Source organism: Aureimonas fodinaquatilis (assembly GCF_008369445.1).
In the GTDB taxonomy this organism is placed as follows: Bacteria; Pseudomonadota; Alphaproteobacteria; order Rhizobiales; family Rhizobiaceae; genus Aureimonas; species Aureimonas fodinaquatilis.
The window spans coordinates 1-115,343 of the sequence record NZ_VTWH01000003.1 but is presented as its reverse complement, the minus strand read 5'-3'; the positions used below and the strand labels follow the sequence as shown (position 1 = coordinate 115,343).

Annotated in this window: 90 protein-coding genes, 1 tRNA gene and 1 pseudogene (1 of these 92 running past the window's edge); 45 read left to right on the top strand and 47 right to left on the bottom strand. The window is 56.6% G+C overall.

Features of this window, described 5'->3' with window-relative positions:
* On the top strand, positions 1–252 hold the 3' portion of the coding sequence (locus FPY71_RS12695) for an L-rhamnose mutarotase (protein WP_149300685.1). Its footprint begins 78 nt before the window's first position; only the last 252 of its 330 coding nucleotides appear in the window; the start codon falls outside the window, past its left edge; the stop codon is at positions 250–252.
* A gap of 53 nt (positions 253–305) precedes the next feature.
* Here FPY71_RS12695 and FPY71_RS12690 read toward each other — a convergent pair whose 3' ends face one another.
* The gene (locus FPY71_RS12690; protein WP_188052336.1) at positions 306–2,447 is read right to left on the bottom strand and encodes a putative bifunctional diguanylate cyclase/phosphodiesterase; all 2,142 of its coding nucleotides are present in this window, start codon (positions 2,445–2,447) and stop codon (positions 306–308) included.
* Positions 2,448–2,719: 272 nt separating this feature from the next.
* Between FPY71_RS12690 and FPY71_RS12685 the strand changes: the two genes are divergently transcribed.
* Positions 2,720–6,244 carry a calcium-binding protein gene (locus FPY71_RS12685; protein WP_149300683.1) on the top strand — a complete coding sequence of 1,175 codons (3,525 nt, stop codon included), beginning with the start codon at positions 2,720–2,722 and terminating at the stop codon, positions 6,242–6,244.
* On the opposite strand, the gene FPY71_RS12680 is transcribed toward FPY71_RS12685, so the two are convergent.
* Positions 6,234–6,935, bottom strand: coding sequence for a histidine utilization transcriptional repressor HutC (locus FPY71_RS12680; RefSeq protein ID WP_149300682.1), 702 nt, complete (start codon positions 6,933–6,935; stop codon positions 6,234–6,236). The genes FPY71_RS12685 and FPY71_RS12680 overlap by 11 nt on opposite strands.
* Positions 6,932–8,293, bottom strand: a complete 1,362-nt coding sequence (locus tag FPY71_RS12675; RefSeq protein ID WP_149300681.1) for a formimidoylglutamate deiminase — start codon at positions 8,291–8,293, stop codon at positions 6,932–6,934. Before FPY71_RS12675 ends, FPY71_RS12680 begins: the two co-directional genes overlap by 4 nt.
* An 87-nt stretch (positions 8,294–8,380) precedes the next feature.
* Here FPY71_RS12675 and hutI point away from each other — a divergent pair, with 87 nt between their 5' ends.
* From hutI to hutU, 4 genes are read left to right on the top strand one after another with little or no spacing between them, the layout of a single operon-like run.
* Positions 8,381–9,583: an imidazolonepropionase gene (gene hutI, locus FPY71_RS12670; protein ID WP_149300680.1), complete on the top strand. Its 1,203-nt coding sequence runs from the start codon at positions 8,381–8,383 to the stop codon at positions 9,581–9,583.
* Complete coding sequence (gene hutH / locus FPY71_RS12665) at positions 9,583–11,118, top strand: histidine ammonia-lyase (protein ID WP_149300679.1); 1,536 nt, start codon at positions 9,583–9,585, stop codon at positions 11,116–11,118. Before hutI ends, hutH begins: the two co-directional genes overlap by 1 nt.
* Positions 11,115–11,918, top strand: coding sequence for an N-formylglutamate deformylase (hutG, locus tag FPY71_RS12660; protein ID WP_149300678.1), 804 nt, complete (start codon positions 11,115–11,117; stop codon positions 11,916–11,918). The genes hutH and hutG overlap by 4 nt, the downstream gene beginning before the upstream one ends.
* A gap of 1 nt (position 11,919) precedes the next feature.
* Positions 11,920–13,596 carry a urocanate hydratase gene (gene hutU / locus FPY71_RS12655; RefSeq protein ID WP_149300677.1) on the top strand — a complete coding sequence of 559 codons (1,677 nt, stop codon included), beginning with the start codon at positions 11,920–11,922 and terminating at the stop codon, positions 13,594–13,596.
* On the opposite strand, the gene FPY71_RS12650 is transcribed toward hutU, so the two are convergent.
* The 3 genes from FPY71_RS12650 to FPY71_RS18795 are packed head-to-tail and all read right to left on the bottom strand — an operon-like array spanning position 13,576 to position 19,308.
* Entirely contained in the window at positions 13,576–16,896 is a 3,321-nt protein-coding gene (locus FPY71_RS12650) for an error-prone DNA polymerase (protein WP_246160520.1), read from the bottom strand. The genes hutU and FPY71_RS12650 overlap by 21 nt on opposite strands.
* Positions 16,893–18,566, bottom strand: coding sequence for a Y-family DNA polymerase (locus FPY71_RS12645; RefSeq protein ID WP_425457893.1), 1,674 nt, complete (start codon positions 18,564–18,566; stop codon positions 16,893–16,895). The genes FPY71_RS12650 and FPY71_RS12645 overlap by 4 nt, the downstream gene beginning before the upstream one ends.
* The gene (locus FPY71_RS18795; protein WP_342791282.1) at positions 18,472–19,308 is read right to left on the bottom strand and encodes an ImuA family protein; all 837 of its coding nucleotides are present in this window, start codon (positions 19,306–19,308) and stop codon (positions 18,472–18,474) included. Before FPY71_RS18795 ends, FPY71_RS12645 begins: the two co-directional genes overlap by 95 nt.
* A gap of 260 nt (positions 19,309–19,568) precedes the next feature.
* On the opposite strand from FPY71_RS18795, the gene FPY71_RS12640 reads away from it, so the two are divergent.
* Entirely contained in the window at positions 19,569–19,991 is a 423-nt protein-coding gene (locus FPY71_RS12640) for a metallopeptidase family protein (protein ID WP_149300675.1), read from the top strand.
* A 26-nt stretch (positions 19,992–20,017) separates the two neighbouring features.
* On the opposite strand, the gene FPY71_RS12635 is transcribed toward FPY71_RS12640, so the two are convergent.
* Positions 20,018–20,224, bottom strand: a complete 207-nt coding sequence (locus FPY71_RS12635; protein ID WP_149300674.1) for a DUF1737 domain-containing protein — start codon at positions 20,222–20,224, stop codon at positions 20,018–20,020.
* Positions 20,225–20,237: 13 nt separating this feature from the next.
* Positions 20,238–21,098 carry an HpcH/HpaI aldolase/citrate lyase family protein gene (locus tag FPY71_RS12630; protein WP_149300673.1) on the bottom strand — a complete coding sequence of 287 codons (861 nt, stop codon included), beginning with the start codon at positions 21,096–21,098 and terminating at the stop codon, positions 20,238–20,240.
* A gap of 99 nt (positions 21,099–21,197) precedes the next feature.
* On the opposite strand from FPY71_RS12630, the gene leuD reads away from it, so the two are divergent.
* Together leuD and leuB are read left to right on the top strand one after the other, a co-directional pair.
* Positions 21,198–21,803 carry a 3-isopropylmalate dehydratase small subunit gene (gene leuD / locus FPY71_RS12625; RefSeq protein WP_149300672.1) on the top strand — a complete coding sequence of 202 codons (606 nt, stop codon included), beginning with the start codon at positions 21,198–21,200 and terminating at the stop codon, positions 21,801–21,803.
* Between the two features lie 133 nt (positions 21,804–21,936).
* Positions 21,937–23,046, top strand: coding sequence for a 3-isopropylmalate dehydrogenase (gene leuB / locus FPY71_RS12620; RefSeq protein WP_149300671.1), 1,110 nt, complete (start codon positions 21,937–21,939; stop codon positions 23,044–23,046).
* Positions 23,047–23,114: 68 nt separating this feature from the next.
* Here the strand turns inward: leuB and FPY71_RS12615 are convergent, their stop codons facing one another.
* Entirely contained in the window at positions 23,115–24,746 is a 1,632-nt protein-coding gene (locus FPY71_RS12615) for an MFS transporter (protein WP_149301090.1), read from the bottom strand.
* A gap of 353 nt (positions 24,747–25,099) precedes the next feature.
* Between FPY71_RS12615 and FPY71_RS12610 the strand changes: the two genes are divergently transcribed.
* Together FPY71_RS12610 and FPY71_RS12605 are read left to right on the top strand one after the other, a co-directional pair.
* Complete coding sequence (locus FPY71_RS12610; protein ID WP_149300670.1) at positions 25,100–26,131, top strand: aspartate-semialdehyde dehydrogenase; 1,032 nt, start codon at positions 25,100–25,102, stop codon at positions 26,129–26,131.
* 230 nt (positions 26,132–26,361) lie between these two features.
* Positions 26,362–27,024: a YiaD family glycine zipper/OmpA-like lipoprotein gene (locus FPY71_RS12605; RefSeq protein ID WP_149300669.1), complete on the top strand. Its 663-nt coding sequence runs from the start codon at positions 26,362–26,364 to the stop codon at positions 27,022–27,024.
* Positions 27,025–27,082: 58 nt separating this feature from the next.
* On the opposite strand, the gene FPY71_RS12600 is transcribed toward FPY71_RS12605, so the two are convergent.
* Positions 27,083–28,324: an MFS transporter gene (locus FPY71_RS12600; RefSeq protein WP_149300668.1), complete on the bottom strand. Its 1,242-nt coding sequence runs from the start codon at positions 28,322–28,324 to the stop codon at positions 27,083–27,085.
* 230 nt (positions 28,325–28,554) lie between these two features.
* Here FPY71_RS12600 and FPY71_RS12595 point away from each other — a divergent pair.
* The 3 genes from FPY71_RS12595 (at position 28,555) to FPY71_RS12590 (ending at position 29,790) form a co-directional block, all read left to right on the top strand.
* Positions 28,555–28,628: transfer RNA gene (locus FPY71_RS12595), tRNA-Gln, on the top strand.
* A gap of 107 nt (positions 28,629–28,735) precedes the next feature.
* Positions 28,736–28,867: a DUF6538 domain-containing protein gene (locus tag FPY71_RS18850; protein ID WP_425457892.1), complete on the top strand. Its 132-nt coding sequence runs from the start codon at positions 28,736–28,738 to the stop codon at positions 28,865–28,867.
* A gap of 683 nt (positions 28,868–29,550) precedes the next feature.
* Entirely contained in the window at positions 29,551–29,790 is a 240-nt protein-coding gene (locus tag FPY71_RS12590; protein ID WP_149300667.1) for a WYL domain-containing protein, read from the top strand.
* On the opposite strand, the gene FPY71_RS12585 is transcribed toward FPY71_RS12590, so the two are convergent.
* Both FPY71_RS12585 and FPY71_RS12580 read right to left on the bottom strand, forming a co-directional pair.
* Positions 29,787–31,262 carry a hypothetical protein gene (locus FPY71_RS12585; RefSeq protein WP_149300666.1) on the bottom strand — a complete coding sequence of 492 codons (1,476 nt, stop codon included), beginning with the start codon at positions 31,260–31,262 and terminating at the stop codon, positions 29,787–29,789. The genes FPY71_RS12590 and FPY71_RS12585 overlap by 4 nt on opposite strands.
* Complete coding sequence (locus FPY71_RS12580; RefSeq protein ID WP_149300665.1) at positions 31,255–32,184, bottom strand: winged helix-turn-helix domain-containing protein; 930 nt, start codon at positions 32,182–32,184, stop codon at positions 31,255–31,257. The genes FPY71_RS12585 and FPY71_RS12580 overlap by 8 nt, the downstream gene beginning before the upstream one ends.
* Before the next feature lie 898 nt (positions 32,185–33,082).
* Between FPY71_RS12580 and FPY71_RS12575 the strand changes: the two genes are divergently transcribed.
* Positions 33,083–35,872, top strand: coding sequence for a bifunctional aconitate hydratase 2/2-methylisocitrate dehydratase (locus tag FPY71_RS12575; protein ID WP_149300664.1), 2,790 nt, complete (start codon positions 33,083–33,085; stop codon positions 35,870–35,872).
* Between the two features lie 53 nt (positions 35,873–35,925).
* On the opposite strand, the gene FPY71_RS12570 is transcribed toward FPY71_RS12575, so the two are convergent.
* The 5 genes from FPY71_RS12570 to FPY71_RS12550 all read right to left on the bottom strand — a co-directional run bounded on the left by FPY71_RS12570 (position 35,926) and on the right by FPY71_RS12550 (position 40,039).
* Positions 35,926–36,774, bottom strand: coding sequence for an SMP-30/gluconolactonase/LRE family protein (locus tag FPY71_RS12570; RefSeq protein WP_188052334.1), 849 nt, complete (start codon positions 36,772–36,774; stop codon positions 35,926–35,928).
* Positions 36,775–36,892: 118 nt separating this feature from the next.
* Positions 36,893–37,666, bottom strand: coding sequence for an SDR family NAD(P)-dependent oxidoreductase (locus tag FPY71_RS12565; protein WP_149300662.1), 774 nt, complete (start codon positions 37,664–37,666; stop codon positions 36,893–36,895).
* Between the two features lie 5 nt (positions 37,667–37,671).
* Positions 37,672–38,007 carry a hypothetical protein gene (locus FPY71_RS12560; RefSeq protein WP_149300661.1) on the bottom strand — a complete coding sequence of 112 codons (336 nt, stop codon included), beginning with the start codon at positions 38,005–38,007 and terminating at the stop codon, positions 37,672–37,674.
* On the bottom strand, positions 38,007–38,873 hold the full coding sequence (locus tag FPY71_RS12555; RefSeq protein ID WP_149301089.1) for a DUF6772 family protein: 867 nt from the start codon (positions 38,871–38,873) through the stop codon (positions 38,007–38,009). Before FPY71_RS12555 ends, FPY71_RS12560 begins: the two co-directional genes overlap by 1 nt.
* Positions 38,874–38,911: 38 nt before the next feature.
* A complete protein-coding gene (locus FPY71_RS12550) occupies positions 38,912–40,039 on the bottom strand; it encodes a mandelate racemase/muconate lactonizing enzyme family protein (protein ID WP_149300660.1) in 1,128 nt (375 codons plus the stop codon).
* 101 nt (positions 40,040–40,140) lie between these two features.
* On the opposite strand from FPY71_RS12550, the gene FPY71_RS12545 reads away from it, so the two are divergent.
* From FPY71_RS12545 to FPY71_RS12495, 11 genes are all read left to right on the top strand, one after another.
* Entirely contained in the window at positions 40,141–40,896 is a 756-nt protein-coding gene (locus FPY71_RS12545) for a FadR/GntR family transcriptional regulator (RefSeq protein WP_149300659.1), read from the top strand.
* Positions 40,893–41,684 (top strand): SDR family NAD(P)-dependent oxidoreductase, encoded by a 792-nt coding sequence (locus FPY71_RS12540; protein ID WP_149300658.1) that lies wholly within the window; start codon positions 40,893–40,895, stop codon positions 41,682–41,684. The genes FPY71_RS12545 and FPY71_RS12540 overlap by 4 nt, the downstream gene beginning before the upstream one ends.
* 57 nt (positions 41,685–41,741) lie before the next feature.
* Positions 41,742–42,983 (top strand): ABC transporter substrate-binding protein, encoded by a 1,242-nt coding sequence (locus FPY71_RS12535; RefSeq protein WP_149300657.1) that lies wholly within the window; start codon positions 41,742–41,744, stop codon positions 42,981–42,983.
* 194 nt (positions 42,984–43,177) lie between these two features.
* Positions 43,178–44,053, top strand: coding sequence for a carbohydrate ABC transporter permease (locus FPY71_RS12530; protein WP_425457891.1), 876 nt, complete (start codon positions 43,178–43,180; stop codon positions 44,051–44,053).
* Entirely contained in the window at positions 44,050–44,883 is an 834-nt protein-coding gene (locus FPY71_RS12525) for a carbohydrate ABC transporter permease (protein ID WP_149300655.1), read from the top strand. The genes FPY71_RS12530 and FPY71_RS12525 overlap by 4 nt, the downstream gene beginning before the upstream one ends.
* A 12-nt stretch (positions 44,884–44,895) precedes the next feature.
* Positions 44,896–45,930 (top strand): ABC transporter ATP-binding protein, encoded by a 1,035-nt coding sequence (locus tag FPY71_RS12520; RefSeq protein ID WP_149300654.1) that lies wholly within the window; start codon positions 44,896–44,898, stop codon positions 45,928–45,930.
* Positions 45,931–46,014: 84 nt separating this feature from the next.
* Complete coding sequence (gene uxuA, locus FPY71_RS12515; RefSeq protein ID WP_149300653.1) at positions 46,015–47,232, top strand: mannonate dehydratase; 1,218 nt, start codon at positions 46,015–46,017, stop codon at positions 47,230–47,232.
* A 196-nt stretch (positions 47,233–47,428) separates the two neighbouring features.
* Positions 47,429–48,727 (top strand): DUF1214 domain-containing protein, encoded by a 1,299-nt coding sequence (locus tag FPY71_RS12510; protein WP_210246292.1) that lies wholly within the window; start codon positions 47,429–47,431, stop codon positions 48,725–48,727.
* A 30-nt stretch (positions 48,728–48,757) separates the two neighbouring features.
* Positions 48,758–49,759, top strand: coding sequence for an HAD family hydrolase (locus tag FPY71_RS12505; protein ID WP_149300651.1), 1,002 nt, complete (start codon positions 48,758–48,760; stop codon positions 49,757–49,759).
* 11 nt (positions 49,760–49,770) lie between these two features.
* On the top strand, positions 49,771–51,249 hold the full coding sequence (locus FPY71_RS12500; RefSeq protein WP_246160518.1) for a DUF1254 domain-containing protein: 1,479 nt from the start codon (positions 49,771–49,773) through the stop codon (positions 51,247–51,249).
* 126 nt (positions 51,250–51,375) lie between these two features.
* Positions 51,376–52,170 (top strand): transporter, encoded by a 795-nt coding sequence (locus tag FPY71_RS12495; protein WP_149300650.1) that lies wholly within the window; start codon positions 51,376–51,378, stop codon positions 52,168–52,170.
* Between the two features lie 115 nt (positions 52,171–52,285).
* Here FPY71_RS12495 and FPY71_RS12490 read toward each other — a convergent pair whose 3' ends face one another.
* From FPY71_RS12490 to FPY71_RS12405, 18 genes and pseudogenes are all read right to left on the bottom strand, one after another.
* A complete protein-coding gene (locus tag FPY71_RS12490) occupies positions 52,286–53,722 on the bottom strand; it encodes an NAD-dependent succinate-semialdehyde dehydrogenase (RefSeq protein ID WP_149300649.1) in 1,437 nt (478 codons plus the stop codon).
* Positions 53,723–53,753: 31 nt separating this feature from the next.
* Entirely contained in the window at positions 53,754–54,752 is a 999-nt protein-coding gene (locus tag FPY71_RS12485; protein ID WP_149300648.1) for a proline racemase family protein, read from the bottom strand.
* A gap of 3 nt (positions 54,753–54,755) precedes the next feature.
* On the bottom strand, positions 54,756–56,459 hold the full coding sequence (locus FPY71_RS12480; RefSeq protein ID WP_149300647.1) for a GMC family oxidoreductase: 1,704 nt from the start codon (positions 56,457–56,459) through the stop codon (positions 54,756–54,758).
* 4 nt (positions 56,460–56,463) lie between these two features.
* Positions 56,464–57,939 (bottom strand): aldehyde dehydrogenase family protein, encoded by a 1,476-nt coding sequence (locus FPY71_RS12475; RefSeq protein ID WP_149300646.1) that lies wholly within the window; start codon positions 57,937–57,939, stop codon positions 56,464–56,466.
* Positions 57,940–57,963: 24 nt separating this feature from the next.
* A complete protein-coding gene (locus FPY71_RS12470; RefSeq protein WP_149300645.1) occupies positions 57,964–58,971 on the bottom strand; it encodes a proline racemase family protein in 1,008 nt (335 codons plus the stop codon).
* A gap of 8 nt (positions 58,972–58,979) precedes the next feature.
* On the bottom strand, positions 58,980–59,888 hold the full coding sequence (gene dapA, locus FPY71_RS12465; protein WP_149300644.1) for a 4-hydroxy-tetrahydrodipicolinate synthase: 909 nt from the start codon (positions 59,886–59,888) through the stop codon (positions 58,980–58,982).
* A 108-nt stretch (positions 59,889–59,996) separates the two neighbouring features.
* Positions 59,997–60,815, bottom strand: coding sequence for an amino acid ABC transporter ATP-binding protein (locus tag FPY71_RS12460; RefSeq protein ID WP_149300643.1), 819 nt, complete (start codon positions 60,813–60,815; stop codon positions 59,997–59,999).
* Entirely contained in the window at positions 60,812–61,459 is a 648-nt protein-coding gene (locus tag FPY71_RS12455; RefSeq protein ID WP_149300642.1) for an amino acid ABC transporter permease, read from the bottom strand. Before FPY71_RS12455 ends, FPY71_RS12460 begins: the two co-directional genes overlap by 4 nt.
* A 62-nt stretch (positions 61,460–61,521) precedes the next feature.
* Positions 61,522–62,355, bottom strand: coding sequence for a transporter substrate-binding domain-containing protein (locus FPY71_RS12450; protein ID WP_246160517.1), 834 nt, complete (start codon positions 62,353–62,355; stop codon positions 61,522–61,524).
* Positions 62,356–62,391: 36 nt separating this feature from the next.
* The gene (locus FPY71_RS12445; protein ID WP_149300640.1) at positions 62,392–64,248 is read right to left on the bottom strand and encodes a proline racemase family protein; all 1,857 of its coding nucleotides are present in this window, start codon (positions 64,246–64,248) and stop codon (positions 62,392–62,394) included.
* 348 nt (positions 64,249–64,596) lie between these two features.
* The gene (locus FPY71_RS12440) at positions 64,597–66,066 is read right to left on the bottom strand and encodes an NAD-dependent succinate-semialdehyde dehydrogenase (protein ID WP_149300639.1); all 1,470 of its coding nucleotides are present in this window, start codon (positions 66,064–66,066) and stop codon (positions 64,597–64,599) included.
* A 121-nt stretch (positions 66,067–66,187) separates the two neighbouring features.
* Entirely contained in the window at positions 66,188–69,244 is a 3,057-nt protein-coding gene (locus FPY71_RS12435) for an efflux RND transporter permease subunit (RefSeq protein ID WP_281287500.1), read from the bottom strand.
* On the bottom strand, positions 69,241–70,308 hold the full coding sequence (locus FPY71_RS12430; protein ID WP_149300638.1) for an efflux RND transporter periplasmic adaptor subunit: 1,068 nt from the start codon (positions 70,306–70,308) through the stop codon (positions 69,241–69,243). The genes FPY71_RS12435 and FPY71_RS12430 overlap by 4 nt, the downstream gene beginning before the upstream one ends.
* Positions 70,305–71,420 (bottom strand): efflux RND transporter periplasmic adaptor subunit, encoded by a 1,116-nt coding sequence (locus FPY71_RS12425; protein WP_188052333.1) that lies wholly within the window; start codon positions 71,418–71,420, stop codon positions 70,305–70,307. The genes FPY71_RS12430 and FPY71_RS12425 overlap by 4 nt, the downstream gene beginning before the upstream one ends.
* Before the next feature lie 111 nt (positions 71,421–71,531).
* Positions 71,532–72,749: an N-acetylglucosamine-6-phosphate deacetylase gene (nagA, locus tag FPY71_RS12420; protein ID WP_149300636.1), complete on the bottom strand. Its 1,218-nt coding sequence runs from the start codon at positions 72,747–72,749 to the stop codon at positions 71,532–71,534.
* Positions 72,749–73,648, bottom strand: a complete 900-nt coding sequence (locus FPY71_RS12415) for a LysR substrate-binding domain-containing protein (RefSeq protein WP_149301086.1) — start codon at positions 73,646–73,648, stop codon at positions 72,749–72,751. Before FPY71_RS12415 ends, nagA begins: the two co-directional genes overlap by 1 nt.
* Positions 73,649–73,720: 72 nt before the next feature.
* Positions 73,721–75,169: pseudogene (gene amaB / locus FPY71_RS12410) on the bottom strand (L-piperidine-6-carboxylate dehydrogenase); the annotation flags it as partial.
* A gap of 266 nt (positions 75,170–75,435) precedes the next feature.
* Complete coding sequence (locus FPY71_RS12405; protein WP_149300634.1) at positions 75,436–76,716, bottom strand: NAD(P)/FAD-dependent oxidoreductase; 1,281 nt, start codon at positions 76,714–76,716, stop codon at positions 75,436–75,438.
* Positions 76,717–76,943: 227 nt separating this feature from the next.
* On the opposite strand from FPY71_RS12405, the gene FPY71_RS12400 reads away from it, so the two are divergent.
* The 5 genes from FPY71_RS12400 to FPY71_RS12380 all read left to right on the top strand — a co-directional run bounded on the left by FPY71_RS12400 (position 76,944) and on the right by FPY71_RS12380 (position 81,537).
* Positions 76,944–77,873 (top strand): hypothetical protein, encoded by a 930-nt coding sequence (locus FPY71_RS12400; protein ID WP_149300633.1) that lies wholly within the window; start codon positions 76,944–76,946, stop codon positions 77,871–77,873.
* Between the two features lie 106 nt (positions 77,874–77,979).
* Positions 77,980–79,434, top strand: coding sequence for a UbiA family prenyltransferase (locus FPY71_RS12395; protein ID WP_149300632.1), 1,455 nt, complete (start codon positions 77,980–77,982; stop codon positions 79,432–79,434).
* 8 nt (positions 79,435–79,442) lie between these two features.
* A complete protein-coding gene (locus FPY71_RS12390; RefSeq protein WP_210246291.1) occupies positions 79,443–80,708 on the top strand; it encodes an ArnT family glycosyltransferase in 1,266 nt (421 codons plus the stop codon).
* Positions 80,705–81,061 (top strand): hypothetical protein, encoded by a 357-nt coding sequence (locus FPY71_RS12385; protein WP_149300630.1) that lies wholly within the window; start codon positions 80,705–80,707, stop codon positions 81,059–81,061. The genes FPY71_RS12390 and FPY71_RS12385 overlap by 4 nt, the downstream gene beginning before the upstream one ends.
* A 287-nt stretch (positions 81,062–81,348) precedes the next feature.
* On the top strand, positions 81,349–81,537 hold the full coding sequence (locus FPY71_RS12380) for a hypothetical protein (protein ID WP_149300629.1): 189 nt from the start codon (positions 81,349–81,351) through the stop codon (positions 81,535–81,537).
* An 8-nt stretch (positions 81,538–81,545) separates the two neighbouring features.
* Here FPY71_RS12380 and FPY71_RS12375 read toward each other — a convergent pair whose 3' ends face one another.
* From FPY71_RS12375 to FPY71_RS12365, 3 genes are all read right to left on the bottom strand, one after another.
* On the bottom strand, positions 81,546–82,805 hold the full coding sequence (locus FPY71_RS12375) for a multidrug effflux MFS transporter (RefSeq protein WP_246160516.1): 1,260 nt from the start codon (positions 82,803–82,805) through the stop codon (positions 81,546–81,548).
* Between the two features lie 224 nt (positions 82,806–83,029).
* Entirely contained in the window at positions 83,030–85,114 is a 2,085-nt protein-coding gene (locus FPY71_RS12370; RefSeq protein ID WP_246160514.1) for an NAD(+) synthase, read from the bottom strand.
* An 81-nt stretch (positions 85,115–85,195) separates the two neighbouring features.
* Positions 85,196–86,380 (bottom strand): YeeE/YedE family protein, encoded by a 1,185-nt coding sequence (locus FPY71_RS12365; protein ID WP_149300627.1) that lies wholly within the window; start codon positions 86,378–86,380, stop codon positions 85,196–85,198.
* 269 nt (positions 86,381–86,649) lie between these two features.
* Here FPY71_RS12365 and FPY71_RS12360 point away from each other — a divergent pair, with 269 nt between their 5' ends.
* From FPY71_RS12360 to FPY71_RS12340, 5 genes are all read left to right on the top strand, one after another.
* A complete protein-coding gene (locus FPY71_RS12360; protein ID WP_149300626.1) occupies positions 86,650–88,251 on the top strand; it encodes a thiamine pyrophosphate-binding protein in 1,602 nt (533 codons plus the stop codon).
* Between the two features lie 4 nt (positions 88,252–88,255).
* On the top strand, positions 88,256–89,686 hold the full coding sequence (locus tag FPY71_RS12355; protein ID WP_210246290.1) for an aldehyde dehydrogenase family protein: 1,431 nt from the start codon (positions 88,256–88,258) through the stop codon (positions 89,684–89,686).
* Between the two features lie 24 nt (positions 89,687–89,710).
* Entirely contained in the window at positions 89,711–90,697 is a 987-nt protein-coding gene (locus FPY71_RS12350) for a tripartite tricarboxylate transporter substrate binding protein (protein WP_149300625.1), read from the top strand.
* Positions 90,698–90,736: 39 nt separating this feature from the next.
* Complete coding sequence (locus tag FPY71_RS12345; RefSeq protein WP_149300624.1) at positions 90,737–91,321, top strand: tripartite tricarboxylate transporter TctB family protein; 585 nt, start codon at positions 90,737–90,739, stop codon at positions 91,319–91,321.
* Positions 91,322–91,404: 83 nt separating this feature from the next.
* On the top strand, positions 91,405–92,895 hold the full coding sequence (locus tag FPY71_RS12340) for a tripartite tricarboxylate transporter permease (protein ID WP_149300623.1): 1,491 nt from the start codon (positions 91,405–91,407) through the stop codon (positions 92,893–92,895).
* Positions 92,896–92,906: 11 nt separating this feature from the next.
* On the opposite strand, the gene FPY71_RS12335 is transcribed toward FPY71_RS12340, so the two are convergent.
* Positions 92,907–93,587, bottom strand: a complete 681-nt coding sequence (locus FPY71_RS12335) for a GntR family transcriptional regulator (RefSeq protein ID WP_149300622.1) — start codon at positions 93,585–93,587, stop codon at positions 92,907–92,909.
* Between the two features lie 89 nt (positions 93,588–93,676).
* Here FPY71_RS12335 and FPY71_RS12330 point away from each other — a divergent pair, with 89 nt between their 5' ends.
* On the top strand, positions 93,677–94,729 hold the full coding sequence (locus FPY71_RS12330; RefSeq protein ID WP_149300621.1) for an isocitrate/isopropylmalate dehydrogenase family protein: 1,053 nt from the start codon (positions 93,677–93,679) through the stop codon (positions 94,727–94,729).
* 103 nt (positions 94,730–94,832) lie between these two features.
* On the opposite strand, the gene FPY71_RS12325 is transcribed toward FPY71_RS12330, so the two are convergent.
* Positions 94,833–95,744 carry a sulfurtransferase gene (locus FPY71_RS12325; protein ID WP_149300620.1) on the bottom strand — a complete coding sequence of 304 codons (912 nt, stop codon included), beginning with the start codon at positions 95,742–95,744 and terminating at the stop codon, positions 94,833–94,835.
* Between the two features lie 220 nt (positions 95,745–95,964).
* Between FPY71_RS12325 and FPY71_RS12320 the strand changes: the two genes are divergently transcribed.
* Complete coding sequence (locus FPY71_RS12320) at positions 95,965–98,454, top strand: glucose/quinate/shikimate family membrane-bound PQQ-dependent dehydrogenase (RefSeq protein ID WP_149300619.1); 2,490 nt, start codon at positions 95,965–95,967, stop codon at positions 98,452–98,454.
* Between the two features lie 50 nt (positions 98,455–98,504).
* On the opposite strand, the gene FPY71_RS12315 is transcribed toward FPY71_RS12320, so the two are convergent.
* From FPY71_RS12315 to FPY71_RS12295, 5 genes are all read right to left on the bottom strand, one after another.
* The gene (locus FPY71_RS12315; RefSeq protein WP_149300618.1) at positions 98,505–100,625 is read right to left on the bottom strand and encodes a TonB-dependent receptor domain-containing protein; all 2,121 of its coding nucleotides are present in this window, start codon (positions 100,623–100,625) and stop codon (positions 98,505–98,507) included.
* A gap of 322 nt (positions 100,626–100,947) precedes the next feature.
* The gene (locus FPY71_RS12310) at positions 100,948–102,108 is read right to left on the bottom strand and encodes an autotransporter outer membrane beta-barrel domain-containing protein (protein WP_188052332.1); all 1,161 of its coding nucleotides are present in this window, start codon (positions 102,106–102,108) and stop codon (positions 100,948–100,950) included.
* A 146-nt stretch (positions 102,109–102,254) separates the two neighbouring features.
* Positions 102,255–103,859, bottom strand: a complete 1,605-nt coding sequence (locus FPY71_RS12305) for an OpgD/OpgG family glucan biosynthesis protein (protein WP_149300616.1) — start codon at positions 103,857–103,859, stop codon at positions 102,255–102,257.
* 225 nt (positions 103,860–104,084) lie between these two features.
* On the bottom strand, positions 104,085–105,920 hold the full coding sequence (locus FPY71_RS12300) for a gamma-glutamyltransferase family protein (RefSeq protein WP_246160512.1): 1,836 nt from the start codon (positions 105,918–105,920) through the stop codon (positions 104,085–104,087).
* Positions 105,921–105,944: 24 nt separating this feature from the next.
* Positions 105,945–106,649, bottom strand: coding sequence for a fumarylacetoacetate hydrolase family protein (locus FPY71_RS12295; RefSeq protein WP_149300615.1), 705 nt, complete (start codon positions 106,647–106,649; stop codon positions 105,945–105,947).
* Between the two features lie 145 nt (positions 106,650–106,794).
* Between FPY71_RS12295 and FPY71_RS12290 the strand changes: the two genes are divergently transcribed.
* The 5 genes from FPY71_RS12290 (at position 106,795) to FPY71_RS12270 (ending at position 111,621) form a co-directional block, all read left to right on the top strand.
* Positions 106,795–107,811, top strand: a complete 1,017-nt coding sequence (locus FPY71_RS12290; protein ID WP_210246289.1) for an ABC transporter substrate-binding protein — start codon at positions 106,795–106,797, stop codon at positions 107,809–107,811.
* Positions 107,811–108,620, top strand: a complete 810-nt coding sequence (locus FPY71_RS12285; protein WP_149300613.1) for an ABC transporter ATP-binding protein — start codon at positions 107,811–107,813, stop codon at positions 108,618–108,620. Before FPY71_RS12290 ends, FPY71_RS12285 begins: the two co-directional genes overlap by 1 nt.
* Positions 108,617–109,474 carry an ABC transporter permease gene (locus FPY71_RS12280; protein WP_149300612.1) on the top strand — a complete coding sequence of 286 codons (858 nt, stop codon included), beginning with the start codon at positions 108,617–108,619 and terminating at the stop codon, positions 109,472–109,474. The genes FPY71_RS12285 and FPY71_RS12280 overlap by 4 nt, the downstream gene beginning before the upstream one ends.
* 128 nt (positions 109,475–109,602) lie before the next feature.
* Complete coding sequence (locus FPY71_RS12275) at positions 109,603–110,295, top strand: GntR family transcriptional regulator (protein WP_149300611.1); 693 nt, start codon at positions 109,603–109,605, stop codon at positions 110,293–110,295.
* Positions 110,296–110,433: 138 nt separating this feature from the next.
* Entirely contained in the window at positions 110,434–111,621 is a 1,188-nt protein-coding gene (locus FPY71_RS12270; RefSeq protein ID WP_149300610.1) for an OpgC family protein, read from the top strand.
* A 98-nt stretch (positions 111,622–111,719) separates the two neighbouring features.
* Here the strand turns inward: FPY71_RS12270 and FPY71_RS12265 are convergent, their stop codons facing one another.
* Together FPY71_RS12265 and FPY71_RS12260 are read right to left on the bottom strand one after the other, a co-directional pair.
* A complete protein-coding gene (locus FPY71_RS12265; protein ID WP_149300609.1) occupies positions 111,720–112,202 on the bottom strand; it encodes a Dps family protein in 483 nt (160 codons plus the stop codon).
* Positions 112,203–112,310: 108 nt separating this feature from the next.
* Positions 112,311–112,589, bottom strand: coding sequence for a hypothetical protein (locus FPY71_RS12260; RefSeq protein ID WP_149300608.1), 279 nt, complete (start codon positions 112,587–112,589; stop codon positions 112,311–112,313).
* Positions 112,590–112,835: 246 nt separating this feature from the next.
* Here FPY71_RS12260 and FPY71_RS12255 point away from each other — a divergent pair, with 246 nt between their 5' ends.
* Together FPY71_RS12255 and FPY71_RS12250 are read left to right on the top strand one after the other, a co-directional pair.
* On the top strand, positions 112,836–114,467 hold the full coding sequence (locus tag FPY71_RS12255) for an autotransporter outer membrane beta-barrel domain-containing protein (protein WP_149300607.1): 1,632 nt from the start codon (positions 112,836–112,838) through the stop codon (positions 114,465–114,467).
* A 23-nt stretch (positions 114,468–114,490) separates the two neighbouring features.
* On the top strand, positions 114,491–115,343 hold an 853-nt coding region (locus tag FPY71_RS12250; RefSeq protein ID WP_149300606.1), incomplete at its 3' end, for an autotransporter outer membrane beta-barrel domain-containing protein.

The following is a 115,343-nucleotide window of genomic DNA, read 5'->3' as shown; positions in this document are numbered from 1 at the left end:
CCTCAGGTTCTGGCGCGTTTAAGTGCGTCCAACATTCGCAATTACTCCATTTTTCTGCGCGAGCCGGAAAATCTGCTCTTCGGCTATTGGGAATATCACGGCAGCGATTATGCCGCGGATATGGCGGCGATTGCCGCAGACCCGGAAACCCAACGCTGGTGGACATTTTGCGAGCCGTGTCAGGCACCGCTTGCAACCCGCGCACCGGACGAGCACTGGGCCATGCTGGAACCTGTTTTTCACATGGACTGAAGCTTTGTCTGCCGCATATCGCATCGTCGAAGAAAGACTTAAGGCAATATGCTTCAGGTGGCAGCCAGATGTGGCTCCTGCAGGCGCCGCTCAACCTCGTCCGGCGTCAATGCATGGCCATACAGCCAGCCCTGCAAATGGCTGCATCCGATCTTCTGCATCAACTGCGCCTGTTCTTCAGTCTCCACACCTTCTGCCGTAACGGGCAGACCCAGCGCGGTACCAAGCTCGACAATGGCTGCCGCCAGACGAAACGCCCGTTGCGTGTCCTGCGCTGCCATGACAAAAGACTTGTCCATCTTGATCCTGTCGAGTGACAGCCGCTGCAAATAGCCAATGCTGGCATAACCGGTGCCAAAGTCATCCAGTGAAATGCGGATGCCCAGTTGGCGAAACGCCCGCAGCTTCTGCTCAGCTTCTGCCGGCCGGCGCAGAAGATAGCGCTCGGTGATTTCCAGATCCAGCCTTTCGGCGGGAAAGCCAATCTCACTCAATGCATTGGTGATTGTCGAAACAAGGTCTCTGTCCCAGAACTGTGCCGGAGACAGGTTTACCGACAGCCGCACATTCCAGTCCAATGCCAGCCGACACGCTTTGACCAAAACCTTGCGTCCCAGTTCGTTGATCAGGCCGCTTTGTTCTGCCACCCGAATGAAATGGTCCGGCGCAACACTGCCCAGCGCCGGGTGGTCCCACCGCGCCAGCGCTTCCACACAATCTATGCGGCCGCTGGTCGCCTCCACAATCGGCTGAAACGCCACCTCAATCTGATCTGAATCCACGGCGACCCGCAGCATCCCTTCCATCATGTGGCGTATGCGGTTGGCCTCATCAAACGAGGGGTCGTAAGAAAGCCAACCTCGTTTCCCCCGCGATTTTGCCGCGTACATGGCAACATCGCCGCGGCGCATCAGCTCTTCTGCCGTTATTCCCGGCTGGCTGGTGGCTGCACCAATGCTGATACCCAGGTTGACGCTGTAGCCGCTGACATTGAAGGGTGGTTCAAAAGCGGTCAGAATGCTTTCTGCCATATCAGAAGGCCCCGCAGACACAGGGGCCAGCAGCACGGCAAATTCATCACCACCGGTGCGTGCGACCAGATCTTCACTGCGCACCGATTTGCGAATGCGCCGGCCGGCCTCTATCAGCAAATCATCGCCAATCGCATGGCCGTAAACGTCATTGGCTTCTTTGAACCCATCCAGATCCATATAGAGAAGCACGTTTTCCGGACCCAGCCCAGCCTTGCCACGCATACTGTCCAACAACCTGCGGCGGTTGGGCAGGCCTGTCAGAGCATCATGATAGGCGAGGTAACGAACATTGCCCTGGCTGAATTTCAGTGCTTCAGTGGAACGCCGCGCGCGGTTGAGAATCGCACCGGCCAGCAACACCGTCACGACGGTGATCAGCAAGTATCCTGGCAGCATCTGGTGCATCAGCGCGGTGCCGGGCCTGTCCGGCAACCATGCAACCTCAGCCAGTTGAATTCCGTCGCGGGCCACCACCGGAACCGCTTCAAAATTCTCGGCACGCTGGGCATCCACCATCAGTTCCAGCGGCGCTGTGCCATAGCGCCGTGCCAGCCGATCCAGCGCCACGGGGTCCAGTTCACGCGCAACAACCAGTGTGCGGCGCAAGGCTGCCGGCATGGAAATTTCCGGCGAAAGCGGCACAATATCTGCCGCTGCGTACAGAAAAACCTGGCTGCCCTGTCGGGTGTAGCCACCAGAGGCATCTTCACCAATATCGGCAGAAAAGGCAGCATCGGTTATGCCACGCGCCAGCCCACGCCCAAGAACATTATAGGCATCCATCGGTGCTGCCGACTGGCTGCCACGATAGAAGGAGTAGATCGTGCGCTCGCCATTCTCGATGATGAATATATGCGAATAGTCCTGGCGATTGCCCAGATAGACACTGACATTTTCATCAGCCCATTTGGGGTCAAAACGCAGAAGCAATGCCCGCGCAGCGTCATCCCAGACGGCATAATCCTGCAGATCGCGGACAGCAAATTCCACCAGGCTTTGCAAACCGCTGCTGATGGTCTGCCGGTCGCGCTCTGTATCCATCCGGTCCTGCACCGCAGTCAGATAGTAAAGCAGCGAGAACAGCGCGACAAATGTGGTTATGATCAAAAGCGCTACGGGCGGCACATATTGGCGCGGGAAGAAATGGCGGATGGAATTCATTAGCAACCGACTTCCACTCTGCGCCTCTCTCATAGCTTTCACCAAACTACAGCGTCTTTGATACAATCTAAAGTAGCGCAAAAACATCAGAGGCAATTTTTACACCGCAATTTGAGTTATTTCCGGTGGTGAAATGTCACTAAGAGCTTGAAAAGCATCAAATTCTTGCCTGTAAGATTGCGAAACAAAAAGACCTTTATGTCACATTAGTTTTAAAAACCCGCTATATGTGCACACACCATAATTTATCTTGAATATTATAGAGATATGAGATGGTGAGCACTGTATTTGCTGATGTGGGCGAGATTCCTGAATCTGATCAGATGACCGGTCTTGTGGCCTGTCTGCGTGCGCTAAAGGCTGCTCTGGACGGGTTGGAAAACCCAATGGCGGCGCCCGGCGGCACCGCCGACCCGGCGGCGCAAATCCTTGCAAATGCTCAATCGCACGCCGATATTGCCAGACTGTTTTCTGAGCTGGCAGTCACCTTCAATCCAGAAGCGCCCCACCTTCCGACGTTTTCAGACACAGGGAAATTGTCCAATCTGGTGGGCGATGTGGCGTCCACATTTCCCCGCCTGTTTCGCATGCCGGGGCTTTGGGGAACGACACTTGAATATAACGAAATCGCGCAGGAGTTCGGCACTGGTGCATCATCGCGCAACACTGTCGGGCGATATTTTGAGGTTCACGACCGAAAAATCCAGAGCATTCCCAATGGCCGGGATCTGGTGAATGACAATCTCGGCGCGTGGGCCATACAGGTGGTGCGGGCATTTGCGAACCTGCCCAATCTGGTCAAGACTTCCAAGGGAACAACCGCCGATAATGTGCGCTATTCCGGCGATGTCCTGTTGCTTGCAGCCCATAGCCTTTATGCCGTTTCAATGACGGATCGCCTGCTGGCAACGCGCGGCACAAGCGTGTCTTTGACTGGCGGCGTGGGAATTGCCACCAATACAATGCTGATTGTTGCCGGTGTTGTGTCGCTGACTGCAAAGGCGCTGGAAGGCAAAACCAGCAAAAATGGCATGGAAGAAGCCATTATGGCACTTCAAACCGTGTCATCCGTCATCAGCATCGCAAGGCGCCTGCCGGGTCTGGCACAGGCGGCTGGCGTAACATCTGCCGGTGACGTGCTGGGCAAAGGTGCAACAGGGCTGATTGGTGGCGCAGGCGCAATAGCCTCGATTGTTGCAAATATACTGGTTCTCAAATCTCTGGCGGATTCGGGCGCAAGTCAAAACGCGTTGATTGCCGCAGGCACAGAATTCGGGCTGAGTGCTTTTCTTGGCGCTTTGATGACCGTTGGTCCCTCACTTGGCGTGGGGGGTGTCGCAATTGCTTCCATCCTCTCAATGTTCAGCCCAACATCACTCAATGCAGTTTTTGAGTATCGAAGCGCCGCCAATGCGGCTGCAGATCTTTACGCCACCACTGGCTGGCAGGGCGACAATGCGCGGGCCAGCTACTATGGGCAGATGATGACCGGGGCAATTCTGGGCACAATTCCGCTGGTCAATGTTTTCAGCAGCCTTGCGGGCACCCTGGCCAATTCCGACCGGATCTATTGGCAGATCATGGCGGACTATGGCGCAGGAAACCAAGCAACTGAAGCACAGTTAAGCGAAGCGGCAAGCCAGTTCTGGCGAGACGGTTTCGATTCCCGCATGGTCAGGTGGAGCCATGACTATATTGCGATGGTCAACAGCCTTGCCCTGAAAGAAAGGACAGACCGGGTGGTGGGTCTTGTCAGCCTTTATATGCAAAGCGACATGGCTGTCACAGCGGCCTATCTGGGCGGGAAATTTGCTGCAACGGGAAAAAGCAACCAGACCTATTTCATCGGCAGCGACGCAAAACAGGTTGTCGGGCTGGCATCAAACATGATTGACGTTTCTTCAGCCGCGGCAACCCAATACATCACCTTTCTCACTCCCTTCATCGGTATGGAAGAGGTTGAGCGGGTTGGCTCGTCCACGGGCAAGAAAACCAGGTACAAGCCAGAAGTTCCGGTAGCACTGACCATTCGAGACGGTGCAAGCGCTTCGATTGTCAATCTTGTCTCTGAAAACGGCATGACCAAAAGCACCACCGGAAAAGCCGGTGGGTTAAGTCTGGAGATGGGTGGCGGAGACGATATCATTCTGTCTGGCGCTTATGCATTTTATGCCAATGGCGGCACAGGTATTGACGGGGTGGACTACCGCAATGTTTTTACCAGTCATTCCGCCAGCGGCGCAGCCATTTCCGTAACTGGAAAGGATCCGGGCACCTATCTCGCAGCAAAATCAGGCTACGGAGATTTTTTCGAGATCGTTCAGGAATCTCAGTCCGTTACTGAAGGAAAGCACACGACAGAAGTCGTTTATAAAAAGGCGGTGCTTCGTCGCAACAGCCTGATCAACAACCAGACGGACGAACTGAAAAACATCGAATGGATCTTTGGCAGTTCTGGTCGCGACCTGATGAACGGGTCGAGCGGGGTTGATTCATTTTTCGGCGGTGAAGGCGATGATACGCTGAATGGCGGCGCAGGAAATGACTATCTGAGCGGCGATGAGGGCAATGACACGCTGGATGGCGGGCATGGTGACGACGCACTGTCCGGCGGTGCGGGAAATGACCTCATCAAAGATGCATCCGGCGCCAATATCATTCTGGCCGGAGCCGGACAGGATACCGTTGAAGCGGGTTCTGGTGCTGACCAGATTGACGGCGAAGCGGGCAACGACCTTATCCGCGCAGGCGGCGGCAATGATGTTGTGACCGGGCATACCGGCGATGATACGATTTTTGGCGGCGATGGTGACGACACATTGTATGGCGATGCCGGACATGACCGGCTGGATGGCGATGCCGGAGACGACATTCTGGTTGGCGGCGCGGGCAATGACACACTGAACGGCGGAAGCGGCAAGGACACTCTCGTCGGCTCGGAAGGCAACGACGTCTTGTTCGGTGGCGATGATGGCGATGTGTTCTTTGACGATTCGGGTCGCAACAGCCTGTATGGACAGGCAGGCGACGACGTGTTTGTTGCGGCGGACTTGTCTCTGGACAGCCTGTTCGACGGCGGCCCCGGCACCGACACATGGACAGGCCGCCACTTGAAATTCGGCATTGAGATTTCACTGGTCAGTGACAGCGTCAGACGCAATTTCAGGGCCACCGGCGATGCTGCCGCCAGAAATCTGATATCAATGGAAAATGTCGAAGCCACGCAGTTTGACGACAATATAACCGGGAACCAATATGCCAACTATCTGGCGGGGTTGGACGGAAACGACTTCATTTTTGCCGGACATGGCAATGATACGATTATTGGTGGCAAAGGCTCCGATTTCATGGAAGGCGCACGCGGCAACGACACTTTCATTTTTGACCGCAATTCAGGCAGCGACCAGATTGTCGCGCAGAATGAGCTTGATCTGGCAGGAGACATATTTCTGTTTACGCAGACCAGCAGTGTTGAAATGTTCTTTGTGCGTCATGACAACGATCTGGAAGTGGTATCGCTTGAAAAACGCTTTGGCGGCAAACAACTGCAACTGCCGGAAAATCCTGCAACTGTGCTGATCAGCAATTACTTCACCAATCCGGGCAACCGCAAAGCCGCCTTCGTCGACAGCAACGGCCATATTCTGGCTGGAGGTCAGGTTGCATTACTGGCAGAGGCGATGGCACAGGCAACGGATCCTGGCATGATGGCAGCCTATGGAATTATAGACGCGAATTACCTGCCACTGATGCAGCCCGTTCTGGCAGCAGCCTGGTCCCCAGCCATTACAGCTTAGTGTGCAGCCGGTGGCTGGGCGGATGCACCATTCTCACATAGGTGATTGGCTTTGCCAGAAGCCATGTCAGTCTTTCGCCAACAAACACCGGCTGCCCGGGCGCTATGTTCAGCAACCTGGCTTCCTTCTCGCTGGCTGCTGCGGCAAGAAAAGTAAAATCCGCGCGTGAAAACGGCGCTTCATTGACCAGCCATTCATTGGGGCCAACTGACTCAAAGCCCTCATGTTCCGCGCGTGGAACTGTGGCAAGATTGATCAGCCGGTCCTCATACTGATAGGGCACATCATCGGCATAATGCAGGCAGGCAATGTGCAACAGTTTTTCACCGGGGTTTATTCCCATGCGGGTTGCTTCTGCCTTTTGCGCATGGCGCACCTGCCGGCTCAGCAACTGGTAGCGGCTGCTTTTGCCCAGCGCCGCAATTTCATCGCCAACAACGGGAATGGAAAACCGCGCCTGGCGCACAGGGTTTGCGGCCACCCGGGTGCCCGCCTTGCGTTTGCGCTCTACCAGCCCGGCCTGCGCCAGTTCCTGAAGTGCGCGGTTTACCGTTGCTCGCGCTGCGCCAAACTCGCGCGCCAATGTTTCTTCTCCCGGTATCAGGCTTCCCGGTTGCCAGACCCGCTCACCAATGCGCCGCGCAAGCTCATCCTTGATGCTGCGAAAAGAGGACCGGGTTGGACTTGTCATAAGCGCTGTCTGACTTTGCTCAATGTCTGTTCATACTGTTTTGCAATGGCTTTGCGGCGGATATGGCGCCCTCTTCGCACCATATGGCGACCCGCGGACCAGACATCCATGACGGCGTTTTTGTCGCCGGTAAACAGAAAACCGTCCAGAATTCCGTCGTCCTGTGCAAAACCGGCGAAGCGGCTGGCGTCCAGCGCAATCATGTCTGCTAGCATGCCGGGTTGAATGCTCCCCGATGGCCGACCCAGCGCCTGGGCACCCCCAGCCAGTGCGCCATCGTAGAGTGTGCGCCCTACCGAACCACCTGCAGGTGCCAGCACCGCCCGTTGCCTGTGCAAGAGGCGCTGCGAATATTCCAGCTGCCGCAATTCTTCAACAGTCGAGATGCGAATATTGGAGTCTGAGCCGATGCCGAAACGCCCCTCTGCCTCCAGATAGTGAACAGCGTTGAAAATGCCGTCGCCAAGATTTGCCTCTGTAACCGGGCACAGGCCTGCAACTGCGCCGCTGCGGGCAAGATTGGCGGTTTCCTGCTCCGTCATATGGGTTGCGTGGATCAGGCACCAGCGGGAGTTCACCTCACAATGGCTGGTGAGCCAGTCCACCGGCCGTTGTCCCAGCGCGCCTTCAACCTCGACAATTTCCTGCTCCTGCTCGGCAATGTGCATGTGCACCGGCCCTTGGGGTAGCATGCGCAACATGTGTTCAATATGCTCAGGCGGCACCGCCCGCAGCGAATGCGGAGCAATTCCCAGCCCGGTGTCGCTGGAATGCGCGCCAATCTGGCTTTGAATACGGGAAAGAAGCTTTTCAAACCGCGCCAGATCATTGCCAAAGCGCTGTTGGCCACCTGCCAGAGGGCGACCATCCAGCCCGCCCTGCTCGTAAAGAACTGGCAACATTGTCAGGCCGATGCCGGAAGTTGCGGCTGCAGCGAAGATTCTGCCCGACAACTCGCCTATGTCGTCATAGGACTGGCCGCCCTGCGCGTGGTGCAGATAATGAAACTCCGCCACAGAGCCAAAACCGGCCTCCAGCATTTCCATGAAAGCGAAAGCAGCAATGGCCTCCACCTCGTCCGGCTCCAGCACATCCAGAAACCGGAACATCAACACCCGCCATGTCCAGAAACTGTCTCTGCCTTCTGGCCCTCTGCGCTCTGTCAGCCCGGCCATTGCCCGCTGAAAGGTGTGGCTGTGCACATTGGACAGCGCCGGCAGCAGAACGTCGACACCGTAGGCTGACCCAGGTTCACCATCAGGGGTGACCTGCCTGATGTGTCCGGTGGAATCCACCGAGACCACAACATTCTGTGCCCATCCGTCTGGTAGCAATGCAGTCTGCGCCCGGATTTTCATGACCCGCTCCCTGAATCCCTAGCCTGTTGACACATTATGTCTATACATATTATCGTCGCGGCACAATCAAAAAGGGAATGTTGGATTATGGCCGCCAGACTGCTCGACCGACTGAACCTTTGCCGTATGGTTGGTGAAACTGCTTACGGGCTGGTTCCGGACGCGGCCCTGGTATTGGCCGATGGGCAAATTCGCTATTGCGGCCCCAAAGGCGACCTGCCGAAGGAGTGGCACGGGCTGGACGCGGAAGGTCTGGACGGGCGGCTGGTGACACCAGCCCTTATTGACTGCCACACCCATTTGATTTTTGGCGGCAACCGGGCGCTTGAATTTGAGATGCGTTTGCAGGGCCGCAGCTACGAAGACATTGCGCGGGCGGGCGGCGGCATCAACTCCACCGTGCAGGCCACGCGCCAATTGACTGAAGACCAGCTTGTGGAAACCGCGTTGCCTCGCCTGAACGCCCTTACTGCAGAGGGGGTGGCCACGGTTGAAATCAAATCCGGATACGGGCTGACAATTGCTGACGAGCTGAAAATGCTGCGCGCCGCGCGCCGGTTGCAGGCACTGTCCGGCATTCGCATTTGCACAACCTATCTGGCAGCCCACACCACCCCGCCCGAATATAAGGGGCGCGCCGGCGACTATATTTCCGAGGTGGTGTTGCCCGGGATGACAGCAGGAGCGGCTGAGGGGCTGATAGATGCGGTGGACGCATTTTGTGAAAACATCGCCTTCAGCACCTCAGAAACCCGCACTGTGTTCGAGCACGCACGGTTACTGGGCCTGCCGGTCAAACTCCATGCCGAGCAGCTTTCCGATCAGGGCGGTGCAGCGCTGGCAGCCGAATTCGCTGCGCTTTCCGCTGATCATCTGGAATATCTGAGCCCGGCCGGCATTGCTGCAATGGCCGCGGCAGGCACCGTCGCCGTATTGCTGCCGGGGGCCTTTTACACCTTGCGGGAAACCATGGTTCCGCCCGTTGAAGGAATGCGAGCCGCAGGCGTGCCAATGGCTCTGGCAAGCGATTGCAACCCCGGCACATCGCCCATTACCTCGCTGCTGCTGACCATGAATATGGCAGCGACATTGTTCCGCATGACGCCAGAGGAAGCGCTTGCCGGCGCAACCCGCAATGCAGCCCTGGCGTTAGGCCTGCAAAACGAAATCGGCACCGTAGAGGCCGGAAAGCGCGCCGAGCTTGCCGTCTGGTCCATCGAACATCCTGCCGAACTTGCCTACCGCATCGGCTTTAATCCGCTCCACTCATCCATCATCGAGAAAAACTGATGAGCATTGTTCTTATTCCCGGCCAGGTTTCCCTATCCACGCTGGAACGGATTTACCGCAGCAATGACGCGGTAACACTGGACCCGGCAACCCGCCCAGGCATAGCCGCCAGTGCCGCGCGCATTGCAGAAATTGCCGCAGGGGATGTTGCCGTCTACGGCGTCAATACCGGTTTCGGCAAACTGGCCAGCGTGCGCATTGCCCCCGGCGATGTTGCAACATTGCAGCGAAACCTCATTCTGTCGCATTGCTGCGGCGTTGGCACACCACTGGATGCGCCAATCGTCCGGCTGATCATGGCAATCAAGCTGATGTCGCTGGGGCGCGGCGCATCCGGCGTGCGCCCGCAGATTATTGCCTTGCTGGAAGCCATGCTGGCCCTTGGCGTTTTGCCGGTCATACCCGGTCAGGGCTCGGTTGGCGCATCCGGCGATCTGGCGCCACTGGCGCATATGGCAGCCGCCATGATTGGTGAAGGCTATGTTACCGTCAATGGTGTGCAACAGCCGGCAGCAACGGCACTGGCCGCTGTCGGGCTTGAGCCTGTAACATTGGCCGCCAAAGAAGGTCTGGCGCTGATCAACGGCACACAGGTTTCCACCGCACTGGCACTTGTCGGGCTGTTTCGAGCCCACCGCGCGGCCCAGAGCGCTTTGATCACCGGGGCGCTGTCCACCGACGCGGCCATGGGTTCATCCGCGCCATTTCACGCAGAAATTCACACTTTGCGCGGCCATGCCGGGCAGATAGATGCCGCCGCGACGTTGCGGGGCTTGCTGGCCGGATCGCAGATCCGCGAAAGCCACCTTGAAGGCGACGAGCGCGTGCAGGACCCTTATTGCATACGCTGCCAGCCGCAGGTGGATGGCGCGTGCCTGGATGTGTTGCGTCAGGCGGGCCACACACTGACCATTGAAGCCAATGCTGTAACCGACAATCCGCTGGTGCTGTCTGACGGGCAGGTGTTGTCCGGCGGCAATTTCCATGCCGAGCCTGTGGCCCTGGCAGCCGACCAGATTGCGCTGGCCGTGTGCGAAATCGGCGCCATCGCCCAACGGCGCATTGCACTTCTGGTTGATCCGGCTTTGTCTTTTGGCCTGCCAGCCTTTCTGGCGAAAAATCCGGGGCTGAATTCCGGGTTGATGATTGCCGAAGTCACTTCGGCGGCGCTGATGTCCGAAAACAAGCAGATGTCGCACCCCGCCTCTGTGGATTCCACCCCCACATCTGCCAATCAGGAAGACCATGTGTCGATGGCTTGCCATGGGGCAAGGCGGCTTTTGTTGATGACAGACAATCTGTTCAGCATTGTTGGCATTGAAGCGATGACCGCTGCACAAGGCGTGGAGTTTCGGGCGCCGCTGCAAACCGGGCAGGAACTGTTGAAGGCGCTGGCAGCCATTCGCGCGCACATTCCCGCGCTGGATGAAGACCGCTATATGGCCGTTGATCTGGCGGCAGCCACACAGTTGATTGCGCAAGGCACTCTGATCGATGCCGTTTCGCAGAATCTTCTGCCGGAACTGGCGCAATGAGTGCTGTGAGAGTTCAACCCGGCAACAGCCCGGTTATTCTGGCATTCCCGCACAGCGGAACGCATGTGCCGCCAGAAATTTTTTCACGGCTGAACACCGAGGGTCAGGTGCTGCGCGACACGGACTGGCACCTGCACCGGCTTTATGACGGGCTGTTGCCGGGCGCAACAATCGTTGCCGCGCAGTTTCACCGCTATGTCATTGACGCCAACCGCGATCCGCTGGGCGCAAGCCTTTATCCAGGCCAGAACACCACCGGACTGATCCCCCTGACGAACTTTGACGGCAAACCAATATGGCAGCGGGGGCAAGAGCCAACGGAGCTGGACAGAGAGCTGCGGCTGGAACAGTTCTTTGCGCCCTATCATGCAGCGCTGAGCCGGGAGATAGCGCGGGTGAAGGCGCTGCACGGCACTGCCATTCTGTATGATTGCCACTCCATCCGTTCCATCATTCCGTTTTTGTTTGAAGGGCGGTTGCCGGATCTGAACCTTGGCACAAACAGCGGCCAGACCTGCGCACCGGAACTTGAAGCAGCGGCGGGCCGCGTCGTCGCCAGTGCTGCGGGCTTTTCGCATGTGGTCAACGGTCGTTTCCGGGGTGGCTGGACCACCCGCCATTATGGCCAGCCCCATGCAAATGTGCACGCCGTGCAGATGGAGCTGGCGCAAAGCACGCATCTGAACACAGAAACACCGCCCTTTGCCTATGACGAGGCCAAAGCCGATGGCCTGCGCCTGCATTTATCAGACCTGTTGAAAGAGCTTGAGACACTCGCTCCTGAATTGCCACGAGGTTGAAATGAACATAGACCAACGCCGTCACAATATGCGCGAAGTTCGCAGCCCCCATGGCACAGAGCTTTCAGCCAAAAGCTGGCTGACTGAAGCGCCATTGCGCATGCTGATGAACAATCTTGACCCTGATGTTGCCGAAAACCCCAACGAGCTGGTGGTTTATGGTGGTATCGGCCGCGCTGCCCGCACCTGGGATGATTTTGACCGGATTGTCAGCACATTGCGTGAGCTGGAAGATGACCAGACGCTTCTGGTGCAAAGCGGCAAGCCGGTGGGCGTTTTCCGCACTCACAAGGATGCACCACGGGTGCTGATTGCCAATTCCAATCTGGTGCCCCATTGGGCCACATGGGAGCATTTCAACGAATTGGACCGGCGCGGCCTTGCCATGTATGGGCAGATGACCGCCGGCTCATGGATTTACATTGGCACGCAAGGCATCGTGCAAGGCACATACGAGACTTTTGTCGAGGCGGGCCGCCAGCATTATGATGGCAACCTGACCGGCAAATGGGTGCTGACCGCCGGTCTGGGCGGCATGGGCGGCGCGCAGCCTTTGGCCGCAGTCATGGCCGGTGCTTCATGTCTGGCGATTGAATGCGACCCCGAGCGGATCGATTTTCGCATTCGCACCCGCTATGTCGATGAAAAGGCTGAAACACTGGACGAGGCACTGGAGATGATCCAGCGCTGGACCAGTGCCGGGCAGGCCCGCTCAGTCGGCCTTGTGGGCAATGCAGCCGAGATTGTGCCGGAACTGTATCGCCGTGGCGTGCGCCCCGACATGGTAACAGACCAGACTTCTGCCCATGATCCGCTGAACGGATATCTGCCAAAAGGCTGGACACTGGCCGAGTGGAAGGCAAAGCGCGAAACCGACCCGAAATCCGTGGAAGTGGCCGCCCGCGCGTCCATGCGCGAACATGTGGAAGCCATGGTGGCCTTCCATCGGGCGGGTGTACCGACGCTGGATTATGGCAACAATATCCGCCAGGTGGCCAAGGATGAAGGCTTTGCCGATGCCTTTGCCTTCCCCGGCTTTGTGCCGGCCTATATTCGCCCGCTGTTCTGCCGTGGTGTTGGCCCGTTTCGCTGGGCGGCGCTTTCCGGTGACCCGGAAGACATCTACCGCACCGACGCCAAGGTGAAGGAGCTTTTGCCGGACAACACCCATTTGCACCGCTGGCTGGACATGGCGCGGGAGCGCATAGCATTTCAGGGCTTGCCGGCACGAATTTGCTGGGTGGGCCTGGGCGATCGGCACCGGTTGGGTCTGGCATTCAACGAAATGGTGGCAAAGGGCGAGTTGAAGGCGCCGATTGTCATTGGTCGCGACCATCTCGATTCCGGCTCGGTGGCCTCTCCCAACCGCGAAACCGAAGCCATGAAGGACGGTTCAGATGCAGTTTCTGACTGGCCGCTTCTGAATGCGCTGCTCAACACCGCCTCCGGCGCAACATGGGTCAGCCTGCATCATGGCGGCGGCGTCGGCATGGGCTTTTCTCAGCATTCCGGCATGGTGATCTGTTGCGACGGATCGGAAGATGCGGCCAGAAGGGTGGAGCGTGTTTTGTGGAATGACCCGGCAACCGGCGTCATGCGCCATGCCGATGCCGGTTACGAAATTGCACTGGATTGCGCGCGTGAACAGGGCTTGAACCTACCGGCCATTCTGGACTGACACGCCAACAGGGCGGCTGCCATCGCCAACATTGCGGGCGCGGTAAGGGGTGGAATCCCTTCCACCCTTCTGCTGCAACTGCCCCAGCATGGATGTCATGTCGATAATCTCTTCAGCCACAAGGTGAACAACATTGTGGCTGGATTGCACGCGCCCCCGCACTTTCAAAAAACGGCCACCCAGCACCACGGCGCGAAATATTTCAAAAGTCTTTGGCCAGACAACAACATTGGCAATGCCGGTTTCATCTTCCAGCGTCATGAAGATAACCCCCTTTGCCGAGCCGGGGCGCTGGCGGATCAACACCAATCCCGCAACACAGGCCCGGCGACCGGAAGGCAACTGTGGCAAACGGCTGTTGGGCATGACATTCTGTGCCACCAGTTCCGGCCTCAGAAACGACACCGGATGCGCTTTGAGTGAAAGCGAAAGGTAGCGGTAGTCGTTCACCACCTCCTCACCCAAAGGCATTGGTGGCAAATGCGCGTCGGGCTCATCCTGCACCGGGTCTGCCTCCATTGCGACAAACAATGGCAGATGTTCCACCGCACTTTGCTTGTCCAAAGCCTCTGCTGCCCATAAGGCATCGCGACGGCCAAGACCCAGGATGTGAAAAGCATCGGCATCCGCCAACCGGGCAATGGTGGCGCGTGGCAGGCCGGTGCGCAGCCAGACTTCACGCACCGAGTCAAAGGGTCGTCTGGCGCGCTCTTCTACCAGCAATTTCATGGCAGCTTCCGAAAGCCCTTTCACCTGCCGAAAGCCAAGTCGCATGGCATGGCTTGTGCGAATTGCCCCGGCCATTTCTGCGTGCTGCCTGTGGATGCGCGTTGCATCAAATCCTGTGGGCTCCAATGTCTGGTCCCATTGCGAGGAGTTGATGCAGACCGGGCGCACCTCCACCCCATGCTCGCGCGCATCACGCACAATTTGTGCCGGGGCATAAAAGCCCAGTGGCTGGGAGTTCAGAAGGGCTGCGGCAAACACATCGGGATAGTGGCATTTGATCCAGGCGGAATCATAGACCAGCACCGCAAAGGACGCGGCGTGGCTTTCCGGAAAACCATATTCGCCGAAGCCTTCAATCTGCCGGAAGCATCTTTCCGCAAAATCCTGCTCATAACCATTTTGCAGCATGCCATTGATCATATCATCCCGGAAATTGCCCACTTCACCGGTGCGCTTGAATGTTGCCATGGCGCGGCGCAAGCCATCTGCCTTGGTGCCGGAAAAACCCGCCGCCACCATGGCAATCTGCATGGCCTGTTCCTGAAACAATGGCACGCCGCAGGTCCGTTCCAGAACCGCGCGCAACTCCTCTTTCGGATAGGTGACCTTTTCAACAGCCATCCGCCGCTTCAGATAGGGGTGCACCATATCGCCCTGAATTGGCCCGGGCCGCACAATCGCCACCTGAATGACCAGATCGTAATACTCGTTGGGTTTCAGCTTGGGCAGCATGGACATCTGCGCCCGGCTTTCAATCTGAAATACGCCCAGCGTGTCGGCCCGATGCGTCATTTTCCACACAGGACCATCAGGCGGCTCTTTCGGAAAGTAACCAAGCTCCAGCTCCTGCCCGCAAAAATCTTCCGGATAATGCTGCTTCAGCATATCAAATGAGCGGTGCAGGCAGCTCAGCATGCCCAGCGCCAATATGTCGATTTTCAGAATATTCAGCTCGTCCAGATCATCCTTGTCCCATTCAACAATCAACCGGCCTTTGCTGCCGGTGTTCATGATTGGCACGACCTCATCCACCCGACCTCTGGTCAGCACAAACCCGCCGACATGCTGCGAAAGGTGCCGGGGAAAACCGGCCAGTTCGCTGGCAAAATGCAGGATATTGGTGGTGGTGGCATCCTGCGTCGACAGCCCTGCTGCCTGCGCCTCCCATTCACCGGGGGCCGAGTGCGATGTGCCCCAGACCGATGCCGACAAAGCCGACAAGGCATCTTCGGAAAGCCCGAAAACCTTGCCCACCTCGCGCCCGGCAGAACGTGAGCGATAGGAAATGACCGTGGCGGTAATGGCCGCATTCTCGCGGCCATATTCTTCATAAATCCAGTTGATGATGTCGTCTCGCCGCTCATGCTCAAAATCAATATCAATATCCGGCGGTTCGCCGCGCTCGGGCGAAATAAAGCGCTCAAACAGCGTTTTGCCATCCTCTGGCGGCACCGCCGTTATGCCCATGCAGTAGCATATGGTGGAATTGGCGGCTGAACCGCGGCCCTGACACAGAATGTTCATGCGGCGGGCCGCTTCCATAATCCGGTGCACGGTCAGGAAATAGGGCTCATATTGCAGCTCTATGATAATCGCCATTTCCCGGTCAATTTCGCGCCAGATATTGTCCGGCACGCCATTGGGGTAGCGCCAATATGCGCCCTCACGGGCAAGACGAAAAAGCTCTTCCGCCGGGCTGCGGTTCAGTTTCAAGCCTTCATCGGGATATTCATAATGCAGGCTTTTGAGATCAAAGTTCAACGGCGCAAAAAACCGGCGGCTTTCATCCACCGCATGCGGATATTCGCGAAACAGAAAATCCATTTCCGCTGTTGCGCAAAGCCGCCTTTGCGCATTGCGTGCCAGCAGAAACCCGGCCTCCTGCAGGGTCACATGCTCGCGAATGGCCGTGACCACATCCTGCAACATGCGCCGTTCCTGAATGTGGTAATACACATCATTGGTGGCCAGAAATGGCACTTGCACCTCTGCCGCCAATGATGCTGCACGGGCCAGCCGCCTCTGGTCCTGCCCATCATGGCGCACAGAACCGGCCAGCCAGACAGAGCCAGGAAATGTGTTCATCAGCGCTGCCAGCGTGACTTTAACCGGGCGGGCAACGGTCTGCCAATCCGGCAATGCCAACCCATCCGGACACAGAAGCGCCAGTTGCATATCGCCGCCCCATTGCAGCAAATCTGCCAGAAACAACTGGCAATCACCCTTTTTGGTGCGCAGATTGCCAAGGCTGAGCAGACGGCACAAATGCCCCCACCCTGCCCGGTTGCGGGGATAAGCCAGTATATCCGCCGTGCCATCAGCAAAAACCAGCCTTGCCCCCGGCCGAAATGCCATGCCGGTATCGCGTGCAGTCTGATAGGCCCGCACCACTCCGGCCACAGTGTTGCGATCTGCCAGCCCTATGCCGCCAAGCCCAAGAGCACTGGCAGCGGCAACCAGTTCAGACGGGCTGGAAGCGCCGCGCAGAAAGGAAAATGCCGATGAAACGCCAATTTCACAAAAGCCTTTTTGCATGGCAAAAAAGCCGGTTTTGCCGCCGGGCGTGCTCATGCGAAAATTCCATGCAGAAACCATTGCGGCTCCTGCGTTTCATAATCACCCAGACGAAACATCCAGTAACGGCGTCCTTCTGAATCCTCGATGCGAAAATAGTCCCGCGCAGGCATGGCCGGCATATCCGGCACCGCCTGTTGCCACCATTCCGGCGCAATCCGCTCTGGCCCTTCCATCCGCACCACCCGGTGCGTGGCCCTGCGCCAGACAAAGCGGATCGGTTCTCCTTCCGGCAGCACGGCCATGGCTTCAATTTTTTCCGGCGGCGTCAAAAGCCGTAATGGCCTGGGCGCATAGTCCGGCACATGAGCAAGCTGCACAGAAGCCGTTGCAAGACCCGCCTGCAATCTTTGCGCCTTTTCCGGCCAATGTGATGCCACAGGCTGTAAAGACTGAACGCTTTCCACTCCCAGCCGCGCCGCCAATCTGTCGATCAGAATTTCCAGCGCTTCGGAATTGTCATCAACACCGGCAGTAAAATTCTGCTGCTGATCCGACATTGCCGCAGAAGACAGCACGGAGAGGCGCAAAAGATCATAGCCGAAACCGGCATCCCGCTCATCGCCAATTGCCTTCAACCGTTCTGCAAACAGGCGGCGAATGCGCTCCGGGTCGCGCAGGGGCATGGCCGTGCGCAGTTCAACCCTGTCCACCACGCCATCCACCCGGAAAAGTGCCAGTTCCAGATGGCGTGCGCCCTGTCCGCGCCGTTCAAGATCCGGCTTCAGCATTTGGGCCAGATGCAGGGTCAGCCCTTCAATATCTTCCATACGGCCAATCGGCTCGCACAGCCGCCGCTCATGAATCAGCTGCGGCACCAGCCGGCGCGGATTCAAAGGACGCTCAGCCCGCCCAAGACCAATATCCAGCCGGTCCATAAAATCGGCACCAAACCGCCGGCCAAGGCCCGCACGCGGCAAAGCCAGAAGATCGCCCACCTGTTTCAGCCCCAGCCGGCTTAGAACAGCCGTGGTCTGCGCGCCAAACCGCAAAGCCCGGGCGGGCAAAGGCGCAAGAATTGGTTCAACTGCGGCTGTTTCCGGCACAATGAACCCCGGCCGATAAGCGGCGAGTGCCAGAGCCGGGCCTGCCTGTGAGGCAATGGCCGCCTGCGGTTTAAACCCCTGTGCAACCAATTTTCTGACAAGATCGTCCAGCAAGGCGGCTTCACCACCAAACAGATGTGCACAGCCGGAAATGTCCAGCAGCAAGCCGTTTGGCTTATCCAGCGCCACCAGTGGCGTATAGCCATCACACCAGTCGGCAATCGCCTCCAGCAACCGGGCATCGGCAGCAGGTTCTGCCGGTTCAAACGCAAAGAATGGAAACCGAGCCCGTGTTTCCGCCATGGTCAGGCCGGGGCGAACACCATTTGCCATTGCCGCTTCACAACAGGCCGTTATGCAAAACGCGTTGGCGTCTTTTTCATAAAGCACCAATGGTTGCAGCCCGGTTGACGGGCTTGCCGGCTGCGCCGTTAAAGCGGCAGAGCGCGGCACATGGTGGGCACTGCCCGGCCCTTCGCGGAACAGGCCGGCCATAGTGTCGGTTTCGCCTGCCTGCAAAACAGGCTTAGGCCCATCGCCGCTGGCCGGCAGGTTCACGCGCCACAAACGGCCCAGACAAGCCCGCCTTATTCTGTCGGTCGGCAGATACGGGAACAGCAATGCCAGAATGCGGCTGGCAGGTTTTGAAACAGCATTCATGGGGATTCCACTCCACACGGAAGCGGGCGGGCGGCCCACCCCGCAGCTTTTCAACTTCAACATCAAAAACCGGGTTGCCAATCAGCCGCCATCGACTGGCTATATCTTCCGGCAAAGCGGCGGGCGCACTGGCCAGCCGCAAGCGCAAGGGTGCTGCACTGGTTTGCACCATTGCCGCCTGACGCAGCAAAACCAGCGGGGTGCCGCCAGCCAAAGCCCGCATGTGCAGACGACGTGTACCTTCCAGCGCCATACGCGCCGGATTGCCAAACAGCTCCAGCACCACCAGCGCCACAGCCCCGGAAGCCACCGCTTCCTCCGCCGCCCATATTGCCTGCTCCAGACGCGGCGGGCGCACAATGGCCAAAGCCGCCGGGTCCAGACCATGGGCTGCAAGTCCGGAATGGTAAAACCACCCGGCCTCACCAAACACAAACTGCTCTCCTATCCAGAGAAAAGGCCGTTTGCGGCTGGCCCCGAACAGCACCGCCAAAGCCGTTAAAAACCCTGCTCCACAGCCACCACCTCGCGGCTGTGGCAAGCGCACCTCCAGCAACCCTGCCGCCGGAATGCCGCCGCCAAGGGCCTTGTCCGCCGCATCCACACCAAATGAGCGCAAGTCAGGTGCAACAGGCGCAGTGGTTACCCCGGCCAATTGCCGTTGCAGCATTTCCAGCTTTCGGGCTTTTTCCGGTATCAGCATTAACGGCAATATCCATTCTTTCAGCAGAATGAGGTCATTCTGCCGCCCGTGATTCCAATGGGAATCCGTGAAATGTTCACTATATGTTCTTATAGATTCCAGAACCGTAAAACAGAGTCAAGCTTGGCATTGCCGATGTCAGTGGATAATGAACCTGTGACAGGAATGTGGGACGAGGCTGGTTCATGGCTTGTCGCATTGTCCCGCCGTTGAAATGAAATCATTTCAACTGGAAAAATTCAGAAGGCCGGAACGCATCCATGGGAAAGCTTGACCGAAGCTCAGACTGGGCACATTGCATGGCTCCCAGCCTTGAAGAAATCGAGCAGATTGCCATCGTGGCATATGCCGCTCTTCCTGTGGAATTTCGGTCCCTGTGCGGGGATATTCAGCTGCATGTTGCTGATTTTCCCGATGAGGAAATCGCCGATGAAATGGGGCTGGAAACGCCCTATGACATTCTGGGCCTTTTTGAAGGCAGTGCCATTGCTGAAGCCTCGGCACCGGCAACCGGTCAGTTGCCAAACCGCATTCTTCTGTATCGCCGCCCGATTCTGGATTATTGGGCAGAGCATGAGGAAACGCTTGGCGCGCTGGTTTCCCATGTTCTCATCCACGAAATTGGCCATCACTTTGGCCTTTCGGACGACGATATGGAAGCTCTGGAAGACGCCGCGGATTAAACCGCTGAACGAGAAATGCTAAAAACCTATTGTTCGCCCAGCTTCATGGATGGGTCATACTGCTTGCCCTCAACCACTTTGGTCACCGGCTGAGCGCATTTCATCACCCCTTCTGCCGCATCAAAAGCATAAGCTGGGCTTCCTGCCAGCTCCCAGCCTTTCGACAGGGCCAGCGAAACCTTGTGACAAAAATGCGCATCATCAACGCCGGTCAACAAACGATAAAGCTTCATTTCCAATCCTCTTTCAAAGCGATTTCTGTCGCAAAAGCCGCTGCGCTTTTTTCAGATGCAGCAATTCAACCATACGCCCGCCAAGGCGAATAACACCGCGCCCGGCATTGGCCGGGTCAGCAAATGCCGCCACAATTTCCTGCGCCTGCGCCAGTTCATCCGCTGTGGGGCCAAAAGCAAGATTGGCAGGCTCAATCTGATCGGGATGAATCAGGGTTTTGCCGTCAAACCCCATTGCCCGGCCCTGTGTACACTCCGCTTCAAAACCGGCTCTATCGCGAAAATCATTGTACACACCGTCCAGAACCAGAATTTCCGCCGCTTTGGCCGCCAGCACAATCTGCGCCAGCCAGGGCACCAGTTCGGCCCGCCCGGCAGAGGGCCGCAAATTGGTTGCAGCCACGATGTCATTCGGGCCGACAACCAGCGCTTCCAGCCGATAGGCAAGCTGCATTGCGGCCAAAGCGCCGGCATTTAAAATGCCCTTTGGCGTTTCCACCATGGCCCAGATGGCCAGCTCGGGCGGAGCATCTGTCTGTTCCAGCGCTTGTGAAAGCTCGGCAAGCTCGCCCGCTTTTTCCACCTTTGGCAGCAAGATAGCGTCAACCCGCGCGCCACGCGCCATCAGCAGATCTTCCGTGCCTTCCGGTGTGGTGAGTGAGTTGATGCGCACAACATGCCGCGCCGTACTGCGTGGCGCAGCCAGATGCTGGCGCAGATTTTCCCGCGCGGCGGCTTTTTCTGTTGGCGCGGCCGAATCTTCCAGATCAAAAATCAGGGTATCGGCCGGCAATTGCGTGCTTTTTGCCAGTGCGCGGGCGTTGGCAGCGGGCACAAACAGGGCGGATCGGGCAGAAAAATCAGCTTGAGTCATATTTCCTTCCTGCCAAATGCCGATATTCCTCGCAATGCTTTTGACCAGTGTCGGGCGAAAATGATATCGAAATGCCAATTATCCGTGAGGAGAGGCATTATGCAAAAATTTGATACGCTGACTGGCGTGGCGGCTCCCCTGCCGATCGTCAACATCGATACCGATATGATTATCCCCAAGGACTATCTCAAGACAATCAAGCGCACCGGTCTGGGTGTCGGGTTGTTTGCCAATCTTCGTTACAATGAAGACGGCTCGCCCAATGAAGATTTTGTCCTGAACAAGCCCGCCTACAGCAAATCGGAAATTCTGATTGCCGGTGACAATTTCGGCTGCGGCTCATCGCGTGAGCATGCGCCATGGGCCTTGCTGGATTTTGGCATTCGCTGCGTCATCTCCACCTCTTTTGCCGATATTTTTTACAACAACTGCTTCCAGAACGGCATTCTGCCAATCCGCGTCAGCCCGGAAGAACTGGAACAGTTGCTGAAAGACGCCGAAAAAGGCTCCAACGCCCGCATTTCGGTAGACCTTGCCACACAGGAAATTCGCCGCCCCGATGGACAGGTTATTCATTTTCCAATTGAGGAATCGCGCAAGAACCGGTTGCTGAATGGTCTTGACGATATTGGCATGACGCTGGAGCGCGACACCGTGATTTCTTCGTTTGAAGAACGCCTGGGCGAGAGCCGCCCCTGGGCCTGAAACACCGACCGACTGTCTGTTGAGGCTTGAAGAGTTTCATATGATCTTTCGATCATCTGTCACGCTTTAACTTTCTGTTTTGTTGTTGAAATGATGCCGTTTCAACAAGAAGTTCAAATCTGGAGGAAATTCAATGACCACCCGCAAGCTTCTTCTTCTCCCCGGCGATGGAATCGGGCCGGAGGCAATGGCTGAGGTAGAAAAACTCATCAGCCTGATGAACGAAGTTGCGGGCAGCGGCTTTGAAACCGAAACCGGCCTTGTTGGCGGCGCAGCCTATGATGTGCACGGCGCTGCCATTTCCGATGCAGACATGGAACTGGCCAAAACAGCAGACGCCATTTTGTTTGGCGCGGTCGGCGGCCCCAAATGGGACAAGAACAGCTATGAGACCCGCCCGGAATCTGGCCTGTTGCGGCTGCGCAAGGATCTTGACCTGTTTGCCAATCTGCGCCCTGCCATTTGCTACCCGGCACTGGCAGAAGCCTCTTCGCTCAAGCGTGAACTGGTTGACGGGCTGGATATCCTGATCCTGCGAGAGTTGACCGGTGGCGTTTACTTTGGTCTGCCGAAGGAAATTACCGAGCTTGGCAACGGCCAGAAGCGCGGTGTCGATACACAGGTTTACCAGACCTATGAGATAGAGCGCATTGCCCGCGCCGCTTTTGAGCTGGCCCGCACGCGCCGCGGCAAGGTTACCTCGATGGAAAAGCGCAATGTCATGGTGACAGGCGTTTTGTGGAATGAGGTTGTGACCGCCGTGCACGCCGACTATCCGGATGTGGAGCTGGAGCACATGCTGGCCGATGCTGGCGGGATGCAGCTTGTGCGCGCACCAAAGCAGTTTGACGTTATCGTAACCGACAATCTGTTCGGCGACATGCTGTCCGACATTGCCGCCATGCTGACAGGTTCTTTGGGCATGTTGCCTTCGGCGTCACTTGGCCCGGCAGATGAAACAACGGGTCGCCGCAATGCCATGTATGAGCCCGTACACGGTTCGGCCCCCGATATTTCGGGCAAGGGCATCGCCAACCCCATCGCCATGATTGCATCATTTGCCATGGCTTTGCGCTACTCTTTCAACATGATTGAAGAAGCCGACAAGCTGAAAGCGTCCATTGCAGAAGTGCTGCAGGCGGGCATCCGCACCGGCGACATCATGTCGGAAGGCGCGCGTCAGGTTGGCACGGTCGAAATGGGTGATGCCATTGCGGAGAGCTTCCGCGCCAAGCTTTCCTGAAATCTTCTCCATCCATAAAAAACCGCCCCGGAACCAACGTTCCGGGGCGGTTTTTTGCTGTATCGGGTTTAATCGATATCGTTGATGTTTTCGTGTCGCGTGTCTTTCAGGAAGAGCATGCCGACAATGAAAGACATGGCTGCAATAATGACCGGATACCAGAGACCCGAGTAAATATTGCCTGTAGCCGCAACAATTGCGAACGAGGTAGTTGGCAGGAAGCCACCAAACCAGCCGTTACCGATGTGATATGGCAGTGACATGGATGTGTAGCGAATGCGCGTTGGGAACAATTCCACCAGATAAGCCGCAATCGGGCCGTAAACCATGGTGACCAGAAACACCAGGAAGAACAGAATTGCGGTTGCCGCTACATAGTTGATTTCATTCGGATCAGCGGCCGCAGGATAACCCGCTGCGCGAATTGCATCGGTGGCCGCAACGCCAAACGCATCCGTCTGAACCTTACGCTCTTCGGGCGTAAGCGTTGCACCCTCAAAGCTCTGCACTGTTACGTCGCCAATCTGCACACTGGCCACTGTGCCCGGAGGCGCAGCAATATTGTCGTAGTTCACGGCGTTTCTGGCCAGAAATGCCTTTGCAATATCGCAGGATGACACAAAGGCGGAAGTACCAACCGGGTTGAACTGGAAGGAACAGGTTGCCGGATCTGCGGTAACAGAAACAGGCGCACTGGCCTGTGCGGCAGCAAGACGTGGATTGGTGACATTGGTCAGAAGCTGGAAAGCCGGGAACAGCGTTACCACTGAAATCAGCAGCCCGGCCATGATGACGGCCTTGCGGCCAATCCTGTCGGAAAGCGCGCCGAAAACCAGGAAGAATGGCGTTGCCAGCAACAGTGCCACAGCCATCATGATATTGGCCGTTGCGCCGTCTACTTTAAGCGTCTGTGTCAGGAAGAACAGCGCATAGAACTGGCCAGTGTACCAGACCACAGCCTGACCGGCCGTCAGGCCGAACAGGGCCAGAAGCACAATTTTCAGGTTGGACCATTGGCCGAATGATTCCCGCAATGGGCTTTTCGAAGTTTTACCTTCAGCCTTCATCCGCTGGAAAACCGGGCTTTCGTTCAGCTTTGTCCGAATCCAGACCGAAATTGCCAGAAGCACGATCGAGATGAGGAATGGGATACGCCAGCCCCATTCACGGAACGCCTCTTCACCCATGAAGGTGCGGGTTCCCAGAATGATGATGAGCGACAGAAACAGACCCATTGTGGCTGTGGTTTGAATCCACGCCGTGAAATAGCCGCGCTTGCCGTTGGGAGAATGTTCGGCAACGTAAACCACCGCGCCGCCATATTCACCACCAAGGGCCAGGCCCTGCAAAAGACGCAGAATGATGAGGAGAACGGGCGCTAGAACGCCGATCGAGGCATAGTTGGGCAGAAGGCCAACAATGAATGTTGAGAGGCCCATAATAACAATTGTTATCAGAAATGTATATTTTCTACCGACCATGTCGCCGAGGCGACCAAAAACAAGTGCACCGAAGGGTCTGACCGCAAAACCGGCAGCAAATGCAAGCAGTGCAAATATAAAACCAGCAGTTGGATTTACGCCTGCAAAAAACTGCGCCGCAATAATTGCAGCAAGAGAACCATATAGATAAAAATCGTACCATTCAAATACGGTACCCAACGAGGATGCGACAATAACCTTGCGCTCTTCTTTGGTCATGCTTGTATGTGAGCGGGGATCACCCGCAGAATCATATGAAGCCACTGTTTTTCCTCCCATTACGTCACTTGTAGGCAGTAAAGCCGCCGCCGGACGCTATAAAAGGAAGCTACCTGACTTTAAAAAAATGAAAAGCGGCAAAAAAGCGACCGTTCAGTTTCATTCAAGGCTGATTTACTTATGCAACTCACGCGGGCGGGGTGATTGACTTTGCGGCTGTGACAGCGCATATGCCCTTTCCATGTTCACACGCTCCATTATTAAAACCGCGATTAGCTGAAGCCTTCGTCCCGCACTCCCCCGGGACGGGGTTGGAGGCGTTGACTGGCTGCGGGGAGCAAGGAACAGGTTTCATGGGTTACAAGGTGGCGATTGTCGGAGCGACAGGCAATGTCGGCCGGGAAATGCTGAATATTCTGGAAGAGCGTGGCTTTCCGGCAGATGAAGTGGTGGCTCTTGCCTCTCGCCGCAGCCAGGGAACAGAGGTCTTTTTCGGCGATAAGCCGCTCAAGGTCAAAGCGCTGGAATCCTATGATTTTACTGGCACTGACATTGCGCTCATGTCGGCAGGTGGCTCTGTTGCCAAGGAATGGGCACCCAGGATTGCCGCTCAAGGCTGTGTGGTGATCGATAACTCCTCGGCCTTCCGCTATGATCAGGACGTGCCGTTGATTGTTCCCGAGGTGAACGCCGACGCTGTTACCGGATTTACCCGCCGCAACATCATTGCCAATCCGAACTGTTCCACTGCCCAGTTGGTCGTGGCGCTGAAGCCATTGCATGACTATGCCACAATCAAGCGCGTGGTGGTTTCAACCTATCAGTCGGTTTCCGGTGCCGGCAAGGACGGCATGGACGAGTTGTTCCAGCAGAGCCGCGCTGTTTTCGTGGCCGATCCGATTTCGACCCAGAAATTCACCAAGCGCATCGCCTTCAACGTGATTCCGCATATCGACGTCTTCATGGAAGACGGTTCGACAAAGGAAGAATGGAAGGTGATGGCCGAAACCAAGAAGATGCTTGATCCAAAGATCAAGGTTACGTGCACAGCCGTGCGCGTTCCTGTGTTTATCGGCCATTCGGAAGCGGTCAATATCGAGTTTGAAAAGCCGATCACTGCCGAAGAAGCTCGCAATATTCTGCGCGAAGCTCCTGGCTGCCTTGTCATCGACAAGCGGGAAGATGGCGGCTACATCACCCCGATTGAATCTGCCGGTGAAGATGCAACCTATATTTCCCGCATTCGGGAAGATCAGACGTTGGAAAACGGCCTGAACATTTGGGTTGTGGCAGACAATTTGCGCAAGGGTGCGGCGCTGAACGCCATTCAGATTGCCGAACTTCTGGTCAATCGCAAGCTGCTGCGCGGCGCAAAGGCTGCCTGAGTTCTGCTGTAGGCACAGGCAGCGGGTTGAAAAACATCGATCCGCTGCCTTCGCCGTGACAATTCACACAATTTTAACCATAGTGCCTGCAAATTCCGGTGTGCTTTTCGCGTTTCCTCGAATCGCGAAAGTGCTCCAAAACTTTGTTTTGTCGCAATTCCGGACTCAAATCCGCCTCACAATGCTGCTGGAATTGCTTTGTAAGATTTCGTCCAATCAAAGAGCCTTTCATGAAAAAGATTCTGGCTGTATGCGCCGCACTGACTGTTCTGGCCGGTTGCACCACCAATCCCTACACCAATGAACAGCAGGTTTCGCGCACAGCGGCAGGCACCGGCATCGGCGCTGGCGTAGGCGCGCTGGGTGGTTTGCTTGTTGGCGAAATCGCCGGGGTCAACCGCGGTCAGGCAGCACTGATTGGTGCTGGTGTTGGCGCGCTGACCGGTGGCGGCATTGGCGTTTACATGGACCGGCAGGAAGCGGACCTGCGCGCGCAATTGCAGGGCACAGGCGTGTCCGTCACGCGCTCTGGCGACCGCATCATCCTGAACATGCCATCCAACATCACCTTCGCAACCAATCAGGATCAGGTGCGCTCGGAGTTTTATCCAACGCTGACATCTGTGGCGATTGTGCTGAACAAGTACAACCAGACCATTGTTGACGTTGCAGGCAACACCGACAATGTTGGTTCCGAAAGCTATAACTTCGCATTGTCCCAGCGGCGCGCGGGCAGCGTTGGCCAGTTCCTGCAAACGCAGGGCGTTTCCGGCAACCGACTGAACATTCAGGGCTTTGGCATGTCGCGCCCGGTTGCTTCCAATGCAACAGAGGAAGGCCGCGCGCAGAACCGCCGGGTGGAAATTTCCATCTCGCCACTGCAAGCCGGATAATTTCGGCCTTTATGCGGAATGAGTCAGAAGGGCGTTTGCTTTCGGCAAACGCCTTTTTTCATAGCTGACTGTCGACACGGCGCTGCATCCGCGAACTGACAATGGCCACGCCCAGCGCAACAAAGGCCACCACCAAGGCCGCAATGGGCAGTTGGCGGTAGGAAAAACCCGCTGTCAGCAGGGCAGCGCCCATCCATGCGCCAATGGCATTGCCCAGGTTGAACGCGCTTTGATTGAATGTGGAAGCCAGATTGCGCGCACCCGTGGCTTGCGAAACAATGCGCATCTGCACGGGTGGCACCAGCCCAAAAACCACAATGCCCCACAGAAACATCAGGCCAAGCATTAGAGCCGGATTGGCCATGCCGGTGTAAAGCGCCAGCAGAATGACGATCAACAGCGCAAACAGCCCGATAATGGACGGCATCAGCTTCCAGTCGGCCAATTTGCCGCCAGCCAGATTGCCAATGGTCAGGCCAACACCAAACACCAGCAGAACATAGGGAACCGTTGCTTCTGCAAGGCCGGTCACATCCGTCAGCATGGGCGTGATGTAGGTGAAGACTGAGAAGAACGCTATGGATGCCAGAACGCTGAGTGACATGGCCAGCATGACTTGCGGCCTGGTGAGGGCGCGCAGTTCTGCCCTGAAGCGAATATCGGCTTGCGGGTAGCTTTTGGGCAGACAAATCATCAATGCAATGCCGGACAGGACACTAAGGGCAGTGACGGCCCAGAAAGTTGAACGCCAGCCAAATGCCTGCCCGATGAAGGTGCCAAGCGGCACACCCATGACATTTGCCAGAGTCATGCCAACAAACATCAGGGAAATTGCCTGTGCCTGCTTGCCGGGAGGCGATATGTCGGCGGCCATAACAGCGCCAATGCCAAAAAAGGTGGCATGCGCCAGAGCGGTAAACACCCGCGCGGCCATCAAGAGCTCGTAGGTTGGAGCCAGCGCACAGGCCAGATTGCCGATGATGAAAATCACCGTCATGGCCAGGAGCAAGCGCCGCCGCTCCATGCGGGAGGTCATTGCGGCAAGCAACGGCCCACCGAATACCACGCCCAGTGCATAGCCGGTAACGAGAAGCCCGGCTTGCGGAATGGAAACTCCAAGATCACTGGCAAGGCCGGGCAACAGGCCCATAATTCCGAACTCGCCAACGCCGATCGAAAAGGACGCCGTAGAGAGCGCCGCGAGGGCGTATGCGGCAGATCCAAAACCGCTCGCGCCCTTCTGCGGCAACACAGCCTCTTGCTGCTCCGCAGGTCTGGCAGTCTGGTCTGAGGAGAGCATGCTTGATTCCCGCATGTTAGATTTCTGCGCACCACCGCAACCAGTCAGCGCATATTGCACTGCAATATAGCAATGTTGGGTTGTTTAGAAGCCTGCGCGTAAAAATCCTTGATGCTGTGGCTGAGGGTATAGCGGAACTTTTGGGATTGGATCTGTCATTTTTGCTTTGCAATTGGCGTTACGCGTTGTATAGACCGCGCGTCGGCCTGATTGCTCGGGCATGGCCCTGCTGGGGAATAGTTTAAGGGTAGAACAACGGACTCTGACTCCGTTAGTCTTGGTTCGAATCCAGGTTCCCCAGCCAAATCCCTCTCAATTCATTGAAACCATTAACGCGCCTCGCGCCACCTCAGGCGGGATGAAGCATTTGCTACAAAGAGCGAGCGAAGCGGCGTTGCAGTTCCTTCCAATATCGTCCGGGGCGGACGTATATTTCATTTCCGGCGAGCCGTTCCAGCAGATTTGCGCGACAGGCTGAAAAGACGCGCACTGGTGCGCAGCTTCGGCGCTAGCGTCCCAGGAACGTGCGGCAACAGCCGATGAACCATATTGGTTCTCCGAACAACTTTTCGAAACGGCTCGCGCAAAACCATGCATACCCAGGATCAACTCACCCACCTTACCCAGGTTCTACAACCACGTCCTGGAACGTGCGGTGCGAGCATCCGGCATGTATCTCAACGAGGCCGGTCGGGCTGCCCGCGCGAGCTTCGGGCAATGTCACCCAAGAGACGAAAAACTCGCTTGGCGGCAATACCCTGGATCACTGCATCACCACCGCACAGATATTATCATGTGCAGGCGATCATCGAATGTCATCGGACATCTCCATATTGATCGCGCCCGCGATTACAGCAGGAGTTCCCGCCGCAAGGACCGCCTGCAATATAGAGTTTTTCGGCCCATCCTCGCACGTCCTCAGGCGAGAAACCGCGTCCTTTACACGACGGCTACGCATGCCGCTGCCAAAATTTTCTCAGTTTTCATATGAATTTCAGTAATTTAGACTGAATCATCCTCGCTTATTTCAGAGATCGAGGATTTTCCATCATTCCCAAGGCCATTGCCTGACCGACCATCATCAACCCAGATGATTTTCTTGTTTATCTTTTGGTAAGCAAGAAACGGCACACTCAATAATTACGGCATCTCACGACGACCACCAGATCACCCATTCTCTAGCCAAGACCGAACTTTCGCCAAACTGAATTGACAATGGATTTCGTATGACGGTCAATGTTCTCAATAGCACCACGTTAGGCGAGCCAGTGAAAGAGCTTCGGTTTGTATATAAAAACTGGCGCGGAGACACCTCCGTTAGAAGAATCCTGCCTATAAAAATTTGGTACGGCACAACTGATTGGCATCCGGACGAACAATGGTTCATCAAGGCAATTGACGTGGAAAAAGGCGAAGAAAGAGACTTCGCCCTGATCGATATGAAATTCACTGACAGTTATAATTAAAGAAATCCTGAAAGACCGAGGACAAGTGTGCCGACTTTGTTCGCATGGTCGGCCATCCCGCTTACGGCTTTCAATCCTTTCTCTGCCTTCTCAAGCACACCAACAACAGTACTTAGTGTCTCGTTGTCCGTTTGCCCTTTGGCGTGAACGACAGCTTGTCGGACCTCGCCCTTTATTTCATCCGATAACGGCACAGTATCGATTTCCGCGACTACCCTATCTAGAAGTTTCCGAGACTCCAGAATTTGACCCTGCGTTAAAGCTGCCTGCATTTCGCCATGGTTTACGGCCTGTCCAGACTGCGACACAGCTCCCTGCATGGTGCCATTGTTGATGAAGCTATTATTGTTGGTCACATTACCTCCCACTAGCCCAAATAATCCGGCCTCTAGCTCAATCGACTTGCGCTTGAACGCGCTGTAAATTTTCGTGCCTGCCGCTGCAGCTTCCATACGAAACCGCTTCTTCAGATCGCCTGCTGCAAATTCGTAATGGTCAATTGCGATCTTCTCGTATGTGGGAACTTTTTCGGCTTGCGCGATAATGTGGTCCAACACATGTGCGCCTATATCATGGTCATCTTCCTCATGAAACCAGTCAACGGTTACACTTTCCAGCCCATCATAGAAGTTGTCCCGCAATCCAATCGCTAAACCTGATCGGGCCTCCTTATCGCTATCTTTACTGCCTTGAACAATTATCTCATGGCGTTGGGAGGAGACGGCGCTCTCCTCAGCGAAAAGCCGATAGACATAGGAACGAACATTCGGCTCCTGTCCATAAAGGTCTCTAAGGTCTATTCCGATATTGGCAGCGCCTAAGTGCGGGTTCTCCGCAGCAGCCCATACCGAGTATTGGGAAACGATCGGTTCGTGGTGTGCACCAAGTACCCTAACTATCTCGGCATTCGAATGCCGAGGATCGAAAATATTTTCTGGTGATCGATCAAGGCCGACGAGAAGCAATGCCAATTTCAACGGCACGGGCTCTGCATTTTCAATGTTCACGTTGAGATTCGACAGATCAAGTTGTTTAGGGTCGGTAGTTTGCAACGCTGACAGAGCGATCATTTCAGCGGTACAAGCTCCATGATGGGTTATGACTTTTTGGGCCGCGTTACCGTCAAATTTAAACAAAGTCGCTATGGCCGCGGCCAACACTTGCGGCTCATCAGGATAATCGGAAATCGCTCGCAGAACAGCATTACGGCTAACTTCTTTGCGCCCCACATACGTTAATGCGGATAACGCCCATCGCCTGATCTTTTCGTCAGAAGCCGCAGAGCTAAGAACGCCAAGGATTGCGATCTCCATACTGATGCGGTCGTCTTGCTGGAGCGCGACGCCCATTCTAAACATTTTACAGAGTTGCTGAAGTGCCTGCTTACTCCTAATGGCTGATCCGCTCTCAAGTTCGGATTTGAGATAGCCCGCCTGGAAAGAGTTTAGCATTCTCCTACGGCGATCAGCCATGCATTGCGGCTCTGGGGAAGTAATATGATAGTATAGTTTGCGACGGCGGGTCGAAATCATCCCAATTATTGGGAGGCACACTCATATCCAGCCAACAAAGATCATTTAGGGATAGTCGTGACGCTGTAGGCTCAAACCAATCAGGAGCACAAACCTCTACAAATGCAAGCAAGCTCTTCTTTGCGTCAGCTTCAGGCTGCCATGCGAAAAAGCGGATATAATGTTCGAATGTAGCCCGCGCTGAAAATGTTTCTGGCAACGGGATATCTAAGTCCGCCGCCGCCGCAAACAGCGCACTATCAGGTACGCCTAGACTTTGCGTATCAAAGAGCGTGTGGTTTGCTTCCGAAACCAGAGTTGAAAACGCAATTGACCTTTTGTGGGCGAAGTGATCTCGGTCGTCCCTATATCTTCCTGATCGATAAGAAAGCATCTTTCCTGGACGGGTCAAGGCGGACACGGCCCAAAGCAGCACGTCGTCATCATCTGCTTTCTTGGGATCGATGTACCGATAACGTCCAGAATTAGCTATCTTTTCGACCAAATCAGCGTCCGCATACTGATCAGCCTGTAGAAGCCTTGCAGCATACCTGTAGCTTACCGAGAGCGCTGGCCCAAGTAATAGGTCGCGAGTGCGTCGTCGCGCGACGATCGGCTGTCGATACTCAGCGGGTATTGAGGTGTCAGTTAAAAACTCCCGCAGGAAGAACTGCCCCGGTTTCGTTCGAAAAAAAAGGCTGTGTTCACGACGCTGAAGGATATCTTCGCTCAATCGCGCTTGCAGCGTTTTGTGCTGGGTTTTGCCGTGCAAGTGATAGGGCGCAATTTCGAGCGAGTATGCTTGTTTTAGAATCGCGCGCGCAGAAAGTGGTTGGCGGGCCGAACGCAAGACCTCTTCTGCAATTTGCAGATAAGAACTCACTCTCTGCCCTCACGCCCATTGGTTGAACATCGTAAAACTCGCTATCCTAAGATAACCCAATTAGAAGTCAATATCGCTGACAGACCATCAACTAGATTATCGTCCGCCCGCTTGCTCCGGTTTAAACCCGCACAGTCGCTTATTTTACAATTCCTGATCTCAGTTTCTACTAAGGGCAAAGTATCTTTCATAAAGGAAACCCGCTGAAACAATGATTCCGGCCAAGCTTCAAATCACCTTACGTTTTCATTCTGCTGTGGCTCGAAGGAAACGCTTGGCTCAGGTTGAGAGCAATGCGCTGCTTATCCTCATCGCTCGGCTGATCGTCTTCGGATCGGTAAAACTTGGTCGCATACTTTGGCTGGAGCGCATACCGGATGCTGTGGACTATATCCCATGCCCGACTAAGGCGGACGTACAATTGGGATTTGCATTTCTTGCGTCGTAATGTTTCGGCAATGCATAGCTACCCAAGTTCATCCATGAGCCACCGCGTCCGTGAAAAACGGAGCGACCGTTGCGGCGTCTCTATCCAATTTTCGATCCACGCCTGCGCAAGTGCTTAACCGCGACGAAGAGTCAACACCTCCGATTCTGCCAAATCTTCCCCCGCCATCTCACAGCCGCCAAGTGCACAATTTTCGTCAGTTTACATACTCGGAGTGTGGACAGTCATCTGGCGCGCGACAATTGTTAACAAGCCCAAAAGAGGCCACCACTTTACACCGACAAAATCCACTTGCAAAATCTTGTCGTTGGGTTGCCTCCGGCCGACGCGCCGTTTGACATCCGTGCCGCACCTTGTTCGCCCGCCTCTATCGGATTAGTCGGAATCCATTGAATCCGCACCGCTGACTATGTATGTCAGTGGCACAGAACTCACTACGTCGGAAGCATCATGACCCTTTACCTGAATTACCTGGCCGAGATCGACAGCAGGAAAGGCCAGGGGCTGGCTCCCAAGCCGATTGATGATGGGGCACTGACCGCCGAAATCATCACTCTGATCGAAGACGCCGGAAGCGAGCATCGGTCCGATGCGCTGAAGTTCTTCATTTACAATACGCTGCCGGGCACAACCAGCGCGGCCGGGGCCAAAGCGGCCTTCCTGAAGAAGATCGTCCTGGGCCAAACCATCGTCCCGGAGATCACCCCGGATTTCGCGCTTGAACTGCTCTCGCACATGAAGGGTGGGCCTTCCGTGGAAGTGCTGCTCGACATGGCGCTCGGCGCTGATGCAGCCATAGCCGTCAAGGCCGGCGAGGTTCTGAAAACCCAGGTCTTCCTTTACGACGCCGACTTGTTCCGCCTGCGCGACGCCTACAAGGCGGGTAACGCCGTGGCGAAAAATATTCTCGACAGCTACGCCAAAGCCGAGTTTTTCACCAAGCTGCCGGACGTCGACGATGAGATAAAAGTCGTCACCTTCATAGCAGCCGAAGGCGATATCTCGACCGACCTTCTGTCGCCCGGCAATCAGGCCCACTCCCGCTCGGACCGCGAACTGCACGGCCAGTGCATGATCACGCCTCAGGCACAGCAGGAAATCGTGGCACTGCAGAAGCAGCATCCCGACAAGCGCGTCATGATGATTGCCGAGAAAGGCACCATGGGCGTCGGCTCCTCGCGCATGTCCGGCGTGAACAACGTGGCGCTCTGGACCGGCAAACAGGCCAGCCCTTATGTGCCTTTCGTCAACTTCGCCCCCATCGTCGCAGGCACAAACGGCATCTCCCCTATCTTCGCCACCACGGTGGACGTGACAGGTGGCATCGGCATCAACCTGAAAAACTGGACCAAGCAACTTGGCGAGGACGGCAAGCCGCTACTGAACAATGAGGGCAACCCGGTTCTTGAGCAGCAGTTCTCTGTCGAAACAGGCACGGTTCTGAAAATCGACGCAAAGAACAGGAAGCTTCGTGATGAGAACGGCGCGGAGCTGGTGGACATAGCCTCCGCTTTCACGCCGCAGAAAATGGAGTTCATGAAGGCTGGCAGTTCCTACGCCATCGTCTTCGGCAAAAAACTTCAGACCTTCGCCGCGCAGACCCTTGGCGTCGAGGCAACACCGGTCTTCGCTCCGAACAAGGAAATTGCAATCGAAGGTCAGGGTCTGACCGCCGTTGAGAAAATCTTCAACCGCAATGCGGTTGGCGTCACTCCGGGCAAGGTGCTGCATGCCGGTTCAGACGTTCGCGTCAAGGTGAACATTGTCGGATCGCAGGACACAACCGGCCTGATGACCGCGCAGGAGCTTGAGGCCATGGCGGCCACGGTGATCTCGCCGCTGGTCGATGGTGCTTACCAGTCGGGCTGCCACACCGCATCGGTCTGGGACAGGAAAGCGCAAGCCAACATTCCCAAGCTGATGTCCTTCATGAACAATTTCGGGGTGATCACCGCACGCGACCCGAAGGGCGTTTATCACGCGATGACCGATGTCATCCATAAGGTGCTGAACGATATCACCGTGGATGACTGGGCGATCATCATCGGCGGCGACAGTCACACCCGAATGTCAAAGGGCGTTGCTTTTGGCGCGGACTCCGGCACCGTGGCGCTTGCGCTAGCCACCGGCGAAGCGACCATGCCAATTCCACAATCCGTCAAGGTAACCTTCAAGGGTGCAATGAAGCCCTGGATGGACTTCCGTGACGTGGTGCATGCGACCCAGGCGCAGATGCTCAAACAGCATGGCGACAATGTCTTTCAGGGCCGGATCATAGAGGTGCATATTGGCACGCTTCTGGCAGACCAGGCCTTCACCTTCACCGACTGGACCGCAGAGATGAAGGCGAAGGCCTCCATCTGCATTTCCCAGGACGAGACCTTGATCGAGTCCCTGGAAATCGCCAAATCGCGCATTCAGATCATGATTGACAAGGGCATGGACAATGCCGCGCAGACGCTGCAAGGCCTGATCGACAAGGCGGACAAGCGCATCGCGGAGATAAGCTCCGGTGAAAAACCGGCTCTGACCCCCGACGACAATGCAAAATATTTTGCCGAAGTCGTGGTCGATCTGGATGTGATTGACGAGCCGATGATTGCCGATCCCGACGTGAACAATGCCGAAGTGTCGCGCCGCTACACCCACGACACCATCCGCCCGATTTCCTATTACGGCGGAACCAAAAAGGTAGACCTGGGCTTCGTCGGCTCCTGCATGGTGCACAAGGGCGACATGAAAATCGTTGCCCAGATGTTGAAGAATATTGAGAAGACGGACGGCAAGGTGGAGTTCAAGGCGCCCTTGGTCGTCGCTGCCCCCACCTACAACATCATTGATGAGTTGAAGGCGGAAGGTGACTGGGAAATCCTTCAGCGCTATTCCGGCTTTGAATTTGATGATCTCCTGCCAAAAAGCACCGCCCGGACCGAATATGAGAATATTCTCTATCTCGAACGTCCTGGGTGCAACCTGTGCATGGGCAATCAGGAAAAAGCCGAAAAGGGTGACACGGTTCTGGCCACCTCAACCCGCTTGTTCCAGGGCCGGGTTGTTGAGGACAGCACGGAGAAGAAGGGCGAATCCCTTTTGGCGTCAACTCCGGTGGTGGTGCTCTCGGCAATTCTTGGCCGCACGCCCAGCGCTGAAGAATACAAGGCCGCCGTCGAGGGGATTGATCTGACCAAGTTCGCCCCGCCCAAGACTGCTCCTATCGATACGCTGTCTGTCCACTTTTAGAACGTCACGATATGCTGGCTCTTTGTGCGGTCATTCGAGCGCACAAAGAAGCTTTAAAGCACGACCGCTGGATCGGAAATTCCCTTCACACGGCCAGGCAGCACAAAGGTTGAGCCAGCAGTCTCGTCATTCCGGTTGACGGAGGCGGTTGTCGTTGCAAGACGACCAAAGTCATGCCCGATAAAGACCGGGCAGGTTGGCTGAGCCGTTGGAACAGGAATATCCTGAACCTGGATACCGTCTGCCGAGAAGACTGAAATTCGCGAACCGCCCCACCGGGCGATGTAGATGTTGCCCAGACTATCAACCACTGCGCCATCCGGGCCCTGGATATCTTCAATAAAAATGCCTGGTTCGCCCTGCGGCAGGCCGGTTTCGGCATCCAAAGCCACAGTGTAGACCGTGGATTTGCGTGTATCAGAAAAATAGGCTCTCTCACCGTCCGGTGAGAAGCAGATAGAATTCGGCACGGTCAACCGGTCGAAAAGCTTTCGCACCTCGCCTTTCCTGTACCAGTAGATCGAGCCGCATTCCGCTTCTGCAGCCTTGTGCATCGTGCTTACCCAAAAGGCACCGGAAACATGCGTGCGCGCATCGTTGGAACGGGTGCTTGTGTCATCGGCTTCAAGGGGCTGATGCTGCTGAAGTTCTCCGGTGGCAATGGTTCGGATGAAAAAACCATTTTCCGTGCACAGAAGCTGACGTTCATCATCGATCCGGGCCAGCGCACTCGCCATGAAGGGCAACTCATGCATCACCGTTTGCCTGTCGGCAAACCGGTGCTCAAACAGTCGCCCGGACGGGATGTCGAACCACCACAGAGTATCGCGTGCTGCATCAAAGCTCGGACCCTCGCCGATGACAGCTCTGGGTCCCGGCAAGGGATCAACATGCTCTTCCACGTTCAACCTCCATACAATTTGGTCAGCTCATGAACAGAAACGGGCCGCCAGATGCCCCGAAGAAGATCCTTCAGCGCATCGTGCAGCCCGTAACCATATCTCGCAGTTGGTGCGGCGTTTACCGGAAGCTTGAACCACCATCCACGTCCAGCGCAGAGCCATAGACAAACTCTGCCGCTTCCGAACAAAGGAACATGATCGCCGCTGCCATATCGTCGGGCCGACCCATGCGGCGCATCGGCAGATTGGCGGCAATCCGCTCTTTCAAAGCCGGGTCGATATGGCTGTGCATCGGAGAGTCCGTTGGTCCCGGATTAAGCGCATTGATCCGGACATTCTTGCCGGCGAGCTCACGTCCAATGGATTTGACCATGGAGAGAGTTCCTGCTTTCGACGCAGCATAGGCCGTGTCGGCAATCAGCCCGCCGCCGCCATGATAGGCAACATCCGACGCGACACAGACTATGTTGCCGCCGTTCTCGTTTGTCAGCATTCTGCTGATGGCGCCCTTGGCAGTGAAGAATGTGCCGAGCAGGTTGATGGACATGACACGTTCCCAGTGCGCCCAATCCTGATCGGGGATTTTTTTCGCCGTGATGACGGCCGCGCAGCATACGAGATTGTCGAGGCGGGCGAGGTTCGAATCACAATATTCGAACATTTTCTCGATGCTGTCAGGCTGCCCGACATCCACCGTTACAGTATGGACTTTGCCGGAAAGCTCGCCGCGTGCGCGCTGCAACCCATCCGCATCACGGTCCGCAAGAACAACCTCGGCACCCTTTGAAAGAAAGGCACGCGCCGTTTCAAGCCCCATACCACTGGCTGCACCGGTGACCAGAACCGAACGGCCACTGAAAGCGTCTGAAGCGAATGTTGAATAGTTCGTCATGTGTATCAAGCCTTGAGGTGGAGAGTGACAAGAACGGTGCATTCAGCGCCGTCCGCGAACTCGGCGCGAACACGCAACCAGTTTCCGAAATGTGCGACACGGGCGACAGCCACTGCATCGCGCGATGCTGGAAGGTCGAACTCGGTGCCCTCGGCAATCCAGATGATGCCGTCGGGCGATATTTCGACACGCCCCTTTGCAGAAGCGCCAATCGGTTGCTTCAATGCGCGAACAAAGAACACGGCCTCTCTGGCCCAGCCCGCCTCAAAAGGTTCGCTTGCTGCCACACCGCTCCAGGTGTCATTTCGTGTAACAATGGCTGTGATGTTTTCAGGCAGCATCAGAAATCTCCCGACAGGCAAACTGAATCGACATAGAGAAAGGCGCGCTTGTCTGTATCGGCTTCCGCAAACAGGCAGATGTTCAGCATGCACCAGAGGTTTTTCATCGCTGGGATCTTGATGCTTTCGTACTGCGACATATCGAAGTAACGATCATTGCACCGGAACCCGGTTGCCCTCATCGTTTCCAGATCGAAATCAAAGCAGATGTAGGTCCAGTTTACCTTGGTGGGAATTTCGTTGTAGCAGAGCCGCTGTCCGCCATCCGGCAGGTCCTGCCAGTCATTGGGGTTCAGGTGGTCATGGCTGAAAATCTTGTCTTCCGAACCAACCGCCTTCAGGTCGCCCGTCTCGCGCTTGAACTGCCATTTTTGCGTGTGGACGCCGTTTTCGGCATTCAGAAACCGCATATGTGGCATCACCCGCATGCCGTCGCCATCCTGGTCGCCGCCCTGAAGATCGAACAGGAAGCCGACCGACCGCACGTCCGTTTCCGAAAGCTTCAGTTCATTGGCTTCCGGCTTGAACGTGAAGTAAGCCTCAAGCCGGATCGGCCCGCGCTTGCGAAACGTGTGGCGCTTGATTGCGACATTGCGTGAACCTGCAACCGGTTTGGTGGCAACTTTCAACGCATAAGAAGAGTTCATGCCGCCGTGCGAGCCTGCGTCCCAATGCGACAAGGTGGACAACATGGCGCTTGAATGCTGCGCATAGCCCGGCAGCATTGTATCCAGGTCACCCTCGTAATTGCCAACCAGCTGCGACCAGCCACAATGGCCCTTTGCAAAGCTGTCATGCGCAATGATGCGCGGCAGCGGATCGAACCGGCTCAGCGCGGGATCGGCGCGAAGCAAGGCAAGTCGCATGCTTTCGGCAAGGGTTGAGCTTGTTATCGCATCCATTACTATTCTGCCCTCAAGGTTTTGACTGCGTCCCAATCAATCTCAATGCCAAGTCCCGGCCCCTGCGGCACCTCGACGACGCCGTTTTTCTGGCGCAGGCAAGCTGGCTCAAGGTCGGCAAGAATGGTTTTGAAGGGACTGCGATCACATTCGCATTCGAGAAGTTTGAAATTCGGCATGGCCGCTGCGAGGTGGATGCTCGCAGTTTCACAGATGATTCCGGACATGCCGATATGCGGCGCGTAAGCCACGCCGTGTGCAGCCGCATAGTCGGCCATTCTGCGCGTTTCCGTAAAGCCGCCTGAACGCGCAATGTCCGGCTGGAGAATGGAAAGGGTTCGGGATGCCAGAAGCCGGGTGGCCTGATCCAGCGTGAAATTGCTTTCACCGGCGGCCAGCGGAACAGTGCACCGTTTGCGCAGTTCCTCATAGCCCTGTTCATTCTCTGGAGCTAGCGGCTCCTCAAACCAGAAATAGCCGTTGTCGGCCAGTGCATGGCCAACCTCAATTGCCCCATCCAGGTCGTAGGCCCAATTGGCATCAACACACAGGCCGATGGTGTCGCCGGCAATTCTACGCATCCTCTCGACGCGCGTGCAGGCTTCCTGCACATGGCTGGCCAGCTTGATCTTGATCCGGGTGAAACCTTCATCCAGATAGCGCTGCAGCTCCCGGTCTGCTTGCTCATCCGAGCCCCAGTTCACCGCAGCGGCATAAACATCGATGCGGTCACGGCCCATGCCGCCCAGCAGCCTGGAAATTGGCTGTCCTGCGGCCTTGCCGGCAATATCCCAGAGGGCAATATCCACTCCGGCTATCGCTTCAATCAACATTCCACCAGCGCGACCGGACAATGCCCGCCGCATTGAGTGCCACAAGGCGGCAATGTTTCGCGCATCCTGCCCGATCAGGCGGGGTCGCAAGGCGGTGTGAATCAATTCCGCATAGGCCTTGGGCGCGAAGCGGGCCAAAGTTTCCCCTACCCCCACAAGCCCGCATCGCGTGCGGACTTCGACCAGAACCATACCAACCTGCGTGTAACTCCCCCAGGAGGTCACAGTTGGAACAGGAAGGGTCTGCTGCAGTGGATGAGCGACCACGTCAATGATCTCGATCGGCTCGGAAATCATGCTCTCTGCTTTCGTTTCCTGCTAGTGTCATCCAGTGGTGTCTACTTATCAACAAACAAACCTAGTTGCCAAGTTAAAAAGTTGAGGTTAGGGTAATCGGTATGAGCGAGATCAAACGCAGCACAATTTTCAGTGGTAAGGTGGCAAGCCCGCTTCGTCTGGCCGACACAGTGTCGGATGCCATTGCTGCTGCGCTGCTGGAAGGAAGCATTGCGCCCGGCGAAGCACTGCCGCCAGAGGGCGAGATTGCAAAAGAATTTGGCGTCTCGCGCCCCATTGCGCGGGAAGCTTTGCGGCAATTGACGTCAGCCGGGCTGGTGACAACCCAGCAGGGCAAAGTCGCCAGGGCAAAGGCACTGAGCGGCGAGCCTATGGACAAAATCTACGGTTATGCCGTGCGCTCCAGCATCAAATCGCTGAAAGAAGCGAATGAAATGCGCCGGGTCATGGAAACCGGAATCGCAAAGCTGGCCGCCAGCAGGCGCGATGCGGACGGACTGGCTCTCATGCGCAAGGCGCTGGCCGACATGCATTCGTCACTCGGCAACCCGCAGGAATTTACCGAAGCAGACATCCGCTTTCACCTCGGCATGGCAATGACCACCGGCAACTCGATGATTCGCATTCAGATTGAAGGCCTGCGGTCGATACAGACACAGGTTTCCGAGATTTTCTCGACGCGTTCCACACGGAGCATGGATGATTGGCGGCGGACTGTTGCGCGACATCAGGACATTTTCAAAGCCATTGAGGCGGGAGATCCGCAAGCCGCCGAAGACAGGATTCTGGCTCACTATGAAGCTGCCGACGTTGCCTCGGTTGAGGTTGCCGAAGACAGCCGAGGAGGCAATCCATGAGCACCGACCGGTTCTCTCTGGCAGGAAAGCGGGCGCTGGTCACAGGCGCAAGTTCCGGCATTGGACGAGCCGTTGCCCTGGGGCTGGCGGAACAGGGTGCCTCGCTTGTGGTGCACCATTTCAGTGATCAGGATGCGGCTGAAGACCTTGCCCGCCTGCTGGGCGGCCAGACTCCGGTTCTGGAAGCAGACTTCACCCAGCCAAACGCCGCAGCCGCATTTGCAGATCAGGCACTCAATGCGGCCGGCGATATTGATATACTGATCTGGAACGCTGCAATCGAGCGGCGTGGTCCATGGAACGAAGTGTCTCCACAGACTGTCGCAGACCATGTTGCAGCCAATTTTGCAGCGCTGCTGACGGTTGCAAGCCGGATGCTGCCACCAATGACCAGCCGTGGCTGGGGCCGTGTTGTTGCAACCGGCAGCATTATGGCAACGCGCCCACGCGCTGAAACGATTGTCTACGCAGCAATGAAATCAGCCCAGCTGACAGCAGTTCGAAGCATTGCCAGGGAAGTGGCATCGTGCGGAGTTACGATGAATGTCGTTTCACCAGGGGCGATTGAAATTGAGGCCAATGCAGATCGCTACGCCGACCAACAATTTCGCAGCGCCGTTGCTTCAAAAATTCCGGCAGGCCGGCCTGGTCGCCCGGAGGATCTGGTCGGCGCATATATATATCTTTGCAGCGATGCGGCGGCCTACGTAACCGGGGCTGATATTCCGGTCAACGGCGGTTGGTCGATTGGAGATGCGCCTGTCGGCCAGGTCTCCACACCACAATAATACCCAAGAGTGCGCTCGTTACAGAGCGGAAATCAGTCTTCATATCGGGAGGAAGCGATGAAGGGCATATTCACATTAGCGGCGTCCGCCATAGTCTTGATGGCAACGCAGGCCTCAGCGCAGGATTTGCGTGTTGCAGTTTATACGGGAAGTGAAGCTCATTTGAAGCTTCTTAACGAGCTGGCAGAAGGGTTCAAGGCATCTCATCCCGGCGTCAATGTACGTTTTGAGACCATTCCCGTTACCGATTACACGCAGAAGCTGTCATTTCAGGTTGCAGGAGGCAATGCGCCGGATGTGGCATGGATGATGGAGGATGCCGCGCCGGCATTCATCAAGGCTGGCATTCTGGCCGACCTGAAACCGACGCTTGAAGCCTATCCAGACTACAATCTGGCGGACTTCACCGAGCCCGGCATGGCGCTGTGGCGTGATGAGGAAAAGGTTTATGGCGTACCGTTTTCCACCTCGCCATTCCTGATCTACTACAATAAGGCGATGTTCGATCAGGCAGGTCTGGAAGACCCTGCACAGCTTGCCGCCAAGGGCGAGTGGAACATGACGACGTTCCAGGAAATCTCGAAAAAACTGGTGGAAGCCAATCCGGGCAAATGGGCTCTCGAGTTCAAGGATGGTGAAGGATATGGCGCACGCATGACCCATGCGTTTCTGCCGCCAATCCGCGCCTATGGCGGCGACCTCTGGGAAGATGGCAAATGCGGGTTTGACAGCCCGGCCGCGGTTCAGGCCGTGCAGCAGTTGCATGACATGGTGTTTGTCGACAAGACAATCGTTCCCCCAGGCGAACAGGGAGACTACTTCTCCGGCAGTTCTGCAATGACGGTGAACCAGATTTCCCGTGCTTCGAAAATGGCCGAGGCAGGCTTTGACTGGGGCATTGCACCATTGCCAACCGGACCCGGCGGTGAAGAGGCTCCTGTGATCGGTCAGGCTGGCTTCGTTGTGTTTGAATCCAGTGCAAACAAAGAGCTGGCTGCTGAACTTGTTGCCGAGATGACAACGCCGCAATCCGTAACGGCCCTGGCACAGTTCTTCCCGCCAGCACGCCAGAGCGTCCTTGCAAGTGACGCCTTCATCAACAACAACGCATTGCTTTCACCCGACATCATGCAAACCGTGGCGGCCGCGATCCAGGACGGACGTGTCCACCCTGCGCATGAAAAAGTTCCGCAGATTTTTGCGGCCATGAAGCCGCGGGTTGATGCTTTGTGGCGTGCTGATGCTGATGTCGGCAAATCCCTTCAGGCAATCTGCGCCTCAATTCAACCGTTGCTCTAGATCAGTTTCATGCAGGGCCGCCCAACGTTTCTGCATGAAACATTGTTCTGGAACAGATACCTGGAGAATTTGTGCTGCACGGATCAGCAAAAATTCTCCAGCAAATCGCTTTTCGCAGTTGAAATTTCCAAGGATAAAAGCTGGTGACCAGACCTTCATCGCACCGATCAGGCGCGCAGGCTCGCGCCCCCCGGCTGACCCTCCAGCTACGCGATGCGATAGAGGGATGGTTGTTTGTCAGTCCGACCCTGATCGGCTTTCTGATTTTCTTTCTCGGCCCGCTCATCGCCATTTTCATTTACGCGATGTCAGATTGGAATTTCCTGTCGGGTGAGGCCATTTTTGTCGGCCTTGCCAATTTTGAAGATGCCTTGTTTCAAAACCCGGACTTCTGGCATGTGCTGCGAAATTCCGCGGTGTTTGCTCTGGGCCTTGTACCGCTGAATGTTGCCCTCGCGCTGTTTCTGGCAGTGGCTTTATCGCGCCCGTTTCGCGGCGTCATTGTCTTCCGGACCATATTCTTCGCCCCTGTCATCACCTCCGCAATTGCCTGGGCTATCGTCTGGAAATTCATGCTTCAAGGTGAAGGTGGCCCTGTCAATCAGATGCTGGCCCTGATCGGCATCGCTGGACCCAACTGGCTGCGTGAGCCGAACTGGGCAATGGCCGCAGTTATCGTGACACGCGTCATCAAAATGGTTGGCCTGAACATGATCCTCTATATAGCGGCGCTTCAGGCGATCCCGCGGGATTATGATGAAGCGGCGGGACTGGAAGGCGCGTCGCGCTGGCAGGTTTTCCGAATGGTCACCTGGCCGCTGCTTGGGCCAACCACACTGGTGATTGTTATTCTGACAACAATCGGCTCGTTCAAAGTGTTTGACCACATTTACCAGATGACAGGCGGCGGACCCGAAAACGGCACCTTGGTGCTGGCGTTCTACATCTATCAGCAGGGCTTCCAGTTCTTCGACATCGGTTATGCATCCGCGCTGGCCATGATCATGTTTGTGATCGTCATGGCGCTGACAATCGTCCAGCTGACTGTGCGCCGAAAGGAAAACGCATGACACGATCATCCTGGAACCGGCTTGCCTGGACAGTGCTCTTGATGATCCTGGCTGTGCCCTTTGTTTTTCCATTTTTGTGGATGGTTTCCGCCGGGTTCAAAAGCGTAACGGAAATTTTTGGCGCACCAAGCCTGATACCCCGGGTCTGGCGGTACCAGAACTTTGTGGAAGTGTTCACCTATCAGCCGTTCGCCCGGCAGTATTTCAACTCGCTCTATATTGCAGGAGTTGTCACTGTGCTGACGCTCTTCATCTCATCGCTGGCAGGTTACGCCTTGGCGCGCATTCGCTTTGCCGGGGCGGGTATTGTGATGCTGTTTCTGGTCACTGCGCTGATGGTGCCCGATGAAGTCACCATTATCCCGAATTTCTTCCTGATCCGCTGGGTTGGACTGGTTGATACGCATTGGCCATTGATCCTGCTGCCCGTGTTCGGCGCACAGGGTGTCATCGCCACATTTTTGATGCGCCAATACTTTCTGTCTCTTCCAAAAGAGCTGGAAGAAGCCGCCAAAATGGACGGGCTTTCCCGGCTCGGAATCTGGTGGAAGGTTGCATTGCCGATGTCCAGACCGGCTCTGGCGGCGGTGGCAATCATCACATTCCTGAACTCGTGGAACCTGTTTCTTGAACCGCTGATCTTCCTGAGTTCGCTGGAAAAATTCACACTGCCGCTTGCGCTGTCCAATTTCAACGACAGCTATGGGCTTCCATTGTGGAACCTGCAGCTTGCGGCAACGACCCTAGCGGTCATCCCTGTGCTCATCATTTATCTGATTGCCCAGCGCCAGATCATCGAGAGCTTTGCCCTGTCCGGCGTTAAAGGTTGAGGTAGACATATTATGGCCAGCGTTAAGCTTCGCGATTTGAGAAAATCATTTGGGTCGGCTGAAATTATCCGCGGTGTCGACCTGACCATCGAGGATGGTGAGTTCGTCGTGTTTGTCGGGCCATCGGGCTGCGGCAAATCAACATTGCTCAGACTCATTGCAGGATTGGAGCCGATTACCAAGGGCGAACTCTCGATCGACAACCGGGTGATGAACGATGTTCCGGCTTCCGCACGGGGCGTTGCCATGGTGTTCCAGTCCTATGCGCTTTATCCGCATCTGACCGTGCGCGACAATATGGGCTTCGGGTTGAAGGTCCGGAAGGTTCCGCGTGGCGAACGGGAAAAGGCGGTGGGCGATGCTGCCGCGTTGCTGAAACTCGAAGCATTGCTGGATCGGTTTCCAAGGCAATTGTCAGGCGGACAACGCCAGCGTGTCGCGATCGGACGCGCTATCGTTGCAAACCCATCGGTTTTTCTATTCGACGAGCCGCTGTCAAATCTGGACGCCGAGTTGCGCGTGCATATGCGCTCGGAGATTGCCAGTCTGCACCAGCGCGTTGCCACCACAATGGTCTATGTCACGCATGATCAGGTCGAGGCCATGACCCTGGCCGACAAGATCGTGGTGTTGAAAGATGGCATGATTGAGCAGGTGGGCACGCCCCGCGAACTCTATGAGCGGCCTGCCAATATCTTCGTCGCACAGTTTATCGGCAGCCCGAAGATGAACATACTGAGCGTCGATGCTGCCAGCGCAATTTTTCAGGAACGCGCAGTCCCGCAACCCGCAACGCAATGCGGCTTTCGGCCCGAGCATTTCAGGATCGGCCCGGCTGATCACTCTGGCCTGCAAGGCACTGTGCTTCTTGCCGAATATGTTGGCTCCGAAACGCTGCTTCATATCGAACTGGACAGTCACGATGTTTGCCTTGCCTTGCATCGTGGCGAGGAATCATACCCGGTTCGCAGCCGCGTTTCGCTGAGTGCTGATCAGGAGAATATCTATTTCTTCGACGCCGAGGGCAAAGCCGTCGCCCGTTCATAGGGCGTGCGACAAAAAGACGACCGGTAAGGCGGCAAAGCATCAGCGTTCTGATGCGATATGATTTTTTGGACATGAGGAACTGCAATGCGGCAAACTTGGCGCTGGTTTGGGCCACACGATGAAACCTCGGTGGACGATATGCGGCAGGCTGGTGTGGAAGGCGTGGTTACCGCCCTGCACCAGATCCCGACCGGCGAAGTCTGGTCGGTTGAAGACATACGCCAGCGGCAAAATCTGATCGCCAGGATGAAGGATGGCTCCCCATCGGATCTGGCGTGGGAAGTTGTTGAAAGTCTACCCGTTTCAGAAAGCATCAAAAAGCAGACCGGCGACTGGCGGACCCACATCGCCAACTACAAGCAAAGTCTGGCAAATCTGCGCGACTGCGGTATCGAGACAATCTGCTATAATTTCATGCCGGTTCTGGATTGGACACGAACTGATCTGGCCTTCAAGGTGTCGCATGGCGGCACCTGCATGCGTTTCGACCTCATCGATTTTGCCGCTTTCGACATCCACATTCTCAAACGCAGAAATGCCGCGGCGTCGTTTGATACCGAGGTTGTTGAAGCGGCAGCTGAACGTTTCGCCGGGATGGATGAGGCACGGCGTCTTGAGCTCACCCGGAATGTGACCGGCGGACTTCCCGGATCAACCGAGAGCCTGACGATTGACGATGTCGCGCAGCATCTGGCGGAATATGATCTTATCGACGCCGATAAACTGCGCAGCAATTACATCGCATTCCTTGAAGAGGTTGTGCCTGTCGCAGAGAAATTGGGCATGCGGCTGTGCTGCCATCCCGACGATCCGCCATTCCCGCTGCTGGGCCTGCCCCGCATCATGTCGACCGGCGAAGACTTCGCGGCAATTTTGCAAGCGGTGGACAGTCCGGCCAGTGGCCTGACTCTATGCTCCGGTTCATTGGGTGCCCGGCCCGACAATGACCTGGCCGCGCTGATGCGGACATTCGGTCCGCGCGTGCATTTTCTGCACCTGCGCAATGTTGCCAGAGAAAGCACTGGGGTGCCTGCCTCCTTCCATGAGGCCGAACATCTGGGTGGCAGCACGGATATGGTGGCGTTCATTGCTGAAATTGTTCGCGAAGAATCGCGGCGCAAGGCAGAAGGACGATCCGACCATCAAATTCCGATGCGACCGGACCACGGTCAGCGCATTGTGGACGATCTTGGACGGCAGGGACAGCCTGGCTATCCAATTATCGGGCGGCTGAAAGGGCTGGCAGAGCTTCGCGGGGTGATGACCGCTCTGTCACATCCTCTGGTGAGGTACGAGCAATAACGGCCTATTCGCCTCGTTGACAGGTGCCCCGATCTGGCAGAATGTCAGAACCGGAGCATGGTCTTGCCGTTAATGCGTTTGCGCGTTCAACAACACGGCCACGCCAAAAAGAGAGTTACACCGACATAGAAATTGAGTGCAGTTGACCATGGCCTGACGGGGGGAAAACATGGATACGGCGTGCATATCCCGTTTTGTGACTGGACTCATCTGTGCTCTGACATTTGCAACGCCATCGCTGGCCCAGCCCAGCTATAGCGACCAGGACGTCAGCGACGCGTATCTATATATTTTTGGTCGCCTTCTGGTGGCGAGCCGTCAGCAGCTTGATTTTCAGGAAGGCTTTGAGTGGAACGAGATTGTCCATCGCAAGCCCGGCGCGGTTGACTGGCCAAATCCGAACCTGGATGTCGCCTACTCGGAAGCCTGGGTCGCGGTGGATGAGACAAGCTGCACCATTGTCAGCGTGCCTGAAATCCAGGATCGCTATTTCACCGTGCAGTTGCTGAATGGTTGGGGCGAAACGCTGGCCAATATCAATGAGCGTGTCTTTCCAAACAAGCCTTATGGTGATTTTGCAGTCTGCCTCATAGGCGCCGGAGTTGATCTTCCTGCCGATATAACGGCGCGCATAGATTTGCCTGTGAAGACATCTCGCCTTTTGACGCGTGTGGCGCTTGGAAGCGACTGGGACACCGCCGACACTTTGCAGCACCAGTTCACACTGCGGGCTACAGGTTCACCCGAACTGCCGGATTTGCCGAAGACCCCAATTTTAGAGCTGACAGCCCTTCCAGGTGTTGAAGCGTTCGAAGCGGCAGCTGCAGCGCTTGACAGCGAACCAGACCTCAACCCCGGACTTGAGCCGCTGGCCGCCGCAGCCCGTGCAATCGGCGAGGCGGTAAAAGACCCTGCTGAACGTGAGCGCATAGACGAAATCATTCGCGAGCGCGCATTTGCTGACTTTGCAAAGGCTGGGGCCGCAATCGGGCATGGCACGGTTTCCAATGGCTGGGCACGTCCAGCAACCGTCGGCGTTTACAACATTGACTACCTCACCCGAACGTTGATCAACTATGGTGGCATCTGGGCCAATATTGCGCCGGAGGTCATGTATTACCGGGCAAGCCTGGACGGTGACGCGGCACGGCTTTCGGGTGACAACACCTATACCCTGACATTTTCGGCCGATGCCCTGCCCGCGCGCTTTGCCAGGTATTTCTGGTCGGTGATTGCGGTCGATACTGAACGTTTTCGTGTGCTGCCGAACCCGCAGGAGCGATATCTTCTAAACGCTGAAACCAACCCCGAATATGAGGCGGATGGTTCGCTGACGCTGCATTTTGCCGCGGAAAAACCGGAAGGCGTGCCGGATGGCAACTGGCTGCCGACGCCGAGTGGCTCGCTCTATCGCCTGACGTTCCGCTTCTATGGCCCGCTTGATGGCGTGTCGAATGGAACATTCTGGCCTCCGGCCGTGACGAAGGTTAACTGACATCCGCGCCAAACCAGAGGACGCTCTGAAATGAGTTCATCGCCGACCGACAGATGCGCATCCAGAGTGACGGCTTTTGCGTTGGCGCTCTTCCTGGGCATGACGCAATACGCTTTCGCCCAGACTGATCCATTGCCATCGTGGAACGAAACGCCCGTCAAACAGGCTCTTCTGGATTTTGCCCGGGATGCGACGACTGAAGAAGGGCCGGGTTTCATTCCTCCGGACGAACGGATTGCCGTTTTTGACATGGACGGCACTTTAATACCGGAAAAGCCCATTCCGCTCGCCCTCATCCCGGTTCTGGATGACATTCAACAGGCAGTGGCCGCCAAGCCGGAACTTGCGGAAAAACCCGCTGTGGCCGCCCTTTTGAAGGGAGACGAGGCCGCACTGCATGCAGCCGGCGAACAAGGCATCAACGACCTGATCGCGGTGGCGACGGACGGCAGGACCACCGAGGACATTGTACAGAATGTCCGGTCGCTGGTTGATGGCAAAACCTCTGCCCGGTTTGATGTTCCCTATTCCAGAGCAGTCTACCAGCCCATGCGGGAGGTGATCGCGCTGCTTGAGGCAAACGGCTTCACAATATGGATATGCAGCGGCAGTCCCCTGTTGATCACCCGGGAGCTTTCGCAAGAGATGTTCGGCATACCGCCTGAGCGCGTGATGGGCAGCTATGTCGGCACAAGACTGGACGAACAGGACGGCAAAACCGTGCTCGTGTTTGACGGCACAATTGCGCGCCTCAATGATGGCGAGGGAAAGCCCGTCACGATCAATCTGGCAATCGGTCAGCGCCCGGCTTTTGTCGGCGGTAATGAAGGCGGGCGCGGCGACATTGCCATGATGCGCTGGTCGATGGATCGCGACGGCCCCAGTTTTCAACTTCTAGTTAATCACGACGATGAAAGCCGGGAGTTCGCCTATAGCGAACCCGACAACTATTCGTTGAACGCCGCAAAAGAATACGGCTTCCATGTCGTCAGCATCAGGGATGACTGGAAAACCATTATCGACCGCAAGTAGGGGGACCACCGATGACCCGCTTCAGGCTTATGCTGATCGTTCTGCTCACCGGCGTGTCCGGCATGGCCGATGCCGCCGAACTGAACCCGCAACCGCTGCCACCCTCGCCGAACTGGTCGGCTGCCATGCCTGCCGGCCCGGACAGCCAGGTCAAGATCACTGAAGCCTACGCTCGCATGGTCGCGCGGGACGCTTATTTCTGGGCGTGGCCAATGGTCAACATCTACAATCGGCGTCTGGCTTTCAGCGAGTCTCCCGAGGTTGGATTGATGAATGGGGTTTTGCCTTTCGCTCCGCTCAATCGACTGGCGATGCTCCACGACTATATCAAACCGGACCAGCGATGGGTGGCCTGTCCAAATCAGGATGTCGTCTATGGCGCCGGCATTGTTGCGCTGGAGCAAACACCTGTAATTGTGCAGGTGCCCGATTTCGGCGGCAGGTTCTGGGCCTATCAAATCGTTGATCTGCGAACTGATAGCTTCGCCGAGCTTGGCGCGATGTATGGCACTCAACCCGGCTTCTACCTGCTTGTCGGTCCAGACTGGAAAGGCGAAGTACCACAGGGCGTAACGCAGGTTTTTCGTTCCCGAACCAATACGGCCTTTGTAGGCCCCCGCGTTTTCATGAACGACACCGCTGAGGAACGTGAAGCCATCCAGCCCCTGATTGCTGGCATTGATATCTATCCGCTATCAGAATTTGATGGCACACTGAAGACTCACGACTGGAGCAAGCTTCCAACGCTCGGCTCGCCCACCGGCGACGAGGGAAAAGGTGAAACCCGATGGGTCTTTCCTGAAACCTTCTTCAAACAGTTGCCGGATGTCATGCGCGATGCATCCCCACTGCCGGGAGAGGAAGCGCGCTATGCGCAGATTCAGGCCGTGATGGATGCCGCCGAGCGAGACCCTGACCTGATGGCGGCAATGGTTGATGAGGCTGGAAAAACCGACGCAGAGCTCGTTGCACCATTGCTCCAGTTTCGCAATTGGGGAACGCAGCTCGCCCACCATTGGAGCTCAACTGATAACAATGCCGCCTTTGGCACCGACTATTTTACCCGCACGGCGGTTGCGAAATCCAATATTCTCGTCAACGCGCCTAAGGAAACGAAATACCTGTATCAGGACCTTGATGTGAACGGTGAACGGCTGAATGGGTCCAACAACTACACTGTTACATTCGCAAAGGATGAAACACCGCCGGTGGAAGGGTTCTGGTCGCTGACGCTGTACGATGAGCACCACTTTTTCGCTCCCAACCCGATTGACCGGTACTCACTGGGTACAAAGAATAAGACGCTCAAGTTTAATGAGGACGGGTCGTTGACGCTGTACGTGCAGGCTACTTCGCCGGGCGCGGACCTCGAAGCGAACTGGCTGCCTGCGCCCGCCAATGCAGATTTCACCCTTTACCTGCGGGCATACTGGCCGAAAACCCCGATCATTGACGGATCCTGGACACCCCCCGCGGTTGAGCGCCTGTAGCTGTTGAAACAAAATGGTTCAACGGCAGGACAATGCGACAGAGCAAAGAGGTGCGCAGATTGGTGGTCGACCCATCACATGAAACGCACTGGCTGACCAATCAGGACATCGCAAACGGGAGTTCGCATGAAAGTTTCCAGAACATCCGCCGGGTTTCTGATGCTGGCGGTCTTTTTTCCATGCGGAGCAAACGCCCAGGAAGCTGACGAGCTTGCCAAAAAACTTGCCAACCCGGTCGCAAATCTGATCAGCGTTCCCATACAGAATAATTTCGACTATGGGGCAGGTTTTGCGGAAAGCGGCTTTGCGTATACGGTGAATCTCCAACCCGTCATCCCCATTCCGCTAAGCGATGACTGGTTGTTGATCTCCCGCACCATCATCCCTATCGCCTATCGTGACTATCTGCCGGATGGAGATGTCGGAGGCCTTGGAGACATTAATGCCAGCTTCTTTCTGTCGCCACAGAAACCGGGCTCGGATGGTCTGATCCTGGGTTTTGGCCCCGTTTTCCTGCTGCCGACCGCAACGGAAGATGTGCTGGGAACTGGAAAATTTGGCGTCGGACCAACGGGTGTTCTTGCCCTGCAGGATGGCCCATGGACCGTGGGGGCATTGGCTAACCATGTGTGGTCGGTGGCTGGAAGCGATAGCCGGGAAGATGTCAGCCAGACTTTCCTGCAGCCTTTTATATCCCGAACCATTGGTGGTGGTCGGACTGTATCGGCCAATTCCGAAGCAACCTACAACTGGATTGATGGCGAATGGACTATTCCCATCAACGTCGGCATATCACAGATTTTCAAGGTTGGAGAACAGACGCTGAGCCTGCAAGTTGGTGGAAGATATTACGCCGACGCGCCGCAGGGCGGACCGGACTGGGGATTCAGAACGACATTGACGTTTCTGTTTCCTCAATAGGATGCAGCCGGAAGAACTCAGTGTTGGCGAGCGGTTGTGCAGGGACGCGCAAAACAAAAAAGGCCAGAGCAGCAGGCTCTGGCCCTTCCTTACCGTCATGATGACCTGAAGGGGATTAGATTCCGCGCTCGGTCACAAATTTGGTTCGCAGAAACGCATCCAGCCCTTCAATGCCGCTTTCTGAGCCGAAACCGGATTCGTTGACGCCACCAAATGGCGTTTCAGCGGTGGAAACGACCATGTGGTTGACGCCGACCAGCCCGGCATTCAGATCACCTTCTGCCTTTGCCGCCGTGGCGAGGCTTTGGGTGAAGATGAAGGATGCCAGGCCATAGGGCGAGCTGTTGGCCCGCTCAATCACTTCGTCATAGCTGGAAAAGCGGGTGATCGGCGCAATCGGGCCGAATGGCTCCTCAGACATGATGCGTGCGGTGTCCGGGACATCGGCCAGAACCGTTGGCGCAAAGAAGTAGCCTGCACCCTCTATCCGTGCACCGCCTGTCAACACGCGCGCGCCCTTTGCCTTGGCGTCTTCCACCAGTTCCACCATGACCGCCAGCCGACGTTCGGCGATCATTGGCCCCATCTGCGTGCCCGCATCAATACCGTTGCCAACCTTGAGAGCGGCAGTCCGCTGGGCAAACCCTTCGACGAAGCGATCATAAAGCGACTCATGCACATAAAAGCGCGTTGGCGAGGTGCACACCTGCCCGGCATTTCTGAATTTGAACATGGCCAGTGTGTTGACGGCGTTGTCGAGGTCCGCATCTTCGAACACGATAACCGGCGCATGACCGCCCAGTTCCATGGTTGTGCGTTTGACGGTGGTTGCCGCCAGCCGCTGCAAAACCTTGCCAACCTGTGTCGACCCGGTGAGCGAAACCTTCTTGGCCACGGGTGATGCAATGAGGTGGCTCGACACTTCGCCCGGTACACCGAAGACGATGCCGATGACCCCGGCCGGCAATCCGGCTTCAACAAAACATTGCGTCAGTGCAATAGCCGTTCCCGGGGTTTCTTCCGCCGGTTTGACGATGATGGAACATCCGGCACCAAGCGCGCCGGAGATCTTGCGGATCACATTGCTTGCCGGAAAATTCCAGGCGGCAAAGGCCAGAACCGGACCGACCGGTTCCTTGAGCACGATCTGGCGCACACCGGGAATACGCGCCGGAACAATGCGGCCATAAGCGCGCTTGCCTTCTTCCGCGTACCAGCGAGTTGCGTCGGCAGCAAATTGCACTTCACCAACCGATTCAGCCAGCGGCTTGCCGTTTTCCAGGGTCAGGATGCGGCCAATCGCATCCTTGCGCTGCTCAATCAGGTCAGCGGCCTTGCTCATGATGACATAGCGTTCCTGTGCCGTCATCGCCTTCCAGACCTTGAAGCCATCGGCAGCGGCAGCAAGAGCTTCATCAAGGTCAGCAACAGAAGCATGCGGCAGTTGGCCCAGCACTTCACCCGTGGCCGGATTAACGACTGGCTCGCTCTTGCCCTCGCTTCCTTCGCGCCACGCGCCGTTGATCAATAGTTTAAGAGCGACGTCATACATAAAATGGTCCCTTCCATGGACATGCTGCTCGTTATCGGCACAGAAAGCCGTGATCGAGTGGATCGCTGGTTTGCAGCAGGAAACTGTGATGGCCGGTGATGAACGCCGTGCCGGTAATGCTTGGCAGCACGGTGGTTTCGGCCTGCGGATCGCGCGTCGCCACGGCTTCAAAATCAATATCGAGAATATTTCGCGACACGATCGTTTCGCCAAAGGCGATTTCGCCGCGTGCGATCAACTGGGCAAGACGTGCAGATGTTCCTGTACCGCAGGGCGAACGGTCGAACTTGTTGGATTCCAGAACAATCAACTGGCGGGAAATCAGGCGGTCTGCATCATTTTCGTTGCGGTAGAACAAAAGGCTGTCAACGGGTTGCTTCGCCCCCACAACCTTGCCCGCAGCAATATCGGCGTTGATTAAAGCCTTGAGCCTTGCCCCGGTAGCCATGGCATTGCCAACGCCAGAAGGTACAAGGTCGATCTCAGCGTCGTCCGCTCTGACAATCGCATACCAGTTGCCCCCATAGACAACGTCATAGGCCAATTGCCTGCCGCCATCTGCCACCGTGCCGTTCCCGGCAACAAAGGCCGGAACATTGCGAAGCGTTACACTTTGCGGGCTTGAGCCGTCATAGCGCACTTCAAGAGTGATCACTCCGGCAGGCACCTCAACTGTAACAGATGCCCTGCCCTCTGCATTGGGTGCAATCAGCCCCATATGGTCCAGTGTGATTGCCAGACCAATGCTCGCATGGCCGCACATTTCAAGATACTTGTAACTGCCGAGAAAAAACGCCCCGAAGTCGGCGACACTGCTTTCCGTCAGCACCACGCCCACCATGGCCGCGTGGCCGCGCGGCTCGTGCAGCAGAAAGGTGCGCAGCCGGTCGTGATGACGCTGGAAAAAGGCCATGCGCTCGGCAACCGTTGCCCCGCGCGTAGCCGGTAGCCCGCCGGTTATCACCCGTGTTGGATGCCCCGCTGTGTGGCTGTCAATTGTGGTGATATGGCCAGTGCTGTTGCGGGGCATGGGTTACGCCGCCGCCTTGATTGCATCGGCAATTTTTTCACCGGCCATGACCGTCGTCAGCATTGTGTTGCCGCTGATCACGCTCGGCATGATGGAAGCGTCAACCACACGCAGGCCTTCCACGCCAATCACCCGGCAACTGGAATCAACCACGGCATATTTGTCGTCCGGGTCGCCAATACGGCAAGTGCCGCTTGCGTGCCAGCTTCCGCATGCATTGTCGATGATCCAGTCGCGCAGGGCATTGTTGCTTTGCATCATCTGCGCAGCATCCTGATTGGGCGCGATTACGTTTTCAATCATCATTTTGCGAGGAAAGTCACCAAGATCCATGACCATCGACCCCATGAAGGTGATCAGCCAGTTCTGATTGGTAACAGCACCAAGCTTGCGGACCCGATCAGAGAAGGTGGCTGGGAAGACGCGTTCCACCACGCCTTTCATTGAAGGATGATTGACCAGCCTCCATAGCCGGTGCATGCCGTCTTCAAGCCGCTTGAGGTCCCGCTCATCTGAAAGCTGCCGGAAATTGATGTTGGATTTCAGCTCGCCATTGCGCCGCTCCAGGGTGATTTCACCGGTGGAAAAAGGCCGGTTTACGCACACCAGAATTGAAGCAAGCTGACGGCCGATCGGGTGCCATGCCGCCCGGTTGGAAGCCAGCATGAACATATCGCCACCCGGCGTATTGGCAATGTCGGACGAGTAGCGATAGCCCATTTGAATGTGGCGGCGCTGGGATTTGGGCAGGCGTGAGCGCTTTGGAAGATAACCGGCAAAGGCCACCATCGGGTGATCCTGCAGATTAAGACCCACACCCGGACGATCGGCAAGCACCTCCACTCCACTGGCGCGCAACTGGCTGGCATTGCCAATTCCGGCCTTATGCAGAAGCGTCGGCGATTGCAAAGCCCCTGCGCAGACAATCACCTCGCCAGCATCGAGCAGAATTTCCTGCCCGTTACGGCGCGCCTTGACGCCAATGGCGCGCTGGCCATCAAACCGCAGCGACGTCACTTCCGTCAGCGGCATGATTGTCAGGTTTTTGCGAGCCCGCACCTCTTTGGTCAGATATGCTCGTGCTGTCGAAACGCGCTCACCATCAACATTGTTGTTGGTGGTCATCGGGAAGAAGCCGTCAACCGGATCGCCATTATGGTCGCCAATATCCGGCACTCCCTGGGCTTCCAGAGCCTGTGCCGCGGCTTCGCCGAATGGTGACCATTTTGCGCGCGGAATTCGGCGCAGCGGCATTGGTCCGCTATCGCCATGCAATGGGCTCTTGCCAAAGTCCAGATCAGTTTCCAGCTTGCGATAGTAAGGCAGAACCTCGTCCCAGCCCCAACCTTTCGCGCCCCGCTCTTCCCAGGAAGCAAAGTCTGAAGGCAGGCCACGAAAGGCAAACTGGCCGTTGATGCTGGTACCACCGCCCATCACCTTGGCCTGTTCGTACCGCCGTGGCGGCGTGTCCGCATTTTTGGGCGTATCCAGATAAACGCCCAGATCCTGCCAATGGTAGGAGCGGTTGAAATAGGCCACGATGGGATAGGCATCGAGAATGTCGGCAGGCTCTTCGCCCGGCGGGGTGTCAGGCCCTGCTTCAAGCAAGGCAACGTTGAAGCTGCTGCGCTCGGACAGGCGAGCTGCCAGCACGGCCCCCGCGGCACCGCCACCGACAATCAGATAGTCGAATCTTTGAATGCTCATTGGTTCAGCCGTGGTTTTGCCAGATGGTTTTGAAGCGCAGGAAGCTTTCCAGCCCGGCACGACCCATTTCCTTGCCGAAGCCTGAGCCTGTAAAGCCGCCCTGTGGCGTGGAGAAATCGGGCTGCCGTCCGTGGGTGTTGATCCAGACTGTTCCCGCATTGAGAGTCTGTGACAGCGAGTTCGCCTTGCGCAGATCATTTGTGTAGACGCTGGCGGCCAACGCATAGGTCGGATGATTGGCCATGGCGATGCCCTTGGCCTCATCATCATAAGAGTAGACCGACATCACCGGCCCGAAGAACTCGCCCGTGAACCCGACGGAACTGTCGGGCACATTGCGCAAAATGGTCGGCTGGTAGAAAGCCCCTTCATTGCGGCTCGCAACCCGGCTTCCACCAATCACAATCTCAGCCCCATCCGAAACTGTTTCGGCCAGCATCGCATCAATACGCGCGGCCTGCCTTTCGCTGATGATGGGCGGAAGAGTGCAGGCCTCGTCCCATGTTGCAGCAGCCACTTTTTCAGCCGCCAGCGCAATGACCCGATCCAGCAGGGGTGCCTCAAATTCCTGAGGCACGATGAGCCGCGTTCCCGCTGTGCAGATCTGCCCGGCATTGGCGGTAAGCCCAGCCGCCACGTGGCCCGCCACCATGTCCAGATCGTCGACATCGCGCAGAACCAGCTGCGGTGTCTTGCCGCCAAGCTCCAGTGTTACTGGCTTTGGCCCGCTCAAAGCCGCATCGGACATCACACGCCCGCCCGTTGCGCTGGACCCGGTGAATGTGATCTTTCGCACATAAGGATGGCGCACCAGAAGCGAGCCGGTTTCCCCGGCGCCCAGCACCACGTTGAACAATCCGGCAGGCAAACCGGCTTCAAGCGCCAGTTCGGCAATGGCCACAGCAGAATAAGGTGTAAGCTCGGATGGCTTGAGGACAACGGCGTTGCCCACCGCAAGAGCGGGTGCCGACTTCCAGATTGCGTTGATTGCCGGGAAGTTAAAGGGCGCGATGGAACCCACCACGCCATAAGGTTCCGGGCGCACCAGCGTCGTCGTACCCGCGCGACCAGCCAGATATTGCCCCTCGACCTTGTCGGCCCATTCGGCGAAGTAGCGCACCGCACCTGCCCCGCGCACAAGATCACGGTTGATCATGTCAAGCACGGGACGAGTGGTGGAGGTAGCCTCAAGCTGCGCCAGCCTGATCCGGTCCCGGTCGATAAGGTCTGCCCAGACCTTGAGAACGGCCGCTCGCTCGGACGGGGCGGCCTGCGCCCAGCCCGAACTTTCAAATGCCTTTTGCGCGTCTGATGCCGCACGATCGACAGTGGCGGCATCAGCGCTGAGAAAAGTGGCTACCTGACGTCCATCCGACGGTCTGTGGAACGCGATTTCGGCTCCGCCGCCAACGACCTTCTGGCCGCCGATGAAGTGATAGTTTGGAAGCTCGATATCGTCGGGATTGAAGCCGTAGGACATTCGTAACCCTTTCTCTTCTTGAAATTACACGCCGGTCAGTCGGAAGCCCTGCGGGAATGGATCCCGTGGGTCGAGGTAGAAATCAAAGCTGCCGATGAGGTAGGCCGAGCCGGTAACAGTACAGTTGATTGCATCCAGATCGCCGACTTTGGTGCTTTCACCGACATGACCGGTGAACACGGTGTCCAGAATGCCCGCATGGCGGAACTTGTCACCCGTCTTGAGCTGCCCCTTGCCATGCAACATGGCCATGCGGGATGCAGTGCCGGTGCCGCAAGGGGAACGGTCGATCACGGTTGGCGGGCAAACCACCACATTTTTGGCATCCGTGTTCACGCCGTCGCCACCTGCAATGATTTCGATCTGATAGATCTCGTTCACATGGGCAAGCGTTGGATGCTGGACTGGAATGGCCTTCAACCCTTCCCGCAGTTCCGCCGCAGCACTGACCAGTGCCCAGGCACTGTCTGTATCCAGCGTCAGACCCAGATCAGCAGCCTCGACCAGAAGGTAGAAATCGCCGCCAAACGCAATGTCGCCACGAACCTTGCCAAAGGACTTGGTTTCAACTTCGACATCGCGCTTGTAAAGAAAGCTCGGCGGCATTTGCAGCGTGACTGAAACAGCCGCTCCGTTTTCCACCAGCACGCGAGCCGGCACAACGCCAGCCGGGGTGTCCAGGCGAACAAGGTTTTCGCCCTCGACAGAGTCGATATATCCGGCCTCGATGGCAATTGTGGCAACTGCCATGGCGCAATGGCCGCACATTGGCGGATAGGTATCCGGCTCAAGGATAATCATGCCGATATCGGCATCTGGCGAGCAGGCTTCTGTCAGAACAGCCGCCGGCATGTTGAAGCTGCCGCGCGGCTCGAACAGCACGAGCTGGCGAAGCCAGTCCCGAGACATCAGGTCAGCGCGCTTTTCAACCATTGTCTTGCCACGGATCGGGCCGAAACCGGCGGTGATCAGACGCAGCGGACAACCTGCGGTGTGGGAATCAATGCCCTGTATAATACGTGTTGTACGCATTTTGATCTCTACTTGAGTGAAGCGATGACAGAACGGACATTGGCAGCTTCAAGGCGGCTGCGAACGGCGTCCTGTTGTGACTGGGAAAACGGCAGAAGCGGCTCGCGCGGGTCACCCACGGCAAAGCCAAGCTCGTTCATGACAGCTTTGATACCGGCATAGAAACTGCCGGTCTTGAAGCAGGCATAGATGGCGAACAGAGCAGGCTCCAGACGATCAGCCTCTGCCTGATTGCCTTGCGCGCAGGCGTCGTAATAGTTGCGGACAAGCTTGCCGGAAAGCTGATGCGCCATGGCGACCACGCCGGTGACACCAATTGGCAAAGTCGAGCGGATCATTGTTTCATAACCGACAAACACGGCCAGACGGTCTTTGACCCGGCGGGCCAATTCGGTGACCTGCTGAATGTCAGCCGACGAATCCTTGATGGCGGCGACATTCGGCAACTCTGCAAGCCGCTCCACCATGTCTGGAGTAATGTTGACCCCTATGCGTGCCGGCGAATTGTACAGCATGATCGGCAGCGCGGTCGTCTTGGCAAACTGCCGGTAATAGTGCTCTGCTTCGCGAGCATCCGGCTTTGCGTAGATTGGCGGCAAGGCAAGAACGCCGTCAGCACCCTCAGCTTCCGCAATGCCATTCATCTCTTTGACGGTGTCAAACTGCAGATCGGATACTCCGACCAGAACCGGTACTTTGCCTGCTGCAACCGACACGGTTGCCGTGATCAGCTTGCGGCGCTCTGCGATGGAAAGCGCATAGAATTCGCCGGTGCTGCCGCATACGATCAGACCATCTGCCCCATTGTCGAGATTGGTCTGGGCCAGCGCTTCGTAGCGGGCGATATCGATTGCGCCTGCTTCATCAAATGGCGTGACAAGCACACTGTGAATTCCCTGCCATACTGGCTTGGTCATTGATTTGCCTTTCATCTGGACGCACAGAGCCTTCTGGCAGCTCTGGCAGCCCCTTCGTTCATATTTCTGGTCACAAGGGAGGACCGGACTTGAGTTAGTCGGCCTCGCTTACAGGTCGAGCAGCGGCCTCATCAGTTCAGCCGTCGTGTGGAACCGGCTGACAAAGGCACGCACCCGCTCATTTTCCGAGCGCAGAAGCACGTCATCCGGCGGCCCGTCGGCCGCAATTGTTCCGCGGTCGAGAAAGACCACCCTGTCGGCAACATCCAGCGCAAAACCAAGCTCATGGGTGACCACCACCATGGTCATGCCTTCCCGCGCGAGATCAATCATCGCGTTCAGAACTTCGCCCACCAGTTCAGGATCAAGTGCCGAAGTCGGTTCATCAAACAGCATGACCTGCGGCTGCATGTTCAATGCCCGGGCAATGGAAACACGCTGCTTCTGGCCACCGGAAAGCTTTGCCGGCATACGAGTGGCAAAATCTGCCATGCCAACCTTTTCAAGCAGCGACATGGCGCGGTCGCGGTTGGTCGCTTCGTTCTCACGAAGCACCATCTTCGGCCCTTCCATGACATTGTTCAAAACATTCATGTGGGGAAACAGGTTGAACTGCTGGAACACCATTCCGACGCTTCTGCGCACCGCGCAGATTTCCGCCTCGCGAAGCTTCGAATTGACGGTTCCATCCGGCGACTTGTCAAAAATGGCGCGACCGGCAATTTCAATCCGGCCCGAGGTCGGTTCATCCAGAAGATTGAGGCAGCGCAGAAGCGTGGTCTTGCCCGAGCCACTGGAGCCGATCAATGCAACGACCTGGCCTTTGTTGACCGAAAGATCGACGCCTTTGAGAACTTCTGCGGCACCGAACTGCTTGCGCAGATTGGTTACGGATACGAGGGTTGAGTTGTTTTCCTGGCTCGTCATTTTGCACGAACCTCCAGTCGGCGCGCGATGTAGTTACACGGCACAAGGATTGCCATGAACAGGATGCCCACCACCGTGTAGACCTCCATCGGGCGGTATGTGAACGACGATATATACCCTGCCTGGTAAAGCAGATCGGGAATGGTGATCACCGACAGAAGTGTCGTGTTCTTCATGTTGATGATGGTCTGGCCCGCGATAGGCGGAACCATGTTGCGCAAGGCTTGCGGCAGGATAATGCGCCGCATGGCCATGGAACCGTTCATGCCCAGAGCCTTGGCCGCGTCGTTCTGGCCGGGATCGAGAGACTGGATGCCGGCACGGAAAATTTCGGAATAATACGCTCCACCGTAAAGGCTCAGCGCAAGCATTCCCGCCCATTCCTTGGGAATGTTGATTCCTGCAAAAATCGGCAGCGCATAATAGGTCCACAGGAGCCATACCAGAAGCGGCACGTTGCGAAAGAACTCCACAAACACCAGTGCCACTGTTCGAAGGACAGCGAAGCGAGAGAGTTGCAGCATTGCTGCCACAAGGCCAATCACCAGTCCGATCAGGCAGGTGATCACGGTGTATTGCAGCGTGACCCCAAGCCCCCACAGCAGCAGGTCGTAGTTGCGCGTTATGGTCGTCCAGTCAAACACGGCGAACCTTTCCGAAAATTGGGTGTCTGGCCGGAATTGGCCCGCCAGACACCGTTAGTTGGTCAGAAGCTGAAGTTGGCCGGAAGCACCGACGTATCGAGGCCAGCCTTATCAAAGGCGTTGCGCAGTTTTGCCTGAGCAAGACCAAGCGCGCGCTGCTGGTTGACCCAGTTCGTCAGCCAGTTGATGAAACCGGCATTGTTCGGGGTGCGGGCAACGCCAATCGTGGCCGGGTTACGCAACATCGGCTCGGGCACGATCACCTTGACGTCAACCTGGTTGGCAATCTGAAGCGCATCGAAAATTGCGACGATCATCGCGTCGGCACGGCCCGACTGCAGTTCAAGCACGCCCAACGGACGCTCTGCAACCGGCACGATCGTTGCATTCGGTGTCAGGTTTTCAGCAACAACCTGCATGGTGCCACCGGATTGTACGACGAGGCGCACATCCGGATTGTTCAGCTCATTCCAGGTGGTGGCATCAAAGTCCGGGCGGGCGACCAGAGCCCAGGCATCTGTGAACAGTGGAACGCTCAGGTAATCAACCACAAGCCCACGGCTTGGATTGGGGTTCAGGCCAAGCGCAATATCAATTCGGTTGGCCTGAAAATCTGCGGCAAGATTGCCCCAGGTTGTTTCAACCGGCACCACTTTCACGTCCAGAACTTCGGCAATCTCCTTGCCCCATTCGACGTAAAAGCCGCCCCACTCACCGGTGTTGCGATCACGGATATAGCCAGGCTCTTCACCCACCATCACCGGAATACGCAATTCGCCGCTCTGGCGGATCTGGTCGAGCTTATCGACCTGTTGCGCCATTGCCGGCATTGCGGATACCGTCAGCGCGGCAGCGGCCGCGACTGACATAACCCATTTCTTAAGACTGAATTTCATGTCCATCTCCTCTCATAATAGTTTTCTCCAGAGGCTCTAACCCTTGGTGTAGAGATGATCTGAAGGTTCATAAATAAAAGTAGAAATTGCATTGAGGTGAGATCTCGATGTGATCTTGACCTCGACCATCCCATTACTGGAGACATCTGCATTTCCGGACACTTCAGCCAGAATGGTGTCGCCAAAGATGCTTTCAAACGACAGGATCGCGCCTGCTTTGGCGCGCCCATCACGTACCAGCTGGGCGGCACGCGTAGCGGCTCCCAGAATGCCGGGCGATCGATCGAATTTCAGATTGTTGATGGAGACGAACTGTCGTGAGACATCGCCATCTCCGTCTTCGTAAAGCACGATGGAATCAAGCCCGGCGATATTGCTCTCTGCCTCAAGCTTCGTGCGCAGATGGGCTGCCAGATCGCTCAGGCTGGAGGTGTTTTCTGATACCAGCTCAGTTCCGAGGGATTTGGCATTGATCAGCGCAACGGGCGTGCCTTCGGTGCCAATTTCGACTGTGACCGACTTTCCGAGCAGCTGGGTGCTTGCCGTTTGGGCACGCAACCCGACGGCAGGAAAGGTGATTGTGACATTGTCGGATCGGCCATGACGTCCAAGTTCCACTTCCAGAACGCCGGACGGAACTTCAATCGTGAAGCTTGAGCGATTGGCAAGACGCCCTAGAGAGGCCAGAACCCGCGCGTAGCCGACAACAGCATGGTTGCCCATTTTCGGATAGCCATAGGAAGCGACAAAGAACGCACCGAAATCCGCGTTTTTGGATTTCACCGGAATCAGGCCAAAGGCGCCCACATGGCCGCGCGGCTCGCCCAGCAGCAAAGCGCGAATATGATCGTAATTGCTGCGGAAATACTCGATGTTTTCGGCAAGACCTGCCTGGTCCAGCCCCGGCAGGGGTTCAATCAGAACACGTGTGACGTGGCCAGCCGTGTGGGTTTCTATTGTGCGGTAGGTCTCAACGCCTTTCGGCAGATCAACCGTCAGCGATCCCTCTCCTAGGCTGTTGCCGCCAAGCGCACCAAGGCCAAGTTTGCGGTTGGAATTGCTGAAACGCATCGAGCCAAGCCGGTCACTGTCGGTATTGACCCACAAGAGAGTTACTGGCCGTGACCCGGCATTGCGCCAGCGATGTTCGACCCGGCTGTTAAAATAGGCGCAGTCGCCCGCTGTCAGAACCTCTTCGCCGCTGTCGGCAAGCGCAAGCTCAAACTCTCCGTCGATGACGTAGATGAGTTCTTCGCCTTCATGTGAGTAGAAGCCATCGCTTTCGCCACCCGGCTCGATTGTCCAGAATTCGGCATCGATCAGGCGCTCTGCAACGGTGACCTGCTCGATGCGAACGCCATGCCCCATGCCTTCCACGATGCGCCCGGAGCCGCGGCGAAAAACAGGCGAGTCGCCAGACGCAGTGCCGCCGAGCAGTTCGGTCAGACCCTTGCCAAAAAGCGCAGCAAGCGCGTTAAGCCGCGCAGAACCAAGTGAAGCGTGGCCGCGTTCAAACGTGCTCAATTGCGATTGGGAAATGCCGCTGCGCTCGGAAAGCTCTCGCATGGACCAGCCCATCTGCTTGCGCAGATGCCGAACTCGGGCACCGATGGCGGTTGCATTGGCTTCCTGCTGCTCGCGCGGGGGACTTTGGCGGCGTCCCTCTTTCTCATCCAGCTCCAGTTGCCGTCGGATCGAGGTGATGCTCATGCCGGATATGCTGCGGAATCGCTCGATGCTCTGCGCTCTCTGAACATCATCCGCGGCGTAGTAGCGGTGCCCACTCTCGGACTTCTGCGGCACCAGCAGACCGTGGCTTTCCCAAGACCGCAAGGTCGAGACGGAAACTCCGGCAAGTTTGGCAGCATGACCGATTGAGTAGGGTTTGCGCATTCGATTCTTTCTACTGATGATTTGTAGAAAATCTAATTTCTATGGATCATATGTAGGTATTGCGAAGAGTCAAGCGATTTCGCCACTCTTGAGTTGCGCGATTTTGCACGGCCGGAAATGATCGAGCGCCAAGGCCCGATCAAACCGGAAAGGGTGTGGATTATTTCAGAACTGAGCTGGGGGGTCGCAAAGGCTTTGACCGCTGCGACTGGCAGAGTGCCACCGACGGGATACCAGGCCGCGAAATCTTCAGCGAGAGCCTGGATCTGAGTCGCAATTTTGCCAAGGCAAAGACAGTCGATCCGGGCATTTTCGATCAGGTTTTGACCAAAAATGCCCGGTGGGGAGTTACCAGGAAACCGCAGTATATTTGGTTTCGATATATTCAAGAATGCCGTGGTGCCCGCCTTCACGGCCGATGCCACTGGCCTTCATGCCGCCAAACGGCGCCGCCGGGTCTGACACCACGCCGCGATTCAGCCCGACCATGCCGGTTTGCAAACGCGATGTAAGGCGCATGCCACGTGCCAGATCCTGAGTGTAGAGATAGGAAATCAGGCCATATTCGGTGGCATTGGCCGCGGCAATAGCCTCATCTTCGCTGGCAAAGGAGGCAATAGGAGCGACGGGCGCGAAAATTTCATCGTTCATCATCAAGGCGTCTGCCGGAACATCCCGAAGCACGGTCGGCGTGAGGAAGAATCCTTTGCGATTCAATGCCGTGCCGCCTGTCAGAATCTTTGCGCCGCGTGATACCGCATCATCAATCAAACGCAGCGAGTTTTCCACCGCATCCCTGTTGATCAAAGGGCCAACCTGAGTGGAAGGCAGAATGCCATCATCCAGCTTCAGAGCCTGCATGCGCTCGGCAAAACCATCGGCAAATTTGTCGTAGAGCGATTCATGCACATAAAACCGGTTGGCTGCCGTGCAGGCCTGGCCGCCATTGCGCATCTTGGCAATCATAGCGCCATCCAGTGCAGCGTCCAGATCTGCATCGGCCATTACCACAAATGGCGCATTTCCGCCCAGCTCCATGGAGCAGTTCAGCACCTGCTGCGCGGCCTCCCGCAGCAAAATCCGGCCCACTTCCGTCGAGCCGGTGAATGAGAGTTTGCGAACGCGCGGATCTTTCAGAATGGCGCCGGTGACCTTGCCGGCCGAGCCGGTGGTCAGCACATTGACCACGCCATCGGGCACACCCGCTTCGGCAAAAATTTCTGCCATGGCATAGGCCGTCAGCGGGGTCTCCGTGGCTGGCTTTAAAATACAGGTGCAACCGGCCGCCAGTGCGGGCGCTATTTTACGGGTTGCCATGGCCGCAGGAAAGTTCCACGGAGTTATAAGCAATGCAATGCCAACCGGTTCATGCTGGACCACAATGTTGTATGCGCCGCTTGGCGCACGTCCGATTTCGCCACCCAGCCGCACCGCCTCTTCGGCATACCAGCGCAGAAACTCTGCCGCATAGGCAACCTCGCCACGCGCATCGATCAGAGCCTTGCCGTTTTCCAGTGAGATGAGCTGAGCAATGGATTCCGCACGCGCTGTCATCAACTCGAACGCACGGCGCAAAACCTCGCCGCGTTGACGAGGTGGCGTTGCAGCCCAACTGGCCGCCGCCGCCTCTGCAGCGTCAACAGCCGCAATTCCGTCTTCCAGTGAAGCATTGGCAACCGATGTTATGATCTGTTCCGTCGAAGGATCGTAAATCGGAATATCGGCGCCGCCTCTGCCCTCCTGCCAGCGACCGCCAATCCAGAGTCGGGTTGATGGTATAGCCGGCGACTTTACGGAATTGTCGTGAGCAGATGTCATGGTCTTATCCTGCAGTGGTTGAAGTCATATCCAACAAACTGTGTAGAGGTTTTTCTGAACTCGCTCCAGTGTCGGCCCTGACCGATGCAGCCCGACAGCGACCAGCACAGTCAAATTGCTGTCAGGATCCGGGCTTTTCCTCCTTGATGCGGAACCAAGCCACGTAGAGAGCCGGCAGAAACAGCAGCGTCAGCACGGTGCCGACCACTATGCCGCCCATCATCGCATATGCCATCGGCCCCCAGAACACTTCCCGGGAAATAGGAATAAGCGCCAGACTGGCCGCGGCAGCGGTCAACATGATTGGCCGCATACGATGTTCTGTCGCTTCAACCACAGCATCCCAGGCATTTTCACCGGCTTGCCGGGCATGTTCTATCTGCACAATCAGAATGACCGAGTTTCGCACCAGAATGCCAATCAGCGCCAGGACACCCAGAATGGCAACAAAGCCCAGGGGCGAGCCGCTGAGTAGAAGTCCGGCAACCACACCGATCAAAGCCAGCGGCGCGACCGTGAACACGAGAAACAGCCGCTGGAAACTCTGAAGCTGGATCATCAGCACCGTCGCCATGATAAACAGCATTAACGGCACAACGGCAGCAATTGGCGCCTGGCTTTTGGCGCTTTCTTCCACCGCACCGCCAATCTCGACGCTGTAACCCAAGGGAAGCTGCTGCTGGAACTCATTGATGCCGGATGTCATCTGCTGAACCACAGTGTCCGGCTGAATACCGCCACGCACGGCGGCCTGCAGGGTGATTGTCGGCAGGCGGTTTCGCCGCCAGATCACCGGTTGCTCCATTTCATAGTCAAACGTGGCCAGCGCGGCCAGCGGAACCGATTGTCCGCCAGCGCCCGGCAATTGCAGGTTCTGCAATGTGTCTATGGACCCTCGCTCGGCATCTCTGGCACGGGCGACCACGTTGACAAGGTAGATGTTGTCCCGCACCTGAGTGATTGTCGAGCCATCCACCACGCTGTTCAGGGCATTGGCGATATCACGCGAGCTGACGCCAAGTCGCCGCGCCATATCCTGCATGACATTGACCCGCACAACACGTGCAGGTTCATGCCAGTCGAACACAATTTCATCCAGATTGGCGTTTTGCGCCATGACCGTCGCAAGCTGGTCGGAAAGCTGCCGCACCGTCTGAATATCGGGACCACTGACACGGTATTGCACCGGCCGACCAACAGGCGGGCCAATATCAAGCTGTTTCACAAAGGCGTCCGTGCCGACAAATGTGCGCCGCAGATAGTCGCGGATGTCGGCTTGCACCTTGTTGCGCACCTCCACGCTTTTGGTCACGATGACAACCTGGCCAAATGCAGGATCCGGCGTCTGAACATCAAAAGACAGAATAAATCTTGGCGCGCCCTCGCCAACATGGGTGGACCAATGCTCGATATCCGGGTTGTCGCGCAGCATTTCCTCTTCGAACTGCCGCATCTGCCTGTCGGTTTCCGCAATGGATGCATTGTGCGGCAGGGAAAAATCCACCACCAGTTCCGGCCGGTCCGACGACGGGAAAAACTGCTGCTGGACATAACCCATGCCAAAGATCGAGCCGACGAAAACCAGAAGTGTCAGTCCGATGACCAGCCATTTGGCCCGCATGGCCGCCAGCAGCCACCGGCTGAAAAGCCGGGCGAACCAGCTCTTTTTCACCTTATGGTCGGGCAGCTTTGCGGGAAGAATGGTAACGCCCAGCAACGGCGTGAAAATGACGGCGACGACCCACGAAACCAGCAGCGCGACGGCAATGACGACGAACAATGTGAAGGTGAATTCGCCGGCATTTGAACTGTTGAGGCCAATGGGGATGAACCCCGCCACTGTCACCAGCGTACCCGTCAGCATGGGAAACGCCGTTGATGTGTAGACATAGGTGGCGGCCTTGCGCAGGGAGTCGCCGACTTCCAGCCGCGCCACCATCATTTCCACCGCAATCATCGCGTCGTCAACCAGAAGGCCAAGCGCGATGATCAGCGCGCCCAATGACACGCGTTGCAATGAAATGTCAGTGTATTCCATAAACAGAAACGTAATGGCCAGCACCAGCGGGATGGAAATTGCCACCACCAGCCCGGCGCGAAGACCCAGACTGATGAAGCTGATGACCAGCACAATTGCCACCGCCTCAAACAGTGCGCGGGTGAAATCCGACACCGCCTCTTCAACAACAAGCGGTTGATCAGCCACGCGCACCAGTTCCACACCCACGGGAAGCTGGGTGGATATCAGCTCCATTTCCTTGTCCAGCGCCTCGCCGAACTCCAGAAGATTGGAACCCGGCCGCATGCCGATCGCCAGGCCGATGGATTCTACGCCGTTAACGCGAAACAACGCCGATGGCGGGTTTTGATAGCCCCGCGTGATGGTTGCCACATCCGAAAGCGGAAAAAACCGGTCATTGATCCGCAGATTCACCTCTCGCAGGTCTTCTTCAGATTGAAATTGCCCGCTGACCCGAACCGAAACCCTTTCAGGCCCGGCCTGCACCACGCCCGACGGGCTGATGGCATTCTGTTCCTGCAGGGTCTGGATGATCTGTTGCTGGTCAATGCCCATCGCCGCAATTTCACGGGTGGAAAATTCCAGATAAATGAACTCGTCCTGAGCGCCCAGAACCTCCACGCGACCGACATTGGCCACGGTCAGGATTTTTGATCTGGCATTTTCGACAATATCCCGCAATTCGCGTTGCGAAAGACCATCCGAAGTGAAGCCGTAAATATTGCCGTAGACATCGCCAAAACGATCATTGAAAAACGGCCCTACCACCCCTTGCGGAAATGTCTGCTGAATGTCCTTGATCATGTCGCGGACCTGCAACCAGATCTGCGGCACATCCCGTGCACGAGTGGTGTCGCGCAGATTTACAAACACCGTTGTTACCCCGGGGCGGGTGACGGACCTTGTGAAATCCAGCGAGTCCAGCTCTTCAAGCTTTTTCTCAATTCTGTCTGTTACCTGCAGAGTGGTTTCCTGCGCCGAAGCGCCCGGCCACTGTGCCTGTATCAGCATGGTCTTGATGGTGAAGTTCGGGTCTTCTTCACGCCCCAGGCTGATGTAGGACCAGGCACCCGCCAGCAAAAAGACGATCATGAAATACCAGATCATCGAGCTGCGCTTGAGCGCCCATTCAGAGAGGTTGAAGCTCTTGTCGGTCAAAGCCCGCCTCCGCCAAGTTTGACAGCCTGCCCGTCGCGCAATGTGTGAACCCCGGCAGTGGCGATACGGCTGCCGGATTCAACACCGGACACAACAATTTTTCCGCCCATCGGTGCTGGCTCCACCTTGACTGCCTGTTTGCGCGCAACGCCCGCCTGTTCATCGACGATGAACACAAAACTGTTGTCGCCTTCGGTCAGAACTGCCGTGTCCGGCACCCGGATCACCAATGGCATTTCCTGCCCGGGTGTTACGCGAACAGTAGAGCCAAGCCGAAAATCAGCGGATGGATTGTCGAGTGAAATTCGCACCCGGCGTGTGCGGGTGGCCGGGTCTGCGCTGGGCGCAATTTCCCGAATGGTGCCAACGACGCGCAAATTGCGGTCAAGCTCCAGAAAAACATTGAAGCTCATACCGGGGGTTAACAGAGCCGCGGCCTCATCGGGAATATCCACAACCGCCTCGCGAATATCCGGGCGGGCCAGTGTCAGAACGGGTTGACCCGGATTCACCACCTGCCCCACTTCGGCATAGGTTGCCAGCACCACGCCATCAAAATCTGCCCGCAATTCAGCATAGCTGCGCTGCTCACGCGCTTTGGCCAGCTTGGCCTCGTTGCTTGCAGCCAATGCCTCTGCGGTTCGGCGTTGCCGGTCTGCCGCTTCAAAATTTGCCTGTGTGGCTGCCCGCGCCTGCAGCAATTCGCTCTGCCGGAAGGCCACGCCGGCGGCTTCCGCCAGTTGCGCGCGCGCGCTGATATAGTCCGCTTCCGCACTGCGCACCGCAAGATCCAACGCTGTGGGGTCCAGTTCGGCCAGCACGTCATTGCGCGCAACTGTGTCGCCGGTTTCCACATTGCGGGTGACAATTCTGCCCAGCACGCGGAAGCCGAGCCTGCTCTCAATTCTTGGCTCAACGGTGCCAGGCAGGCTGAACCCCATCGGGCGCTGTGCTTCCACCACCATGGATCGGACCGGACGAACCGGCTCCGCCACTTCGTGTTCTTCTGCCGAACAGGCGGCCAGCAGCAAAAGCGGCAGAAGCACAAAGCCACGCAATGTCAAATCACGTCCTCCCGCGGCTCAACCTTTTCATCGGGGCGGAGAAATTTTCCGCCGTCGATCACCACCAGCTCCCCGGGGGTAAGCCCATTGGAGAGTATGATCCGGCCGGTTTCATAAGCCAGAATATCAACGCGGCGCAGTGCCGTACGCTCGGTCTGCGGATCAACCACCCACACCGCCGAATAGCCCGCATCGGAAGCCAGAGAGCTCCACGGTAGAATAAGCGCCTCCTGCGCAGCGCGTGGCGCGCGGCCAATGACCGCTGAGCCAAGAGTCATGCGGGCGGGCGTTTGATCAATCGCCACCTTGACGCGCACCGTGCCGCTTTGCGTATCAACGGCGGGCGAAATCTCTCGGATGCGGCCTGCAGCCACCACTTCCGGCGCGGAAACAAGCGACAATTCGATGGTTTCATTTTCCGGTTTTTCAAACAGCAGGCTTTCAAACACCTGGAACACCGCATCGCGCGGACCATTTTCCGCCAGACTGAATGCAGCCTCCGCCGCCTGCACAACCTGACCCACTTCAATGGACCGGGCGGTCAGCACACCCGGTGCCGTTGCCTTGAGCTCCGTATAGGCCAGCCCCTCTTCTGCCGTGGCTTGCTGGGCCTCTGCCGCATCAAGTGATGCGCGGGCCGTGCGCACGGCTTCCTGCGCCTGCTCGAAAATGGTGCGCGTGGTCAATCCTTGCTCAAAAAGTGTTTGCTGGCGTGAATATTCAGAGTTGGACTGATCCAGCTGTGCCTGCGATGCCTCAACACCGGCACGCGCCGCCGCCAGATCGGCATGTTGCTCACGCGCATCCAGACGCGCCAGAACCTGGCCGTTTTCCACCCGGTCACCAATATCGGCCAGCCGCTCGATCACCCGGCCTGCAACCCGAAATGCCAGTTCTGTCTGCACCCGCGCCTGAACTTCACCCGTCAGCACCGTCGCGGGTTGATAGGTTTCCATTGCGACAGATCGCACAATGACCGGTGTTATGGGCGGCTCTTCGCTGCTTTGCCGTGGCTTGCAGCCCTGCAGAACAAAAACCGCCGCAATGAGAACCACTGCCAGACGGGTCACAGTCAGCGAATGAAACATTGCGGGGTCCGGTAACGGTTTCACAGAGTATTTCCCGTTGAAACGGAACCGTCGCAACGACAGACAATACGACAAAACAGAGTGTTGGAATGTTTCAAATGATCAAAAGATCACATGAAACATTCCAGAGGTTAATTATCGCCTGCCAGCAGGAGCGTCAACGCCCGCAGTGCGCGCCACACCACCAGTCCAGACCTGTTGAATTGCCAGCTTGCCGCTCATGTGCACCATATCTGCCCGGCTGCCCGGTGCCAGCACACCCCTGTCTGCCAGTTTGAGAAAGCTTGCCGGATAGGAGGTGGCCATGCGCAAAGCCTCGGCCAGCGGCAGGTCCAGCTTTTCGACGCCAAATTGAATGGCCGATGCCATGTCCAGATCGGACCCGGCCAATGTGCCATCAGGCAGTGTCAGCCGTGAACACGCGCCGCCCAAACCTCCCTGACGCCTGACTTCGCGGCCATTCAGAAGGAAACTCTGCCCTTCTTCGCCAACTAGCGACATGGCGTCTGTGACAAAGAACAGGCGCCCCGGTTCCGCTTTCGCCCGCAAGGCAATTTTCAATGCCAGCCTGTCCACATGGTGGCCATCGGCAATGATGCCGCACCACACATGGGGATGGCACAGCGCAGCCCCGACAAGGCCAGGCGCACGATGGCCAAGCTGGCTCATGGCATTGAACAGATGCGTGACACCGGTGGCGCCTGCATCAAACAGCTCTTCCGCCTGATCTGCTGTGCAATTGCTATGGCCAAGGCTGACTATGACACCCGCCTCAGCCAGCCTCTTCACCTGGTCGGGTGTGGCCTGCTCTGCAGCCAGCGTCAGCAGAACTGTGCCGCATGCTGCCCGCGCCTGCACATAGGACCCAATGTCATCGTCGTTCAGAGGGCGAAGAAATTCGGCCTGATGCGCACCCTTGCGGGACGGCGCCAGATGCGGCCCTTCCAGATGCACCCCGGCAACGGAAGCATGCAGTTGCGCGGCTGTTATGGCCGCAGCAATGGCACGCGCCGACTTTTCAGGCGTATCGCTGATCAATGTCGGCAACAGTGATGTCGTGCCGAATTTGCGGTGCGCTGCCGCTATGGCCAGCATGGTTTCAGGCGAAGGGTCGTCATTCAACATCCGGCCGCCGCCGCCATTGACCTGCGCATCCACGAAGCCCGGAGCCAGAATTCCGCCCTCCAGCCGCTGAACCGGAATTTCCGGCGACAGGGCCGCAATCGGGCAAATACTGGTAACCTGCGCACCCGTAACAACAACTGCGGCCCCATCGTGAAACCGCTCGCCATCAAACAGTCGCGCGCCACACAATGCATGCGGTCGATCTTTCCCAGCAGAGGGTTTACGCATCAAATCATCCTCTCCGCCTGATTTTCAGAAAGCGCATCCAGCCATTGGCGAAATGCCAGCAATGGGGGGTGCTGGTCGCGCTCACTCGGCCATGCCAGATGATAGGTTGCCCCTTCCACCAACGCGTGCCCGCAAAGCTGCACAAGCGCGCCTGAGGCCAGTTCGGTTTTGAACATGAACAATGGCAGCAAAGCCACACCCATACCGGCCTTGGCTGCTTCTGCCACAGAAGCAAAATCATCCAGCAGCATGCCCGTCAGCATGTCTGGCTCCACGCCTTTTGCCAAAAACCATCTTTCCCATGCATCCGGCCGCGAAACCATGTGCAGCAAGGGTTTTCGCAACAGATCCTGCGGCTTTGCATCAGGGCTTGCAAGGTCAGGCGCCGCCAAAGGAGCCACCATTTCCACCATCAAGGTGCGGTGCGGGTTACCAGTAACAGGCTGGCCGTTGCGAATGGCGGCGTCCACCGTGTCGCGCTGGAAGTCAAATTCTGTCATTCGCGTTGCCAGATTCAGCATGACATGTGGAAACGCCTGCCTGAACAAAGGCAGTTTTGGCACCAGCCAGCGCGCTGCCAGCGTCGGCAGACAGCCAAGGTTCAACGTGCCACCGGCCGGGTTGGCACGCAAATGCAGTGAAGCGGCAGAAATTCGCCGCAGCGCTTCGCGGATATCGCGGGCATAAGCTTCACCACCATCCGTCAAGCGCACCGTTTGACGCTCGCGAACAAACAGGGCCACGCCAATCTGCTCTTCCAGGGCTTTGATCTGGCGGCTCACCGCGCTTTGAGTCAGGTTAAGTTCCCGCGCCGCCGCGGTGAAGCTGGCTGTCCGTGCAGCCGCTTCAAACGCAATCAACAAGCCGGTAGACGGTAGAAAACGCCGGGGCGTCTGCATTGGGTGCAACTCACCATTCCAGAATCGAATGACCTGCACCACAACACCGGATCGCCCCGGACGCAAGCCCAATCAGGCTATGTCAAACTTGACGCCCTGCGCCAATGGCAAGGTGCGGCCGTAATTGATGGTATTGGTTGCCCGGCGCATATAAGCGCGCCAGGAATCAGACCCGGACTCACGGCCACCGCCGGTTTCCTTTTCCCCACCAAAAGCACCGCCAATTTCCGCACCGGAAGGCCCGATATTGACATTGGCAATGCCGCAATCCGACCCGCGCGACGAAACGAAGATTTCCGCCTCGCGCATATCATTGGTGAAGATGGATGACGAAAGCCCTTGCGGCACGCCATTTTGCAGCGCAATCGCCTCATCCAGATCACTATAGGGAATGACATAGAGAATTGGCGCGAAAGTTTCGTCCAGCACCGGCCCGGTCTGGGCCGGCATTTCCACCAGTGCCGGGCGCGCATAGAATGCCGCCTCGCCGCCAGCCGACATCACCCTTTCGCCACCGCTGATCTTGCCGCCCGCCGCAGCGGCGCCCTGCAATGCCTTCTGCATGTTGGCGAAGGCGCGCTCATCAATCAACGGACCGACAAGATTGCCGCCCTCGAGCGGATTACCGATGGTCACCGAGGCGTAAGCTGCCTTGAGGCGAGGCACCAGTTGATCATATACGCTGGTGTAAACAAACAGGCGGCGCAGGGTGGTGCAGCGCTGCCCGGCTGTTCCCATTGCGGCAAATGCCACCCCGCGCAGTGTCAGGTCCAGATCTGCCGACGGGCAGACAATAGCGGCATTGTTGCCACCCAGTTCCAGCAGCGAGCGGCCGAACCTTGCCGCAACGCGCGGGCCAACCGCCCGGCCCATGGCAGTGGAGCCGGTTGCCGAAATCAGCGGCACCAGCGGGCTGTCAACCATTGTTTCGCCAATGTCTCGGCCACCGACCAGAACAGCAGCAAGGCCATCGGGCGCATTGCCGCCACCCGCGCGGAAGCGGGTCAGCGCGCGGTCGAAGAGCGCCTGCGTTGCCAAAGCTGTCAGCGGTGTTTTTTCCGATGGCTTCCACAAGGTGGCATTGCCGCAGATCAGTGCCAAAGCAGAGTTCCAGCACCAGACCGCAACCGGAAAGTTGAACGCCGAGATGATGCCGACAACGCCAAGCGGATGCCAGGTTTCCATCATCCGGTGCTCAGACCGCTCGGTGGCAATGGTCAAGCCATACAATTGCCGCGAAAGACCGACGGCGAAGTCGCATATGTCGATCATTTCCTGCACTTCGCCGAGGCCTTCTGACGGCACTTTGCCAGCCTCGATGGATACAAGGCGCCCCAATTCGTTCTTGTGCGCCCGCAGTTCTTCGCCCAGCAACCGCACGAGTTCCCCACGCTGCGGGGCCGGAATGTTGCGCCACTGCAAAAACGCCGCCTGCGCCTGATCGATTGCCTGTTTCACATCATCGGAGCTGTGTTCTGCTATGCGCGCAATTTCGTCACCATTGATCGGTGAGCGCACGGCAAAGCTTCCCGCTGCCAGCACGTTGCGCTGAAGGCCAAAACTCTCGAAAATCGCAGCGACCTGTGCGGCAACGCCGGCTTCATTCAAGATTGGCTGATTCATTGTCGTTTCCTTTTTCTTTCAGAGAGTTTCAGATGCATTTCTTGATCATCTGAACCGCTCCAACTCCTTGTTTTATCGCATTGTCGTTCCGCTAAAACTTACCGTTTCAACGGGACATGCTCTAAGTCACCCACACCCGTTCTGCCGTTGTCGGACTGCACGGGTCAGATTCTGCTCGTTAGATGCGCCACTTGCGCTCCATACTCATAAAAAGCTTCTCGCAACGGCCGGAAAGGCCGGGTTTCCGGCACACTCAGCGGCAAAGGCAGCATGTCCTGCGGAATTTTCCCTGCAATATGGTCAGCCATGGCCTGACCAAAAACTGTGCCGGGCGCAATACCCCGGCCATTATAGCCGCTGAATGAGATTATCCGCTCTGCCAATTGGTGGAAGCGCGGCAGTGCATCGGATGTCATTCCAATCATTCCATACCATTGTGCTTCAAACTCAACCTGGGCCAATTGCGGAAACAAACGTTGCAAGCTGGCACGCGCCCACCGGCGATGCACCGGCCCACCCGTGCCACGCAGCGCGCCAACGCTGCCGATGATAAGCCGGTTCGCCGCATCAAGTCGGAACGAGGTCAAAATCTCCCGCGTGTCCCAGCAACCCTGCCGCCCCGGAAGAATGGTTTGTGCCAGCGCCGCCGGCAAGGGGCGCGTGGCAATATTAAAATAAGGCAGGTGCAAAAGCTCGGTGCGCAATTGCTCAAACACGCCGGAACTATAGGCATTGGTGGCCATGACAACCCATAGCGCCTCGATTGAACCATGCTCTGTTTCGACCCGCCATTGGCTGCCTGCGCGCCGCACCGCCCTGACCGGGCTTGCCTCATGCAACGCAACCCCGGCACGCAAGGCAGCCTGTGCAAGGCCACGCGCATAGGACAAAGGCTGAATTGTGCCTGCCCGAAGGTCCAGCAGCGCACCGCAATAGCCCTTCGCACCCGTCATTTTCCCGGCTTCGGCAGCGTTCAGCAATTGCACCGGTGCGCCGCGCGCCTGCCATTGCGAAGCCCGCTGTGCAAGGTTTTGCTGCCCTTTGCTGCCAACGGCACAATGCAAAGTGCCATTTCGCACTGCTTCACAGTCCATGCCATGCTGCTGCACAAGATCAAAAACCACACTGGGCGCATTGCCCAGAAGCTGCAACAGCCGCTCACCATAAACCGGGCCGAGAATAGCTGGCAGATCATCCGGCATAATCCACAGCCCGGCATTGACCAGACCGACATTGCGGCCAGAACCGCCATAGCCGCAAAACCCTGCCTCAACCACCCGCACGCTTGCGCCTGCCTCCGCAAGCCGCAATGCGGCAGCCAGCCCGGTATATCCTGCGCCAACCACCACCACATCAGCGGTGGCGGCGGCCTGCAACGGTTGGCAATCCGGCCCTGCGGGCGCGGTTAGCCGCCACAACCCATGAGTGCGCGGATCATCAGGCATTTTGTCGTGTTTCGCTCTGAGCCAATCGGATTTTCTAGCATTTTGCCCGCCGCGCCCGTTCTGCCAAGTGATGTTTGGTTCCAACATCATTCCGAAACAGAATGAGCCTTGGGATACACCGCCCTACGCCGGATGAAGGATAGTGATCACCCATGGGCTAAATTGACCTGCCTACGTCTAAAAGCTTGTATTCCCTCAGATTGAAACAAGGCGAGAGGCTTTTTGCAATGATGGATTTTCGAAGCGGAGACACAGGCGGAATTTTAAAGCGGCGGCATGGATTTCGCTGGCTTGGTCCCCTTTGCCTGGCCTTCGGCATTGTTGCAGGGGCAATAGCTGTTCCGGCAAACGCCCAGGACAAGCCGGTTGATTTCAACTTGCGGGTTATACAATCCGGCCACAGCCTGACGGATCCCATTCCGCCTATGCTGGAAAAAATGATAGCTGCCCAGGGCGGTGGAATGGTGCAGGTTGCCCGATCCACCATTCCCGGCAGCACCATGGACTGGCGCTGGGCACACCCGACAACACCCCTGCCCAATGCCAAAACCGAAATTGGCAAATATGACCTTCTGGTGCTGACCGAACGTGTTTCGCTGTCTGGCACCACAGTCTGGCACAAGTCGGATGAGGAGGCTTTGCGCTGGACCAAACATGCCTGGGAAAATGGCAATGACGGCAAAGGTGCCGAGACCATGCTCTATGCAACATGGGTCGAGATCACCAGCGGACCTGATTACATCAACCCATACAAGGATGTTGAAGGCCACATTCCATTTCGTGAGCGCATGCCGCTGGAATGGGCGCGCTGGGAAAAAATTGCTGCCTATGTCAACGAAAACCGTCCGGAGGGTTCGCCCTTTGTACGGATGATCCCTGGTCCCCTTCTGTTTGCCGAACTGTATGACGAGATCGAAGCCGGCAATGTTCCGGGTCTGACCAACGCTTCCGAGCTGTTTCTTGACGACATCCACATCAATGATCTTGGCGCCTATTTCATCACTCTGGCGCACTACGCCATGATTTATAACCAGGATCCGCGTGGACTTCCTGCCAACATCCGCCAGGGCCAGAAACCAAGCCCGGAAATGGCAGCCAAGATGCAGGAAATCGTCTGGAAGGTTCTGACCAGCTACCCGGGTTCCGGCGTTTCCTGAAAACCGGCCGCTCCGGCGGCCACTCAGATTTTTTGATGCAATTTTTTCAACACGAACTCAGGGCCCGAAAGGGCCTGATGTTCTGGATTTTAGCCAGGTGGCCCTTATGAATGCCGCAACAAAACCAGCACCGGTTCTGGTGATTGATCTGGATGGCACCCTCTGCCGCACCGACACGCTGCATGAGGCTGTTATTTCAACAATTGCCGCCAACCCTATTGGCATATTGAAATTTTTTGGTTGGCTTCGTGCTGGCAAAGCGGCTTTCAAGCAGCAGATTGCCGCGCGTGGCATCATTCCGGCTGAAGCCTTGCCCTATGATGAGGCCGTGCTGGATTATGTGCGCAAGGCGCGGGAAGAAGGTCGGCGCACTGTTCTGGTTTCCGCTGCCGATAACCGGCAGGTGCAAGCCGTAGCCAACTATCTCGGGCTGTTTGACGAGGCCGTGGGAACTGGCGGCATTACCGACAATGCAGACAATCTGCGCGGGCAGGCGAAAGCCGATTATCTGGTTTCGCGCTATGGCGAGCGCGGTTTTGACTATGTCGGCGATTCACGCGCCGACCTTGCAGTCTGGGCGCGCGCCCGCCGCGCCTTGGCGGTGCGGGCCAACAGCACCCTGCTGCGCGCGGCAACAAAGCTGGGCATCGACATTGAGGACATAGCCCCAATTTCGAAAACCCGCGCTGGCATGTTTCTCAAAGCCATGCGCCCGCACCAGTGGTCGAAGAATGCTCTGATCCTGCTTCCTATCCTGGCCTCACATGAATTCGGCTCATTGGGCGCGGCCCTGGCAGCCATGATCGCCTTCAGCCTCACGGCCTCAAGCGTCTATATTCTCAACGACCTGGCCGATCTGACTTCTGACCGCGCGCATCCGCGCAAGCGAAACCGGCCTTTTGCTTCCGGCCAACTCACGGCGTCACAGGGCCTGACTCTGGCCGCTGTGCTCATTCTCGTGGCGCTGGTCGTTTCAGTCGCCTTTACACCCCCGGCATTTCTGGCGGTGCTGGCAATTTACTACGTCGTGACCTTTGCCTATTCCTTCTGGCTCAAGCGCAAGCTTCTGGTCGATGTTGTGGCGCTGGCCGGCCTTTACACAATGCGCATCATTGCCGGATCTGCGGCAACCGGCATTCTGTTGTCACCCTGGCTGCTGGCCTTTGCCATGTTCTTCTTTTTCTCGCTGGCGGCCATCAAGCGGCAGGCGGAACTGGTGGATCAGTTGAGCGCGGATAAAGCTGTGGCGCTGGGCCGGGGCTATTTCACAAGCGACCTGCCAGTGATGCGCACAATGGCGGTGAGCGCCGGTCAAGCCTCGGTTCTGGTTCTGGCTCTCTATATTTCCAGCCCATCCGTTGCTGCGCTTTATGCCACGCCGGAAATCCTGTGGCTGGTCTGCCCTGTGCTGTTCTACTGGCTTGCCCGCATGGCCGTCATGACAGACCGGGGCTTTATGAACGATGATCCCATAGTTTTCGCCATGCGTGACCGCATCAGCCTTTACACCGGTGTACTGGTTGTCGCTATTGTTCTGGCAGCAACGAAGGTCTGGTGGTGATGAGCGACGTGTCCATAAATTCCGCACCTCGCGGTGCATCCCTTTCCACGCAAAGCTGGTTCTGGCTCATCGTTTGCGCGGGCATGGTCATTCGCATTGTCTGGGCCGGGTTTATACCGGTGGAGCCGGTGTCCGACAGCTCCGCCTACAACACCTTTGCATGGAACATTGTGAACCACGGGGTTTATGGCTGGAATGCCAATGAACCGGGCGCTTACTGGCCAGTCGGCACATCCGCCGTTGCGGCTTTGACCTATATGGTGCTGGGTGACAGCTTCCTGGGTATCGTGGTTTTGAACCTGATTGCCAGTTTCGCAACCATGTATTTCATCAACCGATTGGGCGACATCTATTTTGGCCGCCCCTACGGCCTCGTTGCAACCGCAATCATTGCATTCTGGCCGAACCTCATTCTGTTCACCACCATACTTTCCAGCGAGCTTTATTTCATCGCGCTGGTAACGGCAGGCTGGTTTTTCTGGGAAAGACGTGAAGGCAAGGTTTGGGTCAACCTGGCTTTGTGCGGGCTGATCTGGGGCCTTGGCTCCTATATGCGACCCGTCATTCTGTTTCTGCCAGCCGCCGTGGCGATAGCCACTGCCACTATAAGCCGCAAGTTTGTGCAGACCGGTGTTCGCTGCATCGTCGTGACGCTGCTGATCGTGCTGGTGGTGTCACCGTGGACCTACCGCAATTACCTGGTATTTGGCGAACCGGTTCTGGTCTCCACCAATTTTGGCCCGAATTTCTGGATGGGCAACAACCCTGAAAGCACGGGCGGCTATATGGAACTGCCCGAATGGGTAAACGGCATGAGCGAAACCGAACGCGCCACCGCGCTGTCTGCGATTGCCAAAGGCTATATTGCTGAAAATCCAATTCGTTTTGCGACGGACACCGTGGTCAAAGCCGTCAAACTGCACAGCCGCGAAACCATAGGCGTCGCGTGGAACGAAGCCGCGATTGAAAGCAAGCTTGGCGCAATCGGTCCGACCTTGTTCAAACTGGTCAGCACTGGCTACTGGTATGCCGTCGTTGCGCTTGCACTGGCGGGCGCGGCCGTTCTTTTCATGCAGGGCGGCTTTTTCGGCCTGTTTCACCCTGCCGTTGGCGGTTGGGCATACTTCACTTTGCTGCATGCGATCATCGTGGTCGAAGATCGTTATCACATGGCCAGCACACCCTTTATCGCTATGTTGGCGGCACTGTCTCTGGGCAAAGCCGGGCAGCACTATTGCAACCGAAAACGCTCAGCAGTTGGAAAAGCCGCATGACCCACTGGACTTTGATTTTTGTCGCAGCCGCGGCAAATGTGGTGCTGAATCTGTGCCTTAAGCAAACCGGACAAAGTGTTAACCCGGAATCGTTGAAAAGCATTATCATCAGTCTGCTGATGTCCCCGTGGTCCTGGCTGGCCGGTATCAGCGCGGTTATCCTGCTGACCGCTTTTGTTGCCGCGGTCCGGCAATATTCCCTCAGCCTGACCTACACCGCGGTGACCGCGCTTGCGATGGTTGCCCTGACGGTGGTGAGCGTAGCTCTTCGTTACGAATCAATCAGCACCACGCGCGTGGCCGGTTTGACATTCATTATCGTTGGACTGGCCTTGAGCGCGCGCGCCGACTGAGAATCAAGCGATCCCGCCAGCGATAAGCGCGGGATCGCCCTGCCACACGCTGCAGACACAAAAACTTTCCAAAATTTATCGTGTTTTTCTATTCATATTTCCTTTTTAATACATACCTATACGTTGTTAGACTAGCGGAATTTGTCAACACGTATACATTGCACCCCAAAAAGCGCATGCCCTTTTGCGGCTCAGGCATACAGTCGCACTATTTGCAGACCGTGCTTGCGTCACACCGCATCACAGACAGGGCACAATCATAAAGAGTGAAGCGAAGGAAATCGAAGATGTCGTATATGGATGAAGATATAGATTACCTTGCCGACATGCTGATGCAGTCAAGGCAGATCGCATTGGATGCCAGCATGGAACAGGTTTTGCCCGCACTGGATGCCGCCTTGTTTATCACCGGCCGAGAAATAGCCCGTCGCCTTGCCGAGAAAGACATTATGGACGTTGGCGGCACTGTCAATTAACCCGGTGTCTATCTGGATGCGGTGACTGTGGGACGGAACAACCGTCCCTTTTCAGTTATCAGAACAATCACAATCGAAAGCATGCCAAGACATGCATAGCCCAGAATGACGGGGGTGGCTGTGCCGTCATAATGCTGGCCGATGTAAAAGCCCAACAAAGCGCCGCCCACCGTGGTGACAAAACCCTGAAACGAGGCGGCGGTTCCCGCTACCATGCCAACCGGGTCCATGGCCATTGCGCTGAAATTGGACATGACAAGACCAAAGCAAAACATCATCAATGATTGCAGAACCAGAAACACAACAAGTGATTCATGGCCGCTGAGCGCCATGCTGGCGTGGATGATCGCTATGGATGTGAAGGCCAGCAGACCAGTGTGCGAAACGACACGCGTGCCATATCTCTCGACAATTCTGGAATTGACGAAGGATGACAGCGCCATAAACAGCGCGATGCTGGCAAAATAGATCGGGAAGGCAGACCCCGTATCGAACACATCAACAAAGATCTGCTGCGCAGAATTGATGAAGCCGAACAGGCAGCCCAGAATTGACGCCGCGGCCAGAGTGTAGCCAAGGCAAAGGCGGTTTGTAGCAACCAGACGAAAAGCCGCGAATACTGCTGACAGCACAATAGGATTGCGCCTTTCAGGCGGAAGGGTTTCCGGCAGGCGCAGCATGATCCAACTCGCCAGACCAAATCCCGCCAGTCCCAGAACCAGAAAAATCCACTCCCATGGCGCAACCAGCACAATGGCCTGGCCGACGCTGGGTGCGATGACTGGCACCAGGATGAACATGATGAAGGCTATGGACATGACACGCGCCATTTGCCGTCCTGAATAACAGTCGCGCACAATGGAAACGGCAAGCACCCGCGCCGCCGCCGAGCCCACACCTTGCATCAGCCGTGCGAAAATCATCTGGTCGAACGATGTGACAAGCATCGCCGCACAGCTGGCGATTGTGTAGATCACAAGGCCAAAAAGCAGCACAGGACGCCGCCCGAAGCGGTCGGACAGCGGCCCATAGGCAAGCTGAGCCACACCAAATCCCAGGAGATAGGCAGTGATGATAAACTGTCGCTGATTTTCCGTTGCTATCGATAGCGCCTCTCCAATTTGCGGCAAGGCAGGCAGCATGGCGTCAATGGCAAGCGCATTCACAGCCATGAGGGAAGCGACAATGGCAACAAACTCGCGAAAGCCCATTCCCGGATGCGGAGTCGCGACGCCTTGCCGCCCTGCCGATACCATCGAACGCGTCATAATTCATGCCTCTTGAATTTCGGGTCGTGGCCGGTCCATCCCAGACCATTTCAGGTATGTTCGATCACCGAGACTGTTCTAAATCTTTGTTTGTCACATTGTCCTGCCGTTGAAACTCAGCGGTTTCGACGGGAAATGCTATCAACAGGGCAGATGCACCGACCCTATTTAATAGTAAGTAAGGCATATTACTAGTGGGGGAAGCACGCGGAAACCTGCCCGGCCTAATCTTCCACCAATTCTCCCTTCAACGCGGCGCGCAATTGCACGAGCCAACTGTTTGCCACGGCATCAGACGGTGCACGCCAATCGCCGCGCGGAGACAGGGCACCGCCGGACGAAACCTTGGGGCCATTGGGCATAGCCGTGCGCTTGAACTGGCTGGTCTGGAAAAACCTGAACAGGAAAACTTCCAGCCAGCGTGCAATCTGCGGTAAGGTGTAGCTGTGCCGTGCCGCCTCCGGAAAATTGGGGGGCCATTCGCCCCGGGCCGCATCTTGCCATGCATTCAACGCCAGATAGGCCACCTTGGCGGGCGACTGCCCATGCCGCATGATATGATAAAGGAAAAAGTCGTGCAGCTCATAAGGACCGATCCGGTCCTGTGTGCTCTGGATTTTCCCTTCCGCATCGGCCGGCACCAGTTCGGGTGAAATTTCCGTCGCCAGAATGGCTGTCAAAATCTCGCCCGTCGCGTCATCAAACTGCTTCGTGGCAACACACCAGCGGATCAGATGCTGGATCAAGGTCTTCGGCACACCGGGATTAACATTGTAATGGCTCATATGGTCACCAACACCATATGTGCTCCAGCCCAGCGCAATTTCTGATAAATCGCCTGTGCCAATAACAAAGCCATTTCGCTGGTTGGCCAACCGGAACAGATAGTCCGTGCGCAGTCCGGCCTGCACATTTTCAAATGTCACGTCATAGACCGGCTGCCCGTTGGCAAATGGATGCCCCATATCCGCAAGCATCTGCCGGGCAGCGGGTTTGATATCAATTTCGTCCGCCGTCACGCCCACTGCCCGCATAAGCCGCCATGCATTGTCTCTGGTCTCATCGCTGGTGGCAAAGCCGGGCATGGTGAAACCAAGAATCTGACGGCGAGGCAGACCAAGCACATCACAGGCTTTGGCCGCAACGATCAGCGCGTGAGTTGAATCCAGCCCGCCGGAAATGCCCAGGACCATCGTGTCACCCGGCGTGGCTTCAAAACGTCGGATCAGCCCATGGACCTGAATGTTGAAAGCCTCATAGCAGTCTTCATCCAGCAGCTTTGCGGAATTTGGAACATAAGGGAACCGGCGCAGTGCCCGCATCAGGCCCCTGTCGCTCCAGTCCGGCTGATGCGAAAATTCAACACGCCGAAACCGGGCTTCAGGATGTGCCGCTGCCGTGGCCGCGTCATTGAACGTGCCGGTGCGCATGCGTTCCTGCCGGATGCGCGTCAGATCCACATCCGTCAGAACCATCTGTGCCGAGGTGGCAAAGCGTGCGGACTCGGCCAGAAGTTCGCCCAGCTCGTGCACCATGCCCTGCCCGTCCCAGGCCACATCATTGGTGCTTTCACCCGGACCGGCTGCCGCGTAAACATAGGCCGCGACACAGCGCATGGACTGGGATGCCGCAAGCAGGTGCCGCTCTCGCGATTTGCCAACTGTCACATTGGAAGCGGACAAGTTGCACAGGACCAGCGCCCCCGCCAAAGCAGCCGTTGTGGAGGGCGGGTTCGGTGCCCAGAAATCCTCACAGATTTCGGCGTGAAACACGAAATCGCGCAAGTCCTGCGCTGCAAACAGCAGATCAGGGCCAAATGGTACGTCTTTGCCGCCGAGGTCAATCGTCAGGCCGGACAGTCCGATCCCAGGCGCAAACCATCGCTTTTCATAATACTCCCGGTAGTTCGGCAGAAAGCTTTTCGGTACAACACCCAGAATGGCCCCGCGGGAAAGCACAGCCGCGCAATTGTAAACGCGGTTGTTGCGGCGCAGCGGTACACCCACCAGCAAAACCGGAGAAAGCTGTGCGCTTTCTCGTGCCAGCCAGAGCAGTGAGTGTTCCGCGGCATCCAGCAGACTGTCCTGCAGATGCAGGTCATCAATTGAATAGCCGGTCAGCCCCAGTTCCGGAAACACCAGAAGATCCGCCGCCTTGTCGCTTGCCGCAACAGCCAGTTCCAGAATTGCCGCGGCGTTGGCTTGAGGATCGGCAAGCACAATGGCTGGCGTTGCAGCGCCCACCCTTGCGAACCCATGGCGGTGAAACGACTGAAAGGGAGCGGCCGGCGAAACTGCATTGTGAGACACGGTATCATTCCCTGCTGGCGTGCAGCGCCGAAACCGGGAACACCCGGCCACCAGCGCCATTCATGGCATTTTGTATTACAGCTATGCGGCGCGCCGGGCAAACCTGCGCATACCCATCAGCCCCAGCCAGACGCCAGCGGTGCAGAAAATCAGAAACACCCAACCTGAAACCGCACCGGCATGGATGCCGGACAGAAGAACACCGACTGTGCAGCCCAGCCCCGTCATTGCACCCCAACCCATAAGAATGCCACCGGTAAGCCCGCTGATAATCTGTCCGGGCCGTGGCCGTTGCGGTTGAAACTTGTTTGCGGCAAGTGCCGAGGCAAAACTGGCTGCAATGAGGCCCATGACAAAAAGCCCGTTATTGGACAGCAGAGCTTGCTTGATGACAGTGGCACAGCCGCGCAATCCATCCAGCCCGTGCAAGGTTTCCGGCAACCAGCCGGCGGAAGTTCCTGCGGTACGGGCGATGCTGCCCAGTTCCGCCGTTACGCCAAGTGGCGCTACACGAAAATAGGCGAAGGCAGAAATTGCCGCAACGGCAATTCCCGCTACGGCTGGCGGCCAACGGTTTACAAAAACACTGGCCAGAGCGCTTTTCAGCGTCAGAGTGGTGGTGACCGTCTGCTCTTTGCCGGATGCAAAATACAGCACCAGAAACGCAAGAAGCGCGCAAAGGCCAAGGCTGAGCAGGATTGTTGCTGAATAGCCAAGGGAATGTGGAAGCCACAGTGCCTCATTGGAATAGATCGACAGCGTAAAAAGCGAGTTCCAGGTCAGGAACCCGATGACAAAACCGATTGCCGCGCCAATGAGGGCGAAGGGGGAGCTTGGTGACCCCTCGCCGAGACGATAAAAGTGGGCGGAAAGGCACGAACCGGAAATGGCCATGCCAATGCCGAACACAAATGCTGCCAAAGCCAGAACCGGGCCGACCGGACCGATATGAGCATTTGGCGGCAATCTTTCCGGTTGCGGTACCGGCACCCACGCCATGATCACTGCATAATACAGCACCACCCCGGCAGCCAGCGCAATGATGATGGCCAGCAGGCCCTGCGGCTCACGCTTTTCGATAAAGTCCCGAAAATTGCAGAGAAAGCAGAAGCGGGCTCGTTGCAGAACCAGGCCAAATGCTGCGCCTGCCAAGAGCGAAAATGACAGGTCACGCCCGCCGGGGCGCGCATGCACCAGCCATGCAACCAACGCAATTGCAACAACAATACCAACTGGCAGCAACACCCGCCGGACAACCGAGCTCATGGCTTTTCCTTCAACGCAACAAACAAAAATGCATCAGACGCAGCATCAGCAATCGGTGATGCTGGTTCGTTCTGGTGCTTTAGACCATTTCCGCGCTTCGCGGAAATGAGAAAACGCTCTAACCCCTTGTTTTTCAGCCGTTCAGTTTCCTGCATCTGCCAGAAGTTACCTGAGATTTTCACGTGCTTGACATGAAAGTATACAACTGCGTACAAATGTAGCCACAACAAGAAGTAGTGTCGGAATCGACGCTCGGCTCGGAGGAATTCATGAACTGCTCGGACGTCATGGTTCGCTATCTAGCGGCGGCCAACACCAGATTCGTGTTTGGATACCCGGGAGATCCCAGCGTTCCATTTCTGGAAGCCTGCAGACTGCACGGCACGGAATTTGTGCTTGGTACCCGTGAGGGAACGGCGGGTCTGATGGCAGAGGCTTATGGTCAGATCACTGATCAGCCGGGCGTCGTGCTTTCGACCCTTGGGCCCGGATCGTCCAATCTGGTCAATGCGGTTGCAAACGCATGGTGCGACCGCGCTCCCATGATTGCCATTTCCGGCCAGATTGAGAGCCGCCGTGAACCCTATTTCACTCATCAGGTTATCGACCACAACCAGGTGTTCACGCCAATTTCCAAGTGGACCACCAGCATTCTGCCAACCACCGTTTCGACGATCATGCGCAAGGCCTATCGCGTCTCCATGGCGGACAGGCCTGGTCCGGTGCACATTTCCACCCCCGGCGATGTTGTTGGTGCGGAAGCAACGGACGATGCCATCATCATGCCGCCCCTGCAGGCCATTTCACATGGTCTGAACGTTTATGGCACCGTGCGCGACCCGGCAAAAACCGTGGCCAATGCCCGCCGCCCGATCATTCTGGCCGGTCTATCCGCGGTGCGCGGCAAGGCAGGAGCGGCCATTGCGCGCCTGGCCGAAAAGCTGGGCTGTCCGGTGGTGGTTTCGCCGATGGCGAAGGGCATCATTGACGAAACTCACCCGTATTATGCCGGCACGCTCGATATGGCCTGCAACGCCTTTGTCTGGGACTTTCTGAAATCTTCCGACTTGCTGCTCAATGTCGGCTTCGATGCCGTGGAGCTGATCAAACCATGGACTGTGCAGACCCCAACCATCCACATTGATTCTGTCGCCAATACCGACCAGATCTACAGTGCCGAAATCGAGATTGTCGGCGACATATCCACTGCGGTTGATGCACTGACGGATGCGATCCATGATTCCGGCGCCCGCTGGAGCGAATGTGAACTGGCATCGCATCGAACGGCGTTGCGCGCGCTCTATTCTGCTGGCCGTGTTTCCGGCCGCCTCAACCCGACTGATCTGGTGGATATTGTTCTGGCCGCCAGCCCGCACGATACGGTCGCGACCACTGATGTCGGCTCGCATAAGCTTCTGGTCGGGCAAGGCTGGGTTTCCCGCCTTCCCAAAACCATGCTGATGAGCAATGGCCTGTCATCCATGGGCTATTCCCTGCCAGCCGCCATTGTTGCAAAGCTGCTGATGCCGGAACGCAACGTCGTGTGCTTTACCGGCGATGGCGGGTTGGCCATGGTTCAGGGCGAGTTGCGCACCGCCAGTCACCTCAATCTTGGTATAACGGTCGTTGTGTTCTGCGACAACAGCCTGAACCGCATTGAGCTGAAGCAGAACGCACGGCAATTCCCCAGCTTTGGCACGACGATTCCAGAAACCGATATTGTCATGCTGGCGCGCGCTATGGCCTGCGATGCCGTTCGGGTCGACACTGCTGCAGAGCTTGAAAAAGCGATGAGCGATGGCCCGGCATCAGATCGCCCTCTCATCATCGCCGCTCATATCGATCCCTCACAATATATGGCTCAGTTTTAGTCCGATGCTTCATCCCAGTCATATCAAAACCCAATTGTTCATCGCCGGTCAGTGGGTCAAGGGCTCAACCAGCCTGGACGTGCTCGACAAGTTCGACCAGTCCATTGCGGCATCTGTTTCTCTGGCCGGGCCGGAGGAGCTGGAGCAGGCGCTCAGCGCAGCGGCGGCAGCGCATCGCGCCGGAGCGCCCAGCCCGAATGCCCGTGCGCTCATTCTTGAACGGGCAATTCCATTGATTGCCAGTCGAAGAGATGAGTTTCGCAAGCTGATGGCAATTGAGGCGGGTTTTCCGCAAGCTGATGCAGACGGTGAAATTGACCGTTGTCAGGAAACATTGCGTCTTGCCGCCATAGCGGCCCGGGAGTTGACCGGAGAGATGGTGCCGATGACCGGCTCGCCGCATGGACAAGGGCGCATGGGGTTCACCCGCCGGGTGCCTGTTGGGCCAGTTCTGGCAATCACGCCTTTCAACTCACCTCTTAACACTGTGACTCACAAGGTCGCGCCTGCATTCGCCGCGGGAAATCCGGTGATCCTGCGCCCCGCATCGGCCACGCCTTCCGTGGCCGCGCTGCTGGTCGAGGTTCTTGCGCAAGCTGGCGTTCCCTCCGGGTTCATTGCGCACCTGCCCTGCACCAGTGCCAATGCTGAAAAGCTGGTGGCCGATCTGCGCATTCGCTTCATAACTTTCACCGGCAGCACTGCAGTGGGCAAAAGCATTCAGGCCAAAGCTGGCCTGCGCCGAACCCAGATGGAGCTCGGCTCCATAGCCTCAACGGTTCTGTGCGCCGATGCGGATCTGGCCAGCGCCATGCCCAAAGTGGTAGCCGGCAGCTTTCGCAAGGCGGGACAGGTTTGCAGTTCCATTCAACTGCTGCATGTCCACCGTTCCATTCTGGATGCAGTGATGGACAGTCTGGTTCGTGGCGCCAATGCCATGACTGTCGGCTCACCAGCGGCGGCAGGAACGGTCATCGGCCCGCTGATTTCGCTGGAATCCGCAGACCGCGTTGAAGCATGGGTGCGAGAGGCTGAGGCACAGGGTGCCCGCCTGGCCACCCCATTCAAGCGGGAAGGTTCGCTGATTCATCCGGTCATTCTGACGGATGTGAAGCCTGATATGCGGATTTCCTGCGAGGAAGTGTTCGGTCCTGTTCTGGCTGTGCTGCCATTCGACGAATTCGCGGAAGTCATCGAGCGCGCCAATGCATCGCCATTCGGACTTGCTGCCGGCGTTTTCACCAAGAATCTCGATATCGTTTCGCAGGCGATCGAAGGTCTGGATGTCGGCGGACTGCACTTCAATGAAACCAGTTCCAGCAGAATTGATCTGATGCCCTATGGCGGCGTCAAAGACAGCGGGTTCGGGTTGGAAGGACCCAAATTCGCGGTGGCGGAGATGACGGAAGAGCGCCTTGTCACCATCAGAATGTGAATAAAAACCGGATGGAGGAAACCAATGAAAAACTTCGCAAATCTGGCAGCAACAACGGCAGCACTGACGGCACTGTCGCTGTTTTCTTCACTTGCGCATGCACAGGATAGCTACCCCGCGGCGGGCAAACCGGTCACGATCATGATCGGCTTTGGCGCGGGCGGCGGAACAGACATTGCGGGCCGCATGCTCGCCGACGCACTCAAGGAAAAGCTTGGCGGCACATTCATCGTTGAAAACTATCCCGGCGGCGGCGGGTTGCAGGCGTTGTCACGCGTTGTGCCTGCCAACCCGGATGGCTACACGCTGGCATTCGTGCCAATTCCGGCATCCAACATGCTGTATCTTGACCCCGATCGCGGCGGCAATTTCACGTTGGACGATCTGACCCCCATTGCCATGCATGACTACGGCACGGTTGCGCTGGCCGTTGCCAAAGACAGCCCCTACCAGACCCTGACGGACCTGGTGGAAGATGCCAAATCGAATTCCAACATAACAGTGGCCAGTAACGGTGCGCTGGCCATTGGCCATCTTGGCCTGATGATGGTCAGCGAGGCTGCGGACGTTAACATCAACTGGACGGCAATCACCGAACCAGGCCTGCTGATGAGTTCGTTGCTGGGCGGCCATATTTCCGGAGTCAGCGACACATTTTCCGAACTTCACCCGGCAGCTCAAAACGGCGACATCCGCTTTCTCGCAGTTTTGGCTGATGAACCCAGCCCGGAAATCGAAGGCATTCCAACCGCCAAAGATCAGGGGCTTGATGTCAGCCTTTCGACCAACCGGGTTCTGATCGGTCCAGCAGGCCTTCCCGATGACGTTGTCTCGACGCTGGAGACCGCCATCGCTGAAATTACATCTGACCCGGACTATCAGAAACTGGCCAGCACCCGTGCCGTCCAGATCAGGTATCTGAACGCGGCTGATGCCAAGGCTCTCTGGCAGGATATGGACGAAACATTCGGCCCGCAGGTCGATAAGTTCCGCGAATTGTCCTCGAAATAAGCCAAACCAATACGGCATGACTGTCCGGATGGTTCGGGCATGCCGGCGCCATGGCACCAATTCCCTGCCAATCAGGGCAAACTTCCGGGAGACGCAATCGTGAAGGAATGGATAGGGTGTAGCGTCTGGATTGCTCTGGGCCTGGTTGGCCTGATAGCCAGCCTCGACCTTCAGGTGGTCACACGTTTTGGACCAGGGCCCGGGTTTTTCATCCGGGGCCTGACCATCGCCATGCTTGTACTGGGTCTCATTCAAGCCAGCGCACTCGTGCTGTCTGCCCACAGCAAGCGGCGGCTCAGCCAACCCTCGCCCGACAATGTCGTGGCGGTGCTGAATCTGGATGAAGACGAGGATCCGATGGTGGTCACACCTGGCAGCCTTGTCCGGTTCGGCCTTCTGGCAGCAACGCTGTTTGCTTACGGCCTGTTGATCGAGCCAGCCGGATTCATCGTTTCCACCAGTCTCCTGGCATTTTCAGCAATGACGCTTCTGGGTCGGCCAGCCATGCGCAGCGCGGTCGAGGCAGTGGCGGCAGCGGTCATCGCCTATCTGGCCTTCGGCATATTGCTGGGGGTCAATCTGCCAACATCCAGCATGCCGCTTCTGTCTTCCATCGGGCTTTGAGCATTTCGCGGCGAAACGGTTGCGTTTCACCGAAACGACAATGCGACAAAACAAACAGTTAGCGGCAATACGGAGATTTCGCCATGGATGGTTTGATCGGCCTGATGCAGGGCTTCGAGGTGGTTTTCACCTGGCAGACATTGGCCCTTGCACTGATTGGCTGTCTGACCGGCATGCTGGTGGGCATTCTGCCAGGCGTGGGGCAAAGCGCCGGCATGGCCCTGCTCATTCCCATCACCTATCATCTCGATCCTGCCGGGGCGATCATCATGCTCGCCAGCATATTTTATGGCGCAGCCTATGGCGGCACCATAACCAGCATATTGATGAACATACCCGGCGAGTCAGAATCCATCGTCACCACATTTGACGGTTATCCGCTGGCCAAGCAGGGCAAAGCCGGCATTGCACTCAGCATTTCAGCAATCGGCTCTTTTGTTGGCGGCACCTGCGCCACCATAGCGCTTGCCCTGGTGGCGCTGCCCATCAGCCGGCTGGCCCTGCAACTCGGGCCGCCTGAATACGCCACACTTATGCTGCTTGGCCTTACACTGGCCGCAGGGCTGCTTGGCAGTTCCATCATCAAAGGTCTGATGATGGTGGTCTTCGGCCTGTTGCTGTCGCAAATTGGCACCGACCCTGCCCTGGGTCTGCCACGCTTTACCTTTGGCAACACCAATCTTCTCGATGGCATCCCGCTTCTGGCTTTGATTATGGGCTTTTACGGCCTGTCAGATGTGCTCCTCAGCCTGTTCAAACCATTGCCAACTGGCGGTTCAGCCGCCAAAATCTCACGGCTGATGCCGCGTGCATCCGATCTGCGCGAAAGCGCTGGCCCTATAGCAAGGGGAACATTGATTGGCGGCCTGCTCGGCATTCTGCCGGGAATGGCGTCAGCCGTCAGCACCTTCTTTTCCTATGCGGTGGAGCGTCGGGTCAGCAAAACACCTGAATTGTTCGGCAAGGGCGCCCTTGCCGGTGTGGCCGGACCGGAGACCGCCAACAATTCCTTTGCCAATGCCAGTTTTCTGCCATTGATGACTCTTGGAATACCCGGCTCGGCTGCATTGTCGATCCTGTTCGGCGCGCTCATGATCCAAGGGGTTACTCCCGGGCCGCTGATGTTCCGGGACCACCCTGATGTGGCCTGGGGTCTGATTGCCAGCATGATTGTCGGCAACGGCATTCTGCTGGCGCTGAGTTTTCCGCTGATCGGCATCTGGGTTTCGATCCTGCGCCTTCCGGCAACGCTAATCGGCGCAATCATCGTCGTGGTTTCACTGATTGGCGTCTACACCGTCCAGAGCAACCCGTTTGATATTCTGGCGCTGGCATTCTTCACGCTGGTGGGGGCCGGGCTGAAATGGCTTAATTACCCACTGGCACCGGCAATTCTGGCTTTCATTCTGGGCAAGCCGATTGAAAGCGCCCTAGGCCAGTCGCTGAATATTGCCCAGGGCGATTTCACAATATTTCTCACACGTCCGATCTCGGCATGTTTCATTGCGGCAGCCGCCCTTATCATCGCCATGTCTTCCATTCGGCTCTACCGCGATGCGCGGAGCGCGAAATGAGGCTTTCGTTTTCACCCCTCGCCGCGAGACAGCAGCTCAATTCTTCGACGACCCGCCGACCGAATGTGCGCGCGTGCTGCTTCTTCTGCATGCTCGGCATTGCGGCTCTGCACCGCGTCAAGAATATCGCGATGTTCGCTGTGCGCCTCCTGCGGGCGGCCTTCCATATCAAGCATGGTCGGCAGAAGCGCAATCGTGGACGCCATATTCTCAAGATTTTTGAGCAAATACCGGTTGTGCGCAGACATGCTGATCAGGTTATGGAAGCGCCGGTTAAGCCGGCTCAAGGAGCGCGGATCGGCGAACAGCAAAGGTTCCTGCTGGTTGATTTCAGCCAGGGTGGACAGCTCGGCATCCGACGCGTGCTGTGCAGCGAGTTTGGCCGCAGTGCCCTCCAGCGCCTCACGCATGGTGTAAAGTTCGACAATCATCTGGTGGTCGGGCTGGGTAACAATCAGACCACGTCGTGGAACATGGTTGAGCAGCCCTTCCGATTCCAGTCGGTAGATGGCTTCGCGCACGGGGGTGCGCGACATGCCGAACCTTTCGCACAGATCAAGCTCGGTCACGCGGGTTCCAGGCACTATAACGCCATCCTCAATGGCTTCCTTGAGCTGGCTGTAAGCCTCCAGGCCAAGATCGCGCGAGGTGCCCTCTCTTTTGGGCATGGGGCTGGCTTTTGCTCGGGACATCTTTCTCGCCTTCAAATTCATCCGGCATGCGAAAATACAGGCGCAGGCCGCTCGTATGCACATGTACACTATTGCACCTGGAGAGTTCAATGAAACTCGTTCTGCTGCCCGGCGACGGGATAGGTCCTGAAATTGCGGCCGCAACGCGCGGCGTTCTGGAGGCCGCTATCGCAAAGTTCGATCTGACAATCGACATTGATGAGGAGATTGTCGGACATGCCAGCCTTGCCCGGCACGGAGCCACTGTGACCGAGGCACTGCTGGACAAGGTGCGCGTTGCCGATGGGCTGATTCTGGGACCGGCCGCAACATTTGAGTTCAAGGACGAGTCGAAGGGCGAGATCAATCCTTCGATGTTTTTTCGCAAGCGGCTGGATTTGTTTGCCAATATTCGGCCTGCCCGTTCATACGAAGGCGTGCCCAATAAGGTCGGGCCGTTTGACATGGTTGTTGTTCGGGAAAACACCGAAGGCTTCTACACCGACCGGAACATGGAGGCCGGAAACGGCGAAATACTTGTCACGCCGGATGTGGCAATTGCTTTGCGGCGCATTACACGCCTTTGCTGCGAGCGTATTGCCCGCAGCGCGTTTGAGCTGGCACGCACGCGCAATCGCCATGTCACATTTGTTCACAAAGCCAATGTGCTCAAGGTTACAGATGGCCTGTTTCTCAGCATTTGCCGTGATGTGGCTTCAGAGTATCCCGATGTTGAAACGGATGATGTTCTGGTCGATGCGATGATGGCGCATGTGGTGCGGACACCCGCGCGCTTTGACGTGGTGGTGACGACCAACATGTACGGGGATATCCTGTCTGACCTGACAGCCGAACTTTCTGGTAGCCTTGGCATGGGCGGCTCGCTGAACACCGGAACGCACCATGCCATGGCTCAGGCATCTCATGGATCGGCGCCGGATATTGCCGGACGCGATATTGCCAATCCGATTTCACTGATCCTGTCGACAGCGCAACTGCTGCATTGGTTTGGCATGCGCAACCGCATCAACAATCTTTGTCACGCGGCCGGCGCGATTGAGGGCGCGGTCGAAGCCGCCTTGCGAACCCGGCAGGCGACACATGATGTGGGGGGAAATCTTGGAACGAAGGCCGCCGGTCAGGCTATAGCGGCATTGATCTAGCTGCTTCCCGCATGCCGCAATGCGCATTCGCACGCAGCATGGTGTGCGGCAAACAAAAAAGACGGCCACACGGGCCGTCTTTCACTTGCAACCTGAATAGCCGTTATTTGCCGGTCCAGACCGTACCAGCAACGTTGACCACCGGCACGCCAACGGCGTTGCCGTATTCGGTCCACGAACCATCATAGTTTTTCACGTCATAGCCAAGTATGCGCTTCAGCGCGAACCATGTGTGCGATGAACGCTCGCCGATCCGGCAATAGGTCACAATCGGCTTTGACCCATCAATTCCCTGCTCTGCGTAAATCGCGCGAATTTCATCAGCAGGTTTGAACGTTCCGTCTTCCTGAACAATTGCGCCCCATGGCACATTTGCTGCACCGGGAATATGGCCAGCGCGCAGCGACAATTCCTTGACTCCCTCCGGAGCGAAAACCTTGCCGCTATATTCGTCATTTGAGCGAATATCGACAAGGTTCGCGTCGCGCTTGCCTTCTGCGATTTCAAGCACCTCAGGCAGTCGGGCGCGCAATTCCTCATTACGCTCCGGCAGAGTGATGTCAGAGGCAGCAAAATCCGGAGTGGAAGTATCAAGCGGCAGGCCCTGTGCTTCCCAAAGCTTACGGCCACCATCCAGCAGCTTCACTTCAATGCCGTAAACATCAAACACCCAGGCGCCCCAGGCGGCAAACCAGTTGTTGTTGTCGCCATAGAGCACCACCGTCGTGTCATCCGACACGCCGGACGCCCGCAACCTGGCTTCAAAATCTTCTCTGGTGGCAATGTCGCGCTTGACCGGGTCCACAAGATCCGTGTGCCAATTCAGGTTGGCGGCGCCAGGAATGTGTCCGCGCTCGTAAACGCCAGTGTCGACACTGACTTCAAATACCCGCACCTGAGGATTTTCAAGATTGTCCTGCAGCCATTGTGCGGTGACAAGCGGCTCGCTTGCCTGCGCTGTCGTGGCCAGGGCCAACCCGCCTAGAAATGCCCCGACTTTCGTCCAATAATTCATCCACCCACTCCATTTTTAAAATTATAATTGTCCTGTTCCCAAAATTCACGAAATGAGCCGACAAAATAAGAAAGAAAATTTCATAATACGCCGCATTATTGGAACCTTTGCCCGGACAGACACGCTGGCCCTGCCGCTTCTTTTCCCGGTGTAAAACCGCGCCCACTTGACGCAGTCTGTCAGCGCAACATTTGCAAAGGTCATGTTGAAGGGGTTGAACATGTTCGTTGCGCGACACAATATCGTCACCTCCATAGCCGCAATTGCCTTGGCTGCCATTGCCGTTGCCCTTTTTGCGGGGGGCATCATGCTGATAGCGGCTGGCGGCTCGTGGTATTATGCAATAGCAGGCGCAGGCTTCGGGCTTACGGCCTGGCTGCTTTACAATCGTCGTCCCGCAGCCTTGCTTGCTTACGCTCTCATCGTTGTCGGCACATTGGTGTGGGCATTGTGGGAGGTCGGGTTTGACTGGTGGCCTCTTGCAGCCAGAGGCGGCTTGATTTTCGTTATTGGTGCAGTGCTGCTCACACCGCCAATCACCCGCAGGCTGGGCCTGCAAACCCTGCCGCAAGCGCTGGATGGCATACCCGGCCATTCCTATGCATTTCGCGGCATTGGGCTGGCGCTTTCCGCATCACTTGCTCTGGCCACCGCCGTTGCAGTCGTGTCGTGGTTTACGGACCTGCATCGCATTTCCGGCGAGGCTGTCTCGGCAGAAGCCCCTGCGCCGAATGAACTGAATGTTCCCGACGGTGAATGGCACTCCTATGGCCGCACGGCCTATGGCCAGCGCTATTCGCCAATGGCACAGATCACCCCGCAAAACGTATCGGATCTGGAGGTTGCGTGGCACTATCGCACGGGCGATGTGAGCGAACCGACCGACCCTGAAGAGACAACATTTCAGGTTACACCGCTCAAGATCGGCGACCGCCTGTTTCTCTGCACGCCGCACCAGTCTGTTATTGCGCTGAACGCAACAACTGGCGAGCAGATCTGGCGTTACGACCCGCAAATCCAGGGGGAACTGACCCTGCAGCACCTGACATGTCGCGGCCTTTCCTATCAACCACCCGCAGAAACAACCGCTGACAACGCTCCGGTTCAGCCTGCAACAGAACCGGCGCAGGCAGCGGTTGCTGTTCGGAGTGACCCCGGGCAGCCGATTGCCGCTGAGGGCCACGAATCCGGGCCATGCAATGCCAAATTGTTCATGCCCACTGCCGATGGAAGGCTGATTGCCATTAATCCTGATAATGGCGCGGTGTGCAGCGATTTTGGCGGCGGCGACGGCCAGATTGACCTTTGGAACAACATGCCAAACGTCAACCCCGGCTCTTACTACTCAACATCTCCGGTGGTGGTGACGCAGGATCTCATTATTGTTGGCGGCACGGTGCTGGACAACGTCTCCACCGCCGAAGCCTCCGGCGTTATCCGCGCCTTTGATATTCAGACCGGCGACTTGGTCTGGAACTGGGACAGTGGCAACCCCGATGAAACAACGCCGCTGCCTGCCGGCCAGACCTATATGGCAAACTCGCCCAACAGTTGGTCGATCTCCAGTGTCGATGAAGCTTTGGGGCTGGTTTACATTCCGATGGGCAACCAGCCGCCAGACCAGTGGGGCGGCAACCGAACGCAGGAAGCCGGCACGTATTCCTCTTCCGTAGTAGCCCTGGATCTGGCCACCGGTCAGGTGCGCTGGGTGTTCCAGACGGTGCATCATGACTTATGGGATTATGATGTGCCATCCCAACCGACATTGGTGGATTTGCAGATCAGGGGCGAAATGGTGCCTGCTCTTGTGCAGCCCACCAAGCAGGGGGAGATTTTTGTTCTGGACCGCCGGACAGGCGAACCCTTGTTGCCGGTGACTGAAGTCGCCGTACCGCAAGGCGCGGCAGAGGGTGACCAGACCGCGCCGACACAGCCTGTTTCGGCCTTGTCGTTCGATCCGCCTGCCCTGCGCGAGAAGGATATGTGGGGCGCGACAATGCTGGACCAGATGGCTTGCCGCATTGCCTTCCACAAATATCGTTATGAAGGCCGATTCACCCCGCCATCCGAAGAAGGATCATTGATTTATCCGGGCAATTTCGGTGTGTTCAACTGGGGTGGCGTTGCCGTTGACCCCGTGCGGCAGCTTGTTTTCACAACACCTTCATATCTTGCCTTCACCTCGCAACTGGTGCGCCGGGCAGACAACACAAACCTGGTCGTCAACGACGAGGCCCCTGACGGCGCGCTTCCGGCATTGAACGAAAATTTTGGCGCACCGTTTGCCGTGGAAATGGGCCCATTTGTTTCCGCACTGGGTCTGCCTTGCGAGGCACCACCATGGGGATATGTGGCCGCGGCGGATTTGCGCACGGGCAACATTATCTGGCAGCATAAAAACGGCACGGTGCGGGATGCTTCGCCAATTCCTCTGCCATTTGCCATGGGCGTGCCCAATCTGGGTGGCCCAATCATGACGGCCAGTGGTCTGGCATTCCTGTCCGGCACCATTGATTATTATATCCGCGCCTATGATGTTTCCACAGGTGAGGAATTGTGGAAGGACCGACTGCCAGCAGGCGGACAGTCCACACCGATGACCTATGAGGGCGCGGACGGCAGACAATATCTGCTGGTTGTCGCCGGTGGCCACGGATCGCTGGGAACCAGAAGAGGCGATTCCGTAATCGCTTATGCGTTGCCACAATAGGAAATGGCGGTGCTGTTGCACCGCCATCTGCCTTTCGTTGTCATAAACGTTCAGAAATTGAACTTGGCCGTCATGAAGAACGTGCGGCCCCGGCCTGTTTCAATGTCGCTTCCACCGGGCGGCGTGCTGAGTGCCGGGGTGTATGCTTCATCGAACAGATTGGTGATATTGCCGGAGAGCTCAATGCCATTGTCGAACTTGTAGTTTCCGAACAGGTCGACAAGTTCGTAGCCCGGCTCGTATGGCGAAACGCCTGAGGGGACATTCACTTCACCCACATAGCTGCGTGATACCGCGTAAGCGCGCGCGCCTACCGTCAGGCGCTCTTCAAAGAACCGCGCACCGATTGTTGCCGTGAACACATCGTCGGGCACATAGCTTTGCGCACCGAAACCGTTGGCCTGCGATGGCAGCTCGGAATCTGTGTGCGTATAAGCCAGACTGCCGAAGAAGCGACCAGTGTCATAAGCTGCCTGAATTTCCACGCCCTGCACAGTGGATGAGCCTGGCACGTTGGCAAAGTGCGTGCCGCCAACGAAGCTGGCAACAATGTAATCCTGAATCTGGTTGTTGAAGTAATTGGCCTTCAGGCGAAAGCTGTCTTCCGGAACAATCAGCGCATCAAATACAATGTTGGCACCCACTTCCCAGCCCTTGGAAATTTCCGGCTTCAGGAATGGATTCGGGAAGAACGACATACGTGCGGAGCTGCCCGGATGGGAGCCGCCGACAAAGGTTTCGCTGATGGTTGGCGGCCGGGATGTCTGAGCATAGGTGACATATGGCTGGAACCAGTCCACAGGGCGCAGCGCCAGAGTTACGCTTGGGTTGACCCGTCCACCGGAGCGATCAACCGAATATGGTCCGGCCGGCATTCCCAAAGGATTGCTGGCTGTGACAGCGCCATCGCCTTCCAGTGTGTAGCCGTCATAGCGCAGCCCCAGGATCAGGTCGGCAATGCCATAGCTCAATGTGGTGGAGGAAAAGATGCTGTAATTGCTGTTTTCACCACTGCCATTCACGCCGGCGCCCGGAACTGTAGCACTGTTGACCACATCATAATTGTCGGAGAAATATTCAACGCCGTAATTGGCGCGAACTGCAACGCCGCCCAGTTCAAACCGCGACGTGTTGGAAATGTCGAAACCCGTTCCGGTGTTTTCAATTTCGCGCCCGGCCGCCGCGCCACCCGTGGCAAATTGCGGGCTGTAGTCATAATCCATGTTCAGCTGCGTGCGGTAAGCATTGGCACGAAACTCAATCAGATCATTGTCTGTCGGATCCCAGGAATAGCCGAGATTGAAAATGCGCGATTTGATGGTCTGGTAATAGGAGTTCGCCAGAAAATCATCGTTCAACAGGTTGGCGCCGAATTTCAGGCTGTGTTCCGCATTGGGCGTGAATTCAAACTTCAGCAGACCGGCAATTTCATCCGATTCGGTGAATGGCACTGTCTGGCCATTGCCATTGTCGTAATTCCCCGGGTCACGCTTGCTGATACCACCCAGAAAACCGAATGTTTCGTTGAAACGATAGGCACCAACGGCAGATTCCGACCAGCCGGCCTTGTTGGTGCCGTAGGTTGCCGAAAGGAAGCCGCCGTAATTCTTGCCGTCCTTGATCAGGTCATCCACATCCCAGGTGCGGAAGTTGACGGAGCCAGCCAATGCATTGCCGCCGCCTACACCCGATACATAACCGCGATTGACATCCACACCGGCCAAAAATGCCGGATCAACATAGACAAGGCCCTGCGCCTCATGTCCGGTGAAGCGGAAGTTCTGCCGAACGCCATCAATCATCATGTTGACACGGCCGGAACCTTCCAGACCGCGAATATTGACCGCAACACCGGGATTTTGCACGTTGTCACGCGTGAAAACGCCCGGCGTGGCCCGCAGCACATCATCAATGTTCTTGCCACCAAACTGCTCAATTTCATCAGCGGTAATGACGCTGGTTGCGCCGGGGACCAGATACGGGTCCACACCCTGGGCTGATTGAACCGTTACGGTGGAGAGATAAACACTGTTTGCTGCCGGTGCCTGAGCGCCTTGCGAAGCACCCTCTGCAGCGGTGGTGGCGGTTTGGGCCAGAACTGCAGATGCTTGCGACAAGGTTAGAACAGCCGTGCAGGCAAGCAATATCGATTTTGATTGCCTATAGCTCATTTCAAGACGTCCCCCAGTTTGCGGGCGCAGGTCATCGACCGCGCCTGTGGAAGGCGACGTCAAGCACCTGGGTCCGAACTCTTACTGAATTTCCGGAAGGCATCGGCGATGCCTATGAAACAGGCACTACAAAATATGAGTCTTATTATCAAGAAATAAAACATGATTTCTTTTATCATGTTTTAGCGCACGCGATTTTGATGCAACACGGCAACAGTCGGTTTTCACAATTGCAGCATGGTGTAACTTGAGGAATTGAGCAGTGCAGCGCGATGACCGGGCGATCCTGACTCTGAAACATGTCCGCCCGGTCGAGGAATGCTTAGAAACTGCGGCCAAGCCGCAGCGAAAACCGTTCGGTCCGGTCGCTTCCCACAAGCCGGTTTTGATACTCGACCCCTCCGGACCAGTCTTCACCGAAATCCGCATTCAAGCCGGGAGCAACCATCAGTTCCCGTCGGTCAACAGCCACAACGCCGCCACCTGCCAGCTCAGCAGCCTCGCGGCCCCACTCTGCCCGTGCGCCTGGGCGCAGCGTTGCGTTATCCAGATGAATGGCATACTCGCCGCGCAAAGCCACAACAGCCAGGTTGCGGTCCTGCTGCTGGCCTTCAGCTTCCATCACCGCCCACTCCGCCATATCGCCAAAATCGGTGCGGGCCACCTCAATTCGTCCATATGGCGAAAGCACAAAATCACCCTGTCGGTGTTCATAGCCGACCGACAAGGATCCAAACCCTTGCAAGGCAAGTCTTGGCGCCGATGTCATGTCGTGCTCGCCCGGCAAATAAAGCGTATTGGAAAAATTGATATGCGATGCCCCCACAGCAACATCGACAAACGTCTGCCCGGTTGGCGCATAGCTTCCGTAAAATGCCGCGCCGTAGCTTTGGCCGCGCACTCGCATATCTTCTCCGGCTTCGCCAAACGCCCTGTCGAACTCCAATCCCAGACCAAGATTGAGATTGCGGGAAAGAACGACGTCCAGGCCTGTTCCAAGGCCGGCATTGGTTCGATCAAGATCCAGCATGCCATTGCCATGACGGGCAAAATCGACCGAACCTTGAGACCAGAGTGAAATTCCTTCGTCGGCAAACTTGCGTTGCGCTTTCAGCGCCTCTGCTTTCGGGCTGGCACTGTTAACGTCATCACCCGTCCCGGCAGGATGGCGCTCATCCATCTCGCGCCACTGGCGTTCCATATCGCTGATATCCGCCGCAGGAGCATGAGATTTCAATTTGAAATCAAACCCGCTGGAGCCGCCGGAATTGTCTCGGAGCCACTCCATTCGGTTTGTCAGCCGCTGAATGTGGCTGCGCCCCATATCGCGTGCCATGCGCCCTTGTCTCTCGCTCAGGACATGGTGCTGCCGCAGCGCAGAATCGGTGTGCTCACCGGCGCTGGCAGGCGAAAATGGCAATGCAAGGAGCAATGCACATCCGGACAGGGTGAGGAATTTGGGCGTCAGTGCTCTGTCATCCATCAGAGGGTTTGCGCGCACCATGCCGCGCGTCAGAACGCGCGGCAAATCACGAAATGGGATTTCAATTATCCACCACAAGCCGTTGCAAAAACTCAACAATTTCTGCGACATTCTGTCAGGCCGGGTGCCTGGTTTCAGGTGTCTGTCTAGCCGGAGGCCAGAACATTGCGGCTGTCGAACTGGTAAAGCCAGGTTTCAGTCAGTGGTTTGCCGTCCAATTCCAGATAAGCGCGCATTTCGGCGATTTCGTCAGGCATGATTTCAAGGTCTATGGTTGCGCGCCAGATATTTCCATTCGGCACCGGTTCGGCAAAAGTGCGGATAACCCGTCCGGCAGAGGTGCTGACGATCACCTCAGGGAATATTCCATAGGGTATCTGAGTCATGACCGAAGGTCGGTCGAAATCAATGACGAACTTGAACAGGTTATCGGGGCGCGGTTTGCCCGGTTCACCGCCTCGGCCCATACGTGTGCCAACGGTCTGGGCGATGTTTTCTGCAGGATATGGCTCATTGTCCAACCAGTGCAGACGATAGTGCAGCTTGTATTCCGCGCCCTTCAGTGCCGGATCTTCGGGAACCCAGAACAGGCCGATATTGTCGTGGATCTCATCATCGGTCGGAATTTCCAGCAGCTCGACATAACCTCTTCCCAGGGGAGCAAGAGGTTCGACCCACAGACTTGGCCTGCGGTCATACATCACCCCATCCTGATAGTGATCAAAGTTACGGTCGCGCTGCAACAACCCGAAGCCCCGCGGATTTTCGTCAGAAAAGGCCGAAATTGTTGCGTAGGGTGGATTGTTCAAAGGCCGCCACAAGCGCTCACCATTGGCCGTCCACATGGCAAAGCCATCTGAATCATGCACTTCAGGCCGCCAGTCGCGCATGCGCTCTCTGCCATATTCGCCGTACCAGAACATCGAAGTCAGCGGCATAAGCCCCAGCCGCTCAACATCCTCCCGAAGGAAGAGTTGTGACTCCACATCCATCACGACGCCTTTGGTACGTTCCAGTCCACGGCGAATGGAAAAACGAAATGCACCGGAAATGCTTGGACCGCTGAGCAGAGCGCATATGACGACCGGGTTTTCAGGATCTTCCGCCTCGTCGATGTAGAATTCGGTAAAGTCGGGAAACTCTTCAACCATATCGGGAACTGCGGCATTGATGACCGCGCCGCGTGCCGAAAGGCCATATTGGCCGGAAGCGCCGATAGCCCTGAAATAGGATGCTCCGAGAAATGCGACCCAATCCTGAGTGCGCCAATCGTCCGCGCCGTGCCATTCCTGCAAGCGGAACCCGGCAAACCCGGAATCGGCAGGCAGCCGATGTGCCGGACTGTCCTGCGGCATTTTGAAAAGCTCCGGCGAATATTCAATGCGGCGGGCCACACCGTTGACCACAACATGCATGGCCACGGCTTTGCCGAAGAACTGGCCCAAGTGGAAAAATGTTGCCGGATAGGCGCCGCCACTGCCGGAGAACGGAGCGAAATCGGTTTTGAATTTCAGCTTGCCATGTGCATCATAGTCGATTTCCTGCACGACTTCCGGCATTGGGCGGTAGGGAGCAACATAGGGCTTTGCGGCCGCTTCTCTGGCGCGTTCGACCAGGGCTTCATAGGTGAAGTCGAATGGCTCACCCAGATCCGCATTGGTCAATGCGCTTGCCTGATGGGGCGATATTGCTGAAAGAGCGGCCAAGGCTGCTGACGAATACAGAAATTGCCGTCTGTTCAAATATGTCATACGACCCCATCACCTCAGAAATTAAAATGACTCTGGCTGACGACAAATTGTCGCCCTTGCCGGGTCAGAAACCCGGTAAACAGGGCATCAAAATGGCCAACGGGTTCATCTAGAGCAATTTTAGCAAAAGTGTGTAGCGGTTTTGCGCAGGAAATTGCGACCATAGAGATGCCTAAGCAATTTCAGCAAAAGTGCGGAGCGGTTTTGCGCAGATTGGTCGGGCGACTAGCGTCCGGCCGCATATCCCTGCATGCCGCGTGCATTGGCTCCGGCTTTCAAAAATCGGGTGGAACCGTGAAGCTCTTGAGTGCAGGCGCTGAGGCGACCTTCAGACCACGGCCCACCGACATGAACATCATGCCCCATATTGCGCAACGCATTCAGCGTATCCGGACTGAACCGCCCTTCCATGACCAGCTTGTTGGGTGCAGCTTCCCTTGGCCAGAATGAGCTGGACCAATGCTCCGAATGGAAGGCCGGGGCGTCAATGGCCTCTTGCAGGTTCATGCCGTGGTGAAGGTGGTGAAGCAGGAACAACAGGGACCATTGATCCTGCTGATCACCGCCGGGAGTGCCCCATGCCAAGTAAGGTTGGCCATCCCGCAATGCCATGGATGGCGTGAGTGTTGTTCTGGGGCGTCTGTTGGGTGCAATCGAACTTGGCAAGCCCGGTTCCAACCAGAACATCTGACCACGGGTAGTGATATTGAAGCCCAGTCCAGGCACGACCGGGCTGGCTTGAAACCATCCGCCGCTGGGGGTTGCGGAAACCATATTGCCCCAACGGTCAATCACATCAATATGGCAAGTATCGCCCCGTAAAGTTCCATGACTGTCGGTGGTAGGGCTGCCATCGCCTGCGACGGTCGGCTCACCCACCCCGGCCACTTTGAGAGTGCTGGCTGAATCCTGCACAAGCCGGGTCCTGGGCAATCTCGGCTCTGCATTTGCAATGCGGCCGGGCCGCAACTCCAGAGAAGCGGTGTTACCGATCATGCCTCGTCTTTGAATGGCGTAGTCATCCGAAAGTGCTGCTTGTAGATCCAGGGGCTGCGCGGCGGAGTCACCATACCAAGCCTCGCGGTCAGCAAATGCCAGTTTGGCAGATTCCACCACGGTATGAACGAATTCTGCGCTGCCGTGCGCCATGTCTGCAATGGACGTTTTTGACAGAATGGACAATTGCTGCAACAGCACCGGGCCTTGCGACCACGCTCCACATTTGGCGATCGTGTGACCGTGATAATCCAGTGTGGCCGGGTCTTCGTAAGTGGCCGTCCAACTGGCCAGATCCTGACCGGACAATAGCCCGCTATTGTGGTGGCCACTGGAATCCATAACGCTTGCAGATTGATAGTAGCCGTCAATTGCCTCGGCGACAAAGCCCTGATACCAGGCCCGTCGAGCTGAATCGATCTGCGCCGCTCGATCACCGCGTACCGATTCCGCCTCGCCCACTATTCTACTGTAAGTCGCAGCTATGTCGGGGTTGCGAAACAAATCCCCCGCACGCGGCATGTTGCCCGGGCCGGGATAAATTGCTGCCGATGTTGCCCAATGAGTGGCAAACATTTCGGCAACAGAGTCCATTGCATCGACAATTTTGGAAACCAGTGGAAACCCGTTTTCAGCGTAGGAAATGGCGGGAGCGAGAACGTCGCGCACGGACATTGTGCCATAGTCGCGCAGCATCAGCATCCAGGCATCAAATGCGCCCGGCACACAGGCAGGCAGCAACCCCGTACCCGGCATGATGTCGAGGCCGAGAGCATCGAAATGCTGCTGCGTTGCGGCGGCAGGCGATGTCCCTTGACCGCAGATGACCCTGATTTTCCGCTCGTTCTGGCTGTAGATGAGAATGGGCACCTCACCACCGGGTCCATTGAGATGAGGTTCGACGATCTGCAGAACGAAACCACCCGCCGCCGCCGCATCAAATGCGTTGCCGCCGCGCTCCAGAATGCTCATGGCAACCGCAGTTGCTATCCAGTGAGTGGAGGCGGCAACCCCGAATGTTCCATGCAATTCGGGGCGAGTGGTGAAGATTTCTGCTCTGGTCACGCTGTCATCCTTGGCTCGTCAGGTTCAGGCAACTGGCTCGGTGATGTGAATTTCCAGAGGTGACAGTCCCTCGATCGTTCCCACGATGGTGTTTCCCGGAACAACCGGCCCTACGCCGTGTGGCGTGCCGGTGAGGATGATATCGCCAGCTTCCAGGGAGTAGTATTTCGATATGATCGATATGATTTTCGGTATGGGCCATACCATCAGGTTCAAGTCTGAATCCTGACGAATTTCGCCATCGACTTTCAGTTGAATCTTGCCGGACTTGATGTGACCAACCTGTTCAACAGGGTAAAGCGTGCCACACGGGCACGAATGATCAAAAGATTTGAGAAGTTCGGACGGCCGCTGATCCAGCCCTTCGCCGAAAACCTTGCGGCGGCTCATATCCAGTCCTATGCCATATCCGTAGATATGGGATAGCGCGTCTTCCTCACTGATATTGTATCCACCTGATTTCAAAGCAACAACCAGCTCCAGCTCATAATGGAAATCATCCGTCATGGTTGGGTATGGAATAGAGGCTCCATTGGGGACAAGACTGTCGTTGGGCTTCTGAAATATATATGGCGGACGGGTTTCAGCGGTGCCCCCCATCTCCTCCACATGCGCAACGAAGTTTCTTCCAATGCAGTAGATGCGGCGCACCGGAAATTTCTTCTCGGTACCGTTAACAGGCAGGGACCCCGGAACGGCTGGGGCAATGACGAATTTTTCCGATGACATGGATAGTGTCCTATATGGCCGACACGAAAATCATACATGATCGAATATTAATTGCAAAAAAATTTATTATGTTGACGACATTTTTGTATCGTGCATAGCATTGGGTCCTGGCGATGATCGCTCAACAACTATGGAGGGTTGGTGCATGATGAATCGGAGAATATTTGGCCTGATAACAGCCTGTGCAGTTTTCGCAGGTTATACAACCGCGTCAGCCCAAGATCTTAAAGAAATCATTATCGCTGCACCGGCAGGTGCGGGCGTCAGTTACTATCCGCTGTTTTCCGCCATGGGTGAAGGATACTTTGCCGATGAAGGGCTTGCCATTCGTGTTGAAGGTGTTTCCGGATCCGCTGCTGTGTTGCAGGTTCTGGCTGCAGGCCAGGCGCAAATGGGCAATGCGGGCCCAGGCGCAGTGCTGGCAGCACGTGAAAACGGCGTGGATGCACTTTACCTGTACAATTACTTCGCCAAAAGCCAGTTCAGCATCATGGTCAAGGAAGATGCCGACGTGTCAGTGCCCCTGGACCTCAAGGGAAAGCGCATCGGCGTGGGTACCGTTGACGGAGCCGAGGTTTCGTTTGTTCGCTCGGTGCTGACCGATGCGGGAATGACCGAAGGCGATGACTACGAGTTCATCGTTGTGGGCGATGGCGGCATGGCCGCTGTCGGCTTTGATCGCGGCGAAATAGACGCCTATGCTTCCGCCACACGTGATGCCGCCATTCTTGGCCTGCGGGGGATACCGCTGAAAGACATCACACCCGAAAAGTTCATGGCCTATTTTGGCAACGGCTTCATCACCACCAGAGATTTTATGGAAAACAACCCGGAGGTCATGGTTGGTTTTGGCCGGGCTTTGGTTCGCGGTGCTGAATTTGGCGCCGACCCTGCCAATCTGCCAAAAGTTCTTGAACATGCAAAAATTGGAAATCCGCAGGAAGGCGAGGATCCAGCATTTGCCACAAGCCTGTTTCACACGATCCAGGGCCGCATCACTCCCACAGATCTGTCGAACGGCTGGGGTTACCACCACCCTGAACAATGGAAGCTCTGGGAAGACGCGCTCATTGCATCAGGTGGTTTGAAAAACCGGCTGGACGACCTCGACAAAGCCTACACCAATGACTTTGTGGAGAAATGGAACGAGGCGCGGAATTAATGGCAGCGTCGAGCCCGGCTATTATCAATGGCGGTGAGGGATCACCGCCAGTATTCGTGCTGAAATCGGTCAGCAAATCTTATTCCGCGCGTTCAATCCAGGCGTTGCAGAATGTGGATCTGACATTGCCGCGTGGCAGTTTTTCTTCTGTTATCGGTGCAAGCGGATGCGGCAAATCCACTCTCTTGAAGATTATGGCCGGGTTAACGTCGCCTTCCAGCGGCAGCGTCAAACTGGTGGGCAAGCCGGTTCTGGGTCCAAGACGTGATATTGGCATGATGTTCCAGCAGGCTACGCTTTTTCCGTGGCTGACGACACTTGATAACATCCTGCTGCCCATCAAAATACGGGATGGAAAAAAGGCTTCGGACGCCAGAAAGCCAAGTGCTCTGGCCTTGCTGGATCTTGTTGGCCTGAAGGGTTTTGACGGAGTGTATCCGTCGGAACTGTCAGGTGGCATGGCCCAACGCGCCGCCATGTGCCGCATGCTGATTGCGGAGCCGGACGTTCTACTGCTGGATGAACCGTTCAGTGCATTGGACGAAATCAGCCGGGATTTCATGAATATGGAGTTGCAGCGCATTTGCCTTGAACGGCAGGCGACCACGTTTCTGGTCACTCACTCCATTCCCGAGGCGGTTATTCTTTCAGATGTGGTTTATGTCATGTCCGCCAGACCCGGGCGCTTTATTGAAGCGGTGGAAATAGACCTGCCCCGGCCGCGCACGCTGGAAATGATGAGTGAGCCAAAATTCGGGACTTACACCAATCACATCCGCAGTCTGTTGGATAAGGGGGCATTCATATGAGCGACCTGACGCTTCCCGCTGCACAGGAAGAAGACACTGTATGGGTGAAAAAGGCCAGCTGGATTGACCGTGTCCCAAGACCCATTGCAATGGCACTGTTGTTTGTCGCCTTCATCACCCTTTGGCAGTTGGCCACCAGCAATGGTCTGGTTTCGCCAATTGTGCTTCCGACACCATGGCGCACTGCGCAGGATATTGTCTTTGTTGGACAGAACCTTCTTTCCGGCACCTATATGCTCAGCGCATTTTTGATCACAGCCCAGGAAGTCGCGTGGGGTTTTGTCATAGCCGTGGTTCTGGGCGCAGTACTGGGCATTCTTGTCGGCGAAACGGCATTTGGCGAACGGGCAGTCATGCCATATATCGTCGCCATCGATACGATGCCTAAAATTGCTTTTGCTCCGCTTTTCGTTGCCTGGCTTGGTTTTGGAATTTCGTCAAAAGTGGCTCTGGCTGCATTTGTCTCAATTTTTCCTGTGATTGTCGGCACAGCCGCAGGTCTGCATGCAGCAGATAACAATGCCCGAATGCTGTTTCAGAGCATTGGTGCAAGCCGTCTACAGACACTCATCAGATTGAAAATTCCTGCAGGCCTGCCACATTTTTTCACCGGTGTGAAAATTGCATCGGTCAGTGTTGTTGCAGGCGCTATCGCCGCAGAATTTCTGGGTGGTGGCAAAGGCTTTGGTGAACTGATACGTGTCGCAGCATCGCAGCTTGACACGCCCAGAGTCTTTTCGCTCATTCTGTACTTGAGTCTGCTAGGCAGCCTGATGTACGGCCTGGTTATCTGGGCGCAAAGGCGACTGGTTTTCTGGCATAAGAGCACCGCGGCGGAGCAGGCCGAACGCTAGAACTTTTCTCGTTGAAACGGTTTCGTTTTGGACGGCAAGACAGTGCGACTGGACAAAAATCCGGAGCGTTTCATGTGGTTGAGAGACCGTGAGACGCGCCGGAGCAATGCAGGAAATTGGAGTTTTTCATGTCGGCAGCGGCTGAGAAAGAGACGAGTTCAACACTCATCTATCGGAGCCTGCGTGCGGATATACTTCGTGGCATCATCGCGCCCGGTGAAAAGCTGGTTATTGACGCTCTGGCGCGACAATATCGAACAAGCAATATTCCGATCCGGGAAGCCTTGACCAGGCTCGGATCTGAAAGGCTTGTCGAACGGTTTGACCAGCGGGGATTTTCCGTTGCAGCGATCAGCCTGGAAAGCTGGCGACAGATTGTGAACACCCGCTGCTGGCTGGAAACAAAAGCGCTTGAATTGTCGATGACGAGCCGCACTCAGGAGTGGGAGGAACGCATTGTTGTTGCGTTTCATCGCTTGTCGCGAAAAATCTGGGTAGGGCTTGATACCAATGTCGAGCTTCGGATGGAATGGGAAGTGCTTCATCGGGAATTTCACCAGGCGCTGATTGCCAACAACGGCTCGCCCTGGCTGACCGAGTTTTGCGATACGCTGATGGCCCATGCTGAGCGGTATCTGGCTATTTCCGCCTCTTCCGAAAAGCCTTTTGCAAACAATATAGAAGATCACCGCGTGCTGATGGATTCAGCATTGGATGGAGACATCAAGACCGCGACAACGGCCTTGGTTGAGCATTATGAGCGCACTTTTCAGAAAGTTGCTGCCGAAATGGATTCGGAAAAAATCGCAGCCGCCCTATAAATATATGTCATGGCATTTGCCATATGGCGGCACCGTGGAAACCGGCTTGTCAGACTTTACGAACTATTCGGCCCATTTTACGCCATATGATTATGCTTAAAGATTTTTTAACTGAGCAAATGCAGCGCGGCTTGTAGCATGAACAGACTTGAAATCATTGACGGCCTTCGCGGGTATTTTCTGGTGTTCATGATGATCAACCACCTCAATTTCACAGGTGGTTTCCAGTTGGTGAAGCTAAACCACAATCAGCTGGCTTTTGTTGAAGATGCGCAAGGCTTTATCTTCCTGTCCGGTCTGCTTGTCGGGCTCGTTTACGCACGCAAAATGCAGCGTGGCGGCTTTGCTGCTGGCGCGAAAGCCATCTGGCGGCGTGCACGGCAGCTCTATGTCTATGTTCTCCTGGCATTGGCGGCGCTTCTGGTTGCAACTGCCGTACTGCCGGGTGCAGCAGAGCTTTGGCGGCCCTGGATCGGGGATTTGTCGCTGACCAATCCGGTCAGGGTGGTTTCCGCACTGCTGATGGTGTTCCAACCAACCTATATGGACATTCTGCCGCAGTACATTTTCTACATGCTGTTTGCCCCATTTGCGCTTTGGCTGTGCCTGAACGGGCGCTGGGGCGTGGTGGCTGTTGTGTCACTTCTGCTGTGGATGGTTGCACAGCTCGGTCTTCAGAAACCATTCACTGAACCGCTCAACAGCGCGTTGGCGGGAGATGGACCCATCGGCATCCGGGCGCATTTCAACCTGCTGGCCTGGCAGATTGTGTTTTTCTCCGGTGTGGTGCTGGGCGCACTGACTTCGCAAAACGCCATTAACTGGGGCAAGGTGTTTTCACCTCGGCACAGCATTATTCCGTTGGCCGCGCTGGCAATATGCCTGTTCTTTCTGCCGCTGAGAGTGGCTACGGGCTATGGGTTGATGCCGGACGATATGTTGCAGCGGTTCATGCCGTTCGAGGTGCGCGCCAGTTTCGGTCTCGTCTATCTGTTGAATTTCGTTGCCGCGGCCTCCGGGGTCGCATGGCTTCTGATTGCCGGGCCAAAACATCACTATGCCTATGTTCGCACTTTGGCCAATGGTCTGATCTGGCTGTTGAAGTGGCCGTTCCTGCGGCTGCTGGGCCGGCACTCCCTGCAGGTTTATGCATGGCATATCGTCATCGTTTATGCGGTTATCTACATCGACCTGACGACACCCGAGTTTTCCGAGCTGACAAAAAGCGCGATGGCCATACTGGGCATTTCCCTCATGGCAATCCCGGCACTCTGGCGAGAGCGCGGTCATTCAGATCAACCACCCGGCCACCTGAGCTCTCGCTAGGGCATCTTCTGGTGAACCGTTCTTGAAATCGCCTGAACATTTCAACTAAAAAGCCCGGCGGTGAGCCGGGCTTTTTTCAAACTTCCATGCTGCAAAGCTCAGGCGCCTGTGGCCTTCAGATGCGAGCGAAGGAACCAGGCAAACTTGTCATGCGCGGCAATGCGACCGGTTGCCAGATCGTTGGTTGCCCAGTCGCCATGCTGATCAGCGACTTCCGCCAGAGCAGACAGCGTGGATGACAGAGTTTCCTGATCTGCAAGCAGAGCCTCTACCATGCTGCGGGCATCTGTCTTGCCATCATGCTCTTCAATGGCGCTGCGCTCTAGATATACGGAGTAGCGGCCTTCAGCATGAGCATCAAACGCCTTGATGCGCTCTGCCAGTAGATCCTGCGCTTCGAAATGGTCTTCATACATTTTCTGAAACAGCTCATGCAGCGGGCCGAAAGACCAGCCCGTTACGTTCCAGTGAAAATTCTGTGCCTTGAGAGTTTCGATCGCCGTTTCGGCCAGCGCCTGCGTCAGGCCATTGACGATGTCTTCCTTGGCGTTTGGTTCGATTTTCGCGGCGATCAGACCCATTTTATAAACTCCAATGGTGTGGGGCTGCACATTCAGGCCAGCCACTCTTTAGATTGCCTCCAATCTAGAGCAGCCTGGCAGAACCTTCAAGTCCTTTTTAGAATATTTCTAAAACAGTAGACGCGTCTCTGACGTCGCCGCGGATTTGCCCGGCTTTCCGCCCACCTCCTGCCGCTCGATAACAACCGAAACAAGATCCACCAGTCGGCGCATCCTTGCTTCAAGGGCGCCGTAAACTGCGGGGTCAGCCTCGTCCCCGTATCGCACCAGCCTGACCGCTTCATGCAGCTCTGCGAGAGTGACGCGAGTGCGCACAGCTTCATGCAGAACAACCGCACTGATTGGCCCCAACACTGCCAAAACATCCACCGGAGAAACGAACCCCATACCAGCCTCCTGTCCTCTTAAATATGATAATTGAACTCATATTTAAGTCAAGTCACTGATTTTGCATGTTGTTTTAAACCATTCCAAATACCGGGTAGTGGCGGATTGGTAACATAAATGTTTATTTGCAATTTAACATATTGAAACTGTCCTTTATATATTGAACGTATAGGTCTTCGATCGGATGCCAATCAGCAGGATTAGGAGTGCTTCGGAATTCCGACGCACTTGTCAGGAGTAAAACCGTTGCCAAACCTCTCAGCCAAGCCAGCCCTCAACATCCAGCATCATCAAAAGCTGCCTCGCAAAGCGCCAACCATGCGCGTTCTGTATGCGTGCCTGATGACGGGAACGGCATTGATTGCAGTGCCCGCGGCCTTGATGGTGGCGGCCTATGCAGATGGTGGCGCCGGCGGCAGTATGACATCGCCAGAGCCAGCAGGAGGCACTGATTCCACCAACACCGCCGGCAACGCTGGGGCAAGCGGCCTCCTTCTAGGTGGCGGAGGCGGTGGCGGCGCGGGCAATATTGGTGGCGCGGGTGGCATGGGCAACAGTATGGGTGGCCTTGGCGGAGCCAGTGCGGGAGCAGACGGCGCGGATGGGTTTTCCACCACCGCCTCCGGTGGCGGCGGTGGTGGCGGCGCACACGGGTATATTGGTGACGTGGCACCTCCCGGAGCTATGACAGGTGGTAATGGCGGCGCGGGCGGTGCGGGTATGGGAGGAGCAACCCACGGCGGTGGTGGCGGTGCTGGCGGCTGGGGCGCTGTTATCAACCTCATAGCACCGTCTACAGAATCCTTCGTCAACAACATCACTGGTGGGGATGGCGGCAGTGGTGGCGCCGCAGGTGATGTGTCCGGCCAGGATGGCTCTGGCGGCAGCGGCGGTGTCGGACTCTATTTTCTGGATCAGATAGACAGCCGCATGATCATCGTAGGTGCCAACATATCGGGTGGCGCCGGCGGTAACGCTCCGTCAGTTGGTTCTTCCGGCTCGAAAACCGGCGGCTACGGCGGCAACGCCATCATGGGCAGTGACATGCAGATGATGATTGCGAATGGCGCGGTTGTGCAGGGTGGCAACAGCGGCTACGCGATGCATGGCTCCATGATTGTCTACGCCACCAAAGGCACCGGCATTGTCGGTGGAGATCTGGTTCTGAATATTTCCGGCACCGTCGCTTCCGGTCAGGGCAGTTATAATGATTATGGCACTGCCATTCATCTGACCGGCGGAACGAACAGCATTTTTCTCAGCAGCACCTCCGTCATTACCGGCGATATTCTGCTGGAAGAGGCCAACACCTCTATCACGCTGGAAAGTGGATACACGTTTTCAAACGGCAGAGTTATCGTCAGCGGCGTCAACACCGCATCACTGACACTTGGCGGCAGTTTTGACGGATCATTTGATCTGACATCATTGAACCAGTCAGACGTTGACGGTGCTTTTGACGGCATTTCGCAGGTCAACGTGAATGCTGACTCTGATTTGACTGAGTGGACCTTGACGGGAAGTCCGTCATATTCGGTTTCACAGTGGACCGTGTCCAAAGGTAAGGCCATTCTGAATGAAAACAGTTTTGGTGGTGATGTTTCTGTAGAAAACAGCAGCACATTGGAGGTTTCCAGTGCAGCCATAATGACCACGACGCTTCAGAATGATCTGGACGTTTCCAGTGGTGCAACATTGAATGTGACGCAGCGAAGCGGTGGAACCGCACTGACTGTCTATGGCTCCGTCAATCTGGCTGGCACCGTGAATCTGGCACTGTCAGCTCCGGTCATTGGTCCCGTTATTTCCGTCGGCTATGATTTATCTGCTAACGGCACTCTCAACATCACGGATATACGATCAGCGGCGATACGCTGAAACTGGATCACGGCGATGCGCATGTGATCATTCAGGTGGGCGACAACAGCAGCGACAGTGCAGACTACATAGCCACGATCAACGCACCATTGGTGGGAAGCAACGGCTTTTCAAAAACCGATTTCGGCACTCTTGTACTGAATGGCATCAACAGCGGCCTGACAGGCACAACCTGGCTGAACGGCGGCACTCTGGTTGTTAATGGAACGCTTGGCACCTCGGTTGTGGCCTCAGAGAACACGCTGCTTCAAGGCAATGGAACGGTTAACGAACTGGTCCTGGAATCGGGCTCAACCATTGCTCCGGGCAATTCGCCGGGCACATTCACCGTTTCCGGCAACATGACGATGAATGCCGGGTCAACCTACCAGTTTGAAGCCGCTGCTGGCAAAGGCCATTCCGACAAGATCGTCGTGGGCGGCACGGCGAATCTGGGTGGCGCAACCCTGAAAGTTTCGGCACTGGACAGCACGATCAGCTATGTGAATGGCCAGCGTTACAAGGTGGTCGAAGCAGGTCAGATTGAAGGCACTCTGAGTTCCGACCTGACCATAGACAGCGCATTTCTTGGCTCGACAGTCGAATATTCAGCCACTGATGCCACGCTGGTTCTGGCGGTGAAAACCGACCCGCAGGATCCGACAGACCCGCACCCGGTTTTCCCGAAGGTTGCAGGAACGGAAAATGAGCGTCGCACAGCCAGTGCGCTGGACCAGCTTGACCAGACACCGGGTTCGGCCAGCCTTGCCTTACACAATGCGGTGCTGATGCTGAATGCCGATCAGGCGGTGCATGCCTTCAACCAGCTTTCGGGTGAGGGACAGGCTTCGGTTCGCACCGCCTTGCTGGAAGGCGGCAGCCAGGTGCGTGCACAGC

Excerpts from the sequence above, each read along its gene's own strand:
- FPY71_RS12380 (WP_149300629.1), top strand. The coding sequence starts at position 81,349 with ATGTCGTATATGGATGAAGATATAGATTACCTTGCCGACATGCTGATG.
- FPY71_RS12490 (WP_149300649.1), bottom strand. The coding sequence starts at position 53,722 with ATGTATGACGTCGCTCTTAAACTATTGATCAACGGCGCGTGGCGCGAA.
- FPY71_RS12315 (WP_149300618.1), bottom strand. The coding sequence starts at position 100,625 with ATGAGCTATAGGCAATCAAAATCGATATTGCTTGCCTGCACGGCTGTT.
- FPY71_RS12680 (WP_149300682.1), bottom strand. The coding sequence starts at position 6,935 with ATGACAAGTCCAACCCGGTCCTCTTTTCGCAGCATCAAGGATGAGCTT.
- FPY71_RS12630 (WP_149300673.1), bottom strand. The coding sequence starts at position 21,098 with ATGACTCAAGCTGATTTTTCTGCCCGATCCGCCCTGTTTGTGCCCGCT.
- FPY71_RS12605 (WP_149300669.1), top strand. The coding sequence starts at position 26,362 with ATGAAAAAGATTCTGGCTGTATGCGCCGCACTGACTGTTCTGGCCGGT.
- FPY71_RS12450 (WP_246160517.1), bottom strand. The coding sequence starts at position 62,355 with ATGAAATTCAGTCTTAAGAAATGGGTTATGTCAGTCGCGGCCGCTGCC.
- FPY71_RS12445 (WP_149300640.1), bottom strand. The coding sequence starts at position 64,248 with ATGCGCAAACCCTACTCAATCGGTCATGCTGCCAAACTTGCCGGAGTT.
- FPY71_RS12345 (WP_149300624.1), top strand. The coding sequence starts at position 90,737 with ATGCCGGCGCCATGGCACCAATTCCCTGCCAATCAGGGCAAACTTCCG.
- FPY71_RS12635 (WP_149300674.1), bottom strand. The coding sequence starts at position 20,224 with ATGAAGCTTTATCGTTTGTTGACCGGCGTTGATGATGCGCATTTTTGT.
- FPY71_RS12485 (WP_149300648.1), bottom strand. The coding sequence starts at position 54,752 with ATGCCCCGCAACAGCACTGGCCATATCACCACAATTGACAGCCACACA.
- FPY71_RS12330 (WP_149300621.1), top strand. The coding sequence starts at position 93,677 with ATGAAACTCGTTCTGCTGCCCGGCGACGGGATAGGTCCTGAAATTGCG.
- FPY71_RS12610 (WP_149300670.1), top strand. The coding sequence starts at position 25,100 with ATGGGTTACAAGGTGGCGATTGTCGGAGCGACAGGCAATGTCGGCCGG.
- uxuA (WP_149300653.1), top strand. The coding sequence starts at position 46,015 with ATGCGGCAAACTTGGCGCTGGTTTGGGCCACACGATGAAACCTCGGTG.
- FPY71_RS12675 (WP_149300681.1), bottom strand. The coding sequence starts at position 8,293 with ATGAAAATCCGGGCGCAGACTGCATTGCTACCAGACGGATGGGCACAG.
- FPY71_RS12280 (WP_149300612.1), top strand. The coding sequence starts at position 108,617 with ATGAGCGACCTGACGCTTCCCGCTGCACAGGAAGAAGACACTGTATGG.
- nagA (WP_149300636.1), bottom strand. The coding sequence starts at position 72,749 with ATGCGTAAACCCTCTGCTGGGAAAGATCGACCGCATGCATTGTGTGGC.
- FPY71_RS12290 (WP_210246289.1), top strand. The coding sequence starts at position 106,795 with ATGATGAATCGGAGAATATTTGGCCTGATAACAGCCTGTGCAGTTTTC.
- FPY71_RS12500 (WP_246160518.1), top strand. The coding sequence starts at position 49,771 with ATGACCCGCTTCAGGCTTATGCTGATCGTTCTGCTCACCGGCGTGTCC.
- FPY71_RS12295 (WP_149300615.1), bottom strand. The coding sequence starts at position 106,649 with ATGTCATCGGAAAAATTCGTCATTGCCCCAGCCGTTCCGGGGTCCCTG.
- FPY71_RS12555 (WP_149301089.1), bottom strand. The coding sequence starts at position 38,873 with ATGCGACTTGCCTTGCTTCGCGCCGATCCCGCGCTGAGCCGGTTCGAT.
- FPY71_RS12335 (WP_149300622.1), bottom strand. The coding sequence starts at position 93,587 with ATGTCCCGAGCAAAAGCCAGCCCCATGCCCAAAAGAGAGGGCACCTCG.
- FPY71_RS12305 (WP_149300616.1), bottom strand. The coding sequence starts at position 103,859 with ATGACATATTTGAACAGACGGCAATTTCTGTATTCGTCAGCAGCCTTG.
- FPY71_RS12355 (WP_210246290.1), top strand. The coding sequence starts at position 88,256 with ATGCTTCATCCCAGTCATATCAAAACCCAATTGTTCATCGCCGGTCAG.
- FPY71_RS12375 (WP_246160516.1), bottom strand. The coding sequence starts at position 82,805 with ATGACGCGTTCGATGGTATCGGCAGGGCGGCAAGGCGTCGCGACTCCG.
- FPY71_RS12505 (WP_149300651.1), top strand. The coding sequence starts at position 48,758 with ATGAGTTCATCGCCGACCGACAGATGCGCATCCAGAGTGACGGCTTTT.
- FPY71_RS12405 (WP_149300634.1), bottom strand. The coding sequence starts at position 76,716 with ATGCCTGATGATCCGCGCACTCATGGGTTGTGGCGGCTAACCGCGCCC.
- FPY71_RS12415 (WP_149301086.1), bottom strand. The coding sequence starts at position 73,648 with ATGCAGACGCCCCGGCGTTTTCTACCGTCTACCGGCTTGTTGATTGCG.
- FPY71_RS12575 (WP_149300664.1), top strand. The coding sequence starts at position 33,083 with ATGACCCTTTACCTGAATTACCTGGCCGAGATCGACAGCAGGAAAGGC.
- FPY71_RS12270 (WP_149300610.1), top strand. The coding sequence starts at position 110,434 with ATGAACAGACTTGAAATCATTGACGGCCTTCGCGGGTATTTTCTGGTG.
- FPY71_RS12475 (WP_149300646.1), bottom strand. The coding sequence starts at position 57,939 with ATGTCCTACGGCTTCAATCCCGACGATATCGAGCTTCCAAACTATCAC.
- leuD (WP_149300672.1), top strand. The coding sequence starts at position 21,198 with ATGCAAAAATTTGATACGCTGACTGGCGTGGCGGCTCCCCTGCCGATC.
- FPY71_RS12585 (WP_149300666.1), bottom strand. The coding sequence starts at position 31,262 with ATGGCTGATCGCCGTAGGAGAATGCTAAACTCTTTCCAGGCGGGCTAT.
- FPY71_RS12325 (WP_149300620.1), bottom strand. The coding sequence starts at position 95,744 with ATGAATTATTGGACGAAAGTCGGGGCATTTCTAGGCGGGTTGGCCCTG.
- FPY71_RS12365 (WP_149300627.1), bottom strand. The coding sequence starts at position 86,380 with ATGAGCTCGGTTGTCCGGCGGGTGTTGCTGCCAGTTGGTATTGTTGTT.
- FPY71_RS12540 (WP_149300658.1), top strand. The coding sequence starts at position 40,893 with ATGAGCACCGACCGGTTCTCTCTGGCAGGAAAGCGGGCGCTGGTCACA.
- FPY71_RS12470 (WP_149300645.1), bottom strand. The coding sequence starts at position 58,971 with ATGCGTACAACACGTATTATACAGGGCATTGATTCCCACACCGCAGGT.
- FPY71_RS12275 (WP_149300611.1), top strand. The coding sequence starts at position 109,603 with ATGTCGGCAGCGGCTGAGAAAGAGACGAGTTCAACACTCATCTATCGG.
- hutI (WP_149300680.1), top strand. The coding sequence starts at position 8,381 with ATGGCCGCCAGACTGCTCGACCGACTGAACCTTTGCCGTATGGTTGGT.
- FPY71_RS12265 (WP_149300609.1), bottom strand. The coding sequence starts at position 112,202 with ATGGGTCTGATCGCCGCGAAAATCGAACCAAACGCCAAGGAAGACATC.
- FPY71_RS12590 (WP_149300667.1), top strand. The coding sequence starts at position 29,551 with ATGACGGTCAATGTTCTCAATAGCACCACGTTAGGCGAGCCAGTGAAA.
- FPY71_RS12360 (WP_149300626.1), top strand. The coding sequence starts at position 86,650 with ATGAACTGCTCGGACGTCATGGTTCGCTATCTAGCGGCGGCCAACACC.
- FPY71_RS12460 (WP_149300643.1), bottom strand. The coding sequence starts at position 60,815 with ATGACGAGCCAGGAAAACAACTCAACCCTCGTATCCGTAACCAATCTG.
- FPY71_RS12440 (WP_149300639.1), bottom strand. The coding sequence starts at position 66,066 with ATGACATCTGCTCACGACAATTCCGTAAAGTCGCCGGCTATACCATCA.
- FPY71_RS12385 (WP_149300630.1), top strand. The coding sequence starts at position 80,705 with ATGACCCACTGGACTTTGATTTTTGTCGCAGCCGCGGCAAATGTGGTG.
- FPY71_RS12565 (WP_149300662.1), bottom strand. The coding sequence starts at position 37,666 with ATGACGAACTATTCAACATTCGCTTCAGACGCTTTCAGTGGCCGTTCG.
- dapA (WP_149300644.1), bottom strand. The coding sequence starts at position 59,888 with ATGACCAAGCCAGTATGGCAGGGAATTCACAGTGTGCTTGTCACGCCA.
- FPY71_RS12285 (WP_149300613.1), top strand. The coding sequence starts at position 107,811 with ATGGCAGCGTCGAGCCCGGCTATTATCAATGGCGGTGAGGGATCACCG.
- FPY71_RS12525 (WP_149300655.1), top strand. The coding sequence starts at position 44,050 with ATGACACGATCATCCTGGAACCGGCTTGCCTGGACAGTGCTCTTGATG.
- FPY71_RS12520 (WP_149300654.1), top strand. The coding sequence starts at position 44,896 with ATGGCCAGCGTTAAGCTTCGCGATTTGAGAAAATCATTTGGGTCGGCT.
- FPY71_RS12560 (WP_149300661.1), bottom strand. The coding sequence starts at position 38,007 with ATGCTGCCTGAAAACATCACAGCCATTGTTACACGAAATGACACCTGG.
- FPY71_RS12650 (WP_246160520.1), bottom strand. The coding sequence starts at position 16,896 with ATGAGCACGCCCGGCGGCAAAACCGGCTTTTTTGCCATGCAAAAAGGC.
- FPY71_RS12340 (WP_149300623.1), top strand. The coding sequence starts at position 91,405 with ATGGATGGTTTGATCGGCCTGATGCAGGGCTTCGAGGTGGTTTTCACC.
- FPY71_RS18795 (WP_342791282.1), bottom strand. The coding sequence starts at position 19,308 with ATGCTGATACCGGAAAAAGCCCGAAAGCTGGAAATGCTGCAACGGCAA.
- hutH (WP_149300679.1), top strand. The coding sequence starts at position 9,583 with ATGAGCATTGTTCTTATTCCCGGCCAGGTTTCCCTATCCACGCTGGAA.
- FPY71_RS12310 (WP_188052332.1), bottom strand. The coding sequence starts at position 102,108 with ATGGATGACAGAGCACTGACGCCCAAATTCCTCACCCTGTCCGGATGT.
- FPY71_RS12260 (WP_149300608.1), bottom strand. The coding sequence starts at position 112,589 with ATGGGGTTCGTTTCTCCGGTGGATGTTTTGGCAGTGTTGGGGCCAATC.
- FPY71_RS12400 (WP_149300633.1), top strand. The coding sequence starts at position 76,944 with ATGATGGATTTTCGAAGCGGAGACACAGGCGGAATTTTAAAGCGGCGG.
- FPY71_RS12685 (WP_149300683.1), top strand. The coding sequence starts at position 2,720 with ATGGTGAGCACTGTATTTGCTGATGTGGGCGAGATTCCTGAATCTGAT.
- FPY71_RS12480 (WP_149300647.1), bottom strand. The coding sequence starts at position 56,459 with ATGAGCATTCAAAGATTCGACTATCTGATTGTCGGTGGCGGTGCCGCG.
- FPY71_RS12320 (WP_149300619.1), top strand. The coding sequence starts at position 95,965 with ATGTTCGTTGCGCGACACAATATCGTCACCTCCATAGCCGCAATTGCC.
- hutU (WP_149300677.1), top strand. The coding sequence starts at position 11,920 with ATGAACATAGACCAACGCCGTCACAATATGCGCGAAGTTCGCAGCCCC.
- FPY71_RS12640 (WP_149300675.1), top strand. The coding sequence starts at position 19,569 with ATGGGAAAGCTTGACCGAAGCTCAGACTGGGCACATTGCATGGCTCCC.
- FPY71_RS12495 (WP_149300650.1), top strand. The coding sequence starts at position 51,376 with ATGAAAGTTTCCAGAACATCCGCCGGGTTTCTGATGCTGGCGGTCTTT.
- FPY71_RS12690 (WP_188052336.1), bottom strand. The coding sequence starts at position 2,447 with ATGAATTCCATCCGCCATTTCTTCCCGCGCCAATATGTGCCGCCCGTA.
- FPY71_RS12350 (WP_149300625.1), top strand. The coding sequence starts at position 89,711 with ATGAAAAACTTCGCAAATCTGGCAGCAACAACGGCAGCACTGACGGCA.
- hutG (WP_149300678.1), top strand. The coding sequence starts at position 11,115 with ATGAGTGCTGTGAGAGTTCAACCCGGCAACAGCCCGGTTATTCTGGCA.
- FPY71_RS12545 (WP_149300659.1), top strand. The coding sequence starts at position 40,141 with ATGAGCGAGATCAAACGCAGCACAATTTTCAGTGGTAAGGTGGCAAGC.
- FPY71_RS12600 (WP_149300668.1), bottom strand. The coding sequence starts at position 28,324 with ATGCTCTCCTCAGACCAGACTGCCAGACCTGCGGAGCAGCAAGAGGCT.
- FPY71_RS12615 (WP_149301090.1), bottom strand. The coding sequence starts at position 24,746 with ATGACCAAAGAAGAGCGCAAGGTTATTGTCGCATCCTCGTTGGGTACC.
- FPY71_RS12550 (WP_149300660.1), bottom strand. The coding sequence starts at position 40,039 with ATGATTTCCGAGCCGATCGAGATCATTGACGTGGTCGCTCATCCACTG.
- FPY71_RS12535 (WP_149300657.1), top strand. The coding sequence starts at position 41,742 with ATGAAGGGCATATTCACATTAGCGGCGTCCGCCATAGTCTTGATGGCA.
- leuB (WP_149300671.1), top strand. The coding sequence starts at position 21,937 with ATGACCACCCGCAAGCTTCTTCTTCTCCCCGGCGATGGAATCGGGCCG.
- FPY71_RS12395 (WP_149300632.1), top strand. The coding sequence starts at position 77,980 with ATGAATGCCGCAACAAAACCAGCACCGGTTCTGGTGATTGATCTGGAT.